At 36.6% G+C, this 115,343-nt stretch carries 105 protein-coding genes and 1 pseudogene (2 of these 106 cut by a window edge); 59 read left to right on the top strand and 47 right to left on the bottom strand.

The annotated features are described in order from the left end of the window. Window positions 1-318, bottom strand: partial view of an excinuclease ABC subunit UvrC gene (uvrC, locus tag ACIGAM_RS02195; protein WP_396509823.1) — the start only. 1,479 nt of this gene lie to the left of the window's left edge; the window shows 318 of its 1,797 coding nt (coding positions 1-318); its start codon is at window positions 316-318; its stop codon lies beyond the left edge, outside the window. A 193-nt stretch (window positions 319-511) separates the two neighbouring features. On the opposite strand from uvrC, the gene ACIGAM_RS02200 reads away from it, so the two are divergent. Genes ACIGAM_RS02200 through ACIGAM_RS02220 form a run of 5 tightly spaced genes read left to right on the top strand, consistent with a single transcriptional unit; the run spans window position 512 to window position 4,543 of the window. Then, window positions 512-937, top strand: coding sequence for an ATP-dependent zinc protease (locus ACIGAM_RS02200; RefSeq protein ID WP_396509824.1), 426 nt, complete (start codon window positions 512-514; stop codon window positions 935-937). Next, window positions 934-1,806 carry a 30S ribosomal protein S6--L-glutamate ligase gene (gene rimK / locus ACIGAM_RS02205; RefSeq protein ID WP_396509825.1) on the top strand — a complete coding sequence of 291 codons (873 nt, stop codon included), beginning with the start codon at window positions 934-936 and terminating at the stop codon, window positions 1,804-1,806. The genes ACIGAM_RS02200 and rimK overlap by 4 nt, the downstream gene beginning before the upstream one ends. A gap of 4 nt (window positions 1,807-1,810) precedes the next feature. Further along, a complete protein-coding gene (locus ACIGAM_RS02210) occupies window positions 1,811-2,794 on the top strand; it encodes a succinylglutamate desuccinylase/aspartoacylase family protein (RefSeq protein ID WP_396509826.1) in 984 nt (327 codons plus the stop codon). Next, window positions 2,787-3,347: a 5-formyltetrahydrofolate cyclo-ligase gene (locus tag ACIGAM_RS02215; RefSeq protein WP_396509827.1), complete on the top strand. Its 561-nt coding sequence runs from the start codon at window positions 2,787-2,789 to the stop codon at window positions 3,345-3,347. The genes ACIGAM_RS02210 and ACIGAM_RS02215 overlap by 8 nt, the downstream gene beginning before the upstream one ends. A gap of 53 nt (window positions 3,348-3,400) precedes the next feature. After that, window positions 3,401-4,543, top strand: a complete 1,143-nt coding sequence (locus tag ACIGAM_RS02220) for a sensor histidine kinase (RefSeq protein ID WP_396509828.1) — start codon at window positions 3,401-3,403, stop codon at window positions 4,541-4,543. Window positions 4,544-4,551: 8 nt separating this feature from the next. On the opposite strand, the gene ACIGAM_RS02225 is transcribed toward ACIGAM_RS02220, so the two are convergent. From ACIGAM_RS02225 to ileS, 4 genes are all read right to left on the bottom strand, one after another. Further along, window positions 4,552-5,148: a lipoprotein signal peptidase gene (locus ACIGAM_RS02225; RefSeq protein ID WP_396509829.1), complete on the bottom strand. Its 597-nt coding sequence runs from the start codon at window positions 5,146-5,148 to the stop codon at window positions 4,552-4,554. A gap of 38 nt (window positions 5,149-5,186) precedes the next feature. Continuing rightward, window positions 5,187-5,819: a hypothetical protein gene (locus ACIGAM_RS02230; protein WP_396509830.1), complete on the bottom strand. Its 633-nt coding sequence runs from the start codon at window positions 5,817-5,819 to the stop codon at window positions 5,187-5,189. 70 nt (window positions 5,820-5,889) lie between these two features. Continuing rightward, window positions 5,890-6,270 carry a TraR/DksA family transcriptional regulator gene (locus ACIGAM_RS02235; protein WP_396509831.1) on the bottom strand — a complete coding sequence of 127 codons (381 nt, stop codon included), beginning with the start codon at window positions 6,268-6,270 and terminating at the stop codon, window positions 5,890-5,892. 7 nt (window positions 6,271-6,277) lie between these two features. After that, window positions 6,278-9,688 (bottom strand): isoleucine--tRNA ligase, encoded by a 3,411-nt coding sequence (gene ileS / locus ACIGAM_RS02240; RefSeq protein ID WP_396509832.1) that lies wholly within the window; start codon window positions 9,686-9,688, stop codon window positions 6,278-6,280. A gap of 173 nt (window positions 9,689-9,861) precedes the next feature. Between ileS and ACIGAM_RS02245 the strand changes: the two genes are divergently transcribed. Continuing rightward, a complete protein-coding gene (locus ACIGAM_RS02245) occupies window positions 9,862-10,482 on the top strand; it encodes a hypothetical protein (protein WP_396509833.1) in 621 nt (206 codons plus the stop codon). A 21-nt stretch (window positions 10,483-10,503) separates the two neighbouring features. Here ACIGAM_RS02245 and ACIGAM_RS02250 read toward each other — a convergent pair whose 3' ends face one another. The 4 genes from ACIGAM_RS02250 to gdhA form a co-directional block, all read right to left on the bottom strand. Then, window positions 10,504-12,909, bottom strand: coding sequence for a TonB-dependent receptor plug domain-containing protein (locus ACIGAM_RS02250; protein ID WP_396509834.1), 2,406 nt, complete (start codon window positions 12,907-12,909; stop codon window positions 10,504-10,506). Between the two features lie 9 nt (window positions 12,910-12,918). Continuing rightward, window positions 12,919-13,635: a DNA repair protein RecO gene (recO, locus tag ACIGAM_RS02255; RefSeq protein WP_396509835.1), complete on the bottom strand. Its 717-nt coding sequence runs from the start codon at window positions 13,633-13,635 to the stop codon at window positions 12,919-12,921. Continuing rightward, window positions 13,635-15,905 carry a two-component regulator propeller domain-containing protein gene (locus ACIGAM_RS02260; protein ID WP_396509836.1) on the bottom strand — a complete coding sequence of 757 codons (2,271 nt, stop codon included), beginning with the start codon at window positions 15,903-15,905 and terminating at the stop codon, window positions 13,635-13,637. Before ACIGAM_RS02260 ends, recO begins: the two co-directional genes overlap by 1 nt. 97 nt (window positions 15,906-16,002) lie before the next feature. Continuing rightward, window positions 16,003-17,346, bottom strand: coding sequence for an NADP-specific glutamate dehydrogenase (gene gdhA / locus ACIGAM_RS02265; RefSeq protein WP_396509837.1), 1,344 nt, complete (start codon window positions 17,344-17,346; stop codon window positions 16,003-16,005). A 207-nt stretch (window positions 17,347-17,553) separates the two neighbouring features. Between gdhA and ACIGAM_RS02270 the strand changes: the two genes are divergently transcribed. After that, window positions 17,554-18,360 carry a THC0290_0291 family protein gene (locus ACIGAM_RS02270; protein WP_396509838.1) on the top strand — a complete coding sequence of 269 codons (807 nt, stop codon included), beginning with the start codon at window positions 17,554-17,556 and terminating at the stop codon, window positions 18,358-18,360. A 16-nt stretch (window positions 18,361-18,376) separates the two neighbouring features. Here ACIGAM_RS02270 and ACIGAM_RS02275 read toward each other — a convergent pair whose 3' ends face one another. After that, window positions 18,377-19,519 (bottom strand): cystathionine gamma-synthase, encoded by a 1,143-nt coding sequence (locus ACIGAM_RS02275; protein WP_396509839.1) that lies wholly within the window; start codon window positions 19,517-19,519, stop codon window positions 18,377-18,379. 107 nt (window positions 19,520-19,626) lie between these two features. Between ACIGAM_RS02275 and ACIGAM_RS02280 the strand changes: the two genes are divergently transcribed. Then, a complete protein-coding gene (locus tag ACIGAM_RS02280) occupies window positions 19,627-20,388 on the top strand; it encodes a DUF3298 domain-containing protein (protein WP_396509840.1) in 762 nt (253 codons plus the stop codon). On the opposite strand, the gene ACIGAM_RS02285 is transcribed toward ACIGAM_RS02280, so the two are convergent. Next, window positions 20,372-20,848 carry a DinB family protein gene (locus ACIGAM_RS02285; RefSeq protein WP_396509841.1) on the bottom strand — a complete coding sequence of 159 codons (477 nt, stop codon included), beginning with the start codon at window positions 20,846-20,848 and terminating at the stop codon, window positions 20,372-20,374. The two genes, ACIGAM_RS02280 and ACIGAM_RS02285, sit on opposite strands and share 17 nt — an antisense overlap. 82 nt (window positions 20,849-20,930) lie before the next feature. Between ACIGAM_RS02285 and ACIGAM_RS02290 the strand changes: the two genes are divergently transcribed. Together ACIGAM_RS02290 and ACIGAM_RS02295 are read left to right on the top strand one after the other, a co-directional pair. Then, the gene (locus ACIGAM_RS02290) at window positions 20,931-21,284 is read left to right on the top strand and encodes an arsenate reductase family protein (RefSeq protein ID WP_396509842.1); all 354 of its coding nucleotides are present in this window, start codon (window positions 20,931-20,933) and stop codon (window positions 21,282-21,284) included. Window positions 21,285-21,290: 6 nt separating this feature from the next. After that, window positions 21,291-22,187 carry a DMT family transporter gene (locus ACIGAM_RS02295; protein WP_396509843.1) on the top strand — a complete coding sequence of 299 codons (897 nt, stop codon included), beginning with the start codon at window positions 21,291-21,293 and terminating at the stop codon, window positions 22,185-22,187. Here ACIGAM_RS02295 and ACIGAM_RS02300 read toward each other — a convergent pair. After that, on the bottom strand, window positions 22,184-22,660 hold the full coding sequence (locus ACIGAM_RS02300) for an acyl-CoA thioesterase (protein WP_396509844.1): 477 nt from the start codon (window positions 22,658-22,660) through the stop codon (window positions 22,184-22,186). The genes ACIGAM_RS02295 and ACIGAM_RS02300 overlap by 4 nt on opposite strands. 122 nt (window positions 22,661-22,782) lie before the next feature. Between ACIGAM_RS02300 and ACIGAM_RS02305 the strand changes: the two genes are divergently transcribed. The 4 genes from ACIGAM_RS02305 to treF all read left to right on the top strand — a co-directional run bounded on the left by ACIGAM_RS02305 (window position 22,783) and on the right by treF (window position 27,065). Beyond that, complete coding sequence (locus ACIGAM_RS02305) at window positions 22,783-23,805, top strand: bestrophin family protein (RefSeq protein ID WP_396509845.1); 1,023 nt, start codon at window positions 22,783-22,785, stop codon at window positions 23,803-23,805. After that, window positions 23,805-24,782 (top strand): YheT family hydrolase, encoded by a 978-nt coding sequence (locus ACIGAM_RS02310; RefSeq protein ID WP_396509846.1) that lies wholly within the window; start codon window positions 23,805-23,807, stop codon window positions 24,780-24,782. The genes ACIGAM_RS02305 and ACIGAM_RS02310 overlap by 1 nt, the downstream gene beginning before the upstream one ends. A 78-nt stretch (window positions 24,783-24,860) precedes the next feature. Continuing rightward, window positions 24,861-25,373 carry a plastocyanin/azurin family copper-binding protein gene (locus ACIGAM_RS02315; RefSeq protein ID WP_396509847.1) on the top strand — a complete coding sequence of 171 codons (513 nt, stop codon included), beginning with the start codon at window positions 24,861-24,863 and terminating at the stop codon, window positions 25,371-25,373. Window positions 25,374-25,460: 87 nt separating this feature from the next. After that, a complete protein-coding gene (gene treF / locus ACIGAM_RS02320; protein WP_396509848.1) occupies window positions 25,461-27,065 on the top strand; it encodes an alpha,alpha-trehalase TreF in 1,605 nt (534 codons plus the stop codon). Between the two features lie 89 nt (window positions 27,066-27,154). Here the strand turns inward: treF and ACIGAM_RS02325 are convergent, their stop codons facing one another. Genes ACIGAM_RS02325 through ACIGAM_RS02335 form a run of 3 tightly spaced genes read right to left on the bottom strand, consistent with a single transcriptional unit; the run spans window position 27,155 to window position 30,404 of the window. Further along, on the bottom strand, window positions 27,155-28,078 hold the full coding sequence (locus ACIGAM_RS02325; protein WP_396509849.1) for a hydroxypyruvate isomerase family protein: 924 nt from the start codon (window positions 28,076-28,078) through the stop codon (window positions 27,155-27,157). Beyond that, window positions 28,078-28,716 carry a gluconate 2-dehydrogenase subunit 3 family protein gene (locus tag ACIGAM_RS02330; protein ID WP_396509850.1) on the bottom strand — a complete coding sequence of 213 codons (639 nt, stop codon included), beginning with the start codon at window positions 28,714-28,716 and terminating at the stop codon, window positions 28,078-28,080. Before ACIGAM_RS02330 ends, ACIGAM_RS02325 begins: the two co-directional genes overlap by 1 nt. A 2-nt stretch (window positions 28,717-28,718) precedes the next feature. Beyond that, window positions 28,719-30,404 (bottom strand): GMC oxidoreductase, encoded by a 1,686-nt coding sequence (locus ACIGAM_RS02335; protein WP_396510083.1) that lies wholly within the window; start codon window positions 30,402-30,404, stop codon window positions 28,719-28,721. 193 nt (window positions 30,405-30,597) lie between these two features. Between ACIGAM_RS02335 and ACIGAM_RS02340 the strand changes: the two genes are divergently transcribed. From ACIGAM_RS02340 to ACIGAM_RS02365, 6 genes are read left to right on the top strand one after another with little or no spacing between them, the layout of a single operon-like run. Further along, window positions 30,598-31,575, top strand: coding sequence for a sugar phosphate isomerase/epimerase family protein (locus ACIGAM_RS02340; RefSeq protein ID WP_396509851.1), 978 nt, complete (start codon window positions 30,598-30,600; stop codon window positions 31,573-31,575). Window positions 31,576-31,583: 8 nt separating this feature from the next. Then, complete coding sequence (locus ACIGAM_RS02345) at window positions 31,584-32,816, top strand: nucleoside permease (RefSeq protein WP_396509852.1); 1,233 nt, start codon at window positions 31,584-31,586, stop codon at window positions 32,814-32,816. 1 nt (window position 32,817) lies between these two features. Next, the gene (locus ACIGAM_RS02350; protein WP_396509853.1) at window positions 32,818-33,969 is read left to right on the top strand and encodes a Gfo/Idh/MocA family protein; all 1,152 of its coding nucleotides are present in this window, start codon (window positions 32,818-32,820) and stop codon (window positions 33,967-33,969) included. Window positions 33,970-34,025: 56 nt separating this feature from the next. Then, the gene (locus tag ACIGAM_RS02355; RefSeq protein ID WP_396509854.1) at window positions 34,026-35,081 is read left to right on the top strand and encodes a sugar phosphate isomerase/epimerase family protein; all 1,056 of its coding nucleotides are present in this window, start codon (window positions 34,026-34,028) and stop codon (window positions 35,079-35,081) included. Between the two features lie 8 nt (window positions 35,082-35,089). Continuing rightward, a complete protein-coding gene (locus ACIGAM_RS02360; RefSeq protein ID WP_396509855.1) occupies window positions 35,090-35,836 on the top strand; it encodes a DUF1080 domain-containing protein in 747 nt (248 codons plus the stop codon). Between the two features lie 4 nt (window positions 35,837-35,840). Next, a complete protein-coding gene (locus tag ACIGAM_RS02365; protein WP_396510084.1) occupies window positions 35,841-36,650 on the top strand; it encodes a DUF1080 domain-containing protein in 810 nt (269 codons plus the stop codon). Window positions 36,651-36,714: 64 nt separating this feature from the next. On the opposite strand, the gene ACIGAM_RS02370 is transcribed toward ACIGAM_RS02365, so the two are convergent. After that, a complete protein-coding gene (locus tag ACIGAM_RS02370; protein ID WP_396509856.1) occupies window positions 36,715-37,131 on the bottom strand; it encodes a hypothetical protein in 417 nt (138 codons plus the stop codon). Window positions 37,132-37,379: 248 nt separating this feature from the next. Here ACIGAM_RS02370 and ACIGAM_RS02375 point away from each other — a divergent pair, with 248 nt between their 5' ends. Genes ACIGAM_RS02375 through nadD form a run of 3 tightly spaced genes read left to right on the top strand, consistent with a single transcriptional unit; the run spans window position 37,380 to window position 39,404 of the window. Beyond that, window positions 37,380-38,240 carry a YicC/YloC family endoribonuclease gene (locus ACIGAM_RS02375; protein ID WP_396509857.1) on the top strand — a complete coding sequence of 287 codons (861 nt, stop codon included), beginning with the start codon at window positions 37,380-37,382 and terminating at the stop codon, window positions 38,238-38,240. 1 nt (window position 38,241) lies between these two features. Beyond that, window positions 38,242-38,817 (top strand): guanylate kinase, encoded by a 576-nt coding sequence (gmk, locus tag ACIGAM_RS02380; protein WP_396509858.1) that lies wholly within the window; start codon window positions 38,242-38,244, stop codon window positions 38,815-38,817. 8 nt (window positions 38,818-38,825) lie between these two features. Further along, window positions 38,826-39,404, top strand: a complete 579-nt coding sequence (nadD, locus tag ACIGAM_RS02385; protein ID WP_396509859.1) for a nicotinate (nicotinamide) nucleotide adenylyltransferase — start codon at window positions 38,826-38,828, stop codon at window positions 39,402-39,404. 56 nt (window positions 39,405-39,460) lie between these two features. Here nadD and lysM read toward each other — a convergent pair whose 3' ends face one another. Both lysM and ACIGAM_RS02395 read right to left on the bottom strand, forming a co-directional pair. Beyond that, window positions 39,461-39,955 carry a peptidoglycan-binding protein LysM gene (lysM, locus tag ACIGAM_RS02390; protein ID WP_396509860.1) on the bottom strand — a complete coding sequence of 165 codons (495 nt, stop codon included), beginning with the start codon at window positions 39,953-39,955 and terminating at the stop codon, window positions 39,461-39,463. A 217-nt stretch (window positions 39,956-40,172) separates the two neighbouring features. Continuing rightward, on the bottom strand, window positions 40,173-41,096 hold the full coding sequence (locus tag ACIGAM_RS02395) for a nicotinic acid mononucleotide adenyltransferase (RefSeq protein WP_396509861.1): 924 nt from the start codon (window positions 41,094-41,096) through the stop codon (window positions 40,173-40,175). Between the two features lie 198 nt (window positions 41,097-41,294). Between ACIGAM_RS02395 and ACIGAM_RS02400 the strand changes: the two genes are divergently transcribed. After that, window positions 41,295-42,284, top strand: coding sequence for an NAD(P)H-dependent glycerol-3-phosphate dehydrogenase (locus ACIGAM_RS02400; protein ID WP_396509862.1), 990 nt, complete (start codon window positions 41,295-41,297; stop codon window positions 42,282-42,284). Here the strand turns inward: ACIGAM_RS02400 and ACIGAM_RS02405 are convergent, their stop codons facing one another. Genes ACIGAM_RS02405 through ACIGAM_RS02425 form a run of 5 tightly spaced genes read right to left on the bottom strand, consistent with a single transcriptional unit; the run spans window position 42,285 to window position 45,020 of the window. Then, on the bottom strand, window positions 42,285-42,680 hold the full coding sequence (locus ACIGAM_RS02405; RefSeq protein ID WP_396509863.1) for a hypothetical protein: 396 nt from the start codon (window positions 42,678-42,680) through the stop codon (window positions 42,285-42,287). Between the two features lies 1 nt (window position 42,681). Further along, window positions 42,682-42,846, bottom strand: a complete 165-nt coding sequence (locus ACIGAM_RS02410) for a hypothetical protein (RefSeq protein WP_396509864.1) — start codon at window positions 42,844-42,846, stop codon at window positions 42,682-42,684. 58 nt (window positions 42,847-42,904) lie between these two features. Further along, window positions 42,905-43,921: a phenylalanine--tRNA ligase subunit alpha gene (gene pheS / locus ACIGAM_RS02415; protein ID WP_396509865.1), complete on the bottom strand. Its 1,017-nt coding sequence runs from the start codon at window positions 43,919-43,921 to the stop codon at window positions 42,905-42,907. Between the two features lie 28 nt (window positions 43,922-43,949). Beyond that, the gene (locus tag ACIGAM_RS02420; RefSeq protein WP_396509866.1) at window positions 43,950-44,645 is read right to left on the bottom strand and encodes a hypothetical protein; all 696 of its coding nucleotides are present in this window, start codon (window positions 44,643-44,645) and stop codon (window positions 43,950-43,952) included. A gap of 18 nt (window positions 44,646-44,663) precedes the next feature. Then, the gene (locus ACIGAM_RS02425) at window positions 44,664-45,020 is read right to left on the bottom strand and encodes a hypothetical protein (protein WP_396509867.1); all 357 of its coding nucleotides are present in this window, start codon (window positions 45,018-45,020) and stop codon (window positions 44,664-44,666) included. Window positions 45,021-45,068: 48 nt separating this feature from the next. Here ACIGAM_RS02425 and ACIGAM_RS02430 point away from each other — a divergent pair, with 48 nt between their 5' ends. Beyond that, on the top strand, window positions 45,069-45,602 hold the full coding sequence (locus ACIGAM_RS02430) for a CvpA family protein (RefSeq protein WP_396509868.1): 534 nt from the start codon (window positions 45,069-45,071) through the stop codon (window positions 45,600-45,602). Between the two features lie 81 nt (window positions 45,603-45,683). On the opposite strand, the gene ACIGAM_RS02435 is transcribed toward ACIGAM_RS02430, so the two are convergent. The 11 genes and pseudogenes from ACIGAM_RS02435 to ACIGAM_RS02485 all read right to left on the bottom strand — a co-directional run bounded on the left by ACIGAM_RS02435 (window position 45,684) and on the right by ACIGAM_RS02485 (window position 57,570). Next, window positions 45,684-47,282, bottom strand: a complete 1,599-nt coding sequence (locus tag ACIGAM_RS02435; protein WP_396509869.1) for a SulP family inorganic anion transporter — start codon at window positions 47,280-47,282, stop codon at window positions 45,684-45,686. 13 nt (window positions 47,283-47,295) lie between these two features. After that, window positions 47,296-47,982: pseudogene (locus ACIGAM_RS02440) on the bottom strand (carbonic anhydrase family protein); the annotation flags it as partial. Window positions 47,983-48,012: 30 nt separating this feature from the next. Next, the gene (locus ACIGAM_RS02445; RefSeq protein WP_396509870.1) at window positions 48,013-48,264 is read right to left on the bottom strand and encodes a hypothetical protein; all 252 of its coding nucleotides are present in this window, start codon (window positions 48,262-48,264) and stop codon (window positions 48,013-48,015) included. Window positions 48,265-48,372: 108 nt separating this feature from the next. Further along, window positions 48,373-49,158 (bottom strand): SH3 domain-containing protein, encoded by a 786-nt coding sequence (locus ACIGAM_RS02450; RefSeq protein WP_396509871.1) that lies wholly within the window; start codon window positions 49,156-49,158, stop codon window positions 48,373-48,375. Then, the gene (locus ACIGAM_RS02455) at window positions 49,155-50,897 is read right to left on the bottom strand and encodes a BatD family protein (protein ID WP_396509872.1); all 1,743 of its coding nucleotides are present in this window, start codon (window positions 50,895-50,897) and stop codon (window positions 49,155-49,157) included. Before ACIGAM_RS02455 ends, ACIGAM_RS02450 begins: the two co-directional genes overlap by 4 nt. A 58-nt stretch (window positions 50,898-50,955) precedes the next feature. Then, entirely contained in the window at window positions 50,956-51,855 is a 900-nt protein-coding gene (locus ACIGAM_RS02460; protein WP_396509873.1) for a tetratricopeptide repeat protein, read from the bottom strand. Beyond that, window positions 51,833-52,882 (bottom strand): VWA domain-containing protein, encoded by a 1,050-nt coding sequence (locus ACIGAM_RS02465; RefSeq protein ID WP_396509874.1) that lies wholly within the window; start codon window positions 52,880-52,882, stop codon window positions 51,833-51,835. Before ACIGAM_RS02465 ends, ACIGAM_RS02460 begins: the two co-directional genes overlap by 23 nt. A gap of 33 nt (window positions 52,883-52,915) precedes the next feature. Continuing rightward, entirely contained in the window at window positions 52,916-53,920 is a 1,005-nt protein-coding gene (locus ACIGAM_RS02470; protein ID WP_396509875.1) for a VWA domain-containing protein, read from the bottom strand. Beyond that, window positions 53,910-55,595 carry a hypothetical protein gene (locus tag ACIGAM_RS02475; protein WP_396509876.1) on the bottom strand — a complete coding sequence of 562 codons (1,686 nt, stop codon included), beginning with the start codon at window positions 55,593-55,595 and terminating at the stop codon, window positions 53,910-53,912. The genes ACIGAM_RS02470 and ACIGAM_RS02475 overlap by 11 nt, the downstream gene beginning before the upstream one ends. Before the next feature lie 7 nt (window positions 55,596-55,602). Then, a complete protein-coding gene (locus ACIGAM_RS02480; RefSeq protein WP_028376988.1) occupies window positions 55,603-56,469 on the bottom strand; it encodes a DUF58 domain-containing protein in 867 nt (288 codons plus the stop codon). Between the two features lie 96 nt (window positions 56,470-56,565). Next, window positions 56,566-57,570, bottom strand: coding sequence for an AAA family ATPase (locus ACIGAM_RS02485; RefSeq protein WP_396509877.1), 1,005 nt, complete (start codon window positions 57,568-57,570; stop codon window positions 56,566-56,568). A gap of 322 nt (window positions 57,571-57,892) precedes the next feature. Between ACIGAM_RS02485 and ACIGAM_RS02490 the strand changes: the two genes are divergently transcribed. The 6 genes from ACIGAM_RS02490 (at window position 57,893) to ACIGAM_RS02515 (ending at window position 63,303) form a co-directional block, all read left to right on the top strand. After that, window positions 57,893-58,648 carry an SDR family NAD(P)-dependent oxidoreductase gene (locus tag ACIGAM_RS02490; protein ID WP_396509878.1) on the top strand — a complete coding sequence of 252 codons (756 nt, stop codon included), beginning with the start codon at window positions 57,893-57,895 and terminating at the stop codon, window positions 58,646-58,648. A 187-nt stretch (window positions 58,649-58,835) separates the two neighbouring features. Next, window positions 58,836-58,934: a four helix bundle protein gene (locus ACIGAM_RS02495; protein WP_396510085.1), complete on the top strand. Its 99-nt coding sequence runs from the start codon at window positions 58,836-58,838 to the stop codon at window positions 58,932-58,934. 180 nt (window positions 58,935-59,114) lie between these two features. Then, window positions 59,115-60,251 carry an ATP-binding protein gene (locus tag ACIGAM_RS02500; RefSeq protein ID WP_396509879.1) on the top strand — a complete coding sequence of 379 codons (1,137 nt, stop codon included), beginning with the start codon at window positions 59,115-59,117 and terminating at the stop codon, window positions 60,249-60,251. Next, window positions 60,251-60,979, top strand: coding sequence for a metallophosphoesterase family protein (locus ACIGAM_RS02505; protein ID WP_396509880.1), 729 nt, complete (start codon window positions 60,251-60,253; stop codon window positions 60,977-60,979). The genes ACIGAM_RS02500 and ACIGAM_RS02505 overlap by 1 nt, the downstream gene beginning before the upstream one ends. A gap of 78 nt (window positions 60,980-61,057) precedes the next feature. Next, window positions 61,058-62,188: an SPFH domain-containing protein gene (locus tag ACIGAM_RS02510; protein ID WP_396509881.1), complete on the top strand. Its 1,131-nt coding sequence runs from the start codon at window positions 61,058-61,060 to the stop codon at window positions 62,186-62,188. 20 nt (window positions 62,189-62,208) lie between these two features. Continuing rightward, window positions 62,209-63,303, top strand: a complete 1,095-nt coding sequence (locus tag ACIGAM_RS02515) for a DNA helicase PriA (RefSeq protein WP_396509882.1) — start codon at window positions 62,209-62,211, stop codon at window positions 63,301-63,303. 151 nt (window positions 63,304-63,454) lie between these two features. Here the strand turns inward: ACIGAM_RS02515 and ACIGAM_RS02520 are convergent, their stop codons facing one another. The 3 genes from ACIGAM_RS02520 to ACIGAM_RS02530 form a co-directional block, all read right to left on the bottom strand. Next, entirely contained in the window at window positions 63,455-65,008 is a 1,554-nt protein-coding gene (locus ACIGAM_RS02520) for an aldehyde dehydrogenase family protein (protein ID WP_396509883.1), read from the bottom strand. Window positions 65,009-65,147: 139 nt separating this feature from the next. Next, the gene (locus tag ACIGAM_RS02525) at window positions 65,148-65,681 is read right to left on the bottom strand and encodes a 3-hydroxyanthranilate 3,4-dioxygenase (RefSeq protein ID WP_396509884.1); all 534 of its coding nucleotides are present in this window, start codon (window positions 65,679-65,681) and stop codon (window positions 65,148-65,150) included. Between the two features lie 310 nt (window positions 65,682-65,991). After that, on the bottom strand, window positions 65,992-66,489 hold the full coding sequence (locus ACIGAM_RS02530; protein ID WP_396509885.1) for a CAP domain-containing protein: 498 nt from the start codon (window positions 66,487-66,489) through the stop codon (window positions 65,992-65,994). 367 nt (window positions 66,490-66,856) lie between these two features. Between ACIGAM_RS02530 and ACIGAM_RS02535 the strand changes: the two genes are divergently transcribed. Together ACIGAM_RS02535 and ACIGAM_RS02540 are read left to right on the top strand one after the other, a co-directional pair. Further along, on the top strand, window positions 66,857-67,915 hold the full coding sequence (locus ACIGAM_RS02535; RefSeq protein WP_396509886.1) for an isoaspartyl peptidase/L-asparaginase family protein: 1,059 nt from the start codon (window positions 66,857-66,859) through the stop codon (window positions 67,913-67,915). A gap of 11 nt (window positions 67,916-67,926) precedes the next feature. After that, window positions 67,927-68,244, top strand: coding sequence for an antibiotic biosynthesis monooxygenase family protein (locus ACIGAM_RS02540; protein ID WP_396509887.1), 318 nt, complete (start codon window positions 67,927-67,929; stop codon window positions 68,242-68,244). A gap of 230 nt (window positions 68,245-68,474) precedes the next feature. On the opposite strand, the gene ACIGAM_RS02545 is transcribed toward ACIGAM_RS02540, so the two are convergent. Next, window positions 68,475-68,972 carry a CAP domain-containing protein gene (locus tag ACIGAM_RS02545; RefSeq protein WP_396509888.1) on the bottom strand — a complete coding sequence of 166 codons (498 nt, stop codon included), beginning with the start codon at window positions 68,970-68,972 and terminating at the stop codon, window positions 68,475-68,477. 427 nt (window positions 68,973-69,399) lie between these two features. Between ACIGAM_RS02545 and ACIGAM_RS02550 the strand changes: the two genes are divergently transcribed. The 6 genes from ACIGAM_RS02550 to ACIGAM_RS02575 all read left to right on the top strand — a co-directional run bounded on the left by ACIGAM_RS02550 (window position 69,400) and on the right by ACIGAM_RS02575 (window position 83,736). Continuing rightward, window positions 69,400-75,000, top strand: a complete 5,601-nt coding sequence (locus tag ACIGAM_RS02550; RefSeq protein ID WP_396509889.1) for an alpha-2-macroglobulin family protein — start codon at window positions 69,400-69,402, stop codon at window positions 74,998-75,000. Window positions 75,001-75,007: 7 nt separating this feature from the next. Next, window positions 75,008-77,380, top strand: coding sequence for a penicillin-binding protein 1C (gene pbpC / locus ACIGAM_RS02555; protein WP_396509890.1), 2,373 nt, complete (start codon window positions 75,008-75,010; stop codon window positions 77,378-77,380). 134 nt (window positions 77,381-77,514) lie between these two features. After that, on the top strand, window positions 77,515-78,021 hold the full coding sequence (locus ACIGAM_RS02560; protein WP_028377003.1) for a GbsR/MarR family transcriptional regulator: 507 nt from the start codon (window positions 77,515-77,517) through the stop codon (window positions 78,019-78,021). 10 nt (window positions 78,022-78,031) lie between these two features. Next, complete coding sequence (locus ACIGAM_RS02565) at window positions 78,032-79,177, top strand: efflux RND transporter periplasmic adaptor subunit (RefSeq protein WP_396509891.1); 1,146 nt, start codon at window positions 78,032-78,034, stop codon at window positions 79,175-79,177. 21 nt (window positions 79,178-79,198) lie between these two features. Next, window positions 79,199-82,333 carry an efflux RND transporter permease subunit gene (locus tag ACIGAM_RS02570; protein ID WP_396509892.1) on the top strand — a complete coding sequence of 1,045 codons (3,135 nt, stop codon included), beginning with the start codon at window positions 79,199-79,201 and terminating at the stop codon, window positions 82,331-82,333. Window positions 82,334-82,335: 2 nt separating this feature from the next. Then, window positions 82,336-83,736 carry an efflux transporter outer membrane subunit gene (locus tag ACIGAM_RS02575; protein WP_396509893.1) on the top strand — a complete coding sequence of 467 codons (1,401 nt, stop codon included), beginning with the start codon at window positions 82,336-82,338 and terminating at the stop codon, window positions 83,734-83,736. A 103-nt stretch (window positions 83,737-83,839) separates the two neighbouring features. Here the strand turns inward: ACIGAM_RS02575 and ACIGAM_RS02580 are convergent, their stop codons facing one another. Together ACIGAM_RS02580 and ACIGAM_RS02585 are read right to left on the bottom strand one after the other, a co-directional pair. Then, window positions 83,840-84,307 carry a CYTH domain-containing protein gene (locus ACIGAM_RS02580; RefSeq protein WP_396509894.1) on the bottom strand — a complete coding sequence of 156 codons (468 nt, stop codon included), beginning with the start codon at window positions 84,305-84,307 and terminating at the stop codon, window positions 83,840-83,842. Window position 84,308: 1 nt separating this feature from the next. Continuing rightward, window positions 84,309-84,965: an NAD(P)H-binding protein gene (locus tag ACIGAM_RS02585; protein ID WP_396509895.1), complete on the bottom strand. Its 657-nt coding sequence runs from the start codon at window positions 84,963-84,965 to the stop codon at window positions 84,309-84,311. 141 nt (window positions 84,966-85,106) lie between these two features. On the opposite strand from ACIGAM_RS02585, the gene dinB reads away from it, so the two are divergent. Continuing rightward, window positions 85,107-86,210, top strand: a complete 1,104-nt coding sequence (dinB, locus tag ACIGAM_RS02590; protein WP_396509896.1) for a DNA polymerase IV — start codon at window positions 85,107-85,109, stop codon at window positions 86,208-86,210. A gap of 61 nt (window positions 86,211-86,271) precedes the next feature. Here dinB and pyk read toward each other — a convergent pair whose 3' ends face one another. The 5 genes from pyk to ACIGAM_RS02615 form a co-directional block, all read right to left on the bottom strand. Next, window positions 86,272-87,708, bottom strand: coding sequence for a pyruvate kinase (gene pyk / locus ACIGAM_RS02595; RefSeq protein WP_396509897.1), 1,437 nt, complete (start codon window positions 87,706-87,708; stop codon window positions 86,272-86,274). Next, window positions 87,708-88,196 carry an IPExxxVDY family protein gene (locus ACIGAM_RS02600; protein ID WP_396509898.1) on the bottom strand — a complete coding sequence of 163 codons (489 nt, stop codon included), beginning with the start codon at window positions 88,194-88,196 and terminating at the stop codon, window positions 87,708-87,710. The genes pyk and ACIGAM_RS02600 overlap by 1 nt, the downstream gene beginning before the upstream one ends. A 96-nt stretch (window positions 88,197-88,292) precedes the next feature. Next, window positions 88,293-89,039 carry a ribonuclease III gene (gene rnc / locus ACIGAM_RS02605; protein WP_396509899.1) on the bottom strand — a complete coding sequence of 249 codons (747 nt, stop codon included), beginning with the start codon at window positions 89,037-89,039 and terminating at the stop codon, window positions 88,293-88,295. Between the two features lie 6 nt (window positions 89,040-89,045). Further along, window positions 89,046-90,299 carry a beta-ketoacyl-ACP synthase II gene (gene fabF, locus ACIGAM_RS02610; protein WP_396509900.1) on the bottom strand — a complete coding sequence of 418 codons (1,254 nt, stop codon included), beginning with the start codon at window positions 90,297-90,299 and terminating at the stop codon, window positions 89,046-89,048. A gap of 19 nt (window positions 90,300-90,318) precedes the next feature. Then, window positions 90,319-90,552: an acyl carrier protein gene (locus ACIGAM_RS02615; RefSeq protein WP_009778413.1), complete on the bottom strand. Its 234-nt coding sequence runs from the start codon at window positions 90,550-90,552 to the stop codon at window positions 90,319-90,321. Window positions 90,553-90,728: 176 nt separating this feature from the next. Between ACIGAM_RS02615 and ACIGAM_RS02620 the strand changes: the two genes are divergently transcribed. The 4 genes from ACIGAM_RS02620 to ACIGAM_RS02635 all read left to right on the top strand — a co-directional run bounded on the left by ACIGAM_RS02620 (window position 90,729) and on the right by ACIGAM_RS02635 (window position 94,936). Next, window positions 90,729-91,298, top strand: coding sequence for a phosphoribosylglycinamide formyltransferase (locus ACIGAM_RS02620; protein WP_396509901.1), 570 nt, complete (start codon window positions 90,729-90,731; stop codon window positions 91,296-91,298). Window positions 91,299-91,355: 57 nt separating this feature from the next. Next, window positions 91,356-91,991 carry a viroplasmin family protein gene (locus tag ACIGAM_RS02625; RefSeq protein WP_396510086.1) on the top strand — a complete coding sequence of 212 codons (636 nt, stop codon included), beginning with the start codon at window positions 91,356-91,358 and terminating at the stop codon, window positions 91,989-91,991. Window positions 91,992-92,063: 72 nt separating this feature from the next. After that, window positions 92,064-92,987 carry a PfkB family carbohydrate kinase gene (locus ACIGAM_RS02630; RefSeq protein WP_396509902.1) on the top strand — a complete coding sequence of 308 codons (924 nt, stop codon included), beginning with the start codon at window positions 92,064-92,066 and terminating at the stop codon, window positions 92,985-92,987. A gap of 50 nt (window positions 92,988-93,037) precedes the next feature. Beyond that, window positions 93,038-94,936 carry an amidophosphoribosyltransferase gene (locus tag ACIGAM_RS02635; protein WP_396509903.1) on the top strand — a complete coding sequence of 633 codons (1,899 nt, stop codon included), beginning with the start codon at window positions 93,038-93,040 and terminating at the stop codon, window positions 94,934-94,936. 701 nt (window positions 94,937-95,637) lie between these two features. Here the strand turns inward: ACIGAM_RS02635 and ACIGAM_RS02640 are convergent. Further along, a complete protein-coding gene (locus ACIGAM_RS02640) occupies window positions 95,638-96,246 on the bottom strand; it encodes a superoxide dismutase (RefSeq protein ID WP_396509904.1) in 609 nt (202 codons plus the stop codon). 162 nt (window positions 96,247-96,408) lie between these two features. On the opposite strand from ACIGAM_RS02640, the gene ACIGAM_RS02645 reads away from it, so the two are divergent. The 15 genes from ACIGAM_RS02645 (at window position 96,409) to ACIGAM_RS02715 (ending at window position 115,297) form a co-directional block, all read left to right on the top strand. After that, window positions 96,409-99,552: a UvrD-helicase domain-containing protein gene (locus ACIGAM_RS02645; protein ID WP_396509905.1), complete on the top strand. Its 3,144-nt coding sequence runs from the start codon at window positions 96,409-96,411 to the stop codon at window positions 99,550-99,552. Window positions 99,553-99,787: 235 nt separating this feature from the next. Next, on the top strand, window positions 99,788-101,164 hold the full coding sequence (locus ACIGAM_RS02650) for an OmpA family protein (RefSeq protein ID WP_396509906.1): 1,377 nt from the start codon (window positions 99,788-99,790) through the stop codon (window positions 101,162-101,164). 148 nt (window positions 101,165-101,312) lie between these two features. Then, a complete protein-coding gene (locus ACIGAM_RS02655; protein WP_396509907.1) occupies window positions 101,313-102,695 on the top strand; it encodes an OmpA family protein in 1,383 nt (460 codons plus the stop codon). 79 nt (window positions 102,696-102,774) lie between these two features. Continuing rightward, window positions 102,775-105,480, top strand: a complete 2,706-nt coding sequence (locus ACIGAM_RS02660) for a PD-(D/E)XK nuclease family protein (protein WP_396509908.1) — start codon at window positions 102,775-102,777, stop codon at window positions 105,478-105,480. A gap of 118 nt (window positions 105,481-105,598) precedes the next feature. Continuing rightward, window positions 105,599-107,539, top strand: a complete 1,941-nt coding sequence (locus ACIGAM_RS02665) for a M1 family metallopeptidase (protein ID WP_396509909.1) — start codon at window positions 105,599-105,601, stop codon at window positions 107,537-107,539. A gap of 121 nt (window positions 107,540-107,660) precedes the next feature. Next, window positions 107,661-108,053 (top strand): hypothetical protein, encoded by a 393-nt coding sequence (locus tag ACIGAM_RS02670; protein WP_396509910.1) that lies wholly within the window; start codon window positions 107,661-107,663, stop codon window positions 108,051-108,053. A gap of 178 nt (window positions 108,054-108,231) precedes the next feature. After that, window positions 108,232-109,536 carry a voltage-gated chloride channel family protein gene (locus tag ACIGAM_RS02675; RefSeq protein ID WP_396509911.1) on the top strand — a complete coding sequence of 435 codons (1,305 nt, stop codon included), beginning with the start codon at window positions 108,232-108,234 and terminating at the stop codon, window positions 109,534-109,536. Window positions 109,537-109,792: 256 nt separating this feature from the next. Further along, on the top strand, window positions 109,793-111,049 hold the full coding sequence (locus tag ACIGAM_RS02680; protein WP_396509912.1) for a tyrosine-type recombinase/integrase: 1,257 nt from the start codon (window positions 109,793-109,795) through the stop codon (window positions 111,047-111,049). A 3-nt stretch (window positions 111,050-111,052) separates the two neighbouring features. Further along, window positions 111,053-112,183, top strand: a complete 1,131-nt coding sequence (locus ACIGAM_RS02685; RefSeq protein WP_396509913.1) for a hypothetical protein — start codon at window positions 111,053-111,055, stop codon at window positions 112,181-112,183. A 70-nt stretch (window positions 112,184-112,253) separates the two neighbouring features. Next, complete coding sequence (locus tag ACIGAM_RS02690) at window positions 112,254-112,544, top strand: helix-turn-helix domain-containing protein (protein WP_396509914.1); 291 nt, start codon at window positions 112,254-112,256, stop codon at window positions 112,542-112,544. A gap of 111 nt (window positions 112,545-112,655) precedes the next feature. Next, window positions 112,656-113,396 (top strand): hypothetical protein, encoded by a 741-nt coding sequence (locus ACIGAM_RS02695; protein ID WP_396509915.1) that lies wholly within the window; start codon window positions 112,656-112,658, stop codon window positions 113,394-113,396. Beyond that, on the top strand, window positions 113,314-113,772 hold the full coding sequence (locus ACIGAM_RS02700) for a hypothetical protein (RefSeq protein WP_396509916.1): 459 nt from the start codon (window positions 113,314-113,316) through the stop codon (window positions 113,770-113,772). The genes ACIGAM_RS02695 and ACIGAM_RS02700 overlap by 83 nt, the downstream gene beginning before the upstream one ends. 9 nt (window positions 113,773-113,781) lie before the next feature. Then, entirely contained in the window at window positions 113,782-114,342 is a 561-nt protein-coding gene (locus ACIGAM_RS02705; protein ID WP_396509917.1) for a hypothetical protein, read from the top strand. A gap of 69 nt (window positions 114,343-114,411) precedes the next feature. Beyond that, complete coding sequence (locus ACIGAM_RS02710; RefSeq protein WP_396509918.1) at window positions 114,412-115,005, top strand: ParA family protein; 594 nt, start codon at window positions 114,412-114,414, stop codon at window positions 115,003-115,005. A gap of 64 nt (window positions 115,006-115,069) precedes the next feature. Further along, the gene (locus tag ACIGAM_RS02715) at window positions 115,070-115,297 is read left to right on the top strand and encodes a hypothetical protein (protein ID WP_396509919.1); all 228 of its coding nucleotides are present in this window, start codon (window positions 115,070-115,072) and stop codon (window positions 115,295-115,297) included. On the opposite strand, the gene ACIGAM_RS02720 is transcribed toward ACIGAM_RS02715, so the two are convergent. Beyond that, window positions 115,269-115,343: the final stretch of a hypothetical protein gene (locus ACIGAM_RS02720; protein ID WP_396509920.1), read on the bottom strand. The gene runs 375 nt beyond the window's last position; 75 of the gene's 450 nt are visible here — the last part of the coding sequence; its start codon lies off the right edge, out of view — the gene reads right to left on this strand; it ends in the stop codon at window positions 115,269-115,271. The two genes, ACIGAM_RS02715 and ACIGAM_RS02720, sit on opposite strands and share 29 nt — an antisense overlap.

Here is a 115,343-nt window from a genome sequence, read left to right on the forward strand (position 1 = left end):
TATACAAATCCAGGGATAGCTCTTATCATCCTTAAGCATTACATTGTAACGCGGCTGATAGTTTTTTATCATGTTATTTTCAAGCAAGAGTGCATCTGTCTCACTATCAACAACAATGTGCTTTATCTCAACTATTTTCTTTACCAGAAGATTTGTTCGAGCATTATCGTGTCTCTTGGTAAAATAGGAGGATACACGTTTTTTTAAATTTTTTGCCTTGCCTACATAAAGCAATTTCCCTTTTTTATCATAGTATTGATAAACCCCGGGGCTGCTGGGAAGCGTCTTTAACTGTAAGTCTAAATCAGGTATTTCCATCTTATTCAAATTTACAGCTTCTTGAGCAAATAAAAATTAACAACCCTAATTTACGGGCGATGCTTTGGTCGTTATTATAGGCTGTATCTTTACAGATTAAAGCATAATTTTACTCAGAAATATTAAGACTACATTAACCTACTTTTAGAAGGTATTACCAATTAACAGCTATGCTTTTATTAAATTGCAACCTATGGAAAAAGTAATTATAGGACGTATAGACCGTGCCGATTTTCCTAAACTAGGTTTGTCTGACATCGATATCAAAATAGATACTGGTGCCTATACATCTTCTATACATTGTAATCATATACGAGAAGAAGATAACATTTTATGCTGTACATTTCTAGACCCTAAACACCCTGAATATAATGGTAAAGAAATGCGCTTTTCAGCTTATGATATTACGGCTGTAAAAAGCAGTAATGGCGAGATTCAATACCGCTATGTTGTACAAAGTAATATTACCATATTTCAAAAAACATTTAAAATATCGCTCACACTAAGTTCTCGCGAAGACATGCGGTTCCCGGTTTTGATAGGGCGCAAATTCCTTACTAAAAAATTTATTGTAGACACAGAACTCACTGATGTCTCACACGCTCAAAAAGCCTTATGAATATAAAAATCTTATCCCGTAATGGTAATTTATACTCTACTGCTCGTCTTGTAGAAGCTGCAAAGAAGCGCAAGCATACTGTAGAAATAATAGATCCCCTTAAATGTGATTTAATTATTGAAAAGAAGAAACCCTCTGTATATTACAAGGGACGATACCTTTCAGACACCGAAGCAATAATACCTCGTATTGGGGCTTCAATTACCTATTACGGTACCGCTGTAGTTAGACAATTTGAAATGATGGGTTGTTTTACCACTACAGAGTCACAGGCCTTAGTACGTAGTCGCGATAAACTACGTAGCCTTCAGATTTTATCAAGAGCACGCTTAGGGCTTCCTAAGACTGTTTTTACAAATTATTCGCGCGATGTAGGAGAAATTATTGACCACGTAGGTGGAGCTCCTTTAATCATTAAACTTTTAGAAGGAACACAAGGATTAGGTGTTGTATTAGCCGAAACTAAAAATGCAGCAGAATCTGTTATTGAAGCTTTTAATGGTCTGCAAGCACGTGTGATTGTCCAGGAATTTATAAAAGAAGCTAAAGGTGCAGATATTAGAGCGTTTATAATTGATGGCCATGTGGTAGGTGCTATGAAGCGCCAAGGTAAAGAAGGTGAGTTTAGATCTAACCTACACAGAGGTGGTACTGCAGAAGTTATAACTCTTTCTGATGAAGAAGAGATTGCCGCTATTAAAGCAGCAAAAGCAATGGGACTTGGTGTTGCCGGTGTAGATATGCTACAGAGTGCTCGTGGGCCTTTAATACTTGAAGTAAACTCTTCGCCAGGATTAGAGGGTATAGAACGTGCTACAGGAAGAGACATCGCAAAAGAAGTTATTAAATATATAGAACGAGGCGTCTAAAATTATGACGGGTATAGACGAAGACAATATTTTACACATTTTGGGTGAGAAAATTCCTCCGGGAACAAGGCGCACCCTTAATTTTAATCTCGCAAAATTATATACAACCACTTCTGTAGAAGTGCCTATTATAATACAACGGGCAAAAAAACCTGGGCCCTGCATCCTTATTACAGCGGGTATTCACGGTGACGAGATTAATGGTGTAGAAATTGTACGTCAGGTTATTTCAAAAAAAATAAACAAAGTTCTACGGGGCACAATTATTTGCATTCCGGTTATAAATGTTTTTGGCTTTTTAAATATGGAACGTGCTTTTCCTGACGGAAGAGATTTAAATCGTGTTTTTCCAGGAACCCGTAAAGGCTCCCTGGCAGGTAGATTTGCATATCAGTTTAGTAATAGAATATTGCCTGCTGCAGACTTTTGTCTTGATTTTCACACCGGTGGAGGAAGCCGGTTTAATGTAGCTCAAATACGTGTAGATCCTGATAAAAAAGAGCTTATTGAATATGCTGAAATTTTTGGAGCTCCATTTACTGTTTATTCAAAAAACATTGCAAAATCCTATCGTTCTACCTGCGAAAAACAAAACATACCCATACTTCTTTTTGAAGGTGGAAAGTCACAAGTAAGCGATAAAGATATTGCGCGTGAAGGAGTTTTTGGAGTAATGCGTATTCTAGAACATTTTAAAATGCTCTCAAAAGAATTTACCGCACCACCTTTGATAAAAAAAACCACTACCATAGTGACAAGTTCTTGGTTGCGCGCAAAATATAGCGGTCTGCTCCATCTCAAAAGTAATTGTGGAGATTTTGTAGAAAAGAATGAGGTAATTGCAACAATTACAGACCCCTACGGGTCGTTTAGACATAAAGTAAAAGCTACAAATGATGGGTATATTATCAATTCAAATGAAGCTTCTTTAGTGTATCAAGGTGATGCCATATTTCATCTTTCTACTTCAGAAATTAAAAATGACTAAAGCAGAATATCGTAAACTCTATAAAGAAAAACGAAACAGTTTAAGCTCGTCTGAAATTGATGAATTAAGCCTTTCCATAGCAAATCAACTGCTCCAACTTCCCATTTGGGACTATGAGTTTTATCATGTTTTTTTAAGTATAGAGCATTTTAAAGAAGTTAATACAGATCATATTTTAAATATTTTGAACGGAAAAGACAAGCATATAATCATTTCTAAAAGTGATTTTCAAGACTTTTCTATGCGTCATTATTTACTTTTAGACAGCACACGATTAATCGCAAATAAGTGGGGTATTCCCGAACCTCAAAATGGTATCGAGATTAAACCAGAACAACTAGATGTAATTTTTATTCCCCTACTTGTTTTCGATAAAAATGGCTCAAGAGTAGGATATGGTAAGGGATTTTACGATCGCTTTTTAAATAAATGTAAGCCTGATGCATTAAAGATAGGCTTATCGCTATTTGAAGCCGAAGAAAACCTACCAAAAGATGATAGAGACATACCTCTAACTCACTGTATAACACCTAATAAAACGTATAATTTTTGACACGATGTCGATTTTTTTGCTATCTTCATCCTCATTTTTAAAATCCAATTCGCATGTCAGTTACTAAGCAAAATGGAATTCTTTCCTTTTTATCTAAAAAATCAGTTCCTGAGACCGCCGAGTCAAGAGAAAGCTTTTTTTACGAACAAATAGCTGAAATGGTAGGTGCCGGTGGGTGGAGAATAGATTTTATTAATAAAAAAAGTTACTTCGACAAACAATTACAAAAAATCTTAGAAACTCCTGAAAATTACAAACCTTCAATAAAACATGCTCTGCATTTTTTTGATATGAATTATCATGAGTCTGTAATTGCCAGTTATCATAATTTAGCCAATGGAACTCCTATTTTTGATGAAGTAATAAAGATGGTTACCTATACTAACAAGACCTTTTGGGCTCACGCGATTAGCAGACCAGATTTTGATCATAAAGGTCATATTGTAGGCTTAAAAGGAGTAGTGGTTAATGTAAACAAAGAGAAAGAGCGCGAGCTTATGCTTGAAAAGGCGATAGACCTGGTTGAGGCTAATAACTCTCGCCTATTTACATTTGCAAATTATGTATCGCACAACATAAAGTCCCACGTAAATAATCTTGAACTTACAAGTCAATTAGTAGAAACTCAGAAATTTACAGACGATCAAAAAGAGCTGTTTAACAATTATAATGAAATTGCACAAAGTTTAAATCGTACGGTTGCCAGACTTAATGAGGTTGTTTCTATACAAACAAAGGCAGCAGAAGCAAAGGTGACCATTGATTTAGAAGAAACTTTAGATCAAGTAAAATCTAAGTTGAGACCTCTTATTGAACGCGAGGAGGCATATATTTATTCAGACTTTTCTGAAGTTCCGGAAATTGAATACAATCAAGAGTTTTTGATGAATATATTTACCATTTTAATTAAAAATGGAATCATAAATAAAAGCCCTAGTCGAAAGCCAGAGATTAAAGCATACTGTCTTGAAAGCAATAAAAAACTATCTCTTATTATTGAAGATAATGGCACAGGATATGATTTATCAGACAAGAATGCTGAGCAAATATTTCATATGTCTAGAAGTACAGACAATAGTGAAAATAATCAATCTGTAGGATTATTCATTGTAAAAAATCAAGTTGAAGCGCTAGGTGGCAAAGTGGAAGTCACGAGCAAATTAGGCTACGGTACTAAATTTATAATTACAATCTAAGCTGTTTTCTATTTTGCAAATGCTCTTTTATTAAAAACTAGGAGTAAACCTACGCCAGTACTAATTGCCATATCTGCAATATTGAAAACGGCGTTGAAGAACGTAAAGTAATTACCGCCCCATATAGGCAACCATTCAGGCAGATACCCCTCCCATATTGGGAAATACAGCATATCTACTACACGACCGTAAAACAATCCTGAATAACCCCCATCTTCTGGTAAAAAGGTGGCTAGTTGCCCTGCACTGCTGTCAAAAATAATACCGTAGAATACAGAGTCTATTATATTGCCAAAAGCGCCTGCGAAGATTAAAGCAACTCCTACAATAAGAATTCTTGACATATTTTTTCTAACACTATCATAAAGCCAATATCCTATTAAAGGAAGAATACCTATTCTAAAAAGAGTTAGAATTATTTTTCCGTAATTACCGGGAATTTTAGCCCCCCAGGCCATGCCCTCATTTTCAACAAATAGAATTCTAAACCACTCAAAAACCTGTACTTGCTCCTGTAATTGAAAATGCGTTTTGATATAAATTTTACTAATTTGATCTATAAGTAAAATAAGAACTATAATGCCTACGGCCTTCTTTAATGACATGAGCTGTTTTTGATTAGCGAAAGGTAAAAATAATTAAATTATTCAGATTGCGAGACGCTTATATTTCCGTCAACACTTTTAAGCTTTAGTTGATACCTTCCGTTAGGATTAGTAGCTATTTTCTTGATTCCGTTACGCGTTAATGCTTCAATACGAGTATCGCTAGTTTCAACATTAATAGTACCTCTCAGCGTGTTCACAATACCGTTTCCGTGGAAATCAAACAATTTACAATCTCCTCCAGAAAGATTCATATTTATATAGTCATAGTCGCCCTGAACTTGCACAGATGCTAAACCTGAAGTCACCCAAACTTCTTTATTTATTGGCAACTCTATATACAACACAATAGATATCACTTTGTGGGCCGCTAGTTTATCATCTATAGCCTCAAAACCCACAGACCTATTTACCTTCATCAACCACAACCCATTTTCAACTACGGGATCGAGTATTATACTTTCAAAGGTCTCTCCCTCAACTTCTGCATGTACACTAATATGCTTAGTTTCTGAAGTTTTGACAAATACCTCAAAAACATCATCAGATGCTACAAAAACACCTTTTACAAGATCTGAAGGAATGCGATATTCTATTTGCTTCTGGCTATAAGTCGTACACAAAACCAGAAGGAAAAATATAAATGAAAAACTAATTTTAGGAGTCTTCATAATTTAATCAAAATAAAAAACGCCTCAGCACATACTGAAGCGTTAATATATTATTTGAGATCTATAGAATCTACTGCATGTTTTTTGCCTCAATACTCAATGTCGCGTGAGGTACAAGCTTAAGCCGCTCTTTATTGATTAGTTTACCGGTTACACGGCAAATACCATACGTTTTATTTTGAATGCGATTTAGCGCATTTCTTAGGTCACGTATAAACTTTTCCTGACGTATAGCAAGGGCAGAGTTTGCTTCTTTACTCATGGTCTCACTACCTTCTTCAAAAGCTTTAAATGTAGGTGAGGTATCATCTGTACCATTATTACCATCATTCATATAAGCACTTTTGATAAGATCTAAATCATTCTGAGCCTTATCGATTTTAGCCTGTATAAGAACTCTAAATTCTTCTAATTCTGCGTCGCTAAAACGTTCTTTAATTTCTGCCGCCATATTCTATTTACTGTTTTTTTATAGCCAACTTTGTTTCTACATCGTCAAATGCAATGGCTATACCGTTAGTAACTTGCTCTGCAACCTCGAGTTTTGCGGTGAGCGTTTCCATTTTAATATAGTCTAAATTATCTATAACGGCTTGCTCGATCTTACCGTCACGTTGTATTTGCACCTCTATTTTGTCTGTTACCTCAAAACCAGAGTCTTTTCTAAGATTCTGAATACGGTTAACCAGTTCTCTAGCGATACCTTCATTCTTTAGAGCATCATTTAAAGTAACATCAAGTGCTACTGTTAAAGAACCACTACTTGCAACTAACCACCCTTCAATATCTTGAGAAGTTATTTCCACATCTTCGGGCGCCAAAGTAACACTTTTTCCATTAATGTCCACGGTGATTTTTCCTTCATTTTCAATAGTAGTAATATCAGCGGCGCTCATCGCATTAATAGCATTTGCTACTAGCTTCATGTCTTTACCAAATCGTGGCCCTAGCGTTTTAAAGTTGGGTTTTATAGATTTTACCAGAATCCCTGAAGCGTCATCAATTAATTCAATCTCCTTGACATTTACTTCAGACTTAATCAAATCTTGTACCGCAAGTATTTCTTCTCGCTGCTCGTTGTCTAAAATAGGAATCATTATACGTTGCAATGGTTGGCGAACTTTAATTTTCTCCTTCGCACGTAAAGAAAGTGTTAAGGATGATATAGTTTGTGCCTTTTGCATCTTATGCTCCAGTTTTCTATCAATAAATGAAGCATCACTAACCGGGAAATCTGAGAGGTGAACACTCTCTGAAATTTCTAAGCCAGTCAAACCATTTAAATCTTTGTACAAACGATCCATAAAAAATGGAGCCACCGGTGCACTTAATTTTGCAACTGTAATTAAACATTTGTACAGAGTCTGGTATGCAGAAATCTTGTCGTGTGCGTAATCGCCTTTCCAGTAACGGCGACGACTTAAACGCACAAACCAGTTACTTAGATTTTCCTGTACAAATTCTGAAATCGCTCGCGTAGCCTTTGTAGGCTCATATTCTGAATAAAATTTGTCTACTTCAGCAATTAACGTATGTAATTCTGAAAGTACCCAACGATCAATCTCCGGTCTGTCTTTAAGTTCGATGTCTGCTTCAGAGTAGTTAAAACTATCAAGATTAGCATACAATGAAAAGAACGAATAGGTATTGTACAGTGTACCGAAGAATTTACGCTGAACTTCAGTGATACCATCAAGATCAAACTTTAAGTTATCCCAGGGGTTTGCATTGCTAATCATATACCAGCGTGTTGCATCTGGACCAAAAGTGCTTAACGTTGTAAAAGGATCTGCAGCATTGCCTAAGCGTTTAGACATTTTTTGACCGTTTTTGTCTAGAACTAGTCCGTTAGAAACAACGTTTTTATAAGCAACATCGTCAAAAGTCATAGTAGCTATCGCATGCAAGGTGTAAAACCATCCACGCGTTTGATCTACCCCTTCAGCAATAAAATCTGCTTTGCGCCAGGTTGATTCTACCATTTCCTTATTTTCAAAAGGGTAATGCCATTGTGCATACGGCATACTACCACTATCAAACCAAACATCAATAAGATCAGATTCACGACGCATTGATTTTCCGCTTTGCGAAACCAAAACAATCTCATCTACGATATTTTTATGTAGGTCTACAAGGTCATAGTTTGCATCTGTCATGTCACCTGCAACAAAACCTTCAAAAGGATCTGTTTTCATAACACCGGCTTCTACTGCTTCAGTGATTTTTTCTTTTAGTTCGGAAACCGAACCAATGATAATTTCTTCTTTACCATCTTCAGTTCGCCAGATAGGCAATGGAATTCCCCAGTAGCGTGAGCGCGATAAATTCCAGTCATTTGCATTTGCTAACCAGTTACCAAAACGGCCTTCTCCGGTAGATTTTGGCTTCCAGTTTATGCCCAGATTTAATTCGTGCATACGGTCGCGCACATCAGTCACTTTAATAAACCAGGAATCTAACGGGTAATACAATATAGGTTTATCTGTTCGCCAGCAATTGGGGTAACTGTGCACATACTTTTCAACTTTAAAAGCTTTATTTTCTTCTTTGAGTTTTATTGCAATCTCAACATCTATACTTTTCTCTGGCGCTTCACCGTCATCATAATATTCATTCTTCACATATTTACCACCAAATTCCTGTAGCTCTGGTCTAAAACGACCTTGTAAATCTACAAGTGGTACAAGATTCCCATTTTCATCTTTTACAAGCATAGGCGGCACCTCTGGCACAGCTTGCTTGGCAACCATTGCATCATCTGCACCAAATGTAGGTGACGTATGTACAATACCGGTACCATCTTCTGTAGTAACAAAATCCCCAGAAATTACGCGGTATGCATTCTCCGGGTTATCGTGGGGCTTCACATAATCAATCACTGGCTCATAGCGTAATTCTAATAAATCGCTTCCCTTAAATTCTGAAAGAATCTGATAGGGTATTTTCTTATCGCTTTCTTTAAAATTTGAAAAGTCTTCTTCGTTTTCGGTTGCAAAGAATTTTTTATCAAATTGTTTGCTCACCAAAGCTTTTGCCAGAACCACATTAATAGGCTCAAACGTATATTGATTAAATGTTTTTACTAATACGTAATCAATCTTTTTACCCACTGTCAAAGCCGTATTTGAAGGCAATGTCCAGGGAGTAGTGGTCCATGCAACTAGGTAGGTTGTACCCGTTGCATTTGCTAGAGGTGAAGCTTTAAAAGTCTCATCTTTTATAACCTTAAACTGTGCCGTTACCGTAGTATCTGTAACATCCTGATAGGTCCCGGGCTGGTTAAGTTCGTGCGAACTTAAACCGGTTCCTGCCTTTGGTGAATAGGGTTGTATTGTATAGCCTTTGTAGATAAGACCCTGGTTGTAAATATTTTTTAGAAGCCACCATACAGACTCCATATATTTTGGCTTGTAGGTAATATAGGGGTCTTCCATATCTACCCAATATCCCATCTGCTCGGTAAGATTATTCCACACATCGGTATAGCGCATCACCGCATTTTTACATGCTTCGTTGTATTCTGAAACGCTTATTTTCTTGCCGATATCTTCTTTGGTAATACCCAGCTCTTTCTCAACACCCAGTTCTACCGGAAGTCCGTGGGTATCCCAACCGGCCTTACGTTTTACCTGCTTTCCTTTTTGGGTTTGAAAACGGCAAAAAATATCTTTAATCGCACGCGCCATAACGTGGTGAATACCAGGCATTCCATTCGCAGATGGTGGTCCCTCAAAAAAGATATAAGGGTCGTTGCCTTCTCGTGTAGAAATACTTTTTTCAAATATGTCGTTTTCCTTCCAATAGGCTAAAATTTCTTCAGCTACATTAGGTAGGTCAAGTCCTTTATATTCAGGGAACTTTGTGCTCATGGTGTGCGTTTTCTAATAAGTGTGCAAAATTACGGAATTTTGATAAGATAAACGTTCTGATTATAGCTTTGCGTTTTTAACGTTTTTTGACCCCATGCTAAAGTTGGTTAAATTCTAAAAACCTACTTTTAAATTTGACTAATTTCGGGTAGTTCTTTTAAAATCAATTTACTATGCGATCTATTTATATAACCACCTTTGCCGTCTTATGTATACTAAGTTGTAAAAATACTGAAGAAGAAAAAATAGTTGATAATTTACCAGAAAGTAAAAAAACCACTATAAAAACCAATGAGAATCAACAGGAAAAAATTTCAGATTCTTATTTCATTATTCCGGGAAATAAGCTGGGTAGCATACGCTTAAACTCAACTATTGCCGCAGTATATGACAGCCTTGGCACACCCACATCTGGCGACGCTGCTATGCAAAAATCTTTGTCTATGTGGTTATCTAGAACTGATGTATTGACTATATTCTCTGCAAATGACCCTAACACGTCTGACGGTCATATAATTAAACTTGTACGATCGACTACTCCTAATTTTAAAACTAAAGATGGCATAGGAAAAGGGAGCTCAATGGCTTACATCAAAGAAAATTTTAAGATTGAAAAGGTGGGCTCATTTACTGAAAACAATTCTGACTTTGATCTTTACGCCACTCAGGAAGGGATTTCCTTTGAATTTAACTCTGAAAATATCTGTACAGGAATTATAATTCATAATCTGGAAATTCAATCAGGAATTACCTACTTACCAATATATGAAAAATTTGTGCCTGCCATTAATTAAAAACACTAGCATCTATAAACCCTAAAAACTATACTTCAACGCTAAAATTAAATTCCTACCTGGTGCAGAAATACCCGAAGAATAAGGTCGGTAGCGCTGGTCGGTTATGTTTTCTAAAGCTGCAGTGGCTTTCAAGTTTTGTGCCACTTGATACTCGCCATACAAATTTAAAGTATACCATCTGGGAGAATACGGATTCCCGTCTACATCAAGTGCATATAAATAATCATTTGCAATTTGAGAAGGTGCAAGATCTTCATAAGCAATCTCCCCATTGTATTCTGCAGAGGCATCAAACTTCCATTTTTTGAGTCGGTAAATTAAATGCGTATTCCCAAATAATGGAGCCGCATGACGCAAGGGTGCGTTACTACCGTCATCTTCTTCCTGGCTGCCTTCAGTAATATTTATATGAGAGGTGAACTTCACATTTTTAGAAAATAAATACTCTAAACCGGCTTCGACACCATAAACCTCAGCACGTGCTGCGTTTTGAATCGCCTGCACATTACTAGGCTCGCCCTGATAATCAATTACCGTTACACCCTCTAGATTAAAATTACGACGTACCAAAGCATTTTCTAAATGCGTATAATAAGTTGTTAAATCCAATCTAAGTGATTCGCCAACTTTAAATACTGCACCTATCTCTGCATTGTAGGCGTACTCTGCTTTCAAATTAGGATTAGGCACCACAACCGAACCTGCCTCACTATCAAATATTTTACCTATATCGTCTATGTTAGGCGCTCTTAAGGCCGTTCCCAGATTTAATTTTAAATCGAGCATCTCACTAGTCTGCCAGTTCAAGCCTGCAGAACCGGTGAGGTTTCCAAAGTTTACATCTGCATTTTCAAACGGGAAGTCATAAAAAGTAGCGTCAAACGCAGCGTTAATTAAAATATGATTGTAGCGCAAGCCTGTTTGAAGAGTTAATTTTTCAGAAAGATTAAATTGACCACTTAAATAGGCAGCTAGCGATTGCCAACTCGAATCATCAGGATATCTACTGGCTGTTGCAGCCTGCTCACCGGTTTCAATATTGGTCTGATTTCCGAAGGAATTTACTTTGTTGTACACATATTCTAAACCGTAAAACAATCTGTTTTCAGAAAGTTTCTTGGTAAAGTCTAGCCCTAAAGAATAGGCATTCACCTGCTCTTCGGTTGAATATACTGTAGGTTTTCCAAAATCCCGGTCGTTTCTACTTTCTTCAAAATATTGGTAAGCCGCGGTTAATTTTGCGTCATCATAAATATCTCCATTCCCTTTTTTATCTACCTGAAGATTTCCTAAAAACCAGGTCTGCGGACCGTAATACCACTCAGCAGAACGCAATTGATCGCCGCGTTTACGTGTTAAACGATCGTATCTAGAATAGTCTGAAGTGGTGCTGTAATGCAAACCCAAATTAAAATCCCAAATACTATTAGGCATAAAACGCACTTTCTGAGTGAGGTTAAGCAAGTCAAATCCTGTAGGAGTCTGAACTTTAGGATCTTCATTTTCTACCACGGTATCAACACCGTCAATAATTTTAACGTATTCTGGCCTTAGATAATCATCGGGACCATGCCTGCCCATACGCAGATCGTCAAAATTAGAATAACTAATACTACTTAGAAAAGCCCATTTCTTTAACCCCAAATTAAAATCAAAATGACCGGTCTTTTCATTATTTGCGGTTGCATACCGACTTAAGGCCATTCCTGAAAAAGAAGTTCCTTCTTCAAAAGAAAATGACGGCTTCTTTGTATAAAAATTCATCACACCACCTACCGCGTCACTGCCATAAACCACAGAGCCGGGACCAAGAATAACTTCAGTTTGATCTATCGTAAATGGGTCTATATTGATAACATTCTGAAGATTTCCTGATCTAAATATAGCGGTATTCATACGTACACCGTCAACGGTAATCAACAAACGGTTTGTAGAAAAACCTCTAATCATAGGGCTGCCGCCGCCCAGCTGACTTTTCTGCACAAAGACCTGCCCACTCTGAGTCAAAAAATCTGCAGCTGTCTGCGGGTTTTTAAGCTCTACATCTTCAGCATCAAGCCGAATTACTTTTTGAGTAATATCACGTGCTTGTTGTTCAAATTTTGAAACCGAAAGCACTACTTCATTCAGTTGGTTCTCATCATCTAACAAAAACACTTGATTTCCCGAAGCAATCAGAGCCGCCTTAGTTGTTTTTTTTAGTATATGCGAAACGTGAGAAATATAAATGGTTTCAGAATTTGTAAATAATGATATATCTACGATGCCCTTTTCATTTGTTACTGCAGTGCTTGTCTTTGTCGCATTATACAATGCCGCACCTTCAACTGGAACCTGACTCAGATTATCGTAAACTGTAATTTTTTGAGCGCAAACTAGGCAAGAGCTTAGTAAAAAAAACAATAAAATATGAGGTATGCGCATAGATGGTGGTTAGTTAAAAAGTGTGCTTAAAACCGCCAGAGACTTAGGTTTTTTAAAGCTGTGCAAATGTAATTCATAATAGCTCAAGAGCATATTTACAAAGGCCGCCCTGCGTTTCTGGTTCAGTTTTATACCAGATAATGCATCAAAATTTGTACCCAGAAGACATTTTAACGTATCTAAATTTTCTTCGGAAATACTGTATAAAGTTTCTATACGCTCAAAATTACCCGACTCCAGATTAAAATTTGGTAAATCTATATTTGAAGTATCGGGGTAAAAGCCCAAATATTTAGTGAGCTCCAAAAGAAATAATAAATGAAAATTAGCGGTGTGCGTATGTAAATCGAGCCACATAAAGGCATGTTCTAAATAGGCATACAGCGGCCTGTTCTCTTCTTCTTCCTGAATAACATTACGCAACATTTCTGAAAGAAAAAGAACAATACTCGACTTCAAAATATCTGTATGTAAGCTCACATAGGGTTGTATAACTTTTGCCTCACGAATACTTTCTAAAGTACCTTTATCTTTGTGCATCGCAACGATTTCAAGCTGCGTTGCAGGTTGAAACATAGCCGTACGAAGCTTTCCCTTTTTTGACTTTAAAATAGAACGCAACAAATAAGATTTAAGACCCGCTTCTTCGGTAAAACATTTAACGATTAAATCTGCCTCGCCATATTTTAAAGCTGAAATCACTAACGCACGTGTGCTTACTAACATTAGCGTATAATCATGAGTTTAACGATTTTAGTTTCAGAGGCATCTTCTCCAGTAATCAGAATAAAATAAACACCAGAGGCAACTCTGTATTTTCCAAAAGCGGTTGTATCCCATTGTATACTTCCTCCTTCAGAAACCTCTTCATACACCAGATTACCATTAAGATCTGTGATTTTAATGTTTGCATTTTCTGTCAAGCCATCTACAGTTACCAAACCATTAAATCCCGGTCTAACAGGATTGGGATAGACCCGGGCATTGTCTAAGGTTTCTTCTGGAGCTACCGCATTTCCTCTAAAAGAAACTAAGCCTAAAGGAGTTGCAAAAAAGACCTCACCAGACGAATCATCAATGGTAATATCCTGAATATTATTTGAAGGCAAGGGTGAATTGCGCCGGTTAAATTCTTGTAAGGTTTCCTGACCATTAGCATTAAAGCTAAACGCACCGCTAGATACGGTCCCTATCCATTTATTATTATTACCGTCAACAGCTATTGCGCGTATTACTTGCTCACTAAGTAGCTCTACCGCTATACCATTGTCTTCTATAATAATTTCCCGCGCTTGAATTTCGGGATTTTCAAACATTTGAGAAGGATTAAATAATACCCGTAAACCTGCTGAAGTACCTATCCATAAACTACCATTAGCATCAATCGCCAAAGAAAGTACCGCATTAGAAGGTAAGTTTGAGCGCTCTGCATTTAGACGGGCAAAAGCACTCGTATTAGGATCGTAACCTAATAATCCGCGGTTTGATGACCCAAAATATACAAAGCCTCTTCGATCTGTGACTAATTGCGTATAACCGTTAATTTGATTAAAATCTGGTAAAATATCTTCTACAGAAATTCCTTGAATAGTAGCACCCGTTTTTTTAGCAAGTGCGTTTTTTACAAGGCTATTTGTAAGCCATAAATTACCCTCTCGATCAAATGCTGCGCCATTAATACGCACATCTGTAGGATTTACAGGTACATCACTTAGCCCACTATTAGTCTCATCGTAAAGCTGTACAGGTATTTTATCTGCAAACTCTAATAGTCCCGAATTGTATGAGCTCATAAACACCTGACTGTTATCATCTGGGTTAAAAGTGATGTTTGTAATGTTATTTGCCCCTAAAAGCTCATTAAACGGAATATTTAACCAACCCTCTTCGCTTAAATTACTTACTCCGCGTTGCTTTAAAGGAAAGGGGTTATAAGAGTCGCTGTAATCCCCGTATACAACCCATAATTCTCCCGGGGCAGCTTCAATCGCAAAAGGATCATTGCGCGATGGCCCGTCTGGTATGACTCTAATCACATCTTCAAGAGTAGTTTTAGAGCTAATTAATAGTCCGTTTTGTTGTGTACCGGTATAAAGTTGTCCTTCAAAAGTGAGAGCTGTATTAAAACTGTCGGGATATTGAGAACTTGTTACAATGCTAGTATTCAAATTACCCAGAGCATTAAATAATAGAATCTCGTCATTAAATATTATAATTAAATCCCCATTAGAAGCTCTTAATTGTTTTGGTAGTGTAGAAAAAGATGCAACTGTATTAAATGAATCTGCTGTTAATTGATGCAAATTTTGATCTGCTGTTATACCAAAAAGAGAATTTTCTAATGATTGTATTCCCAGCCAACTCCTGGTATCTACTGTCTCCCAGTTTCTAAAATCAATGAGGTTTTCTGCAGTTGCCAGAGCTCTTCTTAAACCGCCTGAAGGTGAAGCTGCATAAATATAATTTTCAAAAATTGTAATTTGTAAAATAGAAATGCGCGCACCATTATCACCTATAAAATACGAATCATCAAATTCTAATCTCGAAAGATCAAAAAGCGAAATCCCAAAGCCGGTTGCGATGTAAAGGGTGTTTTTGTCCTCATAAAAATTATTTATTGTCTTTTCTGACGGAAGAATTGCCGGTTTATCACGTATAGCGACTAAAGTAGAAACACTACCGTCTGGCTTTACCAAATCTACCAACCCCGAAATATAACCTACAAAGAGAATTCCCGTTGATGTACTATAATGAATGGTACGTATAGCTTCACCTGTTAACCCTTCAATTGTAGAGAAGGTTTTAATTTGGTTAGAATTAAGCGCGTAACTAAATACAGAATTTTGTGATGCCGCATAAATTTCTGTATCTCCCTCAGAAACTGAAACAATAGTATTGTAAGAAAAATAACCAGTCCAGAAATCTGCATACTCCTGCGCCTTTACACAAAGTAAAGAGAGTAAAAAAACCAACGTAAAGAAGCGTTTTTTGATCATTAAACAGCTTTAATAAGAAGCTAAAAGTACAATTATTGCCATAAAAAAACCCCGAAGCAGTATCGAGGTCTTTATCTATTTAAAAAGGATTCTTTTATTATACGATTCCTTGCGCCAGCATAGCATCTGCAACTTTTACAAATCCTGCTATATTTGCTCCTTTTACATAATCTACAAAACCATCTTCCTGAGTACCATATTCAACACAGGCTTTATGAATATCATACATAATCTCGTGAAGTTTCTGATCTACCTCCTCTGCAGACCAGTTGTATCGCATACTGTTTTGCGACATTTCTAAACCAGAGGTAGCAACACCACCCGCATTAGAAGCTTTACCCGGAGAGAATAAGATTTTTGCCTTTACAAATACCTCAACAGCATCTGGTGTACACGGCATATTTGCTCCTTCACCTACACTCATTACTCCATTTTTAACCAGTAACTCTGCGTCTTTTTTATCTAACTCGTTTTGAGTGGCACACGGAAGCGCAATATCACATTTGACACCCCATGGTGTTTTACCTTCGTGAAACTCAGCATCAGGATATTTATCTAAATACTCCTTAATACGGCCACGACGCTCATTTTTAATTTCCATTATGTAGGCAAGCTTATGCTTATCTATCCCTGCGGAATCATAAATAAAACCATCAGAATCAGACATTGTAATAACCTTCGCATCAAGCTGAGTCGCTTTCTCTGCTGCATATTGTGCAACGTTACCAGAACCTGAAATCACAACTGTTTTACCCGCAAGTTTCTCTCCTATGTTATTCAACATATATTTAGTAAAATATACATTTCCATAACCTGTTGCTTCAGGACGTATTTTAGAACCTCCGTAAGAAAGGCCTTTACCGGTGAGAATACCTGTAAATTCATTACGTATACGCTTATATTGACCAAACATAAAACCTATTTCACGACCACCTACACCTATATCACCGGCAGGCACATCTGTATTAGGACCAATATGGCGGTACAGTTCTGTCATAAAACTTTGACAAAAACGCATCACCTCAGCATCACTTTTTCCTCGGGGATTAAAGTCTGAGCCTCCTTTACCACCACCCATAGGTAGTGATGTAAGACTGTTTTTAAATACCTGCTCAAAGCCTAAAAACTTAAGAATACTTAAATTTACAGAAGGATGAAAACGAAGTCCACCCTTATATGGCCCTATAGCAGAATTAAATTCTACACGATACCCTTTATTTATTTGAGTTTCTCCATTATCATCTACCCATGCAACTCTAAATAAAATTGCACGCTCTGGTTCTACCATACGCTCTAGCAATTTTTTATCTTGATATTTTGGGTTATTCTCTATAAAAGGTATTACCGTTTCTGCAACTTCCTGAACCGCTTGAATAAATTCTGGCTCGTTAGGATTTGTTTTTTCTACAGAGTCAACGAACTTCTTAATGCTATCTGACATATTAAAGTTTTTAATATTTATAATATTTTTCACGTTAATGCAGTGCAAATATATGATATCAATAAAAATCAAGGTATAAATTTTCCATATTCTTAATTTTTACCTGTCATTTTTATATATTTTAAATGTAAAATTCTACCAAGTGCATAATTTTAGGTTAAATCGGATGTTTTAGTATATTTGTCGTATAAATATCCCCAATTATCAATGAATACCAAAATCCTCCTTGCGGTATTATTCATCTGTTTGTCAATGCCTTTCAAAAGCAATGCTCAGTTTGGCTTCTCAAATGAAGTAGGAATAATCGCAGGCCCCTTACTTTTTCAATCTGATTTTGGTTTGCGCGAAAATGTAGATACAAATTTGAATAATATAGGGATTGGGGTTGGTATTGTTCATTATATGAACTTCGCTTATCGCTCTGATTGTAACTGCTATACACGGGATAAATACTTTAACGACCATTTTAAATTAAGAACTGAAGCAGATTTACACTACTCCAAGTTTACACACGAGGGTATTGAGTCTCAAAAAGAAACCCCCGAAGGTTACGACTTAAGAGATCACAAAGGGTCTTCTCTCGTTTTTGAATTAGGTATGCAGATTGAATATTTTCCTAAAAGTATTCGTGATTTTCAAGCAGGTGGCTATAAAGTAGCACCATATATAAGTTTAGGAGCTCATTATGTAGGCTTTAATCCATCCTACTCTTCTATTCAGGATGTTGAAGGAGCAACGCCTGAAGATATCTATTTTGATGATTTTCTTATAGGTGATGGTAAATTAGGCGGTATAGACGATAGCTCTGGCAATACCTGGGCGCTTACAGGAAGTGTAGGTATCAGATACAAAATAGGCGAATTAAGCGATATAAACCTGGAGCTGCGCTATCACAAATATTATTCTAACTGGGTAGATGGCTTAAATCCTGATGAAGAATTTTACCCTCCAAATAGATATGACGATTCTATTGTATGGTTAAATATTGGGTATATCTACTATCTTAATTTCTAAAATTATCACAATCGCTCTAGCTTAGAGCTTGTTTTAAATCTTCAAGAAGATCATCTATATCTTCTATACCTACACTTAATCGTATTAAAGAATCTTTTATTCCTAAATTTTCTCGTTGCTCTTTAGGTATGCTTGCGTGCGTCATAGTCGCGGGATGACCGGCAAGACTCTCAACGCCTCCTAAGCTTTCAGCAAGAGTAAATACTTTTAAATTTTCAACGACTGAAACTGCGCCTTCAAGCGAATCATTTTTAGTTGTAAAAGAAACCATTCCGCCAAAATCGTTCATTTGCCTCTTTGCGATATCGTGATTAGGGTGATCTTCAAAACCAGGCCAGTAAACCTGATCAACTTTAGGATGCTCTTTTAAGAAATGTGCAACTGCCTTTCCATTTTCACAATGACGCTGCATACGTACGTGAAGTGTTTTAATTCCGCGTAGCGCTAAAAAACTATCTTGAGGCCCACATACAGCACCACTTGCATTTTGAATAAAGTATAACCTATCTGCCAGCTCTTTATCTTTTACAATTAGACCGCCCAGAACTAAATCGCTATGACCGCCCAGGTATTTTGTTACACTATGCATAACGATATCTGCGCCTAGATCTAAAGGTTGTTGCAAGTAAGGTGTGGCAAATGTATTATCTACAGCTAAGAGTAAATTATGTGCCTTTGCTACTTTTGAAACTGCTACGATATCTATAATATTCATCATTGGGTTTGTAGGCGTTTCTACCCAAATTAGCTTTGTTTTATCTGAAATAACAGCGTCAATCATCGCAGTATTCTGCATATCTACAAAATGAAATTTTAAACCAAAACCTTCAAATATTTTTGTGAATAGTCTATATGAACCGCCATATAAATTATTTGTAGAAATAATTTCGTCACCAGGCTTAAAAAGTTTTAGAACAGCGTCTATTGCTGCTAATCCAGAGCCAAAAGCAAGACCATAACTACCATTTTCAATACTTGCTAATGCATCTTCTAAAGCCTTACGTGTAGGATTACCACTTCGGGAATATTCAAAACCTTTATGTCCTCCGGGCGTAGTTTGAGAATATGTAGAAGTTTGATATATAGGGGGCATAACACTACCATAAGCAGGATCTGTGTTGTGCTGACCACCGTGTATCGTCTTAGTATTGAATTTCATAGATTTTAAATTTTATTAAATCGTATCGTAAATGTACCACGCTAAATAAGCATTGTCAAAAATCACTGTACCTTTATCCTATGTTTAACAGGTAAAAAACAATTGATTTGAAAAAACATCTCTGCTTTTACGTATTTGTATTTATTGTAATTAGCTGCAAAAAAAAGGAATCTCCATTAACTTTTAAAAATACCATTTACAATGCAACCACTATTGAAACTTGTAATATGGGTATGTGTCCTGAGCTCGATATTGAAAGATTGACCGCGCTTGGGGATGCTAAACTAGCAGACTCTATCAATAAAGCTGTAGAGCGTGTGCTAGTAAGCAATCTTGTTATTAACCCCGATGAGATTCCTAAAATAAAAACTCTGGATGAAGCGATTGCAAACTTTATTTCAAGTCACAGAAATTATCATGATGAATTTCCTGAGACAAATGCCGGCTATGAATTTAGCAGCAAATCTGCCATAAGCTTAAACGGCAGCGAACTACTAAGTATCGTTTTTGACACTTATAGTTTTTGGGGAGGAGCTCACGGTTATGGTAGCACCACCTATCTAAATATTGATAAACAAACCGGAAAATCTCTTAACACAGAAAATCTTATTGATAATGAACCCGCATTTTTAAAACTAGCGGAGCAAAAATTTAGATCTCAAAAAGGGATTTCTGAAAATGAAAGTATTAACAGCACCGGTTATTTCTTTGAAAATGATCAATTTATTTTACCGGCTAATATAGGATTTACTGAAAACGAAATGACTTTAATTTACAACCCATACGAAGTAGCATCCTACGCTGAAGGTCAAATAATAATTAAAATCCCCTTAAACGAAGTAACCCCATTTCTTAAACTAAGCCTATAGCATGGCGTAAGGCCAGGACAGAACCCAAGTGAATACCTTCGTGAAAATTATTAAAAGCAAGAGCATCATCAACATTGTTTAATGTGCTTCCGGTAGATACTGTGTACACATTAAATTCTTTAAATATACCAGCGGCATAATCTGTGGCGGTATGGTCTATTGTTGTGCTTAAAAGTTCACAAATTTCGACTAATTCTTCTTGAGAAACATCGCGTTCAGGTTTTGTCCCTTTACGATACATATCTATAAAATCTGATGATACACGGGGCTTTATACCAGAAAGCAGATATACTAAAACTTGCTGTGTTGCAATGACGTGTGCAATATTCCAGATGATGTTATTATTAAACCCGGCAGGTATCTTATTTAAATTTTCAAGTGATATGGTCTCAAGAAATCCTTTAAAAATTTGACGGTTTTTCCTACTTATATCAAGTGTATATTCAAAAGTGAACGGCATGATTTTAATTTTTTCTAAAAGTACTATTTTAGAAGTAAAAGCAATTACTTTGTAACTTGAAGAATATTTTAAACTTCTTATTTTGAAAAAAGTCTATTATTTATCTACCTGCGATACATGTGCACGCATTTTAAAAGAGATTGAATTGCCTTCTGCATTCATCAAACAGGATTTAAAAACGGATCCCATAACTGAAGAGCAACTAAACGAATTGCATAACCTAACCGGAAGTTTTGAAATGCTTTTTAGCAAACGAGCTCGCCTTTATAAAGAACGTGGTCTAAATACACAAAATCTTGAGGAACGCGATTTTGAAGAACTCATTTTAGAACACTATACATTTCTAAAAAGACCCGTAATCATAAATAATGACAAAATTTTTGTAGGCAACAGTAAAAAAGTAGTGACAGAAGCCAAAGCTTCAATTCACCCTTAAACTGTAATGAACAAGCGTGTATTAGCCCTCCTTGCAGCCACCGGTGCCAGCACCATTTACGGAGTAAATCACACGTTAGCAAAAGGTGTTATGCCTACTTATATAGGCGCTTACGGTTTTATTCTTTTGCGAGTTTTGGGCGCTTCAGCTTTATTCTGGCTGGCAAGTATTTTTACAAAGTCAGAAAAAATAGACCCTAAGGATTATCGGCGATTACTTGGCTGTGCCGTCTTTGGTATGTTTATAAATATGCTTGCTTTTTTTAAAGGATTAAGCTTATCTACACCTATAAATAGTTCTGTTATTATTACGTTATCTCCCGTAATTCTTTTAATTCTCTCCGCAATTTTTCTAAAAGAAAAAATAGGATTTATTAAGATTTTAGGGATTGCTATAGGAATGCTAGGAGCACTTATACTTGTATTATTTGGTGCATCGCAGCAACCTAATGCACCTAATATACCTTTAGGCAATGTGCTGTTTTTTATAAACGGTGCAACGTATGCGGTTTACCTTATTTTAGTCAAACCCATCACCCACAAATATTCAACAATTACACTAATGAAATGGCTGTTTCTGACCGGTGTCATTCTCAATTTACCTTTTACTATAACCGAATTTACAGCTGTAGACTGGCTAGAACTACCTACAAGAGCAATTTGGATTATGATATTTGTAGTTGCCGGCACCACATTTTCTACCTATTTTCTCAACCTCTACGCCTTGAAAACCTTAAAAGCTTCTACGGTAGGAGCATTTATATATCTGCAGCCACTTATTGCTGTAATCTTTGCTGTTCTAGTGGGTGCAGACAGAATTACCCCTATACGCGCAATAGCGGGTCTTTTAATATTTACGGGGGTTTATTTGTCTACCCGAACAAAGAAAACGGTTACTTCTTAACTTAAATCCTGGGGTTTCTTACCATATCTGCGTGTATCTTCTTTAGTAAGCGTTTTAAAATCTTCAGTGCGCTCTAAAGTTGAAAGATTGTCTATAAGCTCTTTAGGTAATGCTGTAAGTTTGCGTTCTTTTAAATCGATCCAGGCACCCATCATTTCGCAACTTGCAAAATTTCGGCCTTTGTGATCGTAGAAGTTATGCAAAAATTCAAAGTACATCCCGTCTTCAGCGATACCCTTTAACTGTAGGGATACCGTCACAGGCTTCCCTGCAAATACTTCTTTAAAATAATACATATGCTCGTAAAATACTACTGGGCCTATGTTATACTTAGCCATTTCCTGATGACCAAATCCGTTTTCCATTAAAAAAGCCATACGTGTATGACTCATAAAATTTATATAAGCGCTGTTTGCTAGATGTCTGTTTGCATCTATATCACTCCAGCGTATTTCAAATTGTTTTGTATACATAAGTCTCTTTTGAAACGCAAATATATTGAAATATCCTATGCGTGCATACTATTTAAAATTACCTTAATACGTATTCCATTCATTAAGAATCACTTTATCTTTGACCAGAATAATAAGAACATATGCTAATTAGAAGAAATATAAGCTGGAAGTTAATTTTGCGTTATACATGGAAAGAGCTTCTGTTTTTTCTAGTTTATTCTCTAGCCATTTTTTTTGTGTACCACTATTTAGGCTGGTATTTTATAGATATACCTTTTGAACCGTTGACAGTTATAGGTATTGCTGTCTCTTTTTACCTTGGTTTTAAAAACAGTCAGAGTTATGATCGCTTTTGGGAAGGTCGTAAAATATGGGGAATGATTGTAAACTGGAGTCGCACCTGGGGTATACGAGTATTAAGCCTTATAAGTATAGATGACCCTATTGCAGAAAAAGAAATAAGGAGAGATTTATTCTACAGACATATCGCCTGGCTTAATGCCTTACGCGTTCAATTAAGACAGCCACGTACCTGGAGTCTTCAGGAAGGTGCACTAGTTGAACGTCTTTTTGACCGCCATGCTGAACGTAACCAAGAAAGTAGTGAAGTGCATCAATATGTAGGGCAGAGTGAATATGATGAGACTAAAGACAGAGCTAACCCCGCAACACATCTTTTAAAAAATCAAGCTTTAATACTACAACGCTTAAGAAAAGATCAGGTTATAGATGGCTTTCAAGAAATGCAATTACAAGAAGCTTTGGCAAAATTCTATGATTTTCAGGGGATGTGTGAACGTATAAAAAATACTCCATTTCCGAGACAATACGGTTATTTTTCTAAAGTGTTTACCTGGATATTTGTATTACTGCTTCCGCTAGGTCTATTAAATATTTTTGAAAATCACGTTTCTGAAGATATTGAACCCGCAAGACAGATTGCTTTTATGTTTTTGCAAATGATTCCGTTTACAATATTAATAATGTGGATTTTTACCACTATGGAATATGTAGGAGACAACAGTGAAGATCCTTTTGAAGGTAAAGCTAATGATGTGCCTATGACCGCGCTTTGTCGCACTATAGAAATAGATTTACGGGATATGCTTGATGAAGAGAATTTACCTGAAAGTATAAAACCTAAAGATGATATCTTATATTAATGCCATTAATTGAATCTACGTATACCGCTAAAGGGCCTTTTAAAAACACGCATTTCAACACGATTTTTGCTGCAAAGTTAAGACGTGTATACGGTGTTAAGCAAAAACGGGAACGCGTTGTTTTATCAGACGGCGATTTTATAGATATTGATTGGAGTTATTCTAAGAACACCGAGACACAATCAAAGACTGTTCTACTCTTTCATGGTCTCGAAGGGACCGCTAAAAGAACCTACATGTTAGGTACCGTAAAGCAACTCATACATAATGGTTATGATTGTGCAGCGATAAATTTACGTAGTTGCAGCGGTGAGATTAATACTAAACTAAGATCGTATCATTCTGGAGCATCAGAAGACGTGGCTGAAATTATTAGTCACATTAATGCCATTAAAGAAACTACTCAGTTATATTTATGTGGCTTTAGTCTGGGCGGCAATCTCATTTTAAAATATTTAGGAGAAAACCGAGAACGACCAGACAATATTATTGCTGCTGTTGCCATTTCTACTCCCATAGATTTATTTGATTCTCTAGGAGCTTTAGAAAAACGCGGAAACTGGGTTTATAGATGGTCATTTCTCAAAGATTTACGCGCAAAATACAAGATGAAACTCCTTAATTTTCCTGAAGGATTAAATGCAGAGAACTATAAAAAAATTAAATCGCTGCGCTTATTTGATGAGTATTATACGGCTCCTGCTCACGGCTTTAAAAATGCCCTTGACTATTACACAAAGAGCAGCAGTAGTCAGTTTTTAAAGCAAATAAAAGTACCTGTATTGCTTTTAAATGCTAAAGACGACAGTTTTCTAAATGAAAAATGTTATCCTGTTTCAGTCTCTAAATCGCACAAATTTATACATTTAGAGATGCCTGATAGAGGGGGTCACGTAGGGTTTATGACCACTAAAAGAACTACCTATAATGAGGAGCGCACACTAGCTTTTTTTAATACACAAATTCCTAAATCTTAAAGTATTCCTATTAACCATAGAGAGTGTTGGCTCACTCTAAATTGTTACGTATATTAGCCCTTACCAAAACAAAAACTAATGAAAACATTTAAACTCACACTTATTTTTGCGCTTTCTCTATTACTTGTAAACTGCGGAGATAAAGAAAATAAGGAAGAAAAAGAAACTGTAAAAATTGGCGCTAACAACACATCTACGTCTAAGAAAGCTGACGAGAATGTAACTGAAGTTGTTCTTCTAGCCACAGACTTAATGCAGTTTGATAAGAATGAAATTCGCGTTGCTGCAGGTAAAAAAGTAAAATTAACCTTACGTCATACTGGTAAACAACCTGTTGAAGTTATGGGTCACAATTTTGTTTTGTTAACGCAAGGCACAGAGATTCCTGCTTTTGGCGCTAAAGCTTCTGCAGCTAGAGATAACGGTTATATTCCAGAAGGTACAGACGAAGTAATCGTAAATACAAAAATGTTAGGTGGCGGCCAGTCAGATACTATAGAATTTGATGCACCTGAACCTGGTACCTATGAATTTATTTGTAGTTTTCCCGGTCATTATAGTGTAATGAAAGGTAAGTTTATTGTAGAGTAAACTGCATAACTTAAATACTAACTAAAAGCCCAAAAGTTATCAGAACTGATCAATTTTTGGGCTTTTTAGCACTAAAAAAAGTCTGATATGATTAAATGCTATTCCCTAATACTTGCAACCCTAATGACATTTTCAGTTACTTCCTGTAAAAAAGAATCTAAAACAGATTCTGCTATGCAGGAGCCAATAAATTTTCCTAATAAAAATCTAGATCCTATAGATCGTTATGGTAATCTTCTTATAGATGTACAAACCAATCGCGTATTTCCTGACGGAAAGACATTTGTAGATTGCGAACCTAAATTTCCTTCAGACAGTATTTTAGCAAATTACAATCGTCTTAAAGAACTTCCTGATTTTGATTTAAAAGCATTTGTACTTGAGAATTTTACACTCCCTGAGATTTCTACTTCAACTTTTGAATCTGATACTACTCGTACAACAGCAGAACATATTAATGCACTTTGGCCCTATTTAAAAAGAGATGCAGATGCGGTAGAAAATGGCTCTAGAATCTCATTACCCAATGCCTATATTGTACCCGGCGGTCGTTTTCAAGAAGTATATTATTGGGATAGTTATTTTATTTTATTAGGATTGAAAGATGCCGGTGAGGTTGAATTAATTGAAAATATCTTAGATAACTTTGCATATCAAATAGAGACTATAGGTTTTATCCCTAACGGAAACAGAACTTACTATCTAGGTCGATCACAACCTCCATTTTTTGCTGAAATGGTAAACCTTCTTGCAAGTATTAAAGAGGAGAAAGAAGTGTTTTTAAAATATCACGATGCCCTTGAAAAAGAATATGATTTCTGGATGAAAGGAGGAAAAGGTCTTACCGAAGATTCTGCTATAGACCGTGTTGTAAAAATGCCAGACGGAAGCTTATTAAACAGATACTACAGTAATACCATAACTCCCCGTGCAGAAAGCTATCTTGAAGATGTTACGACGGCAGAAGAGTCTGGTAGAAATGCCGCAGAAGTATATCTAAATATTTCAGCAGCCTGCGAGAGCGGTTGGGACTTTAGTAGCAGATGGTTTGAAGACCCTAATGATATTGCGACTATACAAACTACTGAGATCATTCCTGTAGATTTAAATGCACTACTTTACAATCTTGAACAAACGCTCGCTAAAGCACGTAGGTTTGATAGCGACAAAGAAGGAGCTGAAGAGTTAGTTGCTGCTGCAGACACTCGTAAAGACGCAATTAACACCTATTTGTATGATTCTAAAAAAGGTGTTTACACAGATTATAATCTAACTAAAAAATCTGCATCTCCTACCCTTTCTCTAGCTATGGTTTATCCCCTGTATTTTAAAGTTGCCTCACCGCAGCAAGCAGAATCAGTAGCTAAAGTTTTAGAAAATCAATTTTTAAAACCGGGAGGTCTGGTTACCACTCTCAAAATTAACACCCAGCAGTGGGATAGTCCTAACGGTTGGCCTCCCCACCAGTGGCTTGCAATACGTGGTCTTGAAGCCTACGGAAAGAATGCACTTGCAGAACAGATTTCTTCAAGATGGTTGCGTCTTAACGATCAGGTTTACAAACGCACTGGTAAAATGCTTGAAAAATATAACGTGATAGACACGTCTCTCGTTGCAGGTGGTGGCGAATACCCTACTCAAGATGGTTTCGGGTGGACAAATGGGGTTTATTTAGACCTTAAAAAGAATTAATCACCAAGTAGGTTTACCTATCTTAAAAGCAGAATAAAAACAGGGGTGACTTTTAAAAAAAGTCACCCCTGTTTTTTGATGCAGATCTCTTAAAGAAAATTATCACAAGCAATGTAAGCATTTATAACAGCTTGCTCTCCTGCAATACCGGGCTGTGAATTACCGTGCTCCATTCCTAAAATACCTTTGTATCCTTTGTTATATATATGCTTAAATATATTCTTATAATTAATTTCACCGGTAGTAGGTTCTTTGCGTCCGGGATTATCTCCCATTTGAAAATAAGCAATCTCATCCCAGCAGGCGTCAATATTAGGTAAAAGGTTACCCTCCTGTATTTGCTGGTGATAAATATCAAACAAGATTTTACAAGCAGGACTATCTACTGCTTTACAAATTTGAAAAGCCTGCGCACTTTCTTTTAAAAACAAACCAGGATGATTATAAAAATTTAGCGGCTCTAAAACCATAACTAAACCTTCAGATTCTAGAAGCCCAGCAGCCTGTTTCAAAGATTCAATAACGTGTGCTGTTTGATAATTTATATTCTGAGACATATCTACATATCCCGGCACAACAGTCATGTATTTTGCACCCACTCGTTTAGCAACTTCTGTGGAAGTTTTTATATCTGTGAGAAACTCATCACGAAGATCTAATTTTCCGCTTGTGAGGTTTGGGGCTGTCCAGTAAATTTTATGCGCGACAAAAACACCCATTTGCATATTACGCTGCTGCATAACCTGAGCCATTTTATTTTGTACTGCAACTTCACGATTACGCATCTCGTTATCTTCAAAAGCAGTAAAACCTTGATCTGCCATAAAATGAAGCTGCGCTATAGGATCATCGCCTGCACTATTTTTAAACATTCCTAAATGTGGTGCATAATGTAGATTAAATGTATGCCGAGGCAATTTAATCTCGTTTTGCATCGCAAATAATTGAGAACCACCCAGAGCTAAAAAGGAGCCACTAAGGGCTCCTTTCTGTATAAATACACGTCTTTTCATTAGAGTGACATCACTTTTCCACCGCCAGCTTCAGATTCTGGTAAACAGCCAATGTAAGCTCCCGGTATAGGATCGTACCACAATACGTTTTCACCCACTTCTTCACTGTTTTTCCAAGCCCAAACCCCAAGATCGCGTACGGCATTCAAATATGCATACGATCCTGCGTGAGCATCAAAATCTGCTTTTGGAGCATCGGGGTCTTGAGTTTCAGAAATTCGTTTTACATACCCATCGCGTGTTTCTGTGTCAGCTCCTAAATATTTTGCAACGGCACTTTCAAAATCTTCATCTTTACCGTCTATCAATTCTTTGTCGTAGTTTTCTTTAAAACTTAGCGCAAAAGCATTAGCTCCAGATTTGAACTCTTCTTTTTGCTTATCTCCGGCCACTTCATTCATGTAGCTATCAATAAACTGAGCTAAATTTAAATCTGATGCTCCCGGAGTATCGCCTTTAGGCAAAATCACATCGAGCACTTTTGTTAATGCGTAGCCATTAGTAGCATTTAAAAAAACGGGCTCCCAATCACTTTTTGGTTCGCTTTTACAACTTTGCAATAAGTTAAAAACAGCAGGGGCTACCATTACATAACCAGCACCCAGACCTATATTTTTTAAAACCTGTCTTCTTTTCATAATTAAGCGAATTTTCCGTTTTTGAATTCATCTGCTGCATGCTTCGCAGCTCTTGCAGTAAAAGCCATATATGTCAGTGATGGGTTTACACAACTTGCTGAGGTCATAAATGAACCGTCTGTAACATAAACATTAGGAACTGCGTGAACCTGATTGTTTCCATTAAGCACAGAGGTTTTAGGATCTCTACCCATACGAGCGGTTCCCATCTCATGGATTCCTAGTCCCGGTGCTCCAGGATTATCATAAGGTTTCACATCTTTAAAACCAGCGTTAGTAAGCATTTCTACTGCTTGTAGCTTCATATCCTTACGCATTTCCCACTCGTTCTCTTTCCACTCAGCATCAAAAGTGATTGTAGGTAATCCCCACTTATCTACTTTGTCATAATCTAAGCTCATTTTATTCTCGTGATACGGTAAGCATTCCCCAAAAGCGGTAATACCTATCGTCCAGCCTCCCGGCTCAGAAATTGCTTTTTTAAGATCTTCACCATATTTCATTTCGGCTACAGCTTCAGTCCAGTCACCACGGCTTGCACCACCTTGATAGCCGTAACCTCTTTTAAAGTTAGGTTGATCTGTATCGCCACCTACATTTCTAAAACGCGGAATGTAAAGTCCGTTTGCACGGCGACCTTTGTAATATTTATCTTCAAAACCATCAAACTTTCCAGAAGCTCCTACCTGAAAATGGTGATCCATAATATTGTGTCCTAATTCTCCACTGTCGTTTCCTAATCCATTTGGAAAACGATCAGATTTTGACTGCATTAAAATAGATGCAGAAGCGATTGCAGAAGCACATAAGAAGATAACTTTTGCGTTAAAAGTCATCTCTTCTTTAGTTTCAGCATCAATAACTTTAACTCCTGTTGCTAATTTTGTTGCATCATCATAAACCACTTCTTTTACAATGCTAAACGGTCTAAGCGTCATATTACCTGTTTTTTCAGCAGCAGGTAATGTAGATGAGTTACTACTAAAATAAGCTCCAAACGGGCAACCACGCATACAACGGTTTCTATATTGACAGGCAGATCTACCTTCAAAAGTTTTATCTGTATAGGTAATATGTGCCGTACGCCCTATAGTAACCAAGCGGTCTTTATAGTTCTGCGCCATATTTTTCTTAAGATGTTCTTCAACACAATTTAGATCCATTGGCGGGCCAAACTGGCCATCAGGCAATTGAGGTAACCCTAAATTCTCACCACTTACTCCTATATATTCTTCAACCTTATCATACCAGGGCGCAATATCATTATAACGCACTGGCCAGTCAACAGCAACACCTTCTTTTTTATTCGCCTCAAAATCAATATCGCTTAATCGGTAACTCTGGCGTCCCCACATAATGGAGCGGCCTCCTACGTGATAACCACGCATCCAGTCAAAACGTTTTGTTTCGTTATAGGGGTGTTCTAGATCATTTACAAAAAAGTGGCTGTGGGCCTTGTTTGTAGTATATCCTGTACGCGCCTGCTTAAATTGCTTAGCCTCTTCTTCTTTTGTAGGTTGTCCTTTAAATTTGAAATCCCAGGGATCCATATTCATTGTAGGATAATCTTCAATATGCCTCACCATACGGCCGCGTTCAAGAACTAAAGTCTTAAGACCTTGTTCACTTAATTCTTTGGCAGCCCAGCCGCCGCTAATTCCAGTACCCACCACAATGGCGTCGTACATTTCTTCAGGTTTAATACTACTCACGTTTTTTCTAGTTTTTTGATAATATATTCTAGCCAATGCTATCAAATATATAAATTTTAAGTTATTTTTTAGTTAAACCAAAAAAAGTATAATTTAGAGATCTTATATATTTTGCACCTTTTTCACCCAATATTGAGGCTCGTGCAAATCAACCTAATTTACTCAACCAATGAACGTTAAACTCTTACTAACAACCCTAATACTACTCTCGGTTATCTCGTGTAAAAACGAAAATAAAACTGAAAATAATGTAGATGAAAGCGTTGTAGTTACTCAAAATGAACCATTTTTCAAGATTTCTCTCGCACAGTGGTCACTCAATAAAGCTATTCGCAGCGGAGAAATGAACCCCCTTGACTTTGCAGAAAAAGCTAACGAGATGGGTTTTGAAGGCATTGAATATGTAAGTCAATTATACACACCTTTAATGGAAACATTTTCTGATGATAAAACCGCATTAGATTCTATTCTTCCTAAACTGAAAGCCAAGTCTGAAGAATTTAATGTGCAAAACGTTTTGATAATGGTTGATGCAGAAGGAGATCTTGCTGTAGAAGATGAGGATGAGCGTAATACCGCTGTAGAAAATCATAAAAAATGGATTGATGCCGCCGCTTATTTAGGCTGTCACGCAATTCGCGTTAATTTGATAGGCGCTCCAGATAAGGAGGTTTGGAAAACTAGCGCAATAGATGGTCTGGGGAAATTAGCAGAATATGGAGCTTCTAAAAACATAGACGTAATTGTCGAAAATCACGGCGGCTTTTCTTCTAATGCAAAATTATTAATGGAAGTTATCAATACTATTGATAAACCCAATTGCGGTACGCTTCCTGACTTTGGAAATTTTTGTGTAAAACGTGAAAATGGTGCTCAATGGGATGGTGCCTGTGTAGAGGAATATCCAAGATATCAAGGCATCGAAGAAATGATGCCAAAAGCTTTAGCCGTTAGCGCAAAGACTTATAACTTTGATGAAGCAGGAGAAGAAACCATTATGGACTTTACCAAGATTCTTCAACTTGTAAAAAATGCGGGATACACCGGCTTTATAGGTATTGAATATGAAGGTGAGAACCTCACCGCCGAAGAAGGAATTATAAAAACTAAAGAATTACTACTTTCTGCAGCACAAAATCTTAACTAATATTTTTTATGAAATCATTTATTCGCGTACAGCTATCAATTATGATGTTTCTGGAGTTTTTTATCTGGGGCGGCTGGTTTGTTACATTAGGTACCTTTATGGGGCAAAATTTAAATGCTACCGCCGGCGAGATAGGCGCTGCATTCTCAACACAATCCTGGGGAGCAATTATTGCCCCATTTATAATTGGGTTAATTGCAGACCGGTACTTTAATGCAGAACGTATTCTGGGTGTCCTTCATCTTATAGGCGCTGTTCTTATGTATCAAATGGCAAATGCTACAGATTTTGCGGCTTTCTACCCCTATGTTTTAGGGTATATGATTGCCTATATGCCAACTCTTGCCTTAGTAAACTCAGTATCTTTTAGACAGTTAAAAGACCCTGCAAAAGAGTTTTCTTACATACGTGTATTTGGCACAATAGGGTGGATTGTTGCCGGGGTGGTTATTAGCTATATATTTTTCTGGGATAGTACCGAAGCATTAGCTGCAGGCGCTCTTAAAAACACTTTTTTAATGACCGCTATTGCTTCGGCAGTATTGGGTATTTTCAGTTTTACATTACCTAAAACACCTCCTGTTGTTGCTAAAGGAGAAAAAATAGGATTACGTGATATTTTAGGACTTGATGCGCTTTCACTTCTTAAAGACCGAAACTTTCTTGTATTCTTCCTATCTTCTATTCTCATTTGTATTCCGTTAGCTTTTTATTATCAGAATTTGAGTCCGTTTTTGACTGAAATAGGTATGGAAGGTTCAACTGCCAAGGCAGCAATTGGTCAGGTTTCTGAAGTATTATTTATGCTTTTACTACCATTGTTTTTTAAACGATTTGGCGTAAAATATACGTTGCTTATAGGTATGGCTGCGTGGGCAGTCCGCTATTTATTATTCGCTTACGGTAATGCAGACGAGCTCGTATTTATGTTGTTTATAGGTATTGCATTACACGGTATTTGTTATGATTTTTTCTTTGTTTCAGGACAAATTTATACAGATAGTAAAGCGGGAGAAAAGTTTAAAAGTTCGGCACAAGGCCTTATCACATTAGCCACCTACGGTGTAGGTATGTTAGTAGGTTTCTTTATAGCAGGTAAAGTAACAGACAGTAATTTGCTGAGTGAAGGTGTTCACGACTGGAATGGCATCTGGACATTTCCAGTGCTGTTTGCTGTAGCTGTTATGGTTCTTTTTGCTATATTTTTCAAGAACGAAAAAGTAGAAGAAAAACATTTATAAGATGAAAAAATTAAAAATGGGAATGGTAGGCGGTGGCCAGGGCTCTTTTATAGGAGATGTACACCGTAGAGCCTCCAGAATAGATGGGATGATAGATTTAGTTTGTGGTGCCTTTAGCAGTGATGCAGAACGTAGCCTTAAATCTGCCGAAGCATTAGGCGTTGCTCCCGAGCGTGCTTATAAAAGCTTTGAAGAAATGATTAAAAAGGAAGCGCTGCTCCCTGAAAAAGAGCGTATGGATTTTGTTTCTATCGTGACTCCTAATCATATGCATTTTCCACCAGCTAAATTGGCACTAGAATCTGGTTTTCACGTTATTTGTGATAAACCCGTTACACTTACGCTAGAAGAAGCTTTTGAACTTCAAAAAGTGGTTAAAAGCAGCGGGAAAGTATTTGCTCTGACGCACAATTACACTGGTTATCCTATGGTCAAGCAAGCGCGACTAATGGTTGAAAATGGTGATCTGGGCGAACTACGCAAAGTAGTTGTTCACTATTTACAAGGGTGGATGTCTACCGCTGTTGAAGAAACCGAAAACAAACAAGCCAGCTGGCGCGTTGATCCTAAAAAATCTGGAATTGGCGGTGCTTTAGGCGACATAGGCACGCACGCTGAAAACTTAACCGAATATATCACGGGTAAAAAAATTGTAGAAGTTGCTGCTGACCTCAGCAGTTTTGGCGCAGGGCGTGTTTTAGATGATGACGGTAATATTTTATTGCGTCTTGAAGGTAATACTAAAGGCTCTTTGAGTATTTCACAAATAGCAACCGGTGAAGAAAACAACCTGGGCATACGTGTTTATGGTACAAAAGGAAGTGTAGCTTGGTATCAGGAAAATCCAAATGAGCTTACCGCATATTGGTTAGACAAGCCGAAACAGATTTACACTCCGGGTGGAAACGGCACCTATGCAGAATCTACTGAATATACCCGAGTTCCTCCTGGTCATCCGGAAGGTTATTTAGAAGGTTTCGCGACCATTTATAGAAGCTTTGCTAAAGAAGTTCTTGCTGTAAAAGAAGGCGCAGCTTGCTCTGAACGACCAGATTTCCCAACTATAGATGACGGTTTAAGAGGCATGCAGTTTATATACGCATCTGTCGCATCAAGTGATAATAACGCCGCCTGGGTTAGCTTAACAAATTAATAATTCAAAAACGCAGCGTCACTTAGGCGCTGTGTTTGTATAAAACAAACAACCAAATGAAAACCATAAAAGGCCCTGCAGTATTTCTCGCTCAGTTTATGGACGATAAAGAACCCTTCAATTCTCTTGACGGGTTGTGTAAATGGGCAAGCAATCTAGGTTATAAAGGAATTCAAATCCCTACCTGGGAAACCCGGTTAATCGATCTTAAAAAAGCAGCAGAAAGTAAAACCTATTGCGATGAACTTAAAGGTAAAGTAAACAGCTACGGTCTAGAGATTACCGAACTGTGTACACACCTTCAAGGGCAACTGGTCGCAGTACATCCCACTTACGATGAGATGTTTGATAATTTTGCTCCAGAAGGTTTTAAAAACAACCCAAAAAAACGTCAGGAATGGGCTGTTAATCAATTAATGTATGCTGCAAAAGCAAGTAGAAATCTTGACATAGACGTTCACGGTACATTTAGTGGTGCATTACTTTGGCATACTTTTCACCCGTGGCCACAACGCCCACCGGGATTAGTAGAATTAGGATTTAAAGAACTTGCAGATCGCTGGACTCCTATTTTAAATGCTTTTGACGAGCAGGGAGTTGATGTTTGCTATGAAGTGCATCCTGGAGAAGATATTCACGATGGTGTAACTTTTGAACGTTTCCGCGAAGCGACAGGCAATCACAAACGGGTAAATATTTTATACGATCCCAGCCATTTTGTACTTCAGCAATTAGATTATATTGAGTACATAGATAACTACCACGAGTTTATAAAGATGTTTCACGTTAAGGATTCAGAGTTTAATCCTACGGGAAAGAAAGGTGCTTTTGGCGGTTATGGCGACTGGAGAGATCGTGCAGGACGTTACCGCTCTTTAGGCGATGGTCAGATCGATTTTAAAACCATTTTTACAAAACTTACCGAATACAGCTGTGAAGTATGGGCAGTTATGGAATGGGAATGCTGTATCAAATCTCCTGAGCAAGGAGCACGAGAAGGAGCTCCCTTTATTGCCAGTCATATTATAGAAGCTACAGAAAAAGCTTTTGATGATTTTGCAGGTGCGGAAACTGACGAAGCTAAATTAAAACGAATTTTAGGCATTAAATAAATATCACCATGAAAAAAATCACATTAATATTAGGTCTTGCTTTAGCACTTTTTGCTTCGTGTAAAGATCAACCTAAAGATTCTGAAAAAGAAGAAGTAGCAGTTACCGAAGCTGATGAAACGCAATCAGAACCTGATGACTGGACTGTTCTTTTTGACGGTAGCAGTCTAGACAGTTGGCATGTATATAATGGTGCCGAGCCTACACAATGGAAAGTTGTTGACGACGCTTTAGTTTTTACACCAGCAGAAAAACGGGAAGGAACCGAGAATCTGGTTACAGACAGTACCTATACGAGTTTTGTCTTAAGTCTTGACTGGAACATTTCAGAAGGTGGAAACAGCGGGATATTATGGGGTGTACAAGAGAATCCTGAGCTCAATGAACCTTATTACACAGGTGCCGAAATACAAGTATTAGATGATGAGCGTCATCCTGATGCTAAAGCAGGAACAACACATCGTTCTGGAGCTTTATATGATATGATCGCAGCTCCTGAAGGTATTGTAAAACCTGCCGGTGAGTGGAATACTTATGAGATCACTATTGATTATGATAACAATAAAGGTATTGTAGTTATGAATGGTGAAGAAGTTGTAACATTTCCGGTTACTGGTGAAGAATGGGATGCTATGGTTGCAAAATCTAAGTTTGCAGATTGGGAAGCATTTGCTAAGGTAAAATCGGGAAAAATCGCCTTACAAGACCACGGAAATCAAGTTTCCTACCGAAATATAAAAATCAAACAACTTTAATATGATGATTAAAAAAACATTTATACTTCCGGCTCTGGCTGCAGGTTTGTTAATCTCCTGTAATACTTCCGAAGAAAAGAAGAGCGACGAAACTACTGCTCCAACACAAGACACCACTGCGGTGGTTGAAGAAGCCCCCATAACAGACCCTAAAGAAACTGAAGTTTGGGAACCAGAACCGGCTGTAGTAAGTTTTAATGAAAAAGGTGTCCCTTCTGACGCGGTTGTATTGTTTAATGGTGAGAACCTTGATGCCTGGAAAAGCGCAACAGACTCTATCGTAAATGCGCCCTGGCAGATAAACAAAGACGGCTCAATGACTGTTGTAGGCGGTACGGGTGATATTCAAACAAAAGAGTCTTTTGGTGACATGCAATTGCACGTCGAGTGGCAAGCTCCGCAAGTTGTTGAAGGAGAAGGACAGGGCCGAGGTAATAGCGGAATCTTTTTACAGGGCTTATACGAAGTACAGGTTTTAAATAGTTTTGAAAACCGCACCTATGCTAACGGGCAGGCAACTGCAATCTATAAGCAAAGTATCCCACTAGCAAATGCTACAAAGCCCACGAAAGAATGGCAATCATATGATATTATCTACCATCAACCGGTCTTTGATACCGAAGGTAACAAGACACAATCTGCTACTGTAACTGTTTTACATAATGGTGTTTTAGTGCAAGATAATGTTGAGATACAAGGTACTACCGAATATATAGGGAAACCTAAAAATGAAGCTCACGGTGAAGGTCCTATTAAACTACAGGATCACGGAAACCCGGTAAGTTTTAGAAACATTTGGCTGCGCAAGCTGTAGATCTTTTCTTATAAATTAAAAGAGCTCCTTACAAAGGAGCTCTTTTAATTTGTCATTTTGATAATTAGTTTTCAAAACTATGCATTAGATTAACTAAATCTATCAATTGCTTTGGAGGGTTTCCGTGATCAAATGTTCGCGTTTCTAATAAAGAATCTCCTTTTTTCACTTTTAAAGTTGCCATTGCTGCGCCATCATAAGTATGAGCTTCAGAAGGTGCTGCAATCCTATTGAGCTTTTCTACAGATATTTTGTCTAAAGCTTCCTTTAAATCACTTTTCTGTTTATCATTTAATGCGATTGCTTTTGAAGGAATCGTGTCTTTTGCCTTTTTAAATATACAGCTATCATTTGTTACGCGCACTTGCTCAAAAAAACCTCTTGAGCTTGCTGTATAAATAACTTCATCAACCTGTGTTTCCTGACTGCATCCTTTTACCGTTACAAGAAAAATAAGAGCAGAAAATATGTAATTTATCATACGCCGAAAGTAGAAAATGCACTTCTAATAATAATTGACATTAGAATTAAATTAACTAATGCTCAGCATTGTAACCATTCTTTTTAAGTAATTGAAGCTTAAAATTCCTTTTAGCAAAATATACCTTGTTTTTTAACCGTTTAATTATGAACTATTAATTTTAGACATAAATAATAGCCTGTATTCGTAAAATTCTAAAAGAGGCTTAACCATTCTGTTTTGCTATCTTTGAAAATTAAATTATTTGCATGATAAAATCTATGACCGGTTTTGGGAAATCTGTTAATCAGCTTCCCACAAAAAAAATTACCATTGAGATTAAATCTCTTAACAGCAAGAGCCAGGATCTTAATGCGCGTATTCCTTCCTTTTACAGAGAGAAAGAATTAGAGTTACGAAACCTTGTGGCCAAAAGACTAGAGCGTGGTAAAATAGATTTTAGTTTATATGTTGAACTTAATGGAGAAGAAACCAGCACCTCAATTAATGCTGATGTTGTAAAACAATATATCAAGCAATTGCAAGCTGTTTCTCCCGGTGCAGATGAGGTTGAACTTTTAAAAATGGCTGTGAGATTGCCTGACGCGCTTAAAACCGAACGAGATGAGATTGACGATGAAGAATATAAAACCATCTTAACCGGTCTTGAAACTGCCCTAGATGCCATTGATAGTTATAGAATTGACGAAGGCAAAGTACTTAAAGAAGATTTTGAATTACGTATTTCAAATATCTCGACTTACTTGGAGGATGTTAAAACTTTAGACCCAGAGCGTATGCAGGGTGTTCGCGAGCGTCTTATAAAAGCGGTGAGCGATCTAAAAACAGAAGTAGATGAAAATCGTTTTGAGCAGGAACTTACTTATTATTTAGAAAAGTACGATATCACAGAAGAGAAAGTACGTTTAAACAACCACTTAGAGTACTTTCAGAAATCATTGAAATCTGTAGATTCTAATGGTAAAAAACTAGCTTTTATAAGTCAGGAAATGGGAAGAGAAATAAATACTATAGGCTCTAAATCTAACTACGCACCAATGCAGCAAGTTGTTGTACGCATGAAAGACGAACTAGAAAAAATTAAAGAACAACTTTTAAACGTACTTTAAAATGACTGAAGGAGGTAAATTAATTGTTTTTTCGGCACCTAGCGGAAGTGGGAAAACAACCATTGTAAGGTGGCTTTTAGCTAAAGAAGAATTAAATCTGGAATTTAGTATCTCAGCTGCATCTCGAGAACCCAGACCTACAGAACAAGATGGTGTTGACTATTATTTTCTTTCATTAAAAGAGTTTAAACGTCGTATTAAAACTGAAGAGTTTTTAGAATGGGAAGAGGTTTACCGAGATAATTTCTACGGCACTTTAAAAAGTGAAGTAGAGCGCATCTGGAAACTTGGCAAACACGTTATTTTTGATATCGATGTTGTAGGTGGTTTAGATATAAAAAAACTATATCCAGAACGTACACTTGCCGTATTTGTGAAGCCTCCCAGTATTGAAGAGTTAAAAATAAGATTGAAAAAACGCAAAACCGAAAGTGAAGATCGCATAAATATGCGTGTAGCTAAAGCCAGTATTGAGCTTGCTACCGCTCCACAATTTGATCATATTATTGAAAATAACGATCTTGATATTGCCTTAATTGAAGCATACGATCTGGTTACAAAATTTGTAACAAACTAATCTCAAATATGAAAATAGGGCTATACTTTGGTACATTTAATCCTATTCATATAGGGCATTTAATTATTGCAAACCATTTTGCTGAATACAGCGACCTTGACAAAATATGGATGGTGCTTACACCGCATAATCCATTTAAAAAGAAGAGTAGTCTTTTAGATAACAACCATAGATATCAACTTGTTTTAGAAGCTTTAGAAGCCTACCCTAAAATTGAAGCGAGCACAATAGAATTTAATTTGCCACAACCTAATTATACTACAAACACCTTAGCCCATCTTAAAGAAAAATACCCACAACATGAGTTTAGTTTGATAATGGGAGAAGACAACTTAAAAACGCTTCATAAATGGAAAAACTATGAGGTGATTTTAGAAAACCATGAGATTTACGTTTACCCTCGAATTTCAGAAAAGCAAGAAGAAAATAATTTGATAAACCACGCTAACATACACGTTGTCGACGCTCCTGTTGTAGAAATCTCTTCTACATTTATTCGCAAAGCACTTAAAGAAGACAAAAACTGCAGACCATTATTACCAGACCCGGTTTGGGTTTATATAGATCAAATGAATTTTTACAGATAAAAAAAGCCGCTTCAATATGTTGAAGCGGCCTTTTTTATTTATACGTTTTTTAAAACTTAATCAAGATTAGGAATACGTAACATTTGACCAGGATAAATTTTGTCTGGGTCTTTTAACATCGGTTTGTTTGCCTCAAAAATAACAGGGTATTTCATAGCATTGCCATAAAATTTCTTTGCTATTTTACTTAACGTATCTCCTGATTCTACAGTGTGAAACTGAGCTTCAGGCTCAGTATGATCAACTTCCATGCGATCATCTACCTGTGCAATACCTTCTACATTACCCACTACAAGCACCACTTTCTCCTTTGTGGTTTGATCTTTAGCTTTACCAGAAACAACGGCAGACTCGCCAGAAATAGTTACCTCAAGATTTTCTACTTCAAGACCTAAATCACTAATTGTTTCTTTTAAAGAAGATGCTGCTTTTTTATTTGCCTCAGCTACAGCTGCGGCTGCTTCTGCTTTTTTTTCTGCAGCTTCTTCAGCTGTACTTTTACCGATTCCTATTTTTGCTCCGGCATTTTTAATAAATGAAAATAATCCCATAACTTTATTTCTAGTATTAGTTAGTTTTAAGAATGTAAATTACAAAATAGCATCTTAAGAGTATAATAAGAGTAATCTAAATCTATGTGAATCTTTAAAGCTGCATTTTTCATTTCTGTTTTATCAAAATCATAGTGTTGCTACGTCTAAAAATTAAAAAAATCGCCTTAAGAATAAACTCTCAAAGCGATTTCTAACTAACCAACCAAAAAATTATCTACTTCTTTATCGTTTTCATTTGCTTAATAGTTTGTTCTATTTCGCTTTGCTTAACTCTGCTTTTCCCCTCTTCAGGTGTTTTGTATGCTATATATCCTTTTCCTCTAAAACGATACTCAGTACCTGATGAAGGTTGATATAACGAGATTGTTGAATCGTCTAGAATAGAAAGCTCAAAAAATTCATTTTGAAAGTAATCATAATCTAGCGTAAGAGTCTTTAAATAAGCATTATTAGTAACATCCTGTACTTCATATATTCCTGTATAATCCCAGTAAATCGAGTTAACAGAAGTTCCGTTAGGATCTTGAGAACTTTCAAAATTTCCACCATCTGAAGCCGGTAAAAACTGAAGGAAATTCTCTGCGTCAAATTCGTTAATGGCTCCTTGTTTACTGGTGTATATTTTTTCCCACGCTGCATATTCCTGCAAAAAGAAATGGATGTTGTCGTAAAAAATACGGTCAAAATCAAAAGTGTTGCGTTGATATCCTTTAAGTATGTAAGAAGTTCGCAATGGTCTATTGTATAATTCTATGCTTCCGTTTGCTAACAAGCTTACTTCAAAAGAATAAAAACCATCTATATCGTGACTAATATCAAGATCGTAATCAAATAGATCATAATAGCCTACCGGAATACCAAAACCATTACCTTGACCGCCTATTGCAACCAGATTGTTATTTGCTCTTAAGTATCCGTTTATAAATGATAACGTAAATGCTTTTTCCATAAAAGGAATTGCAGCATTACCTTTAGTTTGCTCTATATCTACATACCATAATTCATACGAATTAAGAACTTCCCCAAGAGATAGTTGTGGCTCAATAATCACCTCATCTTCTAAATAGACATCTGTATAACACGATGTAAACATTGACAGTATAAGAGCAAAACCGCTAAGTAATTTTATAGTTCTCATGATTGTAAGTTTTTAAGTTAATAACTCAAGGAATCGTTTTCTAAATAACTATTCCTGTAAATTCTTAGCATTGACGTCTGGCTTGTGAATTATATTAACTGTTAACCAAACCGCGTGCCAAAAAATAATGGAGGTGGTTTTCAAGGTTTTAGGTGGGCTAGAAAATCTGTACTTTTGAGGTAGTAAACAAATTAGATTATGAGCTTAAAATTTGGGGTTTTAGGAGGCGGAAGTTGGGCAACGGCAATTGTAAAAATGTTATCAGAAAACCTTAATGAGGTAGGTTGGTACATGCGTAGTAATTATGCTTTAGAACACATCAAGAAAGAACAGCACAATCCCAATTACCTAAGTGCGGTAGAGTTTAATCCTGCACAATTGAAACTAAGTAATGATATTAATGAAATTATTGAATACGCAGACTATTTAATATTTGCGATACCATCTGCATTTGTGGGTAAGGAATTAGAACAGGTAACCGCTAGTTTTAAGGATAAAATAGTTTTTTCGGCTATTAAAGGTATTGTTCCTGAAACTGGGCAAATTGTAGGCGCGCATTTTCACGATAAATATGATATCCCTTTTAAAAATATAGGAGTAATCACCGGTCCTTGTCACGCAGAAGAAGTGGCTCTTGAGCGCCTTTCTTACCTCACGATTGCTTGTGCAGATGAAGCCCACGCAAAAGTAATGGCAAAGTATTTAAGCAGCGATTATATTAAAACTACCATAAGCGATGACACGATAGGCACTGAGTATGCTGCAATGCTTAAAAATATTTATGCAATTGCTGCCGGTATAGCTCACGGCCTGGGCTATGGCGATAACTTTCAAAGTGTATTAATGAGCAATGCGATACGCGAGATGAAAAAGTTTATCAAAAAAGTGCATAAAATGAAGCGTAACATAAACGATTCTGCCTACTTGGGAGATTTATTGGTGACGGGTTATTCTGTATTTAGCCGCAATAGAATGTTTGGTAATATGATAGGTAAAGGCTATACGGTTAAAAGCGCTCAAATGGAAATGAGTATGGTTGCAGAGGGCTACTATGCAGCCGAAAGTGCTTTCAAAATAAATGAAAAATTAGGTGCTAAAACACCCATTATTGACGCTGTTTACGACATCCTATACAAAGGAAAAGACCCAAAAAAAACATTTATCAAGCTTACTGAAAAAGTAGATTAATTACTCTGCCAGCACACCTTCTTTTAGCATGGCAGGCACAGGGCCTAAATTATGATCTTGTATACTACCCGCTGCAAAAACAAATGTTTTTTCGTAAAGTTTTCCGTCTAGAAAATAGGTAACTGCAAACTGATTTGTAAGCTCAAGAACACTATCTTCAATAAATTCAATTTTAGCAAAGGATTTTGAAGGCAGCTTCTCTAATTTATGACGCATTTGACTCGTCACTTGATTTGAACTATACCCGTTAGAGACAATCATAACCAACTCTAAATGGTGCGCTGTATCGTTTGTGATGTAGGCATTCCAGTCTGTCGTACGGTGGTCTTCATTAAACTCCTTTACCGCAGCAATGTAAACACCAGAAACCTCAGGTATATTAATATCTTTACGCATATTAGTCGTTTACTTTCCACATAATCCATAAAGCTAAAAGCGCAAGTGCCATTATCCCTAAGAATATACTTCCTATCATAATTTTAATAGCTGCTATGACAAACGTCAAATAAGCTACAGCGACAAGTGCGATAGCAAGAACCGCAATTACAAGATACTTTTTCATAGCAACTACTATTTTATAAACCTGAGGAAGTTTCCGCAGGAGGTAAGTTTATAACTGTTTAAAGAGCGCTCTTAAACTGATTTAAGAAGCGTAAATCGTTTTCACTAAGCAAACGGATGTCTGATATCTGATGTAATAATAAAGCGATACGATCTATGCCCATACCAAATGCGAAACCACTATATTCTTTAGAATCTATACCGCAATTTTCAAGTACATTAGGGTCTACCATTCCGCAGCCCATAATTTCTAACCAGCCGGTTCCCTTAGTCATTTTGTAATCTGTCTCCGTCTCAAGACCCCAATACACATCTACTTCTGCACTAGGCTCTGTAAATGGAAAATAAGAAGGTCTTAAGCGTATTTTACTTTTTCCGAACATCTCTGTCGTAAAATGCTGAAGCGTTTGCTTCAAGTCTGCAAATGAAACATCTTTATCTATATACAAGCCTTCTACCTGATGAAAAAAGCAATGTGAACGAGCAGATATTGCTTCATTACGGTATACTCGACCTGGAGAAATTGTACGTATTGGCGGCTTATTAGCTTCCATATAACGTACTTGTACAGATGAAGTATGCGTACGCAACAAAACGTCTGGATCTGTTTGTATAAAGAATGTATCCTGCATATCACGTGCAGGGTGATATTCTGGCAAGTTAAGTGCCGTAAAATTATGCCAGTCATCTTCAATCTCAGGACCTTCAGACACATCAAAACCTATACGTGAGAATATATCAATGATTTGATTCTTAACAATAGATATAGGATGACGTGAACCTAATACTACAGGCTCTCCGGGTCTGGTTAAATCACCATAAATACCTTTATCTTCTACTACCTCAAGACTAGCTTTCAACGCATCTACTTTCTCTTGAACTACCGTTTTAAGGGTGTTTATCGTTTGCCCAAATTCTTTTTTCTCTTCGTTGGGTATATTCTTAAATTCAGAGAAATACTCATTAAACAAACCTTTCTTCCCTAAAAATTTAATTCTGAAAGATTCTGTTTCTTCGAGTGATGTAGTTGTAAACGCTTCCGCTTCTGCGATAAGCTCTTTTATTTTTTCTAGCATAATTCCTTTAAATTAGGAAGGCACAAATTTAAGAAATATAGGTGGCTTGGGCTTTATTGTCTCTAAAAATATATAAGAGTATAAAGAAAACAGCAGTGCCGCCAAAAAGGTGCCATAACCAATGGGTTCCCATCCAAAATATTTCAAAATCAAGTCTGTTATCAAGTACTCTAAACACTACAGCAAAGCCAAAAATCACAAAAGCTATAATAGCAGGTCGTGCATTACGCCAGTTAGTTTTAGATAAATAGCCGAGTATAGGTATAAGTATAGTAAGTGCGCTTATTAAATAACCTAAATTATGTTCTAAATTTTCACTTACAGGTAAATACCTCAACCCAATAAAAGCTAAACCTATTGCCACTATAAAAAAGAGACGTTTCTTCCAGGTATCTTTCCATTTAAAAACAAAATATAATATAGCTGCAAAACTAAGACCTCGTATAGGCACCCAATCAATAAGCAAATAAGCCTCAGAACTACGCAACCCGTGATATAATGTACCTCCTATATACCCAATAAATATAAAGGGAAGCGTAAGCATTAAAAACCATTGATTCTTAGGCTCTTTATATATACGTATTCCAAAATAGATTACGATAAATAGAAAAATGAGGTTACTATATGTGTTAAAAGGCTCTACAGGAAATCGACCCGCAATAGTCTCTTTATAAATAGGACCTGTATCATTAGGAAATACATCCTGCAATAGCGCTAATAGCATAGGCTGAATTACTCTGAATTAATGAACTAATTCTTTTTCTAAAAAATACTGTACAATAGCCTCTTTCATAAGCAAAGATTGCTCACCAGATTTAAGTGTAGGTAATTGATCTATAACTTCATAATGAGGCCACCCATCTGCATCTTGATAATCAAATTTATAATAGCCAAAAGGCTCTAACAATCTACAGATTGCAATATGCATTAAATCAAGCTTATCGTCCTTTTTAAATTTTTTACCGGGTTGCCCTAATTCCTGCACCCCTATTAAATATATAATCGCATCAAGATCTAATGTATCACCATCTGCAAACCGTGCAGAGAGTTTTGTTACTATCTGGTCCCAGCGTTCTTTAAGTTGTTCATCTCTTGCCATAGCCGCAAATATAATCAACAAGCTTCTTAAAAATAGTATTTTTAACGTATGAACTATCTTGATATTATTCTAGGGATTTTTTTGATTCTAGGCCTTTATAAAGGCATTAAAAATGGACTTCTAATTGAGCTGGCATCAATTATTGCTTTAGTAATTGGTGTTTATGGTGCAATTCATTTCTCATACTACGCTGTAGATTATCTTAACGATAAGGTAGACTGGAGTGAGCAGACTATAAATCTACTTGCTTTTGCACTTACTTTTATAATCATAGTACTAATTATTAGTCTAGCCGCTCGCTTATTAACTAAGGTTGCGTCTCTAATTATGTTAGGCGTAGTCAATAAAATCCTGGGTGGGCTATTTGGTCTACTAAAAGTAGCCTTTATACTAAGTGTAATTATTATGTTTAGTTCTGCAGTTACAATGACTATTATAGACGATAAAATTAGAGAAGAATCTATTGTCTATAATGCTATACAACCCATAGCTCCTTTAGTACTGCCTAATTTACTTAGAGAAGTAGATAAGCTAAAAACGGAAGATCCTGTGAATTCTCAATTAGAACTCGAGCCTGCTTAATTTAGACCTCATTTAAACGAAATATTATTAAATAAAAAACGCCGGTAATTACCGGCGTTTTCATTTTATCAAACAGCTTCTTTATGCAGAAACCTTCAGATTGTCTTTCTTTGCCTGGCTAAAAAATTGCTCATAGCTTTCTGGGTTTTCAATAGTACCGCGCTCAGAAATAATCTTAACGTTTATATTTTTATCCTGTGCTCTAAAACTGAAATCATCTAAAATCTCTATAATATCTTGATCTAGATAACGCGTTTTGCGCACGTCAATTTCTAAAAATGAATTTTCGTGTAGATTGTTTAACTCTTTCATAATGGCCCCTTTATTTATAAAAGTCACCTCTTCGGCTAAAGTCATTTTTACAACATCAAGTCCTGTTTCCTCTTCTCTTACAATATGTAAAAAGTGGGAATTCTGATAATTTTTAATAAGAATAACAACGATTCCTACTGCAAGACCTAAACTAATACCCACAAGTAAATCTGCAAATACAATACCTAGTACTGTTATAATAAAAGGAATAAATTGTTTCCAACCTAAAGTCCACATACGTTTAAATGTTGAAGGCTTAGCAAGCTTATAACCTACTAAAAATAATACCGCAGCCAATACAGAGAGCGGAATTAGGTTTAGCACGTTAGGAACTAATATTACAGAGATCAATAATAAAAACCCGTGAATTATCGCAGACATTTTAGTTTGACCACCAGATTGAATATTTGCAGAACTACGTACAATTACCTGTGTTATTGGCAGTCCTCCAATCATTCCCGAAATTATATTACCGGCACCTTGTGCAAAAAGTTCGCGGTTTGTAGGCGTTGTGCGTTTTTTTGGATCTAGTTTATCTGTAGCCTCCACACAAAGTAAGGTTTCTAGACTCGCAACAAGAGCAATTGTAAATGCGGTTATCCATATCTGAGGCTCTGTGATAACGCTAAAGTTAGGAAACGTAAATTGACCTATAAATGAGTCAAAATCATCTGGTACAGGTACTTTTACTAAATGATCATTAGAAATACCCCAGGCTTCAGAATCCTGAGTAAATATGTAATATAGAATACCTAACACTACAGCAACTAAAGGACCTTGTACTAATTTGAAAATCTTCCCCTTCTTACTAAGTACTGCATCCCAAAGAATAAGAATAAACATGGCTACAAATGCAATGGCAGTTGCACCCGGACTTATACTATCAAATATTTGCCCTATTTCAGTAAAGGTATTTCTACCATCTACCTGAAAGAATGCCCAGTCTCCTTCGGGATCAGAATCATAACCAAAAAAATGTGGGATTTGCTTTAGTATAATTATGATACCTATACCGGTCAACATTCCTTTTATAACCGAGGAAGGAAAATAATATCCAATAATCCCAGCTTTTAAAACTCCAAATAATAATTGTATTGCACCTCCCAAAACTACTGCTACAAGTAAATTTTCGTAACCTCCAAGCGTAGAGATTGCAACTAATACAATTGCAGATAACCCAGCAGCAGGACCACTAACACCCAGGCTAGAGCCACTCATTGCTCCCACAACGACACCACCAACGATACCTGCTATTAATCCTGAAAATAAGGGAGCGCCACTTGCTAATGCAATACCTAAACATAGAGGAAGCGCAACAAAAAATACGACTACACTAGCCGGAAAATCGTTTTTTAAATTTTTAAACATGGTTGGTTACTTATTAGATTAACGTTACTTTACCTGTAGTGATAGAATAAACACCTCCCACAATTTTAATCTCTCCGGCATCCTCCATTTCTTTTAGAACTTCACTTTTCTCACGGATGCGGTCTATTGTAAGTTTCACATTATTCTCAACTACACCAGCGACAAATTCATCATTTTTAGAATTACGCTCTCCGTTAGTTTTTGTGTATTCAACAGCAGGTTTAATATTGCTTAGCAAATGGGTAATGTTACCTAATTTAACATCATCACAAGCAGCTTTTACAGCACCACACGACTCGTGACCTAGCACCATTACAAGTTTGCTCCCCGCAACTTTGCAAGAATATTCCATACTGCCCAGCATATCTGCATTCTCAAAATTACCTGCAACTCTAGACACAAAAATATCACCTAACCCTTGATCAAAAACCATTTCTACAGGCACTCTAGAATCAATACACCCTAGTATTACCGCTTTAGGCCATTGCCCGCCCGTAGTATCTTTTATTTGAGCGCTAAAGTCTCTTTGATGCATTTCTTTATTTACAAAACGCTCATTACCCTGTACTAAATCTTTTAGTACAGCATCTGGTGTTAAGCCATCTTGAATCTGTTTATTTATTGCTGAAGTTATCATTATTTCGAAATTTTTAAATTTTATATAATAGCGTATACCCTCATTACACGATGTAAGAAGGGAAAATTTTCTAGGTTATATTAGGGAAGTTAACTAAGCTTTGGGGGGAGGAGATGCAGGGTCTAGATATATACTATACGCAAACTGATTGTACGTATAAACAATAGCCTTCTGCTCCTTGAACTCGATGAATGAGAACACTAAGTAATCGTGCGTGATTTTTGTATTTTTTTCAAGCTCATTTGCGGTATTAGAACCTTTTTCTTCTTCAGTCATAGGAATGACTAATGACTTGGCATCTTTCTGAACAATAGATACAACAGCCGGTGTGACTAAAAAAGCCACAAATAGAAAAAGAAAAAAACAGGTTCTTAAGTGCAAATTCTCATTATTTTTTACAAGTTAGTAAAAGTAGCGAAGTGTTCTTAAAGAAATCTTAATTTTACGATAAATCTAAAGCGTCTTTAAAACTGTTTTAGTCATCCAACCCTCTTTACCGTCTGCAAGTTGTACTAATTGCCACTCCCCTTGTTCCTCTAATACTCGTACTTTAGTGCCTTCGTGCAGAACAAACGTCTGTTCACCAGAATTATTGGGTTCACTTTTTACTTCCGCCTCTGGCGAAAAAACAATAGCAAATTCCCTATTATTTTCATTTGATTTTGCCTGAAAACTAAGAGCTAAACTCAATACTCCTAGCCCCAGTGCTACAAAAGACACTGTGAAGAAAATACGCTTACTACCTACTCCCTTATTAAAAAAATAGATTAAAAAACTCAGTGTAAATATGAGTATAAATACCACCGTTACGGTTGCCCAGCCATCTATAGTAAAAACACCCAGAATCTGGTTATACCATTTTTTAAATATATTTTGCGGCAACGGGGTTATCGCATCTATGGTCATATTTTGGGCAAACTGTAAATTGTTTTTAATCTCTTTATCATTAGGTTTTAAAGCCAGTGCTTTCTCATAATTATAGACACTTGCTGCTATACGGTTAAGTTTATAATTAGCATTAGCCAGATTATAATATACCGCGGCAGATGCGTAACCCGACTCTAGAACTTTCTCATAATTAACAATAGCTGCCTCAAAATTGTTCTGTGCATACTGGGAGTTTCCGGTTTGAAATAATTGCTCAGGAGTTTGTGCAAAGCTGCTGCTTATCGTTACTACTCCCAATAACAAAACAAGAATTAGGTTGCGATAGGTATAATACATATTCTGTGTTATCATAATTGCTTGTCAATTTCAGAGATTACACTGCCGGCATTGTTATAATCCTGTTGCATAGCATCTATACTCGCAGGTGTATATCTTGCAAATTCACAACTCTCAAGTAACTTAATAAAATCTGCGGTAGTACTCACGTTTGCGCCACGCTCCTGTAGTAATCTACTTATGCGCTCCTTACTCATATCACTGGTCTGAATATTTAACCGTGCCTTTAAAAAGTTATGTAATGACTTCTCTAAAGCAAGATAAAACGCCTTCTGATCACCTAAGTTTTTCTTTGCTTCTCCCAGGTACTTTCGGGCAAGTTTATCTGCCTTACGCAGCCTGTTTCCTTTAATATCGTTTTGATATGCTTCTCGCTTACGACCAAAAAAGATAGCAAACGGAATTAAAACTAACGGAGTTGCAAGTAGTCCCCAAAACAGCTTGCTCATAAAGAATGAATCTTTATCTTGAGCTACTAAATCTGCTTCCGATTTAATATAGTTAAACTGAACAGCTGCTTTTACAGGAGATTTATTCACTCCATTAGCCGAAGTTAGAGCATCTGGCCCATTTTCTACAGTAATTACAATCTCGTCACTACTTACCGTATTGTAGCGCTCTGTTACGGGATCAAAATAAGAAAAGCGTATAGGTGGTATAGGATATGCACCTTTACGTTGTGGAACAATCGTATAACGCTCTTCATTTTTACCGGTCATACCAGATAAAGATACATTTACATCCTGTAGATTTTCGGGCTCATAAACTTCTAATGCACTTGGCAATGTAGGCTTAGGAAGTTTAAAGAGTTTTAAATTTCCGTTTCCTTTTGCAGTAAGTGTCAAATCTAATGCATCCTGAGCATCCAGTTTAGTTTTACTGGCAGTTACACTAAAATCAAATTTACCTACAGCTCCCGTAAAATTATCGGGCTTACCAGCTTCTGGCAATTCTCTTACCTTAATTTTTCTCTTAGGTGCAGACACTGTTATTTGTGCCGGTCGCGTAATTCGCATACCAAAAATATCGCGTCTGTTTGTAGGTGCTTCAACATTAATATTGAGCGCAAGCGATTCAATATCCAATTCACCTGTTTTTTGAGGATATAATAAGGTTCTTCTCAAAATCACATACCGATATGGTTTGCCGTTAAAGGTCCCGTCGTACACTTTAAATTGCTTCTCATCTAAGCTTTGGCTCCAGAAATCGGCAAACTTGGGCGCGTCTATTTCATTCCATCCGTTTACAGCTGTTTCGCGAGAAACATACAGCTTATAAACAACGGTGATCGCTTCATTTAAATAGGGATTAGATTTAGAAACCTCAGCAACCAGATGCACATTTTCTGCCGCAGAAGATGCGGGATCATTAGGATCTTTAGCCAGTTCTACTGCTCCAGTAACATTTATTTCTATAGGTAGGGTTTTATAAACTGTATTGTTTATTTCTATTTCTGCAGCACCTATTTGCAACTTACCCGTGCCTTTAGGCTGTAAAAAATACGAGAATGTCTTAGAGAAACTAGATTTACCGTTTATCCATTGTTTACTAATAGATTGATTAGGTCCACCTACAACTACAAACCCTTGAAAACTGGGAGGTCTAAAGTTGTCTCCATCTTCATTCATCTCAAAATCTACACGTAAGCGCTCATTAACTCCTAATGTTTCTTTACTAACTACGGCATCAAACTTTACCTGAGACCAGGCAGAGAAACCGGCAAAAAAAACAATCAGCAAAAATTTTAGCTTCATCTTCATTATAACTTCTGCTTTGCCTTAAACAGGCTAAATTTATATACAACTCTGTTAACTACCAGTCTTTATCTGTTTTGACTTTTGCTCCTTTAACTTTCTGGGCATTCATTTTATCCTGAACTTTATTCTCCTCATTCTTCATCGCCTCAAGTAAACTTTTTACCTGCTGGGGTGACAATTGACCCTGACCGGGCTGCGGTTGAGGCTGTTCTTTAGGCTTGTCGCCGTCTTTGCCATCTTTAGGTTTATCTCCCTCCTTATCTTCAGGTTTACCTTTATCATCTTTATTCTCGTCGCCCTTATCCTTTTTATCTCCTTCATCATCAGAATCTTTTGGCTTGCCATCATCACTTTTCTCATCGTCGCCGTCCCCATTTTTGTCTTTTTGGTCGTCGCCCTTGTCTTTATTATCATCTTTCTGATCATCACCGCCGCCTCCGCCGTTTTTCTCTTCTTCTTTTTTAGCCAGAGCTAGATTATAACGGGTTTCTTCATCTGTAGGATCATTGCGTAGAGCATTTTTATAAGCTTCAACCGCTTTCTTATAATCTTTTTGCTGATAAAAAGCATTGCCTAAATTATGAAAGGCTTTATGTTTTTCGGCTTTAGTTTGTGCAACCTCAGCAGCCTGAATGTAACGCGTCATCCCTTCTGCATATTTTTTATTGCGGTAGTAGTTATTGCCCATATTGTATTTTGCAGTGGTATTAGCAGGATTCTTCGCCACTGCTTTTCTATAGGAAGTTTCTGCAATAGTAAATTCTTTAGAAACAAACGCTTCATTACCATCTGCAACAAAATCCTGCGCCTCTAAAATTGCCGGATCTGGTTTATCGCTTTGCGCGGAAACGGTCACCGAAATCAGGAATAATAAAATTCCTAAAATGTATGTTTTATTTAAATTATTTCTCTTCATCATCATCAACTTTTGTTTAAGACTTAGTCGTATTCTCATTAAACAAATTCAATTTTCGCACCCAGGCGGTTTTGCGCTCTAAAAGGAATACATCTAAAACAAGCAACAATAATGCCGCTCCTAAAAACCACTGAAACTGATCTTTAAAGTCTGCAAATTGTTTTGCTTCAAACTCCTTTTTATCCATTTGATTGAGTGCTGTACCCATCTTATCTACAACATCTTGAGTACTATTTCCGTTTATATACTCACCCTTTGCAGAAGCGGCAATCTCCTGTAAAATTGCAGGATCTAGCTTAGTAATTACCGTTTCCCCATTTTGATCTTTCTTATAAGATTGGATAACTCCATTACGTTTTAACGGGATGCGGTCACCAGCCTCTGTACCCACACCAATGGTAAAAATTCTAATACCTACTTCTTCAGCAGATTCTGCGATAGCGGCAACATCACCTTCATGATCTTCGCCATCTGAGATAATTACCAAAACGCGATTTGTCTGCTCCTCATCATTATAATAGGTTTTAGCGAGCTCAATAGCATCTTTAATTGCGGTTCCCTGGCTCGATAACATATCTGTATTCATCGAATTGAGAAACATCTTTGCACTGCTGTAATCTGTTGTTATAGGCAACTGCGGGTATGCGCTTCCTGCATAAGCGATAATGCCCACACGGTCGCTTCCCAGATTATTAATAACCTGTGCCACGAGTTGTTTTGCTTTGTCTATACGGCTTGGTGCAATATCTTCTGCATCCATACTTTTAGATACATCCACCGCAAAAACTACATCTACCCCTTCTCGTTTTACCGTCTCAAGCTTGGTTCCTATTTTAGGATTAACCAATGCGATCACCATAAATGCAATTGCCAAACAGATTATGACCAACTTGAATACCGGCTTAAAAACAGAGCGATTAGGTGTTAACTGATTAAATAACGTTCTATTTGCTGCAAATCGTTTTTGAGCGCTGCGTTTCCATAACGCAACTGCAAAAAACAATACTACTATCAGCGGTATTGCCAATAGCGCCCAAAACCATATTTTTTCTTCTAGTAAATACACAAACTAAATTATTACTGTTATTACTATTTCTAACTATACAAAACTTCTAAATACTGTATTTCTAAGCAAGAGCTCAAAAAGAAGTAGCAAACCGGCCAAAATCACTAATGGGCGATACTTTTCTTCATAATTAGTGTACTTAAACTCCTCAACATCTGTCTTCTCAAGCTTATTAATCTCTGCATAAATCTCCTCTAAAGACTCATTATCTGTGGCTCTAAAGTAAAGTCCACCAGTTTTATCTGCTATTTCTTTAAGCAAGGTCTCATCAATTTCTACAGGAATACTCCCATATTGAAAACTACCATCTGGCCGCAAAGCTACAGGAGAAAGCGCAGTACCATTTGTACCTAAACCTATAGTATATACTTTAATACCAAACTCAACCGCTAATTCACTAGCTGTAACCGGCTCAATAAAGCCCGCATTATTAACACCGTCTGTCATTAAAATAATGACTTTGCTTTTTGCTTTGCTGTCTTTTAAACGGTTTACTGAAGTTGCAAGCCCCATACCTATAGCAGTACCTCCCTCAATAATACTGTTGTATCTAATGTCGTTTAGCGAACTCAACACAATACTCTTATCACTTGTGATGGGAGTACGTGTATAACTTTCGCCGGCATATTCTACCAGACCTATACGGTCGTTAGGACGCTGTTTAATAAATTCTGCAGCTACATCTTTTAATGCCTCAAGTCTGTTTGGCCTTAAATCTTTAGCTAACATACTCGCCGATACATCTATTGCAATAGCTATATCTATACCTCTCGTAGTTTTAGTACGTGTAGAGACATCTACAGTGCGAGGACGTGCCAGAGCTACTATTATAAAAGCTACAGCAAGAAGTCTTAACACAAAAAGTATGGGTCTTAATTTTGCTAAGAAACCGCTTCCTGCTTTAAACCCTTTTAAGCTAGAAATTTTGACCTGCGCAGTTACTTTATTACTTTTAAAGAAATACCAGACTGCTACTACCGGAATTAGTAACAGCAACCAAAAAAACTCAGGATTTTGAAATTCAAAATTACTTAACATCGGTAGGTACTGTTTTTTGTAATTCTACAGAATTAATGATACGTGCTGCCATATCTATAGCATATTTATCATCATCTCGCCAGGCGACAAGAACTTGCTGCAATACTCCCGGAGCAGTAAATAATAACATCTCGTAAGAACCTGGACTAAATTTCTTATTATTTAGTGCGTCAGGAAATGCTCCTGAGCCAAACACACGAAGTCCCTTTGTTCCTTCGGGTGTGGTATACTCTTCGGTTTTAACGATTAGATTTTTTGCACCACTAGCTTCTAAAGTACTTATGAAACCTTGAGTTGCTTTTTCTAAATCTGCCTCCTGATCACCTCCGTAACGCGTGTTATTAACTACTATATAAAATTGATCGATTAAGCTTCCGTAAGTAAAGGTGCTCATATCCATCTGAGTTCTTAACGAGTCTGGAATAGGAATTTCATTACGCTCTAATATTCGCGGTGTACTTACAATAACAGGAGGATAGCCATATTCACTACGCACCCAATCACCTTCTAATAAATCTTTTGAAGGGTGACCTATAAAATTATCTTTTACAAAATCAAAGCCTTTAACAGCTACTAAAATACCCGTCGCTAGTACTAGAATAGTAAAAACACCTACAATACTTGAAATAATTAATCTACGCTTCCTGCGTTTTGCCAAAGCTTCACGATAAGCAGCATCACGCATTAACTCTTCTTCAGTAGGTGCAGGAATTGCTTCTTTTGTCTCTTTGACAATCTCCTCTGCTACAATACGATCTGCTTCGGTCTGACCGCTACCCGGTGACATACGTGCAAACTTACTAAGGTCTGCTCGTTTTAGAATCTGATCTAGTTTTAGAATGGTTTCTTTACTCAGATCTATTTTACCCAATTGTTTTTCCTGTAATAGTTTATCTATTAATTCTGCCGAAGTACTTTCCATAGAACGGTTGTAAACTTCTTCATCTAGATAACGTCTTATTATTTCTGTAAGTTTAGAATAGTAAGCCTTTGTAACTTCCTGTTGATCTATGCCGCGAGTGGGTTCTTTATATTCTTCGTCAAGTTTCCGAAGAGAAAATAAAGCTTGCTCAAAAGGTGGCAATTTACGCTCTGCTTCAGCTTTTTTACGACTTCTATGTATTATAAAAAATAAGAACACTCCTATTAATAACGCAATGATTAAAAAATAAAGGAGATATTCCCACACTTTACTAGTAGCGTGATCAACTTCAACAATATCTTTAATATCATAAAGACCTTGTTTTGTGGTATCTACTTGCACATTGTTAACCTCAATAGCAATAGAATCTGTGTAAAAAGGCTGTTGATTTATCGTAACAAGTTGGCGTGGTATGGTGTAGGAACCACTATCAAATTGGGTTAGGCCATAGCGCTTTATAAGACTCATTTTTGCCCCTGTAAATGAGGTATCTACTTTATATGATTCGATCATCTCTAAAGGAGAAAAAGTTTGTCCTTCGGGAAAAATCACAAGATCCTTAGCGTCTGCCTCTACTTGAAATTCATACGTGATTTGCGCTCCTATACGTATAGAAGTACTGTCTATAGTGCCTTTAACTTGTTGCGCGTGTGAACTTCCTATTCCGAAAAAAATGAGTATCCAGAATAAAATTATCTTGTTACAAGCGATTATGTTAATACTATTTAGGGATGTATTGGGGTTATTATTCATTGTACTCTTATCCTCTTCGTTTAAAATAACCTAATAATTTTTTTACATAACTCTCATCGGTGCGCACGTCTATAACGCCAGCACCACTACGGGTAAAGCTTTCTTTGTAATATGCAACCCGTTCTTTATAATATTTTGAGTAGTTGTTACGTACGCTTTTAGAGGTTGTATTTACAAGAAGTAACTCACCAGTTTCTTCATCTTCCATCTGTACAACGCCCAGGCTAGGAATCTCTTCTTCGCGCTGGTCGTAGATACGAATTCCCGTAATGTCGTGACGCTTTGCAGCGATTTTCATAGTATCACGGTAACCATCTGCAATAAAGTCTGAAAGCACAAAAACTATCGCTTTTTTCTTCATCACGCTCGAAAGAAACTTTAGTGCCTGCGCAACATCGGTTTGCTTACTTTTTGGTTTAAATTCTAATAATTCACGTATAATACGCAAAACATGAGATTTCCCTTTTTTAGGCGGAATATAAAGTTCGATGCCATCAGAAAATAGAATCAATCCTATTTTATCATTATTCTGCATCGCCGAAAACGCCAGCGTGGCAGCAACCTCAGTAACAATTTCAGATTTAAACTGCTGGTCTGTACCAAAAAATTCTGAACCACTAACATCAGCAACAAGCATCATTGTAAGTTCGCGCTCTTCTTCAAAAACTTTTACATAAGGCTCGCTGTAGCGGGCAGTAACATTCCAGTCTATATTACGTACATCATCTCCAAATTGATATTGACGCACCTCGCTAAAGGTCATCCCGCGACCTTTAAATGTAGAATGATATTCCCCACCAAAAATATGATCAGATAACCGTCTGGTCTTGATCTCTATTTTGCGTACTTTTTTTAAAAGCTCTTTAGTATCCATAAACCCGCTCTCCCTAATCCTTTTTCTTAAAAAGAAAAAAGTATTGCTTTTCAGTTTTAATTAAATTTTCAATTTTTTACTTTGAATTTTCAGCTCTTATGGTACTTCAATCTCGTTTACGATCTTATTAATGATTTCTTCGGTAGTAACATTTTCTGCTTCTGCCTCGTAGGTAATTCCTATACGGTGGCGCAACACGTCATGTATAATTGCTCGTACATCTTCAGGAATCACATACCCGCGACCTTTAATAAACGCATAACATTTTGCTGCTGTAGCCAGGTTTATACTACCACGAGGTGAAGAACCAAAGCTTATTAAAGGCTTAAGTTCTGCAAGATTATAATTTTCGGGATAACGGGTTGCAAATACAATATCAAGAATATACTTCTCAATTTTCTCATCCATATATACTTCACGCACAGCGTCCTGAGCTCTTAGAATTTGCTCTACCGTTACTACAGCATTTACTTTCTCGTAAGATCCTTTTAAATTTTGACGTATGATTAACTGCTCATCCTCAATTTTAGGATAGTCAATAACTGTTTTAAGCATAAAACGGTCAACCTGTGCTTCTGGAAGTGGGTAGGTACCTTCTTGCTCTACCGGGTTTTGAGTCGCCATTACTAAAAACGGTGCGTCTAATTTAAAGGTCTCGTCACCAATGGTCACCTGCTTTTCCTGCATCGCTTCAAGCAACGCACTCTGCACTTTTGCAGGAGCACGGTTTATCTCATCTGCAAGAACAAAGTTTGCAAAAATAGGTCCCTTTTTTATACTGAAATCATTGAGTTTCATATTGTAAATCAACGTACCTACAACATCTGCCGGAAGCAAATCTGGTGTAAACTGAATACGACTGAAACTACCTTGTACGGCTTGCGCAAGAGTATTAATAGCGAGTGTTTTTGCTAAACCGGGAACCCCTTCTAGTAAAATGTGCCCACGACCTAAAAGACCTATTAACAGGCGCTCTATCATATGCTTTTGACCTACGATGACTTTATTCATCTCCATCGTAAGAATTTTAACGAACGCACTCTCTCTTTCTATCTTTTCATTAAGCGCTCCTATATCAACAGACGCATTGGTATTTTCCATAATATGTATGCTATTTTTATATGACTCTAAGGCCTACAAGGTTAAATTTTATTACTAATGTTTTTGTTAAGCTATCGTTAAAACCCTACATTATAAAGGCTTAGAAGTCTTTTATAAGGGCTTCATAAGAGACCGCCTTTTTTTTAAAATGTTGCAAAAAAAAAGCAACCCTTTTTAGATTGCAATTCAAAGATAAATGATCTAAAGATTTTAATCAACGTACATTTAAAGCAGTTCTTTTTAAACTTATTAAGTTTAATATAGTTTTAGTAGCAATTCAAATCTTGATTCATCAATTTTAGGGTTTAAAAAATCAAATTCTATGTCAAATAAAACAGCTCTAATAACCGGTGCTACTAGTGGTATTGGCGCCGCGACAGCACGCGTTTTTGCCTCAAACAACATTAATCTTGTTCTCTGCGGAAGAAGACAGGATCGTCTTCAAGCGCTGCAGAAAGAGTTAAGTAAGCACGTAAAGGTACACATCCTAAGTTTTGACGTGAGAGATAAAGAGATCGTGCAAGAATCTATTAATGGTTTGCCTATAGATTTTCAGCAAATAGATATTCTCATCAACAATGCAGGCAATGCCCACGGGTTAGATACCCTACAAGATGGTAGCACAGACGACTGGGATGCTATGCTAGATATAAATGTAAAAGGTTTATTATATGTAAGCAATATGATTATTCCTAAAATGATTGAAGCAAATACCGGTCATATAATAAACATTGGCTCTACTGCTGCAAAAGAAGTGTATCCTAAGGGTAATGTTTATTGTGCTAGTAAGCACGCTGTAGATGCAATAAATCAAGGAATGCGCATAGACTTAAATGGTTATAACATTCGGGTAGGAGCAGTACATCCGGGAATGGTAGAAACCGAATTTAGCAAAGTGCGATTTAAAGGAGATGATGGTAAAGCCGGCAAAGTATATCAAGGATTTAAACCTTTACAAGCCGAAGATGTTGCAGATATCATTCATTTTGTAGTTACCAGACCGTATCATGTAAATATAGCAGACCTGGTTGTTATGAGTGTTGATCAGGCTTCGAGTACGGTTGTGAATAAAAGTTAATTATTATTTTTATTGTCATTATTATTCATTTTCTGTAGGTTATGGCACATTACAATTCATTCGAAGAGCTTGATGTTTATAAGAAAGCACGCCTACATGTACACAGATATGGCAATTAATACAAACTACTGCACTAAGGAATGATTTTGAACTAAGAAATTAAATCAATATATCTTCATGATCTGTGATGGATAATATTGCAGAAGGTTTTGGCAGAGGCGGGAACAAAAAATTCATCAATTTTCTGGGTATTGCCAGGGGCTTTTGTTGTAAAGTCAAATCCTAATTATTAAGATGTTTAGACAGAGGATATCTGGATGAAAATTCCTTTCGTAAATTTAATGAGGAGACTCAGGATTTAATAGATCAATTGGGTAAATTCTCAGACTATTTAAAGAATTCAGAAATACGAGGAAGTAAATTTGATTAAACTAATAGCAATAAAAATAATAATTGCAATAAGCAAATGATCAACAAACGCTTACTTATTAAAAATCTTCTCGCCCATAGTGATGAGAACAGTTTTTATGACAAAAAGCGTAAAGTAGAAATAGGTAATAAAGAAGGTAAGGCTAAGTTTTTAAAACACGTTTGTGCACTTTCTAACTCAAACCCAAAAAACAACAGTTATATCGTTATTGGTGTTGAAGATGAAGGTAATGAGATTACTGGGGTTCCGTTTTTTGACGACAGTAAAATTCAAAATCTTATTAATGCCTACTTAGATAACCCTCCTTTAGTTTCTTATGAAAATATTCCGTTTCCACATCTGCCACAAGATATGGTGGTGGGTCTCGTTACCATTAAACCGAATAATCTTCTCACAGCTCTCAAAAAAAATATCTGGAAGTATTGGGGAGGTACGGTCTTTTACAGAGACGGAAGCATCTCTATGCCTAAATCATTTAAAAGCGAGCTGAGCGATGTAAACAGCACCGTTGTTGAAGCGATTGAAAAGCATGCGCACAACAGCATAGAGCACACATTAGACGGTGTGATTGACTTTATAAATGTGCGTCACGCAGATTTATTTACAGATTACAGGGTTTTTAAAGAACAATTTGTCGTCTGCTGGGCAGGAACTAAAAAAATAATTAAAGGAAACACCTATTACAGTAGGGTTGACATTGAGCTCATTAACGAGCAAGTACGTTTATTTTATTCAGCTCTAGACGAGGTTTCTATCACAATGAATGATGATAAATTTTGTATTCTAGAATATGTTTTGCTTGGCGTACAAAACAGCTATAAATACTACCCATTAGAAGAGCTAACTATTTATTTTAAAGAAAATGGTTCTTATGTAATTAATAACAATCTTGTTTTTGAACCTCCTAAATATGATCAAAAACTGTTATATCATATCTATAATAACAACACAAGCATTCTCAACAAGGTTTTAGCGAATAAGGAATTAAATAAAGGCGAACTTGAAGATCTTTACAATCTTCCTGCAACTTATCTAATATGCTATTTAAATGGTTTTGAGTCTGCACTAGAAAAGCTTGAAAGTTTATATCCGTTTTTACGAAAATTCGGTAAAAAACTTTATAACGCATATAAAGAAAACTTACGAATCTTACGAAAAGTAAAATACAACTAATGACACGCACACTTGCAATAGGCGATATTCACGGAGGCCTTAAAGGTTTAAAACAAGTACTTCAAAACGCAATGGTTTCAAAAAATGATCTACTTCTTTTTTTAGGTGATTATGTTGATGGCTGGAGTGAAAGTGCACAAACCATAGACTTTCTTATTTCGCTATCAAAAACACATAAATGTATTTTTATACGTGGCAATCACGACGATCTGGTTTATGAATGGCTCACGACCGATAAACGCAATGAAATCTGGCTTATCCACGGTGGTAAAAGCACGATAGACTCTTATAAAGAATATTCTCAAGAGCAAAAAGCAGAACATCTTGAATTCTATAAAAATCTCGAAGATTACTATATAGACGATCAAAACCGAATGTTTGTGCACGCAGGTTTTCAAAATCACAATGGGCCAGAACATGAGCACCACAAAACAGTATTTTACTGGGATCGCACTTTTTGGGAAATGGCAGTAGCTTTAGACAAAACCCTTCAAGAAGATAATCTTGAGTATCCTAAACGCCTAACTCATCATAAGGAAGTTTATATAGGCCACACCCCTGTTACCAGAATAAATAGAGACATACCCACTCAAATGGCTAATGTGTGGAATGTAGATACCGGTGCAGCTTTTAAAGGAAAACTCTCAATCTTAGATGTTGATTCAAAACAATTTTGGCAAAGCGAACCTCTTTATAAATTATATCCTAACGAAGAAGGAAGAAATTAAAATGTTATTTTTCTGAAACAATAATAAGATTTCTACTACTAACTTAAAAAGAAGCATAAATCTGTAAAACAAGCAACTATGGGAATATTTGACACAATTAAAGAAAAACTGAGTCACGAATTCATAGATATTATTGAATGGCTCGATTATACAGATGACACAATTGCGCACCGTTTTGAGCGCTATCAAAACGAAATTAAAAACAATGCAAAGCTCATTGTACGCGAGGGTCAAACGGCTGTTTTTGTAAATGAAGGGCAACTGGCAGATGTTTTTACTCCCGGCACCTATACATTAAATACTCAAAACCTTCCTGTTTTATCTACTCTCAAAGGTTGGAAATATGGCTTTGACAGTCCGTTTAAAGCAGAGGTATACTTCTTAAACACTCATTTATTTACAGACGAAAAGTGGGGCACAAAAAACCCAATTACACTTAGCGATGACCGTTTTGGTCTGGTAGAAATACGCGCTTTTGGAACCTATGCCTTCCGCATAAATGACGCCGGAAAATTCATTAAAGACATTGTAGGTACAGATAATAATTTTACAAACTTTGAAATTAATGAACACCTAAAAAGTCTAATAGCAACGCGGTTTACAGACACCGTAGGCGAAGCAAAACTACCTATAGAATTGTACGCGGCTAACACCACAGAACTATCAGAAACCTGCAAAGAAGTAATGCAGCCTGAGTTTTTGAGTGTAGGCATCTCGCTAGAAAAATTCTACATCGAGAACGTATCTATGCCCGAAGAGCTTAAAAAAGAAATCTTTGAGTATAGCCGTATAGATAAGCTGGATCTTGATAAGCTCACTAAATTTAAAACAGCCAAAGCTATTGAAGCTGCTGCTGCTAATGATGGTGGCACAGCAGGTGCCGGTATGGGCATGGGTATGGGCTTTGCCTTAGCACAACAAATGGGTGGTGCGATGCTGGGTGGTGCACCACAAGCAGCAAGGCAGCCGCAAGCGGCGGCAACACCACCTCCTATGCCGGCTGCAACTCAATATTTTTATGCGCACAACAGCCAGCAGCAAGGCCCTGTAAGTTTTGAACAGTTACAGGCACTTTTTGCTTCACGCACGATTAATCGAGATTCTTTAATCTGGAAACAAGGTTTAACAGAATGGAAGCCTTTACAAGAAGTAGAAGAGCTTAAATCGTTTCTAGGCGGAAACACACCTCCACCATTACCCGGTGTTTAATTTAAAATAGCACTTACAGCGTGTCTGAACCCACTATTTTAAAATCTGAACTTAAAAAAGCATGTAAAAACTGTGGCGCTGAGCTTAAATATAAGCCCGGCACCACCAGTATAACCTGTGAGTATTGTGGTCATGAAGAGCACATAAATCTAGACACAGATCCTATTAAAGAATTGCCTCTTAGACAGTATTTACAGAATCAAGGCAGCCAGGCAAATAGTGAAGAAATAAGCATTTTACACTGTAAGAATTGTGGTGCAAATCAGCATATTGAAGAAAATTATAAATCGCTGCACTGTGTATATTGCGGGACACCGCTTATTCGGGAAGATGCAAAAACTGAACAATGGATTTTACCCGGAGCAGTATTGCCTTTTCAGATCGCACAACAGGAAGCCATTTTACGCTTTAAAAAATGGGTTAATGGATTGTGGTGGGCACCAGATGATTTGAAAAAAGCCACGCTAGATCCTCAATTCACTAAAGGTTTGTATTTACCCTACTGGACTTTTGATGCACAACTCTACGGAAACTACAGCGGCCAGCGAGGCGATTATTATTATGAAACGCAAACCTATAAAGACAGTAACGGAAAAAGACAAACCAGACGGGTGCGCAAAACCAGATGGTCACCTGCAAGCGGCTCTATCAAAGGTTTTATAGATGACACCTTAATAAGTGCCTCTAAACAACACACCGATAAAGTTCCAAAAGGTGTATCGTTATGGGATTTAAAAAAATTACAACCTTTTGAGAGCAGTTTTTTATCAGGTTTTGTAACTGAAAAATATACCATTCCTCTAAAAAATGGTCATTTACAATCACAAGAAGAAATGCGCGGCATTGCAAACAGCTGGGCACGACGCGACATTGGGGGTGATGAACAACAAATAAGCAGGCTTGACATAAATCTTGAGGAAGAAACCTTTAAACATATTTTACTCCCGGTTTATATAAGTGCGTACCGCTATAAGAATAAAGAGTACAGTTTTTTTGTAAATGGAGAAAATGGAAGCATCTCAGGGAAACGACCCTATTCGTTCTGGAAGATATTTCTGGCTATACTGGCAGTACTCCTTATTTTTGGATTGGTTTATTTGTTTGCCGGAAAATAAAAAACACCTTTGCTTATAATCTAGTAAGTATTGAAAGTCTGAGCATGTCGAAGACCATTTGATAACGAATTTAATAAACTTCGACAGGCTCATTTTGACTTTCAGTTTTAATTTTTATATAGTTATGATAGTCAAATTTGCATCTTATACATTATAAATCAAACTTAATTCCTTGTGCCAGCGGAAGCTCTGTTGTATAATTAATCGTGTTTGTTTGACGACGCATATATACCTTCCAGGCATCAGAACCGCTTTCACGACCACCACCGGTTTCTTTTTCACCACCAAAGGCTCCGCCTATTTCAGCTCCGCTGGTTCCTATGTTTACATTAGCAATCCCACAATCACTACCCATTACACTCAAAAATCGTTCTGCTTCGCGCAAATTATTTGTCATTATAGCAGAAGAAAGCCCTTGGCGAACTCCATTTTGTAAATCTATTGCGTGTTCTACGTTTCCGCTGTATTTCATAATGTATAGAATAGGTGCAAAAGTTTCGTGCTGTACAATTTCAAAATGATTCTCAGCTTCTGCAATTGCAGGTTTTACATAACAACCACTTTCAAAGCCATCACCTTCAAGAACACCACCTTTCACAAGAAGGTTTCCACCCTCTTCGACAACTTTAGTAAGTGCATTCTTATAATTCTTTACAGCGTCTTTGTCTATTACCGGACCTACATGATTTTTCTCATCTAAAGGATTTCCTATTCGTAATTGCCCGTAAGCAGCAACAATTGCATCTTTTACTTTATCGTAAATACTGTCGTGAATAATTAATCTACGTGTAGAGGTACAACGTTGACCGGCAGTGCCTACAGCACCAAAAACAGCACCTATAACCGTCATTTTTAAATCTGAATCAGGGGTTACAATTATGGCATTGTTTCCGCCTAATTCTAAAAGTGATTTACCCAGTCGTGCGCCTACGGTTTGAGCAACCTGTTTTCCCATTCGGGTAGAACCTGTAGCAGAGATAAGCGGTACGCGCTCATCTTGAGTCATCAGTTCACCTACTTTATAGTTTCCATTAATCAAAGACGAAATACCTTCAGGCAGCTTATTTTTAGCAAAAACACGAGCTGCAATTTTTTGACAGGCAACACCGGTAAGCGGCGTTTTTTCTGAAGGTTTCCAGATTGCAACATCCCCACACACCCAGGCTAAAGCCGTGTTCCACGCCCATACGGCAACCGGGAAATTAAATGCCGAAATAATACCTACAATTCCTAATGGGTGGTATTGCTCATACATACGATGACCGGGACGCTCACTGTGCATTGTTAAGCCGTGTAATTGACGGGAAAGTCCCACAGCAAAATCACAGATATCTATCATTTCCTGCACTTCTCCCAGCCCTTCCTGATAGCTTTTTCCCATCTCATAAGAAACTAGTTTACCTAAAGGTTCTTTTAAGCGTCGTAACTCTTCATTAAATTGACGTACAATATCTCCGCGCAAAGGTGCGGGCATAGTACGCCACGTTTTAAAGGCTTCCTGTGCTTTTAGAACCACCTGCTCATACTCATCGGGAGTGGTTTGTGTGACGCTTGCAATGGTCGCTCCATCAACGGGAGAGACTGAGTCAAATGCTTCTCCTTCACTTGATGACGCAGAGCCAGTTGATGTCCCGGGATTTTCAGGCATTATTTCTAAGGCCTTAAGTGCATCTCTAATTGCTGTATGTATTTGGTGTTTAGCCATTATATTGTGGTTTTCTAATTAAATGTAATTTATATCTCCGAAGTTACTAAATCAATAGAGGGTTCTAAAGCATTTATTAGCAGATTCATAAATAAAAAAGTGCGCCAAAGAGCGCACTTAATCAAATCTTTTTGTTCTTTTAAACGGTAAATCTGGCATCTGCCTCCATCTCGCTACCGCAATTATCGCAGGTGCGCAATTCTTTGCTTCCGTAGAACGCTTTAAAGTGCTTTAGAAAATCTGTTTCAATATCATTGAGCGGAAAATAGACTTCGTATAATTTATGATTGCAGTTATCGCAGAACCATAATAAACCGTCTCTACCTTCTAGATGAGCGCGCTTACGTTCTACCACTAATCCTATTGATCCTTCTTTTCGCACAGGTGAATGTGGCACTTTTGCAGGGTGTAAATACATATCGCCAGGTCCCAGTTTCATCGTACGCTTTTTACCATCATCCTGTACGTGAACCTCAATCTCACCTTCTAACTGATAGAAAAGCTCTTCGGTTTCATTATAATGATAATCTTTACGAGCATTGGGTCCTGCGACCACCATGACTATATAGTCATCTGCCTCTTTATAAAGATTCTTATTTCCTACGGGAGGTTTTAAAAGATCTCGATTTTCTTCAACCCATTGCGTAAGATTGAACGGTTTTGCAATTGCCATAACAAATGTGTTTAAAGCTAAAATTACAATTTATTAGAATATCTAACAGGATCTTTACTGCTTCTAAAAAGAAAGCCTCTGAAGCAAACGAGCAACAGAGGTTTAAAAGTTGATAAGTCTCACGCAGTGGATAAAAGCGAAACAGCAGGCCCCCGCCCGCTGCATCTAACATAACAAAACCAACTTAAAGTCTTCGAATTTGTAAATGTTTTAAATATTGTAATTGAATTGGTCTTTGTGGGGGATTTTAAAATTTGGGGTTTTCTAAAGATGTAATTAATCAATTATGATTTTGGGTATGAGTTGGGGCTTATTTTGTAATAAAGATCTGCGTAAAATAGGCAGTACCTTTATCATTCTTTACAACTGAAATACCACTGTGTGTGAAATTTCCTTCAAGAGCCTCTCTGTGTCCTTCACTCTTGATCCACGCTGCTACAACCTCTTCTGCGGTACGGTATCCAAAGGCAACATTCTCGCTTACACGACCAGCACCTTTAGCTTTTAGATAATCTGAACGCTTAAAAAAGTTATCGTGGCTTATCGTTCCTTTTGTAGCCATATACTTCGTATGCTCTACAGCTTTCACTTTAGAATCTGAATTGTTCTTAAGTGCTGATAATCCTAAAGATGTACGATGCGTATTAACTTTTTGTAAGATCTCTGCTGCAAATGCTTCTTCTACAGTGAGGTCTGCTGCAATTTCTAATGTTGCTTCTTGAGTAGGCATTAGCTCTTCATCCTGCGAACAGCTTGTTAAAAATAATGCGAAAGTAAGTGCCAAAAGGCTAGTTGTAAAAGTTCTCATGATTTGGGGTTTATGAGTTATGTTGATGCAAACATAGCATGAACATTTTGTTCCTACAACCTTTGAACAGTCATTTTATGTATTTCATCGATTTTATTGTCTTTTTTAACATAAATAATCTAAACTTTAACACTTTTCAGCTATCTAAAGTGTTTTTTATCGATAATACAATTTACCTACATTTTCTAAATAATTCTCTATTTGTGTATTATATCGAACTTTCTATTTATTTATTCGGTTTAAATGCATAATCAAGGGCAAAATGTAAGAACAAATTAATTGCTATTGATTTTTAGAGCTAAACCTATATCATTATCTATTTGATGAAAATTTGATTTTATGTACTTTACAGATCTAATTTTATTCTATGAGAACTCTTTCTATTTTCTTAATTGGTTTAATAGTGTGCGTGTCATGCAAGCAAAAGGAAACCAATGAAGCACCGCAACAGCAATCAACTCAAAAGCAACAGGAATTTGCCATTATAATTCATGGTGGTGCGGGTACTATTTTAAAAGAGAATATGACAGACTCTCTGGAGCAAGCCTATAAAGCCGCGCTAACAGAAGCCATACAAACCGGATATAAAATTTTGGAAAATGGCGGCACAAGCCTGGAAGCCGTACAACGCACCATAAATGTTATGGAAAACTCACCATTATTCAACTCAGCTAAAGGCGCTGTATTTAATCACGATGGCGTCAACGAATTAGACGCTTCTATAATGGATGGTAAAACATTAAATGCGGGAGCAATTGCCGGGGTAACAAATGTGAAGAACCCTATAAATCTGGCATATGAAGTAATGACCAATTCTGAGCACGTGCTTTTAAGTGGTAAAGGTGCTGAAATGTTTGCTAAGGAGCATAATATTGAATTAGTAGACCCATCCTATTTCTTTACACAAAATAGATATGATGCTTTACAGCGCACATTGGCTCGAGAAAAACAAGATTCTACAGCGACTAAAACTGCATTTTACGATCCGTTTATTAAAGATGAAAAATTCGGTACCGTAGGTTGCGTGGCACTTGATAAAGCCGGGAATCTCGCTGCGGGAACCTCTACAGGAGGTATGAACAACAAACGTTACAATCGCATTGGCGACTCCCCCATAATAGGTTCTGGCACCTATGCGAATAACAACACCTGCGGGGTATCATCAACTGGGTGGGGTGAATATTTTATTAGAGGGCAGGTTGCTTATGACATTAGCGCTCAGGTGGAATACGCCGGCAAACCGCTAAAAGAAGCAACCCTAAACGTAATACAGGAAAAACTAACAAACCTGGGAGGTACAGGGGGTATTGTCGCTCTTGATCACTATGGTAATCCTTCTATGGAATTTAATACCGAAGGAATGTACAGAGCTTATATGAATGATCAGGGTGAACTTACCTTAGGTATCTATAAAAATAATGAGTAGCTATTTAGGTGATGTACGATAAACCTTACTATGCGGTGATTTTTACTTCTCTTTTAGTATCTGACATTTCAGGCTATGCTGAGATGGCGGAAGAAATGGAGCGTCTCGCAAAGCAACAGCCAGGGTTTTTAGGACTGGAAAGCGCAAGAAATGAAACAGGGATCACCATATCCTACTGGAAAGATCAAAAAAGTATTCTCGAATGGAAAAAAAACTTACAGCATCAAGAGGCTCAGCGAATAGGTAAACAACGCTGGTATTCTAAATACAGCATACGTATTTGTAAGGTTGAACGTGAGTATCACTTTGAAAAAGAAGAAAACCTCTGAAACATACGAGCAACAGAGGTTTAAAAAATCGATAAATCCCATACCGTGGGTAAAAGCGAAACAGCAGGCCCCCGCCCGCTGCATCTAACATAACAAAACCAACTTAAAGTCTTCGAATTTGTAAATGTTTTAAATATTGTAATTGAATTGGTCTTTGTGGGGGATTTTAAAATTTGGGGAATTTTTAAAGATGTAATTAATCAATTATGATTTGGGTATGATTTGGGGGCTTATTTTGTAATAAAGATCTGCGTAAAATAGGCAGTACCTTTATCATTCTTTACAACTGAAATACCACTGTGTGTGAAATTTCCTTCAAGGGCCTCTCTGTGTCCTTCACTCTTGATCCACGCTGCTACAACCTCTTCTGCGGTACGGTATCCAAAGGCAACATTCTCGCTTACACGACCAGCACCTTTAGCTTTTAGATAATCTGAACGCTTAAAAAAGTTATCGTGGCTTATCGTTCCTTTTGTAGCCATATACTTCGTATGCTCTACAGCTTTCACTTTAGAATCTGAATTGTTCTTAAGTGCTGATAATCCTAAAGATGTACGATGCGTATTAACTTCTTGTAAGATCTCTGCTGCAAATGCTTCTTCTACAGTGAGGTCTGCCGCAATTTCTAATGTTGCTTCTTGAGTAGGCATTAGCTCTTCATCCTGCGAACAGCTTGTTAAAAATAATGCGAAAGTAAGTGCCAAAAGGCTAGTTGTAAAAGTTCTCATGATTTGGGGTTTATGAGTTATGTTGATGCAAACATAGCATGAACATTTTGTTCCTACAACCTTTGAACAGTCATTTTGTGTATTTCATCGATATATGTGTCTTTTTTAACATAAATAAATCAAACTTTAACACTTTTGAGCTGTCTAAAGTGCGTTTCATCGATAAAACTATTTGCCTACATTTTCTGAAAATTCTACTATGTGTGTACTATATCGATGTTTTTATATATTTATTCGGTTAAAGTGCATATTAAAGGTCAAATTGTAAGAACAAATGCTTAAAAAAGAGTAAGCCAATTGAATTTCCTTTTTTTCTGCGAGGAGGTGATTTAAAATAAATGCTAAGAAATTTTTGGAAAGGCGCACGTTACTATGCTGAGAAATTAGGTACTTTACAAATGAGATCTATTTATAAAACGTACAAGCAATGAGGTTACTTAAAAAATTCTATTCATATCTAATAGTTTTACTCATATTCGCATCTATAAGTGGTTGCAACCCTAAAGCAAAGGAAACAGATAACATCTTTCGGTTTAAAGAATACATCTCCTACAACACCTTTGGAAACGTATCAATAACAAAGCCTATTCAAATAGAACTGGCCAAACAAACGACACAGTTTGAGCTATCGCAAAAGATTCCTTCAGAATATTTAATTATAAACCCGAAAACCGAAGGAACACTTTATATAGAAAATGGTACTACGTTAATTTTTCAACCCGAAAAAAACTTAAAACCAGATACTGAGTATAGTGTAACGCTTAAGCTGAATCGTTTTTATGAAAATGTAAATCCTGATTTTAAAAGTTACACCTTCAGTTTTAAAACCATTACTCCTAATTTTAAAATTAATCTGGGGAATCTGCAGTCCTATTCTAAAGAATGGCAATATTTAACCGGGTCTGTAGAAACATCAGACTATATTGCTCTCGAAGATGCGCGAAAAATACTACGCTCTACTCAGGAAGAAAAAGCATTGCGTATAGACTTTCCATCAGAAAACAGTGAAGGCACTTTTTTCAATTTTACAATAGATAGTATTAGCAGAAAGGTTGAGAATTCTCAAATTAGAATCTCTTGGGATGGCAAAGCTATTCAAAGCAGTACACAAGGTCAAAGCACGCTCAATATTCCCGGTCAATCAAATTTTACAGTAGTAGATGTCGTTAGTGCATTGAGTCCGGAAACTTCAGTTAGTGTAAATTTTTCTGATCCGCTTCAAATGGATCAAAATTTTGAAGGACTAGTACAAATAGACAGTCTTACAGACTTACGTTATGAAGTTCAGGGTAATATTTTAAACATTTATCCGCGGCAAACCCTTAGTGGCACGTTAAACTTAACGTTAAACCAAGGTATAAAAAATAGCTCTGGAGGTATTTTAAAAAGTACATACGCGCAAGAAATCTCATTTGAGCAACTAAAGCCGCAGGTGCGCCTCATTTCTAAAGGAAGCATTCTACCAGCCTCTATGAAGACGCCTATCTACTTTGAAGCCGTAAACTTGTCTGCAGTGGATGTACGTGTTATAAAGGTTTACCAAAATAACATGCTACAATATCTACAATCAAATAACCTCAACAGTACAGAATCCTGGGATTTAAAACGCGTTGGGCGTCGTGTTGCTAAAAAAACCATACCGCTCATTAATAATAGTGTTGGGGCTACAGGCCTTTGGAAAGCCTATGCCGTTGATCTATCTGAGCTTTTTAAAGCAGACCCCGGAGCATTATACCGCGTAGAATTTAGCTTTAATCAAGAATATAGTTTGTATCCCTGCTTAGCAACCGAAAAATCTTCAAAGACTTCAAAGACTAAAGAAGATATCTATTTTGAAGAAGCCTATGAAGAGTATTATCACTCAGGCCCAGAAGATGATGAAGACCAACTGGAAGAGCGTTTTTGGGATAATGAACTCTATAGCTGGCGCGATCGCGTTTACAATTGGGAAGAAGAAGACAATCCCTGCCATCCCGCATATTTTAATGAAGAGCGCTTTGCTACTACTAATGTTATAGGATCAGACCTGGGACTTATCGTAAAAGAAGGTCAAAACGGAACTTATGATTTTATAACTGCAAACCTAATAAGTGCAAAGCCAGAGATAGGTGTAGAAATTAAACTCTACAATTACCAGCAGCAGCTCATAAAAACAATAAAAACAGATCTTGATGGACTTGCAACCTACAAAAGTGATAAAACTGTTGCTTTTGCTGTAGCAAAACATCGTAATAACTATGCTTATGCAAAACTTGATGATGGTAACGCATTATCACTTAGTAACTTTGATATAAGCGGTGCTACACTACAAAAAGGATTACAAGGATTTATGTATACTGAAAGAGGCGTACACCGCCCCGGCGACAGCATTCACCTAAGCTTTGTACTTAACGACTTGGCAAATCCGCTGCCTAAAGAACACCCTGTAAAGCTCGAGGTAACAGATGCACGTGGCAAATTAGTGCAGCGCAGTGTTTTAAGCTCTACCCTTACTAATAAAGGTGCAGCTGGTGGGAGTACAAGTGGGTTTTATTACTTTCCGATATCTACAAAATCTACGGATCCTACAGGAAACTGGAATGCCACTATAACTGTGGGAGGCGTTAATTTTAATAAAACCCTACGGGTAGCAACTGTAAAACCAAACCGCTTAAAGATAAAGTTAGATTTTAAAAAGCAAATGCTAACGACTATACAACCGGTTGAAGGTTCTGCCGCCGCCAGTTGGCTTCACGGTTCTCCTGCCCGAAACCTTAAAATAGATATGACCGCTACCTTACGTAGTGTAAATGCCACTTTTAAGAACTTTAAAAATTATGAATTTACAGATCCCGTGCGCAGCTTTAACGAAGTTGAATTACCTGTGCTTGATCAACAAAGTCTGTCAAATGAAGGGGTCATAAATTTCAGTAAAAAAATAAGTTTAAGCGATAAAGCTCCCGGAATGTTACAAGCAACGTTCTTAACTAAAGTTTTTGAAGGCGGGGGTGATTTTTCTATAGATGTATTTACTAAAGAACTGGCGCCCTACTCTCACTTTGTAGGTTTAAAAGCTCCCGAACCTCATAAATATGGCTCTTATTTTACAGATGAAAATATAAAATTTGATCTGGCTAGTGTACAGGCAGATGGTAAAGCCGCTCCTAATCGCAAATTACGTGTACAATTATTTAAAATGGAATGGCGCTGGTGGTTTAGCCGTGGCAGTGATAACCTTTCACGATATGAGAATAGTTCGGTTTATACACCCATAAAAGATTTTGAAGTAACTACAGATGCTTCAGGAAAAACACAGGCTACAATAAATGTTCCTGAAGAAGAAGGCGGGCGTTATCTTTTACGCATACTTGATAAAGAATCTGGTCACGCAACAGGGCTCATCACATATTTCTACCGCAATTGGAGCAATGCGCCTGCCGGTGATTCTGACAGCTCAAAAATGCTAGTCTTTACTTCAGATAAAGAAAACTATCAAGTAGGTGATGAAGCGGTTATTAAGTTTCCGTCAGATGCTAATAGTAACGCCCTGGTAAGTATTGAAAATGGCACACAGGTATTGAGTAAAAGTTGGGTAGAAACTCGTGAAGGAGAAACTTCAGTAAAAATCCCTATTACTCAGGATATGGCTCCTAATGTTTATGTAAACATTACTCTTTTACAAAAACATGCACAAACACTTAATGATAGGCCTATAAGACTTTATGGTGTGATTCCGCTTCTGGTAGAAAACCCGGCAACCCTTTTAAAACCGCAACTTAAAATGCCAAAGGTTCTCAAACCTGAACAGGATTTTACAATTAAAGTAAGTGAAGCCGCTAATAAAAAAATGACCTACACACTTGCTATGGTAGATGAAGGTCTCTTAGACCTTACCGCTTTTGCTACTCCTAAAATACATGAGGCTTTTTATGCACGCCAGGCGCTGGGTGTAAAAACCTTTGATATTTACGATTACGTTATAGGTGCATACTCGGGCAGTGTAGATAATATTTATGCGATAGGTGGTGGTGATGCAGCAGCAGGGGCAAAAAATAAAAAAGCAGATCGCTTTAAACCTGTGGTAAAATTTTTAGGGCCGTTTAATCTTGAGGCGGGAGCAACCGCAACTCATAAACTGCATATGCCAAATTATGTTGGAGCCGTACGCACTATGCTAATTGCAGGTAATAATATAACCGGAGCTTATGGTAAAGTAGAAAAATCAACACCTGTTAGTAAGCCGTTAATGGTACTGGCATCCCTACCACGCAAATTATCGCCGGGAGAAAAACTTACCCTTCCGGTAACCGTTTTTGCTATGGAAAACAAAGTAAAACAGGCTAGCATAACTGTGAAAACAAGTAGTGCTCTTAAAGCGAAAAACGGCACTTCTAAAACCATTCAGTTTAAAGAGCCGGGAGAACAAATTGTGAATTTTGAATTTGAAGTGCTTCCTTCAGATCGCGTAGAAAAGTTTGAGATTTCAGTGTCAGGGGCTGGAGAAAAAGCTTCGTATGTTGTAGAAATAGATGTTGAAAATCCCAATCCGTTGACACAAAAGGCAACCTATTATACTTTAGAGCCTAATGCTGAAACTGAAATTTCTTTTGAAACCTTCGGTGTTCCCTCAAGCAATACAGCAACCGTAGAACTTTCTACTTTACCTCAAATAGATTTTACAAAACGACTGCAGTATTTGATTAGCTACCCATATGGTTGTGCAGAACAGACCACATCAAGTGGATTTCCGCAGATTTATTTATCAAGCATTTTTGATTTAAATGCAGATCAGGAGCAAGACACGCAAAAGAATATCAAAGCTACCATAAGCCGTCTGGGCATGCTTCAAAACACATCTGGAGGTGTAAGCTATTGGCCTGGTGAGCGCGACTCTGACGCGTGGGCAACTTCCTATGCCGGTCATTTTATACTTGAGGCTCAAAAACAAGGATTTGCTCCTCCTATCACCTTTTTATCAAACTGGTTGACTTATCAACAAAATGCCGCCCGACAATGGCGTAACGGCGCAACATCTTACAACAACAGTTTTACACAGGCGTATCGCCTGTACACATTGGCTCTTGCAGGACAGCCAGAACTGGCCGCGATGAATCGTCTAAGGGAGTCTGGCACGTTGACAAATGATTCGAGATGGAGGCTGGCAGCCGCCTATGCTCTTGCAGGTAAAAAACAAGTCGCACAGGATCTCGCTAAAAAAGCCAATTTAAATTTTGTAGAAAATGACGATTTGAGATTTACCTATGGTTCTGTTTTACGCAATAAAGCAATGGCTTTAGAAACTATGATACTGTTAGCTGATGCCAGACAGACAGATTTAGCAACTTCTATCGCAAAAGACCTTTCTACTTCTGGCTGGTACAGCACGCAAACAACCTCTTATGCATTATTGAGTTTGTCAAAAATGCTTTTGGCTAATGGCGGAAAATCTATTGATGCCACTTTGCAAACACAATTGAAACAAGCCTTAAAGAGTGAAAAAGGTTTTGTTAGAGCGGGTTTAAAGATCACCGAAGGCAAAAACACGATAACTTTAAAGAACAATAAAAACAATCGGGTTTACGTAAGTATCATTCAACAAGGGCAACTTCCGTTAGGAAAAGAACTTGTAGAGCAACGTAATTTTAATGTCTCCACTCAGTTTTTAGATGGTCAAAATAAACCCATTGATGTTTCTCAGTTACGTCAGGGTACCGCTATAAAAGCACGTATTACAGTAACTAACACCTCTCTCAATTTAATAGATAACGTGGCATTAACTCAGATTTTCCCGAGCGGTTGGGAAATTGTGAATACGAGTTTTACAAGCCTTGGCGGTGGAGCAAGTGGCAATGCTCGCTACAAAGACATACGAGACGACCGTGTAAATTTCTATTTTGATTTAAAAGCTAAAGCTTCAAAAACTTTTGAAATTGATCTTAATGCATCGTATTTAGGAACGTATTATTTACCAGGAACGCAGGTTGAAGCAATGTATGACTACAATTATTTTGCAAGAACAAAAGGAAAATGGATTTTAGTTAATCAATAAAATTATTGTGAATAACGCAGTATTAACTACTTCTTTAATCTTCTTAAAAAGGCACCGAATATCTATTGGTGCCTTTTTAATTATTTTGCTTGTATGGCTGTTTTGCTTACCAAAACCCCTTTTTAAAGACCCTACAGCAACAGTAGTAACCAGTAAAGAAGGGCTGCTGTTAGGGGCTCGTATTGCAAATGACGGGCAGTGGCGGTTTCCTGCAAATGATAGTGTTCCTCACAGATTTGAAGTGGCTATTCTCGAGTTTGAAGATGCTTATTTTTATAAACATCCCGGTTTTAACCCCATAGCGATGAGCAAAGCCTTGTGGGCAAATCTTACTACAAAAAAACAACGAGGCGGAAGCACTTTAACCCAACAGGTTATTCGGCTTTCACGTAAAAATCCCGGGCGTACGTATTTTGAAAAACTCATTGAACTTGCAATGGCCACGAGACTTGAAGCCGGTTATCGTAAATCTGAAATTTTAAAATTATATGCCTCAAACGCACCTTTTGGAGGAAATGTAGTAGGATTAGAAAGTGCGAGCTGGCGGTATTTTGGTATTCCTGCGAGTGAGTTGAGTTGGGGGCAGGCAGCGGCGCTTGCTGTTTTACCCAATAATCCTGCATTGGTATTTCCGGGGAAAAATGAACGCGTATTTGAAGCCAAGCGTAATCGCCTTTTAAAAAAATTATACATCAAAAAACATATTGACGCAACAACGTATGAGCTGGCCTTATCTGAACAATTACCCGGAAAACCACAGGAGCTTCCAGACATTGCCCCTCATTTTACAGAACGTGTGGCTCGCCAGAAATCTGGCGAGTTTATTGAGAGTACGCTGCGCTTTAATTTACAATCTCGCTTAAATCAAATCGCAGCTGAAGCCCATTACAAATTAGATCAAAATAACATACACAATCTGGCAATTCTGGTTCTCGATGTAAATACCCGCGAGGTTTTAGGCTATATAGGCAATGCACCCACAACTGCAGAACACGCGAACTATGTAGATGTTATTACCAGTGACCGCAGCACAGGAAGCACCTTAAAACCATTTCTTTTTGCTTCTTTACTAAGCGCAGGAGAGTTACTTCCTAACACCTTAGTCGCTGATGTGCCCACAAGTATTAATGGCTATAATCCACAGAATTTTGATCGTAATTTTCAGGGAGCAGTACCAGCTTCAGAAGCTTTAGCACGCTCTTTAAATGTACCTGCGGTAAATCTGTTGCGGGACTATGGTTTAAAACGTTTTTATAATGTGCTGCAGAAACTCAATTTTAAAACCGTTACAAAACCTGCAGATTATTATGGTCTATCACTCATATTAGGCGGTGCAGAAAGTAATCTTTTGCAACTCACAAATGCTTATGCAGGTATGGCTGCAACTCTTAACTATTTTAATACTCACTCCAGCGAATACCGTGATGGCCTATTTGATGAACCGGTTTATATCTGTACTGATAAAAAACCAGCAATCGAAACCAAAAAACAACCGGAAATTGTTGATGCAGGTGCTATCTATCAAACCTTAGAAACCTTACGTGAAGTAAACCGGCCCACAGGTTCTGAAAACTGGGAGTTTTTTAATGAAGCACAGCCCATTGCCTGGAAAACTGGCACCAGCTATGGTTTTAAAGATGCGTGGGCTGTAGGAGTAACAGGTAGTTTTGCCATAGGCGTCTGGGCAGGTAATGCAGATGGCGAAGGCAGACCCGGAATTACAGGAATACAGGCAGCCGCACCCATCCTTTTTGATGTATTATCTATTTTACCCGCTTCTCCCTGGTTTCAAAAACCCTTTGATGAACTGGTAGAAGCAGAACTGTGTACGCAAAGTGGAAATCTCGCAGGGCTGTATTGCCCCGAAACAAAACTTCAATGGATTCCTAAAAAAGGCACACGTACCGAAGCCTGCACATTTCACACACAAATTTTTTTGAACAAAGAAGGTGATCATAGAGTAAATGCAGATTGTTACCCCTTAGGTGCAATGATCTCGCAATCGTGGTTTAGCCTTCCGCCGGTTTGGGAATATTATTATGCCCCTCTACATCCCGAATATAAACCACTTCCAGATTTTGAGTTGGGCTGCTTCCGCGAAAGCGAAAAAATTATGGAGTTTATTTATCCTAAACGAGGAGAAACCATTCTTATTCCTAAAGATTTTAATGATCAGCAACAAGAAGTAATTTTTAAACTTGCACACCGTAACCCAGACACAATTGTTTATTGGTATTTAGACAATACATTCATTAACAGCACCGAAACCTTTCACGAACTATCATTAGCGCTTTCTCCTGGAAGTTACATACTTTCAGCAACAGATTCTGCCGGAAACACAATCAAACAGCGCATACAGATCAAATTTGCTTCCTCTTAACTGCAAATTAATTAGAAAATATTGAAGGTCATTTTTGATTACTACAACGATACCCTTCATTTAACAAACATTTAAGTTTGCTTAGTTCGGTGATTTACGAACTAACTATAATTTTGCATTTCAGAATCTATATTATGGATCAAGAAGAACTTAAAGAATCTAAAGAACGATTAATTGAAAGTTTAGGAGTTCACATTGAGCGAAAAGATCAATTACCTCCTTTAGCTGCCAGAATCATTTCTACACTCGTGCTTACGGGTAAAAAAGGAGCCACTTTTGAGGAGCTGGTTGTGGGATTAAAAGCGAGTAAAAGCACTATTTCTACGCACCTCAACAGTCTTCAGAATTCTAAAAATATTACGTATTACACGATTTGTGGAGACCGCAAAAAATATTTCATTATGAATCCCGATGGTTTAATTATCAATATGGATAAAATGATAGCTACCTGGGAGCAAGAAATGCAATTGCATATTCAAATTATGGAATACAAGCAAAAAACAAATCAAAGCAATGTTGTAAATGATGATCTGGAGTTTGATCTGGAATTTCATAATGATTTTCTCAATTATCTGAATCAAGCAACTACTTCTATAAAGAATATACGTCAAAAATTAGCATCAAAAACAAACCAAGATTAAACCCTTAAAAATGACAAAAAGAATTTTCACTTATCTAATTCCAGTATTACTTGGAGTCACACTTGTTACTATCTCTTGTGGTGATGATAAAAATGCACAAGGTGCCGCGCAACAAGCACAAGCACAGCAAGCACCTCTATTTCCTGTGGTAAGCATCCCACAGAAAACTGTTGTAGGATATAATTCTTACCCCACAAATATTGAGGGAATAATTAATAGTGCTGTACGCGCAAAGACACAGGGATATATCTCTCAAGTTTTTATAGATGAAGGTCAACGCGTACGCAAAGGGCAAGCCCTCTTTAAACTAGAAACACAATCGCTTTCACAAGATGCAAATGCCGCACAAGCAAATGTAAATGCTGCACAGGTAGAAGTAGATAAATTGATGCCACTAGTTGAAAAAAAGATAATAAGTAACGTACAGCTAGAAACCGCTAAAGCAAAATTACAACAAGCTAAAAGCGCATATCAAAGTATTGCTGCAAACATAGGTTATGCAACTGTAAAAAGCCCTGTAGATGGCTATGCTGGTGCAATACCCTATCGGGAAGGTGATCTGGTAGGTCCGTCTGATACAACACCACTTACCACAGTTTCTGATATACAAAAGGTGTATGCCTACTTTACTATGAATGAAGCTGATTATCTAAGTTTCTTACAAAGCACCGATGGAAAAACTCTTCAGGAAAAGGTAGATAACTTCCCCCCTGTCTCGCTAGAGTTAGCTAATGGAGAAACCTATAGCGAAGAAGGAAAAATTCAAACTGTAACGGGACAAATTAATCAAAGTACAGGTACCGTAAGCTTTAGAGCAATGTTTGATAATCCAAACCAACTACTTACAAATGGTAACAGTGGGGTTGTAAAAATACCTGTTACTTATACTGATGCTGTAATAGTTCCTCAAAATGCAACTTTTGAACAACAAGGGCAGACTTTGGTATACAAATTAGATAAAGAAAATAAAGCAACTACTACTGTAATCTCAATAAAAGATGAGATAGGTAATCTTTTTGTAGTAAAAGAAGGATTATCTAAAGGTGATAAGATTATTGCTAAAGGTGTAAGCAAGTTGCGTGATGGTACAGCAATAACTCCTCAGGAAATGCCCTTTGACAGCATCGCAAAACCTGTTGAAAAATTATTTAAGTAATAAAAAATTGAAAACAGTATCATGCTAAAAACGTTTATAGATCGTCCGGTACTTTCTACCGTAATTTCGATAATAATAGTGATTCTTGGGGTTTTGGGATTAACAACCCTCCCTATAGAACAATATCCAGATATTGCACCTCCTACGGTAAAAGTAACTACAACCTACCCGGGAGCAAATGCAGAAACCATTCTTGAGAGTGTAGTTATACCTTTAGAAGAACAAATAAATGGGGTTGAAGGGATGACCTACTTGACCTCAACAGCAACAAATAATGGTACAGCAGAAATTACTGTATACTTTAATCAAGATGTAGATCCTGATATTGCTGCCGTTAACGTTCAAAACCGTGTTGCTCGTGCTAACCCCCTTTTACCTGCAGAAGTAAAACAAACAGGGGTACTCACGCAAAAACAGCAGACGAGTTCGTTAATGTTTCTTTCATTTTATACTACAAATGAAAATTACAGTTCGACCTATTTACAGAATTATTTAAAAATTAATGTAATTCCTGAACTGCAACGTGTAAGTGGTGTGGGTGATGTAAATGTATTCTCACAACAGGATTATGCCATGCGTATTTGGCTTAAACCAGAAAAACTAGCCGCATATAATTTGGTGCCTTCAGATGTTACTGCTGCGCTTCAAGAACAAAGCTTAGAAGCTGCCGCAGGTTCATTAGGAGAAAATAACGGAGAATCTTTTTCATACGTAATTAAATATGGTGGTCGATTTAAAACCGAAGAGCAATACTCTGATATAATAATTAAAGCCTTAGGTAATGGAGAATATTTAAGACTAAACGATATTGCAGATATTGAGCTAGATGCGCAGAACTACAATAAAAAGTCAATAACTTCTGGATATCCTAGTATTAACTTAGCTATTTATCAAACTAAAGGTTCTAATGCTCAGGAAATTATTTCAGAAATTAAATCAAGACTTGAAGTTCTGGAAAAAGACTTCCCTGATGGTGTAGAAACAATAATACCTTATGACACCAATGAATTTTTAAATGCTTCAATTGAGAAAGTGGTTCATACATTAATAGAGGCTTTTATTCTGGTATTTATCGTTGTTTTTATCTTTTTACAAGATTTTAGGTCTACTTTAATTCCGGCGATTGCCGTACCCGTATCTATTATAGGTACATTCTTCTTCCTTAATATTTTTGGATTCTCGATAAATTTATTAACGCTGTTTGCTCTTGTACTTGCGATAGGTATTGTAGTAGATGATGCTATTGTAGTTGTAGAAGCGGTACACGCTAAGCTTGACGAAGGGGTCAATAATGCTAAAAAGGCCACTGTAGAGGCTATGCATGACATATCTGGAGCGATTATATCTATTACTTTGGTAATGGCTGCGGTATTTGTACCGGTAACCTTTGTACAAGGCCCTACAGGAGTTTTCTATAAGCAGTTTGGTATCACGCTTATTGTAGCAATTATGATTTCTGCAATAAATGCGTTAACGCTAAGTCCGGCGTTATGTGCTTTATTTTTAAAACCACATAATGAGGAAGAGCATAAGAAGAGTTTCTTACAGCGTTTTTATGACGGATTTAACCGAGGATTCAATGCTACCATACACAGATACGGAAAGTCTCTTACTTTTCTTTATAAAAACAAATGGATAACAGCAGTAATTTTGGTGCTATCTATCGTGGGAATCTGGTGGTCTGCATCAACTACTCCTACCGGATTTATACCTAATGAAGACCGCGGAATTATCTTTGCAAATATAGAACTGCCAGCAGGTGCAACATTAGACCGCACTCACGAAGTAGACGAGTTGTTATACAACAAAATTAAAGATATGCCTGGTATAGACGCAGTGTCTATGATTGATGGTATTAGTTTATTAAGTGGTCAGGGTAACAATTACGCATTAGGTTTTATAAAACTAAAGGACTGGTCAGAACGTGAAGATGAGTCGCTTTCTACCGAAGCGCTCACAGGTAAACTATTTGGTATTGCTGCTACAATTCCAGATGCTAATATTATATTCTTTGCTCCGCCTAGTATCCCAGGATTTAGTGCTTCTGCAGGTGCAGAAGTAAATTTATTAGATCAATCGGGTGGTGAGTTTACCGATCTTGATGCAACAAATCAACAATTTATACAATCGTTGATGAAGCATCCCGAGATTCAATATGCGCAATCCTCTTTTAATACCAAATATCCGCAATATGAGATGACCATAAACGTCCCTGTTGCTAAGGATAAAGGAGTGTCGATTAGTAGTATATTTTCAACTCTGCAAGGATATATAGGAGGTGTTTATGCCGCAGATTTTGCCCGTTTTGGTAAGCAGTACCGAGTATATATACAATCCTTACCCGAAGATCGTGCAACAGAAAGTGATCTTAATAAATTGTTTGTGCGTACGGGTGATGGGGAGATGGCACCTATAACTCAATTTATTTCTTTAAAAAGAGTTTATGGCCCTCAAGCGGTAACCCGATTTAACCTGTTTAATTCTACTAAACTTACCGTTGCTATGAATCCTGGTTTTAGTACTGGTGATGCAATTAGAATTATAGAAGATGAGGTTAAAGGATTGCCTAATAATTATAATATTGCATATTCCGGGTTAACTCGTGAAGAAGTAAATGCAGGTAATCAAACTACAGTAATATTTATTTTATGTATTGTATTTGTTTACTTCTTGCTTTCGGCACAATATGAAAGTTATTTACTACCGCTATCTGTCTTACTATCATTACCATTAGGGGTTTTTGGTGCGTATTTTTCGATACGTATTATGGGACTTGAAAACAACATTTATTTTCAGATAGCACTCATAATGTTGATAGGCTTACTCGCTAAGAATGCAATTCTTATTGTAGAGTTTGCCATACAGCGGCGTAAACGTGGAGAATCTATTGTAGACTCTGCTATTGATGGTGCAAAAGCCCGTTTAAGACCAATTTTAATGACCTCTTTTGCCTTTATACTCGGGTTAATGCCACTGGTATTGGCAACTGGTGTAGGTGCAGTAGGTAACCGCTCTATAGGTACTGGTGCAGTAGGTGGTTTATTAATAGGAACATTGCTGGGAGTATTTGTAATTCCAATACTATACATATTATTCCAGTGGCTTCAGGAAAAAATTACTGGAGCTCCAACCCCTAAAACTGAAGAAACTCACTAATTATGAAAAAACAAATTGTATATAGATTTTTCCTTTTAGGAGCTGTACCATTTCTACTTGCGTCTTGCTTTGCTGCTAAAGATTATGAGCGACCAGAAGAAATTATCAACGATCTTAATTTTCGCACAGATAATATCGCGGCAGACAGCTCTAATGTGTCTATGGTTGTCTGGCAGGATCTTTTTACAGATCCTTTGCTTCAACAACATATACAGGAAGGACTGGAGCAGAATATAGATATTCGCGTAGCCTTACAGCAGATATTAGCTGCTCAGGCATATTTTAAACAAGGGAAGCAAGGTTATTTTCCCACTTTGAGCGTAACTCCTCAATACACACATCAAGAGCTGTCTTCAAACAGTCAGTTTGGAAATCAGTTTTCAAAACTTGACGTGTATCAACTTGCCGGAAATTTATCATGGGAAGCAGATATCTGGGGAAAAATACGCAGTAACGAACGCGCTTTTGCAGCTTCTTATTTACAAACTATTGAAGCGCACCGCGCGGTTAAAACACAGCTGATTGCTAATATCGCTTCTGCTTATTTTCAGCTTTTATCACTTGATGAGCAGTTACGTGTTACTGAAGAAACAATTGAAACCCGTAGTAGTAGTTTAGAAACTACCCGAGCGCTTAAAGAGGCAGGTAATGTTACCGAAGTAGGTGTAAAACAAACTGAGGCGCAATTATACACCGCACAAGCACTACGCCTTGACATTTTAAATCAGATACGTTTACAGGAGAATAGTTTATCTATACTTTTAGGTAAACAACCAGGACCTATATCTCGCAGCAAACTTAGTGAGCAGTCAATAACTACTCCGCTTAAAACGGGAGTGCCTGCAGAGCTTTTAAGCAATCGCCCAGATGTACGAGCTTCAGAATTTAACTTGATGAATGCCTTTGAGCTTACTAACGTAGCCCGAAGTAGTTTTTATCCTTCGTTGACGTTAACGGCTTCTGGTGGTTTTCAAAGTCTTGATTTTGAAAAATTATTTGACACAAGCTCTTTATTTGCAACAATAGTAGGTGGTTTAACTCAGCCTATATTTAATGGCCGAAAAATTCGTACACAATATGAAGTGTCACAAGCACAGCAGGAACAGGCGAAGCTTAATTTTAGAAAAACCCTTTTAACAGCTACACGCGAAGTTTCTGATGCCCTTTACTCGTATGAGATTGCCACAGAAAAACTAGAAGTTAAGAAGAACGAATTTGAAGCTTATGATATAGCTACAAGCTATTCTGAAGAACTTTTAGACAATGGTCTTGTAAATTATCTTGAAGTATTAACCGCAAGACAGAATGCCCTAAATTCTAGTCTTGATGTTGTGAATACACGATTTAATCAACTACAAGCCATAGTAAATTTATATGAAGCTTTAGGCGGTGGATTAGAATAATAAAAATTGGAGTGTCTTTTACCCCTAAGTAAATTATATATCCAAAAAAACCGGTAACCCTTTAAAGAGTGCCGGTTTTTTATTTACTACAATTTAAGCTTTTCTACCATCTGGTAAATGGGTTCTTACTAAGTTGCGAATTATAATACCGTACATCACCGGTTACCTCATCGCCCAGCCAGTCTGGTTTTATAAATTCTTCGTCAGGGTTCTTTAATTCTATTTCAGCTAACTTGAGTCCTTGATTATCATCATAAAACTCATCAACTTCATAGGTGTGCTCCCCTACCTTAACCTCATATCTCGTCTTAGAGATAGCTCCTGGTTCACATAAGAGTAGAAGCTCATTTGCTTCAGTTATATTTATTTCTTTTTCCCACTCAAATCGCGTTGTGCCACTTTTATCAGACTTTCCTTTTATGGTTAAATAGCCCTTATCATTACGTATCCTTATGCGTACTGCACGAGACGGATTACTGTTTAAATAGCCTTGTTTTATTTCGCTTTGCGAAAAAGCTTCATTTTTAAAAACATCACTTTTTACTAAAAATTTACGTTCAATCTCCAGCATTCTAATTCGCTATTTTTTTTATTTCGTCAGACTCAATTCTATTTTCACTGTAAGTATTAAATGCTAAATATTGCATTGTTTGTACAATAGCCTTTGGCTTAATACTTTGATATTTTTGTAATGGACCTACTAAAAATAAGTTGAACACTTTAAAAGCACCAACAGCCAGTTTCTCAAGAGTGCGTTGTTCTTCACGATTACCGGCTAGCAATGAAGGCTGAAGAAAATACGTTTCTTTAATATTATGTTTTAAAACATCACGCTCCATTTCCCCTTTTGTTTTATTGTAAAACACACTGCTCTTAGGGTCTGCACCTAAAGCTGAAATTACAATGAGTTTAGGAATGTTATTAGCACTGCATAATTTTGCAGCAGCAACGGGTATCCCGTAGTCTATTTTTTTATATTCTTCTTTATCACTTGTCTTAGCCTGCGTCGTACCTATACAGCAAAAAACCACATCTGCTTTAAAAGCGTCTTTGTACTTTTGTAATTCAAAAAGATCAACTACGTGTTCTTCTAACTTAGGATGTGAAATACCTGATTTTCTTCTGTGAAAACTTACTAATTTATCATATCTGGCATCTGCTAAAATTGATTTTGCTAATGCCTCCCCTACTAAACCGGTGATTCCTAAAAGTAGTGCTGTTTTTCCCATTGTTACTTATTTTCAAATAATTACACTATACACAACTTGTTATATATGTATTTTGAAAACTACTAAAACCGAATTAAAATACTGCCAAATAAAACCTAAGCTATCTATAAATAATACTTAGTAGGTAACTTTACAGTTGCTATGGAAGAGTCTCCTAAAAAAAGAAAAATAATACATGTTGATATGGATGCGTTTTACGCTTCTGTAGAGCAGCTAGACAATCCTGAGCTTCGCGGTAAACCTGTTGCCGTAGGCGGCGGCTCAGAGCGCGGCGTAGTTAGCGCTGCGAGTTATGAGGCGAGAAAATATGGTGTGCGTAGCGCGATGGCCGGTGGTCTCGCTCGTAGACTGTGTCCAGAACTTATATTTGTAAAAACCCGTTTTGAACGATACCGGGAAATTAGTGCTCAAATACGTGAGGTGTTTTTTGAATACACAGACCTAGTAGAACCTTTATCACTCGATGAAGCCTACCTCGATGTAACCGAAAATAAAAAAGGCAATCCCAGCGCCAGTTTAATTGCTAAAGAAATACGAGCAAAAATTAAAGAGAAAACCGGCCTTAATGCATCTGCAGGCATCTCTGTAAATAAATTTATAGCTAAGGTTGCCAGCGATATCAACAAACCAAATGGTCAAAAAACCATAGGGCCAGAAGAGGTGATTCCGTTTTTAGAAAAACTTGATATTCGTAAATTTTACGGTGTAGGTAAAGTTACCGCTGAGAAAATGTATCAACTAGGGATTTTTACAGGGAATGATTTAAAATTAAAATCGCTAGAATACCTTCAGGATAAATTTGGCAAAAGTGGTACGTTTTACTACAATGTGGTACGCGGTATTCATAACAGCCAGGTAAAGCCAGACCGCATTCGCAAATCTCTGGGAGCCGAGCGCACGTTTAGCGAAAATATAGCTTCAGAAATATTTATGATAGAACGTCTTGAAAATATTGCAGAAGAGATAGAACGTAGACTCAAAAAATCTGATGTAGCTGGCAAGACTGTTACTTTAAAAATTAAATACAGTGATTTTACTTTAAAAACGCGCAGTAAGACTCTACCTTATTTTATACGCTCTAAGGAAGTGATTTTAGAAACCGCAAGAGAATTACTCTTTCAAGAAAAGATGGAAAACAGCGTGCGCTTACTGGGTATTACGCTTGCTAATTTAAATACTGAAGATCGGGATCATAAAAGCATAGAGCAAAAAGTCATAGCGGTACAACTCAAATTTGAATTTTAGAACTAAAAAAAGCCTTTCAATTTAAAACTGAAAGGCTTTTTAATTTTATCTAATGGGCCTTTTAGGTACCTTGAATTTCTCTAACACGCAGGGTGTTAACCATCCCTTTTTCACTAATTGGCATAGCTGCAAGGCTAATTACCATATCTCCTACTTCTAAATACCCCTGATCTCTTGCGATACGGTTAATATCACGTACTGTCTCATCTGTAGAAACAAACTTGTCGTAATAGAATGCTTTAACCCCCCAAAGTAAATTAAGTTGTGTTAAGATAATTCGGTTAGATGTAAATACAAGAATATGAGATTTTGGTCTCCACGCAGAAATTTGAAAAGCAGTATAACCACTATTTGTAAGGGTAGTAATCGCTTTTGCGTCTATCTCATTTGCCATTAAGGCTGCGTGGTAACAAATCGCTTTAGTAATGTATCTGTTAGTACGTATATGAGGTGGTGTATGTGGTACTTTAATAAGATCAGAATCTTCTACCTTACGTAAGATAGAAGACATACGCTCAATAACCTGTACCGGGTATTTACCTACTGAAGTCTCACCACTTAACATTACAGCATCTGCCCCATCCATAACCGAGTTTGCTACGTCGTTAACTTCTGCTCGTGTTGGGGTTAAACTCTCTATCATCGTTTCCATCATTTGAGTAGCGATAATAACCGGGATACGTGCTTTTTTAGCAGCAAGCACAAGTTCTTTTTGAATAAGCGGAACTTCTTCTGCAGGGATCTCAACACCCAGATCTCCACGAGCCACCATAAGACCATCACTATAAGCAACAATCTTATCTATATTTTTAACAGCTTCTGGCTTCTCTATTTTAGATATAATAGGAATTTTATGTTCTGAATGCTCTTTAATAAGATCCTGAAGTTGAATTAAATCTCCTTCATGACGTACAAATGAAAGGGCTAACCAATCTACTTTTTGGCTAATTGCAAAAATAGCATCTTCAATATCCTTTTCGGTCAGGGCCGGAAGTGAAATATTTGTGTTCGGTAGATTAACACCTTTACGAGATTTTAATGGCCCTCCCTGTATTACTACAGTTTCTACCTCATTTTCTTTATCTGTTTTAAGAACTTCAAAAATTAATTTTCCATCGTCAAGAAGTATACGCTCACCTTTATTAACATCTCTTGGGAAGTGCTGATAATTCATATAAACACGCTCCTTAGTACCTTCAAACTCTTCTTTAGTAGAGAATGTTATGATATCTCCGGGATTAACCTCAACCCCTTCTTTCATGATACCTACACGAAGTTTAGGCCCTTGTAAATCTGCAAGTATTGCTGTATTATAACCAAACTCATCGCTTAAGCTACGTATCATCTCAATACGTTCTTTAACGGCATCGTAATCTGCGTGTGAGAAGTTAATTCTAAATACATCTACACCCGCTTTAATCATTTCGTGTAGTACTTCTTTCTTACTGGTTGCGGGTCCTAGAGTTGCAACAATTTTAGTTTTCTTCTTATTTGACATTATTCAAAAATTAAATTTTGTTTAGATTTTAAGGAACTTACGTTAACATCGTAAGCCGTTATTATTTGGGATATTTGATTTAATTGATTAACCAGAGTTTGTACATTAACTTTCCCTGAATCACTTTCAATTTTCAGCAAATAATCTGCATTTTTTACTTCAGGAACTAAATTAAAGGTTTTAAAATGTTCTCCTGCAGATTCTGCAAATAGATCATTATTCAAAACCCGGGAAAAGTCCTTAAACTTGTTTTTATTGCTTATAAGTGTATAATATACATAGTTTTTTACATCATCATATTGTAATGTGGGAAAACTATACGTATCGTTCTTTGTATAATAGTTTACATCTTTTGCACATTTAAGGCGCAAGCCCGCATATTTATTAAGCATAAATGCAATGCGGTAATCTTCTAGAGAGCAATGTATTGCAATTAATGCAAAATCATATTCAAACGTATCGTCCAATAAAAGTTTTAAAGCTGCCATAGACTTATTTGAGCATCTAAATATAGTTAAAGTCTAACAGATAAATATGTCTTTAGCCTTAACTAAATGTAAAATGAGAATCAATGCTAAATTGATTTAGTTAAAACGATGCAAATCTATTTTATTCTGAAAAACGTAATAGGCTCTTTTTGCAGCTTTTTCTTCAGCTTTCTTTTTAGAAGTAGATCGTGCTTTTGCAACTTGCTTACCATCAATAGATAGCTTAACAGAAAAGTGTCGTATCACATCAAGCCCCGAATCTTCGTATGTATCAAATTCAAAATTTCGCTTTTCTTTTTGGCACCACTCAATTAAAAGGCTTTTGTAGCTAATTACCCTACCTTCTAACTTCTCAATATCTACATACGGGTCTATTACCCGCTTACCTATAAATTTACAACAGTATTTATACCCGCGATCCTGATAAATAGCACCTACAAGCGACTCAAATAAATTACCGTGCACATTTGTTCCAAAGTTTTCCTTAGGTATTGCAGCTCTCATAAGGTTCAACAAATTGAGATCTCTGCCTAATTCGTTTAAATGCTCCCTGCTCACAACTTTAGATCGCATTTTTGTAAGATATCCCTCATCTCCCTTACCTACCTCATCAAAGAGATAAGCTGCTATTACACTACCTAGCATAGCATCGCCTAAAAATTCTAAGCGTTCATAGTTAAAGGCATGGCCTTTATTGTTTTGCAAACCCATAGACCTATGTGTAAATGCTTCTTCATAGTGTCTAATGTTGCGAGGTTTAAAACCAATTATTGCCTTAATCGTGGCAAAAAAATTCCCGTCCTTTTCAGGACGGGAAGTAAATATGTTGCGAATCGCACTCATATATGATTATTCGCTAAACTTTTTGAATATGACACAAGCATTGTGACCTCCAAAACCAAATGTGTTGCTCATAGCAACATTTACCTCACGTTTTTGAGCTTTGTTCAAAGTTAGGTTTAATGAAGAATCAATATTCTCATCAACCGTCGTATGGTTTATTGTAGGTGGTACTAGACCATGTTGCATTGCTAATATTGAAGCAATAGCTTCAATAGCACCCGCAGCACCTAATAAATGACCAGTCATTGACTTGGTTGAGTTGATATTGATATCTTTAGCATGCTCTCCAAAAACTTTAGTAATTGCTTTAAGTTCTGCTACATCACCTAAGGGGGTTGAAGTCCCATGGGTATTAATAGCATCTACTTCTTCTGGTCGTATATTAGCATCGCGTAAGCAATTAAGCATTACACGCTCTACACCTATACCTTCAGGATGAGGAGCTGTCATATGATATGCATCACTAGACATACCGCCTCCGGCAATTTCTGCATAGATTTTAGCGCCTCTTGCTTTAGCGTGCTCGTATTCTTCGAGAATTAAAGCTCCTGCACCTTCTCCTAAAACAAAACCATCGCGGGTTGAGTCAAAAGGACGTGAAGCTGTTTCTGGGCTTTCGTTTCTGGTTGACAAAGCATGCATAGCGTTAAACCCGCCCATACCTGCTTTTGTTACTGCTGCTTCACTACCTCCCGTAACAATAATATCACAATGTCCTAAACGTATATAGTTTAGAGCATCTATCATTGCATTAGCAGATGATGCACAAGCTGAAACTGTCGTATAATTAGGCCCCATAAAACCATGTTTGATAGAGATATTGCCCGGGGCGATATCTGCAATCATTTTAGGTATAAAGAATGGGTTAAATCTTGGAGTACCATCACCCTGGGCAAAGTTTGTAACTTCATCCTGAAAGGTTTCCAGTCCACCAATACCAGCTCCCCAAATAACACCAACTCTAAATTTATCTACCTCGTCAAGATTTATTCCTGCATCTTTGATAGCCTGATCAGAAGATACTAATGCATACTGTGCAAAGCGATCTAGTTTACGGGCTTCTTTTCTGTCAAAGAAATCTTCGGCATTAAAATTTTTGAGCTCACAAGCGAATTTGGTTTTAAACTTCTCTGCGTCAAAATACGTAATTGGGGCACAGCCACTCTTACCTGTACTCAATCCTTCCCAATATTCTTCAATATTGTTCCCGATTGGCGTAAGCGCACCAAGACCTGTTACAACGACTCGCTTTAACTCCATAAGGTAATTTGCTTTCTTCTTATTTTGCTTCTTCTATATAGGAAATAGCTTGGCCTACAGTAGCTATATTTTCTGCCTGGTCGTCTGGAATCTGAATATCAAATTCTTTTTCAAACTCCATAATAAGCTCAACTGTATCTAACGAGTCTGCTCCTAGGTCGTTTGTGAAGCTAGCTTCTGCAACAACCTCGTTTTCATCAACGCCTAATTTATCTACGATGATGGCTTTTACTCTTGATGCAATGTCTGACATAATATTTAATTTTAAATTTTAATTAGGAGGCAAAAATAGCAAACTTTACGGTTTTACCACATTCCCTATCTAAAATGTGTCGTTAAAATAAACATTTCCTTTTTAACTTTAGATTAAAAACCTTCAAATAAAGGATAATTATACCTTGTTTTGTATCTCCTAAACACCAGTAATGTATGAAACGAATCGTAATTTTTGCATCAGGCAGTGGTACAAATGCACAGCGTATCGCAGAATATTTTGAAGATCAAAAAGAGGTAGAGGTTGCGCTCATTTTAAGCAATAAAACGACTGCAAAAGTTCTAGATCGTGCCACAAATCTCAATATTAGCGGCTTTAGTTTTAACAGAACGGCGTTTTATAAAAGAGATCACGTTCTAAATCTTATTAATTCTGTAAAGCCAGATTTAATTGTTCTAGCAGGTTTTTTATGGTTATTTCCTACTTCAATTATAAAGCTTTATGAGGGTAAAATAATAAACATACATCCTGCGCTATTACCTGCTTATGGAGGTAAAGGAATGTATGGCACTCATGTACACAATGCTGTGGTAGCGGCAAAAGAGATTGAATCTGGTATCACTATTCATTATGTAACCGAAAATTATGATGAGGGCGCAATAATATTTCAGGCTAAGACAAAACTTGATTCAGAAGAAACGGCAGACAGTCTTGCTGCTAAAATTCACAAACTAGAATACGAGCATTTTCCCAGAGTTATTTCAGAACTTTTAGAAAAGCAGTAAACAATTAAAATATCATTGAGATTTTCACCTTGTGTGGAAATGAAAAGTAATTTTTCAATGGCTAAAAAAGAAAAGTTCTACGTTGTTTGGCAAGGGAAAAAACCAGGAATCTACACAAAGTGGAAAGATTGCAAAGCTATGATAGACGGTTTTGCTGGTGCGCAGTTTAAATCTTTTGAGTCGTTTACTGAAGCGAAAGCGGCTTATAACAAAGATTTTAAAGATGTAAAAGGAAGCTCTAAAACAAAAAAAATACTTTCCGAAGCAGAAAAACAAAAATACGGTGAGCCTAATCTGTATTCTATTGCGGTTGACGCAGCCAGTTCTGGTAATCCCGGTATTATGGAATATCGCGGCGTAGAGACTCAAACCCAAAAACAACTCTTTCATCAAGGCCCATTTAAACAAGGTACTAACAATATAGGTGAGTTTCTAGCTCTTGTTCACGGACTCGCTTTTCTGAAGAAAAATAACAGTGATCGCATCATTTACTCAGATTCCAGAATTGCTATAGGCTGGGTCAAGAAGAAAAAATGCAATACAAAACTTACTGAGAGCCCGCGCAACAAAGATGTTTATGATCTGGTTAGACGTGCCGAAAATTGGTTAAAAACAAATACATATACTACTGTAATTGTTAAATGGGAAACAAAAGCCTGGGGAGAAATTCCTGCAGATTTTGGTAGAAAGTAAGTTTAAGTTTACTCTAACGACCATTGTTTAAAATTGCACTGGCAAAACTGTATATTTGCAAAAATTATTTGAATGCAGAAAATGGTAATTGTAGGCACATGTGCCTTTGATGAAATAGAGTCTCCCTTTGGAAAAACCGGAAAAATTTTAGGTGGCGCAGGTACATATATAGGTCTTGCAGCATCTAATTTTGATATAGACCAGGCAATAGTTTCTATTGTTGGGTCTGACTTCCCTCAGGAATATATAGATATTTTAAAAGATAAAGGGATTAATATGGAAGGTCTTGAAGTTGTAAAAGATGGAAAGACGTTCTTCTGGAAAGGTCTTTACCACAATGATCTTAATTCTCGAGACACTTTAGTTACAGAGCTTAATACATTAGCAGATTTTAATCCTATTGTTCCTGAAGATTACAAAGATTCAGAAATTGTGGTTTTAGGTAATTTACACCCTTTAGTTCAACTTTCTGTGTTAGAGCAGATGAACACTAAGCCTAAACTTGCCATTTTGGACACCATGAATTTCTGGATGGACAGTGCTTTAGAAGATTTAAAAAAGGTGATCGCTCGCGTTGATGTCATAACTATAAATGATGAAGAGGCACGCCAACTAAGTGGAGAATATTCACTTGTAGTTGCCGCCCAGAAAATATCAGAAATGGGACCTCGCTTTGTAGTAATTAAAAAAGGAGAGCACGGAGCTTTACTATTTGAAGGTAGTAATATCTTTTTTGCACCTGCATTACCCTTAGAAGAAGTTTTTGACCCTACCGGAGCTGGCGATACATTTGCAGGAGGATTTGCAGGATATTTGGCAAGTTCTGGAGATCTTTCTTTTGAAAATATGAAACGAGCCATTATACACGGCTCAAATCTCGCCTCATTTTGTGTAGAAAAATTTGGCACAGAGCGAATGCAAGATTTAAAACCAGACGAAATAAACCAGCGTTTGCTAAAATTTAAAGCGTTAACGCAATTTAATATAGACCTATAAAACAACCGCGCCCTCTTCTAACGAAGGGGGCGCAAACATTTGACTAAGCTATGAGTGATGCAATTAAGCACGAATGTGGAATTTCTGTAATACGTCTTCTAAAACCTTTAGAGTATTACAAAGAGAAGTACGGCAGTGCATTTTATGGTGTAAATAAAATGTATCTAATGATGGAAAAGCAGCACAACCGCGGTCAAGATGGCGCAGGTTTTGCCAGTATCAAATTAGACGTTGCGCCGGGAGATCGTTACATAAGCAGACAACGATCTATAGCACAACAACCTATTCAAGATATTTTTGCTCAGATAAATTCAAGAATTAATGAAACACTTCTTGAGCATCCTGAATATGCAGATGATGTTGCTCTACAAAAAAAATATGTGCCATATATAGGTGAGTTGCTACTTGGGCACGTGCGTTATGGTACCTTCGGAAAAAATAGTGTTGAAAATGTACACCCATTTTTAAGACAAAATAACTGGATGCATCGCAACCTTATAGTAGCGGGTAACTTTAATATGACCAATGTTTTTCAGCTTTTTAATAAGCTTATAGAGCTAGGTCAACATCCTAAAGAAAAAGCTGATACTATTACCGTAATGGAAAAAATAGGTCACTTTCTAGATGATGCGGTTGCTAAAATTTATAAGAAGTTAAAAAAAGAAGGCTTTTCAAAATTTGAAGCTTCACCACAAATCGCAGAACGATTAAATATTGCAAAAATTCTTAAGAAAGCCTCAAGAGATTGGGATGGTGGTTACGCAATGGCCGGTTTGTTAGGTCATGGTGATGCCTTTGTGTTACGTGATCCTTCGGGGATAAGACCTGCTTATTACTATCAAGATGATGAAGTTGTAGTAGTAGCAAGTGAGCGTCCTGTAATACAAACTGTTTTTAATGCAAAATTTGAAGATGTTCAGGAATTAGATCCAGGTCATGCGATCATTATTAAAAAAAGTGGTGCAACTTCTATAGAGAAAGTTCAGGAACCTCGTGAGCGCAAAGCCTGTTCTTTTGAACGTATCTATTTCTCTAGAGGTAGTGATGCAGAAATTTATCAAGAGCGCAAAGAACTAGGTCGTTTGTTAATGCCCGAAGTTTTAAAACACATCAATCACGATACTCAAAATACCGTTTTTAGCTATATCCCCAATACTGCTGAAACTTCTTTTTATGGTATGGTTGAAGCAGCACAAGAAGAACTTGACACGCAAAAGACTGCAGAGATTCTTGAACATCGCGATACTCTTGATAAAGAAGGGTTGAATAAAATTTTAGCTAAAAAACTACGAACAGAAAAAATTGCTATTAAAGATGTTAAACTGCGCACTTTTATAACAGAAGATAGCAGTAGAGATGATCTTGTTGCACACGTTTATGATGTGACGTACGGCGTGGTAAAACCTACAGATAACCTGGTTATTATAGATGACAGTATTGTACGGGGAACAACTCTTAAAAAGAGTATTATAAAAATGTTGTCTCGCTTAAACCCTAAAAAAATTGTTGTGGTATCGTCTGCTCCTCAGATACGATATCCAGATTGTTATGGTATAGATATGGCAAAATTGCAAGATTTTATAGCTTTTAGAGCCGCTGTTGCCTTACTTGAAGAAACAAAACAAGAGCACATAATAAATGAGGTTTATGAAAAATCGTTATCTCAAATAAGTTTTGAAGATAAAGATGTTGTTAATTACGTTAAAGAAATTTATGACCCTTTCACAGACGAGCAAATTTCTAATAAGATTGCACAACTTCTTGTAGATGAAACAATACAAACAGAAGTGAGCGTTATTTATCAAAAAGTATCTAATCTACATCTAGCTTGTCCTAAGAATTTAGGAGACTGGTACTTTACTGGAGACTACCCAACTGCAGGTGGAAATCGAGTCGTAAACCGTGCATTTATCAATTATGTGGAGGGAAGTTTAAAAAGAGCATATTAAAAAGGTACTTAAACTGATAATTTCGCAGTTTATCTAAAACTTTGTTTACTGTGAATTATACGTAGTATTTTAGTTTCTACCAGAGCATAAGTAGGTTAAGTTCATGGTAGATTTGGGGCAAAAAAGGTGGATTTATCCACCTTTTTTATTTGACCCAAATCTGGGGTGACGAGCTTTCTAAAATTCCCTCTGAATAGTGAGATACAATACTATAGATCAAAAGCTGAAAACTCATTGCGGGCCGTACTCACCTTTCGGTTTATTCCACCTTTTTTATTTGACCAAATTTGGGGTGGCGAGTTTTCTAAAAAATTTCCTGAAAAACAATAGCACGGTATAACCCTGTAAATGCAAATGCCAAAAACCTACAGCGAGCCGTTTTTAGCTCTTGTCTTATTCGACCTTTTTTTTTTGACCCAAATTGGGGTGGTGAGCTTTCTAAAAATTTCCCTGAAAAACAATAGCACGGTATAACCCTGTAAATGCCAATGCCGAAAACTCATTGAGAGCCATTTTTAACTTCTGTAATGGTTCAACTTACATAAATCAGCTTTTCAGATAGTTCCTAGGTCAATTCTTTGAACTGTTCTCAACTACTGGTTTCACTAATAACTAGCATTTATAGTTTAAAACTCATTTGAAATTGAGCACAAAAAAACCCGGAATATTATTCCGGGTTCATAAAAACAAATTAATGTTTCTTATTTATTTTGAGCGTAACGGCTAGAAACCTCTTTCCAATTGATCACATTAAAGAATGCATCAATATAATCTGGACGCTTGTTTTGATATTTTAAGTAATATGCGTGTTCCCAAACATCTAAACCTAAGATTGGAGTTCCACCGCAGCCTACTTCTGGCATCAATGGGTTGTCCTGATTAGGAGTAGAACATACTTCTACTTTACCGCCTTCATGAACACAAAGCCAAGCCCAACCAGAACCGAATTGACTTCCTGCAGCGCTACTAAATTTATCTTTAAAAGCTTCAAAAGAACCATATGCGGCATTAATTGCCTCAGCTAATTCTCCTGTAGGCTCGCCGCCACCATCTGGAGACATCACATCCCAAAAAAGACTGTGGTTATAAAAACCACCACCGTTGTTACGTACAGCACTATTAGACTTATCTAGATTTATTAAGATATTCTCTATAGTTTTACCTTCAAGGTCTGTACCTTCAATAGCTGCATTTAATTTGCTTGTATAACCTGCGTGATGCTTACCGTGGTGAATTTCCATGGTTTGTGCATCTATACTAGGTTCTAGTGCATCTTTGGCATATTTTAAACTTGGAAGTTGAAATGACATTTTTATTTATTTTTTTCGTTAATATAATAGTTGTTCCCCAAAGATAGCAATTCGGCAACCGTATTTAAAACAACACGTGTTATAAAAGTCTTAAGGTTTAAATACTAATCGCTTATAACACACTCATATAATTAGTATTAACATTTTTACCATCTTGAATCTATGCAAGATCTACCCACTATCTCTATATACAATGCTTCAGCTGGCGCAGGAAAAACTTTTGCTCTAGTTAAAAATTATCTTGTGATTCTTTTTAAAAGTAAAAACGAATTCAAATACCGCCGCATACTTGCAATAACATTTACTAATAAAGCAGTTGCCGAAATGAAGTTGCGTATTGTAAACAACCTACAGGCATTTACTCATGATGATATTTTTGATAACCCGGGTCCAATGCTGCTTTCAATTGAAGAAGAAACCGGTTTAAAACGAACCGAAATTCAGCAAAAATCAAAGCGCCTCTTAAAGAATATCGTTCAGGATTTTGCATCATTTGATGTGGTAACTATAGATAATTTTACGCATCGGGTGATACGTACGTTTGCACATGATTTAAAAATTCCACAAAATTTTGAAGTTGAACTCAATACTCAGGATGTTTTAGAGCAAGCCGTAGATAAATTAATTGACAAAGCGGGTAAAGATGATTTAGTCACTCAAGTGCTTCTTGATTATGCCTTAGAGAAAATTGATAGTGACCGTAGCTGGGACATTTCTAGAGACTTCTACGAGATTAGCAGACTGCTTTTAAGTGAAAATGACCGCGCCTATTTAAAAATGCTTGAGGGTAAATCATTAAAGGATTTTGCAGACTTAAAAGAGTTTATAAAAAAAAGTTCTTCACAGCTTGAAAAAGGAATCGTAGAAAAAGCTAAATCATTGCTTGGTTTTATTGCTTCAAACGGACTTGAAGAAGGTCATTTTAAAGGAAAATATCTACCAAAGGCAGTATCTAAAATTAGTGAAGGTGTTTTTGCCGTTAATACCACTTCGGCGTGGGTTGCAAATTTGGGTGAGGAACCCATGTATACTAAAACTCAAAAGCAGCCTATAAAAGACATTTTAGACCAGATTGCACCAGAAATCGCTCTTCAATTTAATGTGATAAAACACGATATATTAAATTTGAGTTTTCAGGAAGAACTGTATAAAAAAATCACTCCGTTATCTGTTTTACAAGCAATACAAGAAGAAGTAGATAAAATTAAAGCCGAAAATAACCTCATTTTAATTTCAGACTTTAATGAACTTATTAATAAAAATATAGCCAATCAACCCACACCTTTTATCTATGAGCGATTGGGTGAACGATATGAAAATTACTTCATAGATGAGTTTCAAGATACTTCACGGTTGCAATGGGAAAATCTGGTACCCCTAATTGATAATGCCGTAAGCGTGAATCAAACTGAAGATTTATCAAACAGCCTTATGCTGGTAGGCGATCCTAAGCAGGCAATATACAGATGGCGAGGTGGCGAGGCGGCCCAGTTTATAGAATTATCTAACGGTCAAAATCCGTTTCAGAATGAAAATAAAGACGTAATTAATCTTCCGTTTAATTATAGAAGTTATGATGAGATTATAACATTTAACAATACATTCTTTAGCAAGCTTGCAGACGTTTTTGAAAATGTAGATTATAAAAAAATCTACACAGAAGGTAATGCACAACGCGTAAATACAAAACAAGGTGGCTGTGTTTCAATTTCATTTATAGATGCTATAAATAAAGAAGAGGCTGTGCCTTTGTATCTTGATGAGGTGGTAACTACTATTAACTCGTGCCTAGCAAATGGTTTTACACTTAATGAGCTCTGCATACTAGTTAGAAAAAATTCTGAAGGTGTAGCTATAGCCCAGCGCTTACAAGAACAAAATATACCAGTAATATCAAGTGAGAGTTTACTTTTAAAGCAATCATCACAAGTACAGTTTATTGTAAACATGCTGCATTATACGATAGAGAGTGAATCTTCTGCTATAAGCATTAAGTTACTTGAATATCTTGCTGAAGAATTTCTGAATATCAAAAACAGCCATGCCTTTTATAAAAATAATCTGGCTTACAATGGCTCAGAATTATTGAAGAATGCTTTAGGTATTCATTCTGATTTTGATTTTACGCAGTGCGCAATTCTACCACTTTATGAAGCTGTAGAATATATAGTAAGAAGTTTTAAACTTCAGAAAAATGGAGGCGCCTACCTTCAATTCTTTCTAGATGCTATTTACGATTTTACACAAAAGAACTCTGGTGGTGTTCCTGAATTTATTACCTGGTGGAATCGCAAACAAGATAAGCTAAGCATAAGTACACCTCCCGCCTCAAAGGCAGTACAAATAATGACAGTTCACAAAGCTAAGGGATTAGAGTTTCCGGTAGTTATTTATCCGTTTGCAGACAGTGATTTATATCCTAGAAATTCAGATTCTTATAATTGGTATCTACCCAACGCTGATGAGTTTTTAGGTTTTAAAGCTTTATTAATTGGCCAAAAAAACGAACTCACCCAATTTAATGAGCAAACAGAAGCGCTCTACCATATAAAAAAAAGTTTACAACAACTTGATAATATTAATATTCTATATGTTGCTTTAACGCGAAGCGTTGAACAACTACACATAATAACTAATAAAGGGGCGCTTAGCAAAGCAGAGCCAAAAACATTTTCTGACCTTTTTATGAATTTTGTTATTCAAGATCCCGACTTTAATGAAGACGCCAATAATTATTCAATAGGAGTTGAAAAGCGAACCTCAAAACCAAAAGATTTAATTCATTCTTCAGAAAATTTAGAGTTAACCAGTACTTCTAAAGAAGAGCACAATCTAATAATGGTCACTCAGGCTGACTCTTTATGGAATACAGAACTCGTGGAAGCCATAAACCTAGGTAATGTCATACATGAACTGATGGAAAATATTGAAGTAGAAGAAGATGTAGACTTGGCAATCAAACGGGCATTAACTCTAGGTTTAATAGACACAACTAATCATCAGAAATTAAACAATAATTTAAAAGAACTCATAGCTAAATTAAAACCAGAAGGTTTTTTTAATCACGAACATTACATCCTAAACGAGCGGGATATAAATTTTAGAGGTAAAACTATTAGACCAGACCGTTTGGAACTTAATAATGATAATGAAGCTTGGTTATTAGACTATAAAACCGGATCAAAAAGTGAAGCGCATAGTCTACAAATAAACACCTATGCTCAAGCATTATTAGCTATGGGGTATAAAATTAAAAAGAAACTAATCGTATATCTAGATGGTGAGATTCAATTATTTATCCCTTAATTAAAACTAAAATTTATCAAAAACTTACTTATTAACAATTGTAGTGTATTTTAATGCATACATCTGAACTTCAATTAGTTATCACTATAAATACCTTATTTATAAGTTAATAAAATTTCTTGGTTTTGTATAATTCTTAATAAAGGTTTAATAAAACTTTATCAATTGCCGTTTTGTATCTAAATTTTAACAAACTACTTTTACCCCCGTATTGAATAACTTATCAATTAGAAATATGAAAAAAAGTACTAGTATATTGTTTTTGTTTTTTGCAGTATTTATAGGAGTGAATTCTGTTTTTGCTCAGGATGCAAATAACCCTTGGTATATAAGTGTAGGAGTTAACGCCGTTGACACTTATCCCGTAGATGAAGATAGCAGACCTTTAACAGGTGGGTTTCTTAATGAAATGTATAATGTAGATGACCATTGGAATATTTTACCTTCTATTTCAACTCTTTATGTAGGTCGCTACATTGGTAGTGGTTTAGCATTTGGTGTTAGAGGATCTCTTAATAAAATTGAGAAATTTGGTGATGCACCAGCTAACGATCTTGCTTATTATGCTTTAGACGGTATGTTCTCATACAGTTTCCGTGATGCTCTTTTTGGAGAAGGCGGCTGGTTTGATCCCTATTTAGGTGTAGGTGGTGGTTATGTATTTGTGGGTGATTTAGCAAGCCACGGTACTGCTAATGGTACTGTAGGATTAAAACTATGGTTAGGAGAATCTATAAGCTTAGATCTATCTACAACCTATAAGCATGCATTTGAAGACAATTATACTAAACATATGCAACACACAGCAGGTATCGGTTTTGCTTTTGGCGGAATTGATACAGATGGTGACGGCATATTTGATAAAAATGATGAGTGCCCAGATGTTCCTGGTCTAAAGGAATTTAACGGTTGTCCTGATACAGATGGTGATGGTATAAAAGATTCTGAAGATGCTTGTCCAGAAGTTGCTGGCTTACCAGAATTTAATGGTTGTCCTGATACAGATGGTGATGGTATTGCAGATCCAGATGATAAATGTCCTAACGTAGCTGGTTTACCTGCTTTAAATGGTTGTCCTGATGCTGACGGTGACGGTGTTACAGATGCAGAAGACAAATGTCCTAACGAAGCTGGTCCTGCCGCTAATGATGGTTGCCCTTACGAGGATAAAGATAATGATGGTGTATTAGATAAGGATGATGAGTGCCCTACAGTTCCTGGTACTGTAGCAAACTATGGTTGCCCTGAGGTTACTGTTGAAGTGCTAGAAGAAATTAATGTTCAAGTTAGAACTGTTCTTTTTGATTTAGCTAAAGCTACTATACGCAAAGAATCTCTTGAGACTTTAAATACTGTCGCTGGTACAATGATGGAGTATCCTAATACAAGATTTTTAATAGAAGGCCATACAGATAGTCAAGGAAGCGACGCATACAACCTTAAGCTTTCTGACGAGCGTGCAGCTTCAGTTAAAAATTATTTAATTGAAAAAGGATTACCTGCTTCAAGACTTTCTTCTGAAGGATTTGGTGAGACTAAGCCTGTTGCAAACAATGCAACTGCTGCTGGTAGACAGCAAAACCGTCGAGTTGAAATTTCACTTATAGATTAAACCTAAATGTTACTGATTAGCAACAAGTCACGTTTGAGAATTCCACTAAATAAGCAATTATTTGATTTTTCTTAGATTTGATTTTGTTGCTAGTTTTTAACAAATTACATTTGCTTCAATTAACACACTTAAATTTTACTTACTTAACATGAAAAATCTTACTAAATTATTTTTATTTGCAGCCCTTACCTTTATTGGTATAAGCCAAGCAAATGCACAAGACAAGAATAACCCTTGGGGGGTTAGTATTGGTGTAAACGCGGTAGATACCTACCCTGTATATCCACCAGACAATAGACCACTAACTGGAGGTTTTCCTGATGAATTTTATAATGTTTCTGATCACTGGAATATTCTTCCATCAGTTTCTACATTATACGTAGGTCGTTACATTGGCGCTGGTTTCGCATTAGGTGTACGTGGATCTATCAACAAAATTGATAAAATGGGTGATCTTCCTGTTGATGATTTAGCATATTATGCTGTTGACGGTATGTTCTCTTACAGCTTCCGTGATGCTCTTTTTGGAGACGGTGGTTGGTTTGACCCTTACCTAGGTGGTGGTGGTGGTTACGTGTTTATTGGTGATAAGCCAAGTCACGGAACTTTAAACGGTACTGTAGGTTTAAAAGTTTGGTTAAGCGACAATATCAACCTTGACTTATCTTCTACTTATAAGCACGCAATGTTACCTGGTACTTACTATACAAGACATATGCAACACGTTGTAGGTGTAGGTTTCGTATTTGGTGGAAAAGATACTGACGGTGATGGTGTTTACGACAAAGACGATGAGTGCCCTGAAACTCCAGGTCTTAAAGAATTCAACGGATGTCCTGATACTGACGGTGATGGTATAAAAGATTCTGAAGATGCTTGTCCTGAGGTTGCTGGTTTACCAGAATTTAATGGATGTCCTGACACTGACGGTGATGGTATCGCTGACAATGAAGATAAATGTCCTAATGTAGCTGGTCCTGCTGCAACTAATGGATGTCCTGATGCTGACGGTGACGGTGTTATCGATGCTGAAGACAAATGTCCTAACGAAGCTGGTCCTGCATCTAACAATGGTTGCCCATTTGTAGATACTGACGGTGATGGTGTTGCTGACAAAGATGACAAATGTCCTAACGTAGCTGGTCCTGCATCTAATAATGGTTGCCCAGAAGTTGACGCTGCTGTATTAGAAGAATTAAATGGTGAAGCTGGTCGTATCTTATTTGATACAGATAGAGCAACTATCCGTAAGAGCTCTCTTGCAACTGTAGATAGAATTGCTGCAATCGTTAAGGAATATCCTAGCGCTAAGTTTGAAGTAGAAGGTCACGCTGATAGCCGTGCAAGTAATGCATACAACATGAGTCTTTCTGAAAGAAGAGCTCAATCTGTTGTAGATTACTTAATCTCTAAAGGTGCTAATGCAGATAATCTAATGATTCACGCTTATGGTGAAGAGAAGCCAATCGCTCCTAACACTACAGCTGCTGGTATGCAACTTAACAGACGTGTAAAACTTACTTTAAAGTAAGATACATTCAGATTTAAATCTGATTACAATATATTTTTAAAACGCCCCGTTTATTCGGGGCGTTTTTTATTTTTAGCATATGACAACATTCATCGACGAGATTATACAAGACCTGTTAAATTCAGAAATACCCCTTTCTCAAACAGTGATTGTACTTCCATCTAAAAGAGCAGGAAGTTTTTTTACTAAGAATTTAAAAAAGAAGCTAAAAGATGAAATATGCTTTTTACCCAAAACATTAAGTATTGAAGAACTTGTAGAAGATATTTCAGGGCTGGTTCCTGCATCTCAAACTCAGTTACAAGTAGAGCTTTATCATATTTATAGAAAACAATTTAATCAAGGTGAACCTGAGCCTTTTTTAAACTTTTTAGGTTGGGGACAAACCCTTTTGGGTGATTTTAATGAAATAGACCGATACCTAATTTTTACAAAATCATTTTTTGATTATCTAAGTGCGATTAAAGAATTAAATCACTGGTCGACAGATACAACTTCTACACTGGTATCTAATTATCTCATATTCTGGAAATCTATAGAATTGTATTATAATAATTATAAAACACATTTAGAAAGTCTAGGCCTTGGTTATCAAGGAATGTTATATAGAAAAGCGGTAGAAACTATTGACAGTTACCTAAAAGAGAATACTCAGAATTATTTTTTTTGCGGTTTTAATGCACTTAACTCTGCAGAACAAACCATTATAAAAAAGTTCTTAGAACGATCTACCACAAAAATTTACTGGGATATAGATCCTTACTTTTTAAAGGATGAGAATCACGTTGCCAGCACTTTTATAAAAGGATACCTCAAAAACTGGAAAGAATTAAATGCTATAAATTCTATAATTCCTCAAAAGGTCTCTTATTACAATTCACAAAAAACAATAAGCGCTACTGGCATTTCTCAGAATATTGGACAGATTAAATATACGGGACAGTTACTTTCAAAACTCTCTCAGGAAGAACTAGAAAATACCGCCGTAATATTAGGAGACGAAGCACTATTGCTTCCTCTGTTAAACTCATTGCCCTCAAATGTTTTAGCTCTCAATGTAACCATGGGGTTACCCTTACAACAAGTTGCCCAGGCTGCATTTTTTGAAAATTGGTTTCAGTTACAACTCAACAGACAGGAAAGCGGGTATTATTATAAAGATGTTCTTTCAATACTCGATCAGCAATATGCCATTCTACTCTTAGGTGACGCACGACTAAAGATTAAAAAAGAAATCACTCAAAAAAACCTGGTTTATATAAATCCGCTCCGTTTAGAAAATGATGCTGTGCATTCAGCAACTTTAAAATTAATTTTCAATCCGTGGCTCAATAATAGCGAGAACGCACTTACTTCAATCTTAGGAACAATCCAGATGTTGAAAGAAATTTTGCTTCCGCAGAAAAACTGGTTGCAATTAGAATTTTTACACGCCTTTTTAGAGCTCTTTACGCAACTTAAAAATCTTAACGACAGCTACACGTATCTGGGAGATATTAAAACCCTTAAACAGTTTTATAGAGAGCTTTTAAGTAAGGAGACTCTTGATTTTAGGGGAGACCCTTATTCTGGCCTTCAAATTATGGGAGTTTTAGAATCTCGGGTACTTGATTTTAAAAACATTATTATTACATCGCTCAATGAAGGCACCTTCCCTTCTGGTAAGAGTCAAAATAGTTTTATTCCTTTTGATTTAAAAATTGAATATAAACTGCCCACTTATAGAGAAAAAGATGCCATTTATGGCTATCACTTCTTTAGATTGCTTCAACGTTCAGAAAATATAAATCTCTTATTTAATAATGAAGCTGGTGGTTTAAATAGTGGTGAAAAAAGCAGATTTCTACTTCAGCTGTCCACAGACCCAGATGTAAAGTATACGTATATTGAAAAAACCGCAAGTGCTTCTGTAAGTTTAAAACCAAAAAAACTCAAGCATATTGAGAAAACGCCGCAGATTATAGAAGCAATAAAAAAGCATGCACAATCTGGTTTTTCTCCTTCTGCATTGACTACCTACATAAGAAACCCTATAGACTTTTACTATAGGTATGTTTTAGGAATTCAAGAACTAGATGAAGTTGAAGATATTATTGCGCACAATACACTAGGTACTGTTGTTCATGAAACGCTTGAAAAACTTTATGAGCCTTATATAAACACACCACTTACTGCAGATATTCTAAAAAGAATGATGTCTTCAGTAGATAAAGAAGTGCGCAAACAATTTGACATCTGGTATAATGCAGTCCATATAGATACTGGTAAAAACCTGATTATTTTTAATGTTGCCAAACAGTTTGTTCGTAATTTTTTACTGCACGAGCAGCGTGATGTTAGCGATGGAAATGAAATTATAATTAAAGCTCTTGAGTCAAAATATAGTGTGCCTATTAGAGAAGGTATTGCTCTCAAAGGTACAGTTGATCGAATAGACAAGGTTAACGATGTTTTGAGAGTTCTTGATTATAAAACAGGTAAAGTAGACAAATACCATCTTGTTGTAAAAGAATGGGAAGAACTAATTACAGACTACAACAAACAGTCTAAAGCTTTTCAGGTTTTGTGCTATGCTTTGATGCTTTCTAAAACTGAAGGCCTGCCAGAATTCACAGAAGCTGGGATCATTTCATTTAAAAATTTAAATGCCGGATTTTTAAAACTCAGTAAAGACCGAAATGCTTCCATTACTGTAGAGCTTCTACAAGATTTTGAAAGTCACCTTCTTAAGCTAATTGATGAAATACTAGATATAAATACTGCTTTTGTAGAAAAAGAGGTTTAAAAATAAGTAGATACTGCAGGTATAAGTATATTAGGATAAACATTTTTTGTTCAATTTTATTTTACTGAAATAGAACTAGAACTTTTACATTTAAGGCTCAATCTAATCTTTTTAGTAAATGAATTATTTAAGCAAAAAAATTGCTTTTGCAATCTTAGTTATTGGTGCCATATCAGGTAGTCAGGCACAAGAAACCAAAATTTATAATCAGCCCCTTTTTAGTGAATTTCTGGAACACAGTGGTAATGAATTTCGCACTGCCACCGGCGAGCCAGGTGAAAATTACTGGCAAAATGAAACCGATTATAGTATTGAAGCTATCCTAAATGAACAGACTCAATCAATTAGTGGAAAAGTCACACTCACTTACACAAACAACAGCCCGCAAGACCTAGATTTTATCTGGATGCATCTGGAGCAAAACCGCTTTACGGAAACATCTAGAGGCACGCTTACGACTCCAATAGCAGGCAATCGTTATAATGGTGACGTAAATGGTGGTTATACCATAACAAATCTTAGAGCTAAAGTTAAGCGCAGCACTTCTTCAAAACACATCATAACAGATACCCGCATGCAGGTGTTTTTTGATGAGCCTATTCCTGCGCATGGTGGTGAAGCTACGGTGTCAATGAATTTTACATACAAAATTCCAAAAGATGGGATGGACCGCATGGGAAGGGTTGACACAAAAAACGGAACTATTTTCGCTTTAGCGCAATGGTTTCCCAGAGCCGCAGTACTTGATGATATTGAGGGGTGGAATATTGAGCCGTATTTAGGTGCAGGTGAGTTTTATCTGGATTATGGGGATTATGATTTTAAAATAACGGCACCTTATAATCATATTGTAGTGGCTTCTGGCGAATTACAAAACGCAAAAGATGTAATGTCTTCTAAAATGCGTGATCGTATGGATCAAGCTAAAAATAGCGATAAAACAGTTTATATTATAAATCCTGATGAGCTTAATGATATGTCACTACGGGCAAAACAAAGCGGCACGTTGACCTGGCATTTTAAGATGAAAAATACCCGTGATGTCGCATTTGCATCTTCTAAAGCATTTATTTGGGATGCTGCTAAAATAAATTTACCCGGCGGAAAAAAAGCAGTTGCACAGTCTGTTTATCCTATTGAAAGTTCGGGTCAGGATGCGTGGTCCCGCTCTACCGAGTATACAAAGAACTCAATTGAGAACTATTCTAACATGTGGTTTGATTACCCCTATCCTACTGCTGTGAATGTAGCCGCAGAAATAGGCGGTATGGAATACCCGGGGTTAAGTTTCTGTAGCTGGAAATCTAAAGGCGAAAGCCTATGGGGAGTTACAGATCACGAGTTTGGCCACAACTGGTTCCCTATGATTGTGGGTTCAAACGAGCGTCGCTATGCGTGGATGGATGAAGGCTTTAATACTTTTATAAACCACTACAGCACTTTAAAATTTAATAACGGTGAGTATCCTGCAAATCTTAGTAAGGTAAGAAATACGATAGGCTGGTTTAAAAGTCCTAATCGTGAAGGAATAGATACCTATCCAGATGCTACTAATCTTAGAAACTTAGGTATGACTGCATATTACAAACCTGCACAAGGTTTATTTATGTTACGTGAATATATCCTGGGGCCAGAACGTTTTGACAACGCGTTTAAATCTTATATCAAAACATGGGCATATAAACATCCCCAGCCTAAAGACTTTTTTAATCATATAGAAAATGTAGCTGGTGAGAATCTTGCCTGGTTCTGGAAAGGTTGGTTCTACGGCACGGGTAATATTGATATTGCTATTGAAAACGTAAAACAGAACGAAGGTAATTATATCATTAGTATTTCAAATAAAGGAGAAGTACCTATGCCTGTAAAAATAGAAGTTACATTTGATGATAACTCTACAGAACGAATAGCGCTTCCTGTAGAAATCTGGCAGCGTGGCAACACCTGGGATTATTTTTTAGAAACTACTAAGACTTTAAGTAAAGTAGAACTTGATCCTGATAAAATTATCACAGATATTAATTTTGAAAACGATTTCTGGAAAGCTTCACAGAACTAATTAAAAAGTCTTTTAATAATTAAAGAAACCTCAACAGTTTATTCTTTTGGGGTTTCTCTTTTTATAAACGTAGCTGTAACAATAGCCTACGATTAACTACCTATAGATAAATCAATAAATTATGCAAGTAGTATCAAACAACCTCAACACCTTTAGGATTCTATACATTATCAAAGGAGTTTTAAGCTTATTAGCTGCCTTGTTCTTTGTGGGTTATTTAGCTTTTTTAAATATTTTTATTAATGAATCTACAACTATGCCTGAAGCTAATGTAAATGTCATCATGAGCTTTTTAAATATAGCTTTGGGTATAGGTTTTGTTCTTTGCCTGGTAATAGGTATTTTAACCTTAATGGCTGCTAAATATATAGGGGAAACCCGCAATTATACGTTTGTGCTTGTAATCGCCATCATCAATTGTTTATCGGGAATTTTAGGGATTATTCTGGGTGTCTTTACCATAATCGAGATTAATAAGCCGCACATAAAAATGCTCTTTGATCAAAACAAATAAATCTAAAAACCACTTCAATTCTATTACAAAGAACTAAACCGATCTATTACATACGATTTCTAGTATATTTACGGCTTAAATAACGCATTGAGGTATATCTTCAATGACTTTGTGAGAAGCTATGCGTTCTGCATCAAAATGACTTACAGCTAATGTAGAATAGTATATATACGGCAGTATGAATGTATTAAAATTAAAAACCGCATTTTCTTCAATAGAACAACTTCCCGCCTTATTCTATTTAATAAAATGGCTCTTTATCTGCACGCTTATAGGTGCTATTGCAGGAAGCATTTCGGCATTCTTTCTAATTAGTCTCGATTGGGTAACAAATTACAGAGAATCTCACTTATGGATTATTGCTTTACTACCTCTAGGAGGATTTGTAGTGGGTTTATCCTACCATTTATTCGGAAACAGTGTTGTAAAAGGAAATAATTTACTGCTAGAAGAGTTTCACAACCCAAAAAAGATTATTCCATTTAAAATGGCTCCTTTAGTACTTTTTGGAACCATCGCTACTCATTTATTTGGAGGCTCTGCAGGACGTGAAGGCACGGCAGTACAAATAGGGGGTGCCGTTGCAGACCAGTTTACAAAACTATTTAAACTCTCAGACCGTGACCGCAAAATTTTAATTATCGCAGGCATAAGTGCCGGTTTTGCTTCCGTTTTTGGAACTCCATTAGCTGGAGGGATATTTGCTTTAGAAGTACTTATATTGGGGAGAATACGTCTTGATGCTATTGTTCCCAGTTTTTTAGCGGCAGTACTTGCTGATTACTTTTGTACCCTTTGGGGTGTACCTCACACCCAGTACTATATAGATTCTATCACAGTTATGAATCTGCAGAATCTTCTTTGGGCATTACTAGCCGGAATCATTTTTGGATTAGTAAGTATGCTTTTTTCAAAATCTACACACCTCTGGAGTGACTTATTTAAAAAATACATTAACTATCCACCGCTTAGACCTTTTGTAGGCGGTGTTGTAATCGCAATAGCAGTATACGCTATAGGTACAACAAAGTATATTGGTCTGGGAATTCCTACTATTGTAGATTCGTTTACGATGTCAATGAACTCGTATGACTTTTTTATTAAAATATTATTTACATCATTCACACTGGGTGCAGGATTTAAAGGCGGCGAAGTAACACCCTTATTTTACATAGGAGCAACCTTAGGTAATGCATTAATTTGGTTTGTGCCGTTGCCTATAGATTTATTAGCAGGTATGGGGTTTGTAGCTGTTTTTGCAGGAGCAACAAATACACCTATCGCATGTACAATTATGGGAATTGAACTTTTTGGTATAGAGTCTGGAGTTTTTATAGCACTAGCCTGTAGCACGGCCTATTTATTTTCGGGGCATTCAGGAGTGTACGCTTCTCAAATAATTGGAAGTCCAAAAACCAAAGCCTTTGATGAGGAGAAAGGAGCACATTTATCTGAAATACCATTAAAACGAAAACAGAAATAGCAGGATATCCTACGCTGACTCTTAATGAATCTGCAGGTTCAATCTAATCTAAAAAAAGCCGATAATACATTTAGGCTTTCTATGGAGAAGATGGGTATTGAAACTTTTTATACTGCTTGTTCTTCATTTATATTAAAACCTTCTAACATGCTGTATTTACAGCGATTCGCTTATATTTGTTTATAGATAGTTTTATAAACAAATCGCAATATGTTTGTCAACTCGATTGTCAACCTATTGTCAACTACTCAATAAGATGACAAGTACATTCTATTTAAAGAGCCCAAATAGTGACGTTGAAACATTGATATTATTCTCTTGCTACTTCAAGCTGGAAGGAAAGAAATTCGTTTATTCCACCGGTGAGAAAATACTACCAATTGAATGGGATCAAAACTCTAAGAGTCCTATCACTCGTGGAAAGAATAAATGTAAATATGCCAGCACTATTAATGGCCAGTTAGGAAGATACTCTCTACTATTTGATAAAATGGAAGCTCGCTGCAAAGCAATGGATGAAGATTTCACATCACAGCTTTTGAAAAAAGAGTTTGATCAGGAATTTAAAAAAGCTCCTACTGGTAAGAACATATTTTTTGATGCATACGATGAGTTTATTAATCTGAAGATTAAAAATATGGATTGGGCTCCCAGTACTAAGAAAAGGTATAAGAACATCAAAAACATCCTTGAAAGTTTTGAGGTTGATAAAAAGTATAATCTCACATTTAGTTCTATCAATCAAAAGTTTCTTGCCGAGTTCACAGACTATTGCATGACCACTAAAAAGCATATTAATAACACCTATTCCCGTAATCTAGGGTTATTCAAGACTTTTATGTATTGGGCACTTGAAAACAATTATACATATAACGAGGAGTTTAAGAAATTCAAGAGGAAGGAGCGAGTTATAACAAATCAGGTAGCTCTAGAAAAAGTAGACCTTGTGAAACTTCTAAATCACAATTTTAAATCTGAGAGTTTAGAGAAAATTCGGGACGTATTTGTTTTCTCTTGTACTACAGGAATGAGATTTGGAGAGTTAAAGTTAATTTCAGAAAATAACATTTCAGGAAATACACTTCAATTAAAAGAGGAAAAAGGTTCTAGTAAAGACGTTAGATCGATACCTCTTAGTGATATTGCCCGTTACATACTGAAAAAGTATGACTATCAACTACCACTAATAAGCAACCAAAAGCATAACGACTATATTAAAGACGTTTTTAAACTAGCTGGTTTCACTCAAAAAGTTGAAAAGGCATCAACCCGGGGTAAGGAAGTTATTCGGGAATCTATGTTTTTCTATGATCGCGTGAGTACGCATACTGCGCGCCGCACATTCATAACGATGATGAAGCGTGAAGGAAAGAGCGATAAACTGATCAGTAAAATCACTGGTCACAACGACCTTAAAACACTAAACGCTTACTACCAAGTTGAAGACAATGAAAAGAAAGAAGCGGTTGACCAGGTATTTAATTTTAGGATTCCATTACTGAAAAAGGCTTAGTAGATGAAGTCATTTAATGAAAATAACATTCATACATTTTTCGAAGAATTCGATAAATATGGCGCATATAAAAATTTTATTTGTGATTTTGATATTCATAATGAATATCAAATTCCAGTTATTTTTAACCACTCGAACCTTATATCTCAAAGCTATTTAACACTAACAGAAACTCCTTTAAATATTAAAATAGAATCTACACTAATTAAAATTCATAACATATATTCTTTGAACAGTAGAAGGGTTATTTCGAACATAATTGATCCTCAAGGAAAAGAATTAGCTCAACCTTTTAATGTTTATATAAACGATATTCCATTTTTGAGTGGGTTTATGTACTCGTTGATAAAGATATTTAGACATTTATATTTTTACGATCCTAGTGAAACATCGAATTATTACAGAAAATGGCTTGAATATATTGAAGAATACGGTAAAGGTTTTTTTTACGGATTTGAAAATTTTGAAAAGGAAGTTATACTGGAAGTTTCTAATATTTTCAAATCTGATTCATATAAATCAAAAATTATCTTTGATATTGCAACAATAGATTGGGGCTTTATACGCGTTCCAATCAGTGATCCTGAAACAGACGAACCCATTGATCCTTACGAAACAGGTATTCATTTTGGCAAACTCTACTACGCCTGGAGCATAATGTTTCAGCACCATTCGGTTTTTAAAGATTTAGCAGAAGATTATCTAAAGTTGAGGGAAAATGTTCGTGTTCGTCAAGGATCCGGAACACCTCACTTAAAAAAAATGAAAGTAGATTGTCAGTTTGATGTTTCTGATCTTATTAAGGAAAAAAATCATTTTACAGTTCCTGAGATCGCCTTATATTACTATTATTCTCCACACGTACTATCTAAATCAAATCTGCAAAAAGACGCAAGAGACTTACTTAGGAAAAACAATTTAGATCCGGAATCAGACCATTTATATAATACCTGGACTAGTTTCTGTAATGAAAAGTCCAAAAGATTACCCCTTCAAAGTGTAAGGAGTGCTAAATCCAAGATCAAGTCGATGAAAAATGCTAGAGTTCTACTTCTGGCAAACAATTATAGTGTGGAAAAAATTGATGAAGATATTGATCTAATTGAATCATTTTTAGAAAAAGAACTGAATTAGTAACCCCTTGCAAGTGGGTTGCAGCCTTTTACCCTGCCTACTTTCGTGATAACAATCAGAAATAGTTATCATGATGACCGAAATAATCCAAATTCAAAATCTTACCAAAGAAGAGCTTCTTTCAGCTATCTCAGATCTGATCGATAGCAAACTATCTGTGCGTAAAGTCGAAACTTCAGTACCTACTCGATACAGCATCAAAGAGCTTGCTGAACAGAACCCGGTTTGCGAACAAACTATTCGGAATTGGATAAAGGAAGGGAAGTTGAAGGCTGAGAAAATCGGCCGGAGAATCTTTATTGAGGAGTCTGAATTTGAAAAGGCTTTGTCTCAGGTCAAATCACTTAACTACAAAAGATAAATAAAAAGCCAGACTATGGTCACCACAACCAGCTGGCTTTTTTAAATGTTTAATCACAAACAAAATGTCTATGGTAAAGATAGTTATAAACTCCAAAAGATCTTGGTTAATATGAGTAATTCAACTCCAATATTCGCCTATACTCGAGCTTGGTTTGACTTCGCTTTTATTAGTAATGATGTTAAACCTGTGCACCACGCTATTTACTTCTATGCAATACAACTGAATAATATGCTTGGATGGAAAGAAACTTTTGGATTTCCGGCATCTCAGGTAATGGAAGTAACAGGAATAGCTTCGTACAATACGTACATAAAAGCATTTAGAGAGTTAGTTGACTGGGGAGTGATAAAACTTATCAGGAAAAGTGAGAATCAATACAAAGCAAATCTCATTGCTCTATCAAAATTTGATGAATCAATAGATAAATCACTTACTAATTCAGTGTTGAATCATATGCCAGATCAGGAACGAATCAAGGTAAAGAACAGTGATAGTATAGATAAACCTATACCTGATACTTATAAATCTACAAACAAAGAAAAAGAAAGAGAGTTTATTCGCCCAACTCTAGATGAGATTTATAATGAAATGAAATTCAAAGGTCTTAATGAAAAACGAGCAGGTAGGGAAAGTAAAAACTTTTTTGATTATTACGAATCTAATGGTTGGAGGGTTGGTAAAGTAAAAATGAAGAAATGGAAAAATACAGTTTCCAGATGGGTAAATAATGATCACAATTTTAAATCACCACAAATATCAAAACAAAATGGAAAATCCAAATCAGAAACCGAACCAGCAATTAACGGTACAAGACAATCAGAAGCTGAGTCAAATCTTAGAGGCTTCTAAAAAAAATGAGCATCAATTTTTTAAATCAATTTCTGAACAGGAAAGAATTTCTAATCTATCAGATGCTTTACAAGGTGTAGGAATGGGAACCATATTCACAAATCATGCATTGCTATCAGGCTACAAAGGGAAAATTCCAGAATTGAATAAGCAAGATATTGGTGTGATGGTGAGAACTAGGTTTAGAACTCTATCATTAGAAGAACTGGCATATGCTTTTCAAATAGATCGTCACGGTTACCACGGTGAACCTACCAGACATTATCAATTATTTAATGCTGAATATGTTTCTACCATAATCAATAAATACTTAGAGTGGAAAGAAAAAATGAAAAGGATTCCATCAAGAAATATCCCAATATCAGAACTTAAATAACTAGCTAAAATGAAAAAATCAATTTTTAAACTTCAGGCTGAGTACTGTGAATTAACTACTTATGAGAAAGTAATGGCTCTTGGAAGGAGATTAGATATGCTCCAAAGGCAAATACAAGGCGAAAAAATCAACTTGTACATCCTAGTTGATTGTAATGGAAAGGAGCTTGAGTTTCCTGATATCGATGAAAGGTTAGCTAATAATCCAGATATTAAACATACTCCAGAAGAAGGTGATACAATTGTAGTGGATGGAAAATATAGTGAATCAGGTGAATGTCTTATGCCTGATGGGATTACTACAATAGTGTTTGAAAATGGCAGGGTAACAGATGTAATTGTAATCCAAAATAAAAGTGAGAGTAAACCTGCTTCTTTGTATTTAGAAACAATATTCTGCAATCATGGTAAGGAACTTAGAATTTTTGGAGATAAATATACACATGCACTGTCTGTAGGTAATATTATTAAAGTCAACAATAATGCAGGTGTCCATTTCGGTAAATATAAAATTGGCTTCTTGGTTATTACAGTCATAAATGGAATTATAGCGGAGATTAGTGAGATTTAATATTCAATGTGTTGCATTTGAACATAATTCAATAAAAAAAAGAAAATTTTGATTAAACTTTCATAAAATATGGCAAAGATAATTTTAATAACGCACCAAAAAGGAGGTGTTGGTAAAAGCACCTTAGCCTTTAATCTAGCACAAAGCTTTTCACAATCATGCAGTGTTGCAATAGTAGATTTGGATCCTCAAGGTAGTTTAGCACAACTAGAATCTATAGTTAAAAATATAGAGATCTATTCATATGCTATAAATGAAGAAAAAGTAAATGCAATTGAAGCAGATTTTATATTTATTGATACTCCTCCCTACTTAACTAATCATTTATCTTGGTTAGTAAATTTAGCCGATTTAATAATTATACCTACTAAAGCCGGAGTTTTAGATTTGATGGCCATTCAAGCTACTGCCTCATATATGTATGAAGAAAAGGTTGTTGATAAATGCTTAATAGTCCTTAATATGGTAAAGCCGAATACAACTCTTACGCTGGACATACTGGTAGAGCTCGAAAAACTTAAGGAAATCGATATTGCGAAAAATTATATCAGCGACCTCGTAATATTCACCAGGTCTGTTTTGAATCAAGGTGTAAACAGACACTTGAAAGCTAAGAAACAGATAGAACAATTATCAGAAGAAATACTTCTTCGACTACTATAAAAATAGAATTCTAACTATCTACAATTATAGATATATAATATTGTAGAATAATATATTCATAGAAATGGAAAACAAATCAAATCTCAGCGGATTAATCAATAAGGTTAGAGACAAACCCAAACCCATTCAAAAAATTAATCCTATTCAACCAAAAAAGAATGAAACTCAGTTTTCATTTTGGATAGATTCACAGCTCTTAAAAGAGTTAAAACTGTTAGCATTGAAAGAAGATCAGACCTTAAAAGCTTTAGTAACCAAAAGCATTAAAGCGTACTTAAAGAAGGATAATTAAATTCGAAATAAAAAGGTGTATCTCCCCTTCTGCTCGCTTTATGTTT

This window comes from Leeuwenhoekiella sp. NPDC079379 (genome assembly GCF_044542075.1).
Taxonomy (GTDB): Bacteria; Bacteroidota; Bacteroidia; order Flavobacteriales; family Flavobacteriaceae; genus Leeuwenhoekiella.

Bases quoted from the DNA above. Each gene is read 5' to 3' on its own strand.
- ACIGAM_RS02200 (WP_396509824.1), top strand. From the start codon at position 512: ATGGAAAAAGTAATTATAGGACGTATAGACCGTGCCGATTTTCCTAAA.
- rimK (WP_396509825.1), top strand. From the start codon at position 934: ATGAATATAAAAATCTTATCCCGTAATGGTAATTTATACTCTACTGCT.
- ACIGAM_RS02210 (WP_396509826.1), top strand. From the start codon at position 1,811: ATGACGGGTATAGACGAAGACAATATTTTACACATTTTGGGTGAGAAA.
- ACIGAM_RS02215 (WP_396509827.1), top strand. From the start codon at position 2,787: ATGACTAAAGCAGAATATCGTAAACTCTATAAAGAAAAACGAAACAGT.
- ACIGAM_RS02220 (WP_396509828.1), top strand. From the start codon at position 3,401: ATGTCAGTTACTAAGCAAAATGGAATTCTTTCCTTTTTATCTAAAAAA.
- ACIGAM_RS02225 (WP_396509829.1), bottom strand. From the start codon at position 5,148: ATGTCATTAAAGAAGGCCGTAGGCATTATAGTTCTTATTTTACTTATA.
- ACIGAM_RS02230 (WP_396509830.1), bottom strand. From the start codon at position 5,819: ATGAAGACTCCTAAAATTAGTTTTTCATTTATATTTTTCCTTCTGGTT.
- ACIGAM_RS02235 (WP_396509831.1), bottom strand. From the start codon at position 6,270: ATGGCGGCAGAAATTAAAGAACGTTTTAGCGACGCAGAATTAGAAGAA.
- ileS (WP_396509832.1), bottom strand. From the start codon at position 9,688: ATGAGCACAAAGTTCCCTGAATATAAAGGACTTGACCTACCTAATGTA.
- ACIGAM_RS02245 (WP_396509833.1), top strand. From the start codon at position 9,862: ATGCGATCTATTTATATAACCACCTTTGCCGTCTTATGTATACTAAGT.
- ACIGAM_RS02250 (WP_396509834.1), bottom strand. From the start codon at position 12,909: ATGCGCATACCTCATATTTTATTGTTTTTTTTACTAAGCTCTTGCCTA.
- recO (WP_396509835.1), bottom strand. From the start codon at position 13,635: ATGTTAGTAAGCACACGTGCGTTAGTGATTTCAGCTTTAAAATATGGC.
- ACIGAM_RS02260 (WP_396509836.1), bottom strand. From the start codon at position 15,905: ATGATCAAAAAACGCTTCTTTACGTTGGTTTTTTTACTCTCTTTACTT.
- gdhA (WP_396509837.1), bottom strand. From the start codon at position 17,346: ATGTCAGATAGCATTAAGAAGTTCGTTGACTCTGTAGAAAAAACAAAT.
- ACIGAM_RS02270 (WP_396509838.1), top strand. From the start codon at position 17,554: ATGAATACCAAAATCCTCCTTGCGGTATTATTCATCTGTTTGTCAATG.
- ACIGAM_RS02275 (WP_396509839.1), bottom strand. From the start codon at position 19,519: ATGAAATTCAATACTAAGACGATACACGGTGGTCAGCACAACACAGAT.
- ACIGAM_RS02285 (WP_396509841.1), bottom strand. From the start codon at position 20,848: ATGCCGTTCACTTTTGAATATACACTTGATATAAGTAGGAAAAACCGT.
- ACIGAM_RS02295 (WP_396509843.1), top strand. From the start codon at position 21,291: ATGAACAAGCGTGTATTAGCCCTCCTTGCAGCCACCGGTGCCAGCACC.
- ACIGAM_RS02300 (WP_396509844.1), bottom strand. From the start codon at position 22,660: ATGTATACAAAACAATTTGAAATACGCTGGAGTGATATAGATGCAAAC.
- ACIGAM_RS02305 (WP_396509845.1), top strand. From the start codon at position 22,783: ATGCTAATTAGAAGAAATATAAGCTGGAAGTTAATTTTGCGTTATACA.
- ACIGAM_RS02310 (WP_396509846.1), top strand. From the start codon at position 23,805: ATGCCATTAATTGAATCTACGTATACCGCTAAAGGGCCTTTTAAAAAC.
- ACIGAM_RS02315 (WP_396509847.1), top strand. From the start codon at position 24,861: ATGAAAACATTTAAACTCACACTTATTTTTGCGCTTTCTCTATTACTT.
- treF (WP_396509848.1), top strand. From the start codon at position 25,461: ATGATTAAATGCTATTCCCTAATACTTGCAACCCTAATGACATTTTCA.
- ACIGAM_RS02325 (WP_396509849.1), bottom strand. From the start codon at position 28,078: ATGAAAAGACGTGTATTTATACAGAAAGGAGCCCTTAGTGGCTCCTTT.
- ACIGAM_RS02330 (WP_396509850.1), bottom strand. From the start codon at position 28,716: ATGAAAAGAAGACAGGTTTTAAAAAATATAGGTCTGGGTGCTGGTTAT.
- ACIGAM_RS02335 (WP_396510083.1), bottom strand. From the start codon at position 30,404: ATGTACGACGCCATTGTGGTGGGTACTGGAATTAGCGGCGGCTGGGCT.
- ACIGAM_RS02340 (WP_396509851.1), top strand. From the start codon at position 30,598: ATGAACGTTAAACTCTTACTAACAACCCTAATACTACTCTCGGTTATC.
- ACIGAM_RS02345 (WP_396509852.1), top strand. From the start codon at position 31,584: ATGAAATCATTTATTCGCGTACAGCTATCAATTATGATGTTTCTGGAG.
- ACIGAM_RS02350 (WP_396509853.1), top strand. From the start codon at position 32,818: ATGAAAAAATTAAAAATGGGAATGGTAGGCGGTGGCCAGGGCTCTTTT.
- ACIGAM_RS02355 (WP_396509854.1), top strand. From the start codon at position 34,026: ATGAAAACCATAAAAGGCCCTGCAGTATTTCTCGCTCAGTTTATGGAC.
- ACIGAM_RS02360 (WP_396509855.1), top strand. From the start codon at position 35,090: ATGAAAAAAATCACATTAATATTAGGTCTTGCTTTAGCACTTTTTGCT.
- ACIGAM_RS02365 (WP_396510084.1), top strand. From the start codon at position 35,841: ATGATTAAAAAAACATTTATACTTCCGGCTCTGGCTGCAGGTTTGTTA.
- ACIGAM_RS02370 (WP_396509856.1), bottom strand. From the start codon at position 37,131: ATGATAAATTACATATTTTCTGCTCTTATTTTTCTTGTAACGGTAAAA.
- ACIGAM_RS02375 (WP_396509857.1), top strand. From the start codon at position 37,380: ATGATAAAATCTATGACCGGTTTTGGGAAATCTGTTAATCAGCTTCCC.
- gmk (WP_396509858.1), top strand. From the start codon at position 38,242: ATGACTGAAGGAGGTAAATTAATTGTTTTTTCGGCACCTAGCGGAAGT.
- nadD (WP_396509859.1), top strand. From the start codon at position 38,826: ATGAAAATAGGGCTATACTTTGGTACATTTAATCCTATTCATATAGGG.
- lysM (WP_396509860.1), bottom strand. From the start codon at position 39,955: ATGGGATTATTTTCATTTATTAAAAATGCCGGAGCAAAAATAGGAATC.
- ACIGAM_RS02395 (WP_396509861.1), bottom strand. From the start codon at position 41,096: ATGAGAACTATAAAATTACTTAGCGGTTTTGCTCTTATACTGTCAATG.
- ACIGAM_RS02400 (WP_396509862.1), top strand. From the start codon at position 41,295: ATGAGCTTAAAATTTGGGGTTTTAGGAGGCGGAAGTTGGGCAACGGCA.
- ACIGAM_RS02405 (WP_396509863.1), bottom strand. From the start codon at position 42,680: ATGCGTAAAGATATTAATATACCTGAGGTTTCTGGTGTTTACATTGCT.
- ACIGAM_RS02410 (WP_396509864.1), bottom strand. From the start codon at position 42,846: ATGAAAAAGTATCTTGTAATTGCGGTTCTTGCTATCGCACTTGTCGCT.
- pheS (WP_396509865.1), bottom strand. From the start codon at position 43,921: ATGCTAGAAAAAATAAAAGAGCTTATCGCAGAAGCGGAAGCGTTTACA.
- ACIGAM_RS02420 (WP_396509866.1), bottom strand. From the start codon at position 44,645: ATGCTATTAGCGCTATTGCAGGATGTATTTCCTAATGATACAGGTCCT.
- ACIGAM_RS02425 (WP_396509867.1), bottom strand. From the start codon at position 45,020: ATGGCAAGAGATGAACAACTTAAAGAACGCTGGGACCAGATAGTAACA.
- ACIGAM_RS02430 (WP_396509868.1), top strand. From the start codon at position 45,069: ATGAACTATCTTGATATTATTCTAGGGATTTTTTTGATTCTAGGCCTT.
- ACIGAM_RS02435 (WP_396509869.1), bottom strand. From the start codon at position 47,282: ATGTTTAAAAATTTAAAAAACGATTTTCCGGCTAGTGTAGTCGTATTT.
- ACIGAM_RS02450 (WP_396509871.1), bottom strand. From the start codon at position 49,158: ATGATAACACAGAATATGTATTATACCTATCGCAACCTAATTCTTGTT.
- ACIGAM_RS02455 (WP_396509872.1), bottom strand. From the start codon at position 50,897: ATGAAGCTAAAATTTTTGCTGATTGTTTTTTTTGCCGGTTTCTCTGCC.
- ACIGAM_RS02460 (WP_396509873.1), bottom strand. From the start codon at position 51,855: ATGAGAATACGACTAAGTCTTAAACAAAAGTTGATGATGATGAAGAGA.
- ACIGAM_RS02470 (WP_396509875.1), bottom strand. From the start codon at position 53,920: ATGTTAAGTAATTTTGAATTTCAAAATCCTGAGTTTTTTTGGTTGCTG.
- ACIGAM_RS02475 (WP_396509876.1), bottom strand. From the start codon at position 55,595: ATGAATAATAACCCCAATACATCCCTAAATAGTATTAACATAATCGCT.
- ACIGAM_RS02480 (WP_028376988.1), bottom strand. From the start codon at position 56,469: ATGGATACTAAAGAGCTTTTAAAAAAAGTACGCAAAATAGAGATCAAG.
- ACIGAM_RS02485 (WP_396509877.1), bottom strand. From the start codon at position 57,570: ATGGAAAATACCAATGCGTCTGTTGATATAGGAGCGCTTAATGAAAAG.
- ACIGAM_RS02490 (WP_396509878.1), top strand. From the start codon at position 57,893: ATGTCAAATAAAACAGCTCTAATAACCGGTGCTACTAGTGGTATTGGC.
- ACIGAM_RS02495 (WP_396510085.1), top strand. From the start codon at position 58,836: ATGGATAATATTGCAGAAGGTTTTGGCAGAGGCGGGAACAAAAAATTC.
- ACIGAM_RS02500 (WP_396509879.1), top strand. From the start codon at position 59,115: ATGATCAACAAACGCTTACTTATTAAAAATCTTCTCGCCCATAGTGAT.
- ACIGAM_RS02505 (WP_396509880.1), top strand. From the start codon at position 60,251: ATGACACGCACACTTGCAATAGGCGATATTCACGGAGGCCTTAAAGGT.
- ACIGAM_RS02510 (WP_396509881.1), top strand. From the start codon at position 61,058: ATGGGAATATTTGACACAATTAAAGAAAAACTGAGTCACGAATTCATA.
- ACIGAM_RS02520 (WP_396509883.1), bottom strand. From the start codon at position 65,008: ATGGCTAAACACCAAATACATACAGCAATTAGAGATGCACTTAAGGCC.
- ACIGAM_RS02525 (WP_396509884.1), bottom strand. From the start codon at position 65,681: ATGGCAATTGCAAAACCGTTCAATCTTACGCAATGGGTTGAAGAAAAT.
- ACIGAM_RS02530 (WP_396509885.1), bottom strand. From the start codon at position 66,489: ATGAGAACTTTTACAACTAGCCTTTTGGCACTTACTTTCGCATTATTT.
- ACIGAM_RS02535 (WP_396509886.1), top strand. From the start codon at position 66,857: ATGAGAACTCTTTCTATTTTCTTAATTGGTTTAATAGTGTGCGTGTCA.
- ACIGAM_RS02540 (WP_396509887.1), top strand. From the start codon at position 67,927: ATGTACGATAAACCTTACTATGCGGTGATTTTTACTTCTCTTTTAGTA.
- ACIGAM_RS02545 (WP_396509888.1), bottom strand. From the start codon at position 68,972: ATGAGAACTTTTACAACTAGCCTTTTGGCACTTACTTTCGCATTATTT.
- ACIGAM_RS02550 (WP_396509889.1), top strand. From the start codon at position 69,400: ATGAGGTTACTTAAAAAATTCTATTCATATCTAATAGTTTTACTCATA.
- ACIGAM_RS02560 (WP_028377003.1), top strand. From the start codon at position 77,515: ATGGATCAAGAAGAACTTAAAGAATCTAAAGAACGATTAATTGAAAGT.
- ACIGAM_RS02565 (WP_396509891.1), top strand. From the start codon at position 78,032: ATGACAAAAAGAATTTTCACTTATCTAATTCCAGTATTACTTGGAGTC.
- ACIGAM_RS02570 (WP_396509892.1), top strand. From the start codon at position 79,199: ATGCTAAAAACGTTTATAGATCGTCCGGTACTTTCTACCGTAATTTCG.
- ACIGAM_RS02575 (WP_396509893.1), top strand. From the start codon at position 82,336: ATGAAAAAACAAATTGTATATAGATTTTTCCTTTTAGGAGCTGTACCA.
- ACIGAM_RS02580 (WP_396509894.1), bottom strand. From the start codon at position 84,307: ATGCTGGAGATTGAACGTAAATTTTTAGTAAAAAGTGATGTTTTTAAA.
- ACIGAM_RS02585 (WP_396509895.1), bottom strand. From the start codon at position 84,965: ATGGGAAAAACAGCACTACTTTTAGGAATCACCGGTTTAGTAGGGGAG.
- dinB (WP_396509896.1), top strand. From the start codon at position 85,107: ATGGAAGAGTCTCCTAAAAAAAGAAAAATAATACATGTTGATATGGAT.
- pyk (WP_396509897.1), bottom strand. From the start codon at position 87,708: ATGTCAAATAAGAAGAAAACTAAAATTGTTGCAACTCTAGGACCCGCA.
- ACIGAM_RS02600 (WP_396509898.1), bottom strand. From the start codon at position 88,196: ATGGCAGCTTTAAAACTTTTATTGGACGATACGTTTGAATATGATTTT.
- rnc (WP_396509899.1), bottom strand. From the start codon at position 89,039: ATGAGTGCGATTCGCAACATATTTACTTCCCGTCCTGAAAAGGACGGG.
- fabF (WP_396509900.1), bottom strand. From the start codon at position 90,299: ATGGAGTTAAAGCGAGTCGTTGTAACAGGTCTTGGTGCGCTTACGCCA.
- ACIGAM_RS02615 (WP_009778413.1), bottom strand. From the start codon at position 90,552: ATGTCAGACATTGCATCAAGAGTAAAAGCCATCATCGTAGATAAATTA.
- ACIGAM_RS02620 (WP_396509901.1), top strand. From the start codon at position 90,729: ATGAAACGAATCGTAATTTTTGCATCAGGCAGTGGTACAAATGCACAG.
- ACIGAM_RS02625 (WP_396510086.1), top strand. From the start codon at position 91,356: ATGGCTAAAAAAGAAAAGTTCTACGTTGTTTGGCAAGGGAAAAAACCA.
- ACIGAM_RS02630 (WP_396509902.1), top strand. From the start codon at position 92,064: ATGCAGAAAATGGTAATTGTAGGCACATGTGCCTTTGATGAAATAGAG.
- ACIGAM_RS02635 (WP_396509903.1), top strand. From the start codon at position 93,038: ATGAGTGATGCAATTAAGCACGAATGTGGAATTTCTGTAATACGTCTT.
- ACIGAM_RS02640 (WP_396509904.1), bottom strand. From the start codon at position 96,246: ATGTCATTTCAACTTCCAAGTTTAAAATATGCCAAAGATGCACTAGAA.
- ACIGAM_RS02645 (WP_396509905.1), top strand. From the start codon at position 96,409: ATGCAAGATCTACCCACTATCTCTATATACAATGCTTCAGCTGGCGCA.
- ACIGAM_RS02650 (WP_396509906.1), top strand. From the start codon at position 99,788: ATGAAAAAAAGTACTAGTATATTGTTTTTGTTTTTTGCAGTATTTATA.
- ACIGAM_RS02655 (WP_396509907.1), top strand. From the start codon at position 101,313: ATGAAAAATCTTACTAAATTATTTTTATTTGCAGCCCTTACCTTTATT.
- ACIGAM_RS02660 (WP_396509908.1), top strand. From the start codon at position 102,775: ATGACAACATTCATCGACGAGATTATACAAGACCTGTTAAATTCAGAA.
- ACIGAM_RS02665 (WP_396509909.1), top strand. From the start codon at position 105,599: ATGAATTATTTAAGCAAAAAAATTGCTTTTGCAATCTTAGTTATTGGT.
- ACIGAM_RS02670 (WP_396509910.1), top strand. From the start codon at position 107,661: ATGCAAGTAGTATCAAACAACCTCAACACCTTTAGGATTCTATACATT.
- ACIGAM_RS02675 (WP_396509911.1), top strand. From the start codon at position 108,232: ATGAATGTATTAAAATTAAAAACCGCATTTTCTTCAATAGAACAACTT.
- ACIGAM_RS02680 (WP_396509912.1), top strand. From the start codon at position 109,793: ATGACAAGTACATTCTATTTAAAGAGCCCAAATAGTGACGTTGAAACA.
- ACIGAM_RS02685 (WP_396509913.1), top strand. From the start codon at position 111,053: ATGAAGTCATTTAATGAAAATAACATTCATACATTTTTCGAAGAATTC.
- ACIGAM_RS02690 (WP_396509914.1), top strand. From the start codon at position 112,254: ATGATGACCGAAATAATCCAAATTCAAAATCTTACCAAAGAAGAGCTT.
- ACIGAM_RS02695 (WP_396509915.1), top strand. From the start codon at position 112,656: ATGAGTAATTCAACTCCAATATTCGCCTATACTCGAGCTTGGTTTGAC.
- ACIGAM_RS02700 (WP_396509916.1), top strand. From the start codon at position 113,314: ATGGAAAATCCAAATCAGAAACCGAACCAGCAATTAACGGTACAAGAC.
- ACIGAM_RS02705 (WP_396509917.1), top strand. From the start codon at position 113,782: ATGAAAAAATCAATTTTTAAACTTCAGGCTGAGTACTGTGAATTAACT.
- ACIGAM_RS02710 (WP_396509918.1), top strand. From the start codon at position 114,412: ATGGCAAAGATAATTTTAATAACGCACCAAAAAGGAGGTGTTGGTAAA.
- ACIGAM_RS02715 (WP_396509919.1), top strand. From the start codon at position 115,070: ATGGAAAACAAATCAAATCTCAGCGGATTAATCAATAAGGTTAGAGAC.